At 50.4% G+C, this 115343-nt stretch carries 106 protein-coding genes and 3 pseudogenes (1 of these 109 only partly in view); 59 read left to right on the top strand and 50 right to left on the bottom strand.

Features of this window, described 5'->3' with window-relative positions; translation table 11 throughout:
* From B8987_RS01975 to B8987_RS01965, 3 genes are all read left to right on the top strand, one after another.
* A protein-coding gene (locus B8987_RS01975; RefSeq protein WP_020376264.1) for an HD-GYP domain-containing protein crosses the window boundary here: on the top strand, window positions 1-1188 show its 3' portion. It extends 186 nt beyond the left edge of the window; the window shows 1188 of its 1374 coding nt (coding positions 187-1374); its start codon lies beyond the left edge, outside the window; the stop codon is at window positions 1186-1188.
* A 318-nt stretch (window positions 1189-1506) separates the two neighbouring features.
* The gene (locus B8987_RS01970; RefSeq protein ID WP_020376263.1) at window positions 1507-2613 is read left to right on the top strand and encodes an NAD(P)H-binding protein; all 1107 of its coding nucleotides are present in this window, start codon (window positions 1507-1509) and stop codon (window positions 2611-2613) included.
* Between the two features lie 204 nt (window positions 2614-2817).
* Window positions 2818-3693: an alpha/beta fold hydrolase gene (locus tag B8987_RS01965; protein WP_020376262.1), complete on the top strand. Its 876-nt coding sequence runs from the start codon at window positions 2818-2820 to the stop codon at window positions 3691-3693.
* Window positions 3694-3749: 56 nt separating this feature from the next.
* Here B8987_RS01965 and B8987_RS01960 read toward each other — a convergent pair whose 3' ends face one another.
* The 4 genes from B8987_RS01960 to glnA form a co-directional block, all read right to left on the bottom strand.
* On the bottom strand, window positions 3750-4235 hold the full coding sequence (locus B8987_RS01960) for a helical membrane plugin domain-containing protein (protein WP_020376261.1): 486 nt from the start codon (window positions 4233-4235) through the stop codon (window positions 3750-3752).
* The gene (fdhF, locus tag B8987_RS01955; RefSeq protein ID WP_020376260.1) at window positions 4216-7215 is read right to left on the bottom strand and encodes a formate dehydrogenase subunit alpha; all 3000 of its coding nucleotides are present in this window, start codon (window positions 7213-7215) and stop codon (window positions 4216-4218) included. The genes B8987_RS01960 and fdhF overlap by 20 nt, the downstream gene beginning before the upstream one ends.
* Before the next feature lie 67 nt (window positions 7216-7282).
* On the bottom strand, window positions 7283-7876 hold the full coding sequence (locus tag B8987_RS01950; RefSeq protein WP_020376259.1) for a hypothetical protein: 594 nt from the start codon (window positions 7874-7876) through the stop codon (window positions 7283-7285).
* A 378-nt stretch (window positions 7877-8254) separates the two neighbouring features.
* Window positions 8255-9583: a type I glutamate--ammonia ligase gene (glnA, locus tag B8987_RS01945; RefSeq protein ID WP_020376258.1), complete on the bottom strand. Its 1329-nt coding sequence runs from the start codon at window positions 9581-9583 to the stop codon at window positions 8255-8257.
* A gap of 101 nt (window positions 9584-9684) precedes the next feature.
* On the opposite strand from glnA, the gene B8987_RS01940 reads away from it, so the two are divergent.
* A complete protein-coding gene (locus tag B8987_RS01940; protein ID WP_020376257.1) occupies window positions 9685-10182 on the top strand; it encodes a DUF421 domain-containing protein in 498 nt (165 codons plus the stop codon).
* A 19-nt stretch (window positions 10183-10201) separates the two neighbouring features.
* Here the strand turns inward: B8987_RS01940 and B8987_RS01935 are convergent, their stop codons facing one another.
* The gene (locus B8987_RS01935) at window positions 10202-11350 is read right to left on the bottom strand and encodes an aminotransferase class V-fold PLP-dependent enzyme (RefSeq protein ID WP_020376256.1); all 1149 of its coding nucleotides are present in this window, start codon (window positions 11348-11350) and stop codon (window positions 10202-10204) included.
* 127 nt (window positions 11351-11477) lie between these two features.
* Here B8987_RS01935 and argC point away from each other — a divergent pair, with 127 nt between their 5' ends.
* The 6 genes from argC (at window position 11478) to argH (ending at window position 18372) form a co-directional block, all read left to right on the top strand.
* Window positions 11478-12470: an N-acetyl-gamma-glutamyl-phosphate reductase gene (gene argC / locus B8987_RS01930; protein ID WP_020376255.1), complete on the top strand. Its 993-nt coding sequence runs from the start codon at window positions 11478-11480 to the stop codon at window positions 12468-12470.
* A gap of 5 nt (window positions 12471-12475) precedes the next feature.
* Complete coding sequence (gene argJ, locus B8987_RS01925; RefSeq protein ID WP_020376254.1) at window positions 12476-13714, top strand: bifunctional glutamate N-acetyltransferase/amino-acid acetyltransferase ArgJ; 1239 nt, start codon at window positions 12476-12478, stop codon at window positions 13712-13714.
* Between the two features lie 27 nt (window positions 13715-13741).
* Window positions 13742-14497 carry an acetylglutamate kinase gene (gene argB / locus B8987_RS01920; protein WP_020376253.1) on the top strand — a complete coding sequence of 252 codons (756 nt, stop codon included), beginning with the start codon at window positions 13742-13744 and terminating at the stop codon, window positions 14495-14497.
* A gap of 61 nt (window positions 14498-14558) precedes the next feature.
* A complete protein-coding gene (locus B8987_RS01915) occupies window positions 14559-15746 on the top strand; it encodes an aspartate aminotransferase family protein (protein WP_020376252.1) in 1188 nt (395 codons plus the stop codon).
* A gap of 5 nt (window positions 15747-15751) precedes the next feature.
* Complete coding sequence (locus B8987_RS01910) at window positions 15752-16975, top strand: argininosuccinate synthase (protein WP_020376251.1); 1224 nt, start codon at window positions 15752-15754, stop codon at window positions 16973-16975.
* Window positions 16975-18372: an argininosuccinate lyase gene (gene argH, locus B8987_RS01905; RefSeq protein ID WP_242823893.1), complete on the top strand. Its 1398-nt coding sequence runs from the start codon at window positions 16975-16977 to the stop codon at window positions 18370-18372. The genes B8987_RS01910 and argH overlap by 1 nt, the downstream gene beginning before the upstream one ends.
* 76 nt (window positions 18373-18448) lie before the next feature.
* Here argH and B8987_RS01900 read toward each other — a convergent pair whose 3' ends face one another.
* The 5 genes from B8987_RS01900 to B8987_RS01880 form a co-directional block, all read right to left on the bottom strand.
* Window positions 18449-19270, bottom strand: coding sequence for an FTR1 family iron permease (locus tag B8987_RS01900; RefSeq protein ID WP_020376248.1), 822 nt, complete (start codon window positions 19268-19270; stop codon window positions 18449-18451).
* 137 nt (window positions 19271-19407) lie between these two features.
* On the bottom strand, window positions 19408-21849 hold the full coding sequence (locus B8987_RS01895) for a heavy metal translocating P-type ATPase (protein WP_020376247.1): 2442 nt from the start codon (window positions 21847-21849) through the stop codon (window positions 19408-19410).
* Window positions 21837-22565: a sulfite exporter TauE/SafE family protein gene (locus B8987_RS01890; RefSeq protein ID WP_020376246.1), complete on the bottom strand. Its 729-nt coding sequence runs from the start codon at window positions 22563-22565 to the stop codon at window positions 21837-21839. Before B8987_RS01890 ends, B8987_RS01895 begins: the two co-directional genes overlap by 13 nt.
* Window positions 22566-22653: 88 nt before the next feature.
* Window positions 22654-23241, bottom strand: a complete 588-nt coding sequence (locus tag B8987_RS01885) for a hypothetical protein (protein ID WP_020376245.1) — start codon at window positions 23239-23241, stop codon at window positions 22654-22656.
* A complete protein-coding gene (locus B8987_RS01880; protein ID WP_020376244.1) occupies window positions 23228-23680 on the bottom strand; it encodes a FixH family protein in 453 nt (150 codons plus the stop codon). The genes B8987_RS01885 and B8987_RS01880 overlap by 14 nt, the downstream gene beginning before the upstream one ends.
* 270 nt (window positions 23681-23950) lie before the next feature.
* On the opposite strand from B8987_RS01880, the gene B8987_RS01875 reads away from it, so the two are divergent.
* From B8987_RS01875 to B8987_RS01840, 9 genes are all read left to right on the top strand, one after another.
* Window positions 23951-24877 (top strand): NAD(P)-dependent oxidoreductase, encoded by a 927-nt coding sequence (locus B8987_RS01875; protein WP_020376243.1) that lies wholly within the window; start codon window positions 23951-23953, stop codon window positions 24875-24877.
* Between the two features lie 12 nt (window positions 24878-24889).
* Complete coding sequence (locus B8987_RS01870) at window positions 24890-25552, top strand: HAD family hydrolase (protein WP_020376242.1); 663 nt, start codon at window positions 24890-24892, stop codon at window positions 25550-25552.
* A 109-nt stretch (window positions 25553-25661) separates the two neighbouring features.
* Entirely contained in the window at window positions 25662-26369 is a 708-nt protein-coding gene (locus B8987_RS01865) for a metal-dependent hydrolase (protein WP_020376241.1), read from the top strand.
* Window positions 26370-26393: 24 nt separating this feature from the next.
* Window positions 26394-27107: a PD-(D/E)XK nuclease family protein gene (locus tag B8987_RS01860; protein ID WP_020376240.1), complete on the top strand. Its 714-nt coding sequence runs from the start codon at window positions 26394-26396 to the stop codon at window positions 27105-27107.
* 8 nt (window positions 27108-27115) lie between these two features.
* On the top strand, window positions 27116-27568 hold the full coding sequence (locus B8987_RS01855; protein WP_242823894.1) for an OsmC family protein: 453 nt from the start codon (window positions 27116-27118) through the stop codon (window positions 27566-27568).
* 111 nt (window positions 27569-27679) lie between these two features.
* Window positions 27680-27838, top strand: a complete 159-nt coding sequence (locus B8987_RS19565) for a hypothetical protein (RefSeq protein WP_020376238.1) — start codon at window positions 27680-27682, stop codon at window positions 27836-27838.
* A 109-nt stretch (window positions 27839-27947) separates the two neighbouring features.
* Window positions 27948-29015: a redox-regulated ATPase YchF gene (gene ychF, locus B8987_RS01850; protein WP_020376237.1), complete on the top strand. Its 1068-nt coding sequence runs from the start codon at window positions 27948-27950 to the stop codon at window positions 29013-29015.
* A gap of 18 nt (window positions 29016-29033) precedes the next feature.
* A complete protein-coding gene (gene hemL, locus B8987_RS01845; RefSeq protein ID WP_020376236.1) occupies window positions 29034-30302 on the top strand; it encodes a glutamate-1-semialdehyde 2,1-aminomutase in 1269 nt (422 codons plus the stop codon).
* 32 nt (window positions 30303-30334) lie between these two features.
* The gene (locus B8987_RS01840; RefSeq protein WP_020376235.1) at window positions 30335-31159 is read left to right on the top strand and encodes a prolipoprotein diacylglyceryl transferase; all 825 of its coding nucleotides are present in this window, start codon (window positions 30335-30337) and stop codon (window positions 31157-31159) included.
* Here the strand turns inward: B8987_RS01840 and B8987_RS01835 are convergent.
* Window positions 31101-31925, bottom strand: a complete 825-nt coding sequence (locus B8987_RS01835) for a L,D-transpeptidase (RefSeq protein WP_020376234.1) — start codon at window positions 31923-31925, stop codon at window positions 31101-31103. The genes B8987_RS01840 and B8987_RS01835 overlap by 59 nt on opposite strands.
* Before the next feature lie 54 nt (window positions 31926-31979).
* On the opposite strand from B8987_RS01835, the gene B8987_RS01830 reads away from it, so the two are divergent.
* The gene (locus tag B8987_RS01830) at window positions 31980-32225 is read left to right on the top strand and encodes a MoaD/ThiS family protein (RefSeq protein WP_020376233.1); all 246 of its coding nucleotides are present in this window, start codon (window positions 31980-31982) and stop codon (window positions 32223-32225) included.
* A gap of 32 nt (window positions 32226-32257) precedes the next feature.
* The gene (locus B8987_RS01825; RefSeq protein ID WP_020376232.1) at window positions 32258-32695 is read left to right on the top strand and encodes a molybdenum cofactor biosynthesis protein MoaE; all 438 of its coding nucleotides are present in this window, start codon (window positions 32258-32260) and stop codon (window positions 32693-32695) included.
* Here the strand turns inward: B8987_RS01825 and B8987_RS01820 are convergent.
* The 5 genes from B8987_RS01820 to B8987_RS01800 all read right to left on the bottom strand — a co-directional run bounded on the left by B8987_RS01820 (window position 32688) and on the right by B8987_RS01800 (window position 36891).
* Window positions 32688-33419 carry a LytR/AlgR family response regulator transcription factor gene (locus B8987_RS01820; RefSeq protein WP_020376231.1) on the bottom strand — a complete coding sequence of 244 codons (732 nt, stop codon included), beginning with the start codon at window positions 33417-33419 and terminating at the stop codon, window positions 32688-32690. The two genes, B8987_RS01825 and B8987_RS01820, sit on opposite strands and share 8 nt — an antisense overlap.
* Before the next feature lie 27 nt (window positions 33420-33446).
* The gene (locus B8987_RS01815; protein WP_020376230.1) at window positions 33447-34778 is read right to left on the bottom strand and encodes a sensor histidine kinase; all 1332 of its coding nucleotides are present in this window, start codon (window positions 34776-34778) and stop codon (window positions 33447-33449) included.
* A gap of 4 nt (window positions 34779-34782) precedes the next feature.
* Window positions 34783-35355, bottom strand: coding sequence for a cysteine hydrolase family protein (locus tag B8987_RS01810; RefSeq protein ID WP_020376229.1), 573 nt, complete (start codon window positions 35353-35355; stop codon window positions 34783-34785).
* Window positions 35348-35956 carry a bifunctional nicotinamidase/pyrazinamidase gene (gene pncA / locus B8987_RS01805; protein ID WP_020376228.1) on the bottom strand — a complete coding sequence of 203 codons (609 nt, stop codon included), beginning with the start codon at window positions 35954-35956 and terminating at the stop codon, window positions 35348-35350. The genes B8987_RS01810 and pncA overlap by 8 nt, the downstream gene beginning before the upstream one ends.
* Window positions 35957-36057: 101 nt before the next feature.
* Window positions 36058-36891, bottom strand: coding sequence for a DODA-type extradiol aromatic ring-opening family dioxygenase (locus B8987_RS01800; protein WP_020376227.1), 834 nt, complete (start codon window positions 36889-36891; stop codon window positions 36058-36060).
* Between the two features lie 354 nt (window positions 36892-37245).
* Between B8987_RS01800 and B8987_RS01795 the strand changes: the two genes are divergently transcribed.
* Window positions 37246-38856: an APC family permease gene (locus tag B8987_RS01795; RefSeq protein ID WP_242940609.1), complete on the top strand. Its 1611-nt coding sequence runs from the start codon at window positions 37246-37248 to the stop codon at window positions 38854-38856.
* 102 nt (window positions 38857-38958) lie between these two features.
* Here the strand turns inward: B8987_RS01795 and B8987_RS01790 are convergent, their stop codons facing one another.
* On the bottom strand, window positions 38959-39993 hold the full coding sequence (locus B8987_RS01790) for a hypothetical protein (RefSeq protein WP_139793454.1): 1035 nt from the start codon (window positions 39991-39993) through the stop codon (window positions 38959-38961).
* Window positions 39994-40174: 181 nt separating this feature from the next.
* Here B8987_RS01790 and B8987_RS19915 point away from each other — a divergent pair.
* Window positions 40175-40363 (top strand): annotated as a pseudogene (locus tag B8987_RS19915) (glutaredoxin family protein); the annotation flags it as partial.
* Between the two features lie 50 nt (window positions 40364-40413).
* Here B8987_RS19915 and B8987_RS01780 read toward each other — a convergent pair.
* Window positions 40414-40623, bottom strand: a pseudogene (locus B8987_RS01780) (thioredoxin family protein); the annotation flags it as partial.
* Between the two features lie 12 nt (window positions 40624-40635).
* Window positions 40636-41067: a hypothetical protein gene (locus B8987_RS01775; protein ID WP_020376222.1), complete on the bottom strand. Its 432-nt coding sequence runs from the start codon at window positions 41065-41067 to the stop codon at window positions 40636-40638.
* Between the two features lie 292 nt (window positions 41068-41359).
* Here B8987_RS01775 and B8987_RS01770 point away from each other — a divergent pair, with 292 nt between their 5' ends.
* Complete coding sequence (locus B8987_RS01770; protein ID WP_020376221.1) at window positions 41360-41719, top strand: nuclear transport factor 2 family protein; 360 nt, start codon at window positions 41360-41362, stop codon at window positions 41717-41719.
* 155 nt (window positions 41720-41874) lie between these two features.
* Complete coding sequence (locus tag B8987_RS01765) at window positions 41875-42438, top strand: histidine phosphatase family protein (RefSeq protein WP_020376220.1); 564 nt, start codon at window positions 41875-41877, stop codon at window positions 42436-42438.
* 406 nt (window positions 42439-42844) lie between these two features.
* Here B8987_RS01765 and B8987_RS01760 read toward each other — a convergent pair whose 3' ends face one another.
* Window positions 42845-43138, bottom strand: coding sequence for an SHOCT domain-containing protein (locus tag B8987_RS01760; protein ID WP_176213137.1), 294 nt, complete (start codon window positions 43136-43138; stop codon window positions 42845-42847).
* Window positions 43139-43236: 98 nt separating this feature from the next.
* Between B8987_RS01760 and B8987_RS01755 the strand changes: the two genes are divergently transcribed.
* Together B8987_RS01755 and B8987_RS01750 are read left to right on the top strand one after the other, a co-directional pair.
* Complete coding sequence (locus tag B8987_RS01755; protein WP_084660841.1) at window positions 43237-43761, top strand: arsinothricin resistance N-acetyltransferase ArsN1 family A; 525 nt, start codon at window positions 43237-43239, stop codon at window positions 43759-43761.
* Between the two features lie 120 nt (window positions 43762-43881).
* Window positions 43882-44334: an NUDIX hydrolase gene (locus B8987_RS01750; RefSeq protein WP_076006596.1), complete on the top strand. Its 453-nt coding sequence runs from the start codon at window positions 43882-43884 to the stop codon at window positions 44332-44334.
* Here B8987_RS01750 and B8987_RS01745 read toward each other — a convergent pair.
* Window positions 44328-44900 carry a CPBP family intramembrane glutamic endopeptidase gene (locus B8987_RS01745; protein ID WP_084660840.1) on the bottom strand — a complete coding sequence of 191 codons (573 nt, stop codon included), beginning with the start codon at window positions 44898-44900 and terminating at the stop codon, window positions 44328-44330. The genes B8987_RS01750 and B8987_RS01745 overlap by 7 nt on opposite strands.
* A 385-nt stretch (window positions 44901-45285) precedes the next feature.
* Here B8987_RS01745 and B8987_RS01740 point away from each other — a divergent pair, with 385 nt between their 5' ends.
* Window positions 45286-47418: a S9 family peptidase gene (locus tag B8987_RS01740; RefSeq protein ID WP_020376214.1), complete on the top strand. Its 2133-nt coding sequence runs from the start codon at window positions 45286-45288 to the stop codon at window positions 47416-47418.
* Window positions 47419-47690: 272 nt separating this feature from the next.
* On the opposite strand, the gene B8987_RS01735 is transcribed toward B8987_RS01740, so the two are convergent.
* The 3 genes from B8987_RS01735 to B8987_RS01725 are packed head-to-tail and all read right to left on the bottom strand — an operon-like array spanning window position 47691 to window position 51578.
* Window positions 47691-49037 carry an MFS transporter gene (locus B8987_RS01735; RefSeq protein ID WP_020376212.1) on the bottom strand — a complete coding sequence of 449 codons (1347 nt, stop codon included), beginning with the start codon at window positions 49035-49037 and terminating at the stop codon, window positions 47691-47693.
* Window positions 49030-50649 carry a PEP-utilizing enzyme gene (locus tag B8987_RS01730; protein ID WP_040767891.1) on the bottom strand — a complete coding sequence of 540 codons (1620 nt, stop codon included), beginning with the start codon at window positions 50647-50649 and terminating at the stop codon, window positions 49030-49032. The genes B8987_RS01735 and B8987_RS01730 overlap by 8 nt, the downstream gene beginning before the upstream one ends.
* A 47-nt stretch (window positions 50650-50696) precedes the next feature.
* The gene (locus tag B8987_RS01725; protein WP_026040774.1) at window positions 50697-51578 is read right to left on the bottom strand and encodes a PEP/pyruvate-binding domain-containing protein; all 882 of its coding nucleotides are present in this window, start codon (window positions 51576-51578) and stop codon (window positions 50697-50699) included.
* Window positions 51579-52032: 454 nt separating this feature from the next.
* Between B8987_RS01725 and B8987_RS01720 the strand changes: the two genes are divergently transcribed.
* Window positions 52033-52947 (top strand): M48 family metalloprotease, encoded by a 915-nt coding sequence (locus tag B8987_RS01720; RefSeq protein WP_020376211.1) that lies wholly within the window; start codon window positions 52033-52035, stop codon window positions 52945-52947.
* On the opposite strand, the gene B8987_RS01715 is transcribed toward B8987_RS01720, so the two are convergent.
* Window positions 52935-54140, bottom strand: coding sequence for a helix-turn-helix domain-containing protein (locus tag B8987_RS01715; RefSeq protein ID WP_020376210.1), 1206 nt, complete (start codon window positions 54138-54140; stop codon window positions 52935-52937). The two genes, B8987_RS01720 and B8987_RS01715, sit on opposite strands and share 13 nt — an antisense overlap.
* A gap of 171 nt (window positions 54141-54311) precedes the next feature.
* Here B8987_RS01715 and B8987_RS20100 point away from each other — a divergent pair, with 171 nt between their 5' ends.
* Window positions 54312-54437: a hypothetical protein gene (locus tag B8987_RS20100; RefSeq protein WP_020376209.1), complete on the top strand. Its 126-nt coding sequence runs from the start codon at window positions 54312-54314 to the stop codon at window positions 54435-54437.
* 13 nt (window positions 54438-54450) lie between these two features.
* Window positions 54451-54984: a hypothetical protein gene (locus tag B8987_RS01710; RefSeq protein ID WP_020376208.1), complete on the top strand. Its 534-nt coding sequence runs from the start codon at window positions 54451-54453 to the stop codon at window positions 54982-54984.
* 10 nt (window positions 54985-54994) lie between these two features.
* Here the strand turns inward: B8987_RS01710 and B8987_RS01705 are convergent, their stop codons facing one another.
* Window positions 54995-55729, bottom strand: coding sequence for a class I SAM-dependent DNA methyltransferase (locus B8987_RS01705; RefSeq protein WP_020376207.1), 735 nt, complete (start codon window positions 55727-55729; stop codon window positions 54995-54997).
* A 220-nt stretch (window positions 55730-55949) separates the two neighbouring features.
* Between B8987_RS01705 and B8987_RS01700 the strand changes: the two genes are divergently transcribed.
* Window positions 55950-56372, top strand: coding sequence for a J domain-containing protein (locus tag B8987_RS01700; RefSeq protein ID WP_020376206.1), 423 nt, complete (start codon window positions 55950-55952; stop codon window positions 56370-56372).
* A 94-nt stretch (window positions 56373-56466) separates the two neighbouring features.
* Entirely contained in the window at window positions 56467-57231 is a 765-nt protein-coding gene (locus B8987_RS01695) for a sulfite exporter TauE/SafE family protein (protein ID WP_020376205.1), read from the top strand.
* 146 nt (window positions 57232-57377) lie between these two features.
* Here the strand turns inward: B8987_RS01695 and B8987_RS01690 are convergent, their stop codons facing one another.
* Window positions 57378-57872, bottom strand: coding sequence for a cupredoxin domain-containing protein (locus B8987_RS01690; protein WP_139793453.1), 495 nt, complete (start codon window positions 57870-57872; stop codon window positions 57378-57380).
* Between the two features lie 236 nt (window positions 57873-58108).
* Between B8987_RS01690 and B8987_RS01685 the strand changes: the two genes are divergently transcribed.
* The 4 genes from B8987_RS01685 to B8987_RS01670 all read left to right on the top strand — a co-directional run bounded on the left by B8987_RS01685 (window position 58109) and on the right by B8987_RS01670 (window position 62029).
* Complete coding sequence (locus B8987_RS01685; protein ID WP_020376203.1) at window positions 58109-58726, top strand: LysE/ArgO family amino acid transporter; 618 nt, start codon at window positions 58109-58111, stop codon at window positions 58724-58726.
* Between the two features lie 140 nt (window positions 58727-58866).
* Window positions 58867-60315, top strand: a complete 1449-nt coding sequence (locus B8987_RS01680) for a circularly permuted type 2 ATP-grasp protein (protein ID WP_020376202.1) — start codon at window positions 58867-58869, stop codon at window positions 60313-60315.
* A gap of 8 nt (window positions 60316-60323) precedes the next feature.
* Window positions 60324-61229: an alpha-E domain-containing protein gene (locus B8987_RS01675; protein ID WP_139793452.1), complete on the top strand. Its 906-nt coding sequence runs from the start codon at window positions 60324-60326 to the stop codon at window positions 61227-61229.
* Window positions 61226-62029, top strand: coding sequence for a transglutaminase family protein (locus B8987_RS01670; RefSeq protein ID WP_020376200.1), 804 nt, complete (start codon window positions 61226-61228; stop codon window positions 62027-62029). The genes B8987_RS01675 and B8987_RS01670 overlap by 4 nt, the downstream gene beginning before the upstream one ends.
* 142 nt (window positions 62030-62171) lie before the next feature.
* On the opposite strand, the gene B8987_RS01665 is transcribed toward B8987_RS01670, so the two are convergent.
* Window positions 62172-63131 carry a potassium channel family protein gene (locus tag B8987_RS01665; RefSeq protein WP_020376199.1) on the bottom strand — a complete coding sequence of 320 codons (960 nt, stop codon included), beginning with the start codon at window positions 63129-63131 and terminating at the stop codon, window positions 62172-62174.
* Window positions 63132-63257: 126 nt separating this feature from the next.
* Between B8987_RS01665 and B8987_RS01660 the strand changes: the two genes are divergently transcribed.
* On the top strand, window positions 63258-63908 hold the full coding sequence (locus tag B8987_RS01660; RefSeq protein WP_020376198.1) for an FMN-binding negative transcriptional regulator: 651 nt from the start codon (window positions 63258-63260) through the stop codon (window positions 63906-63908).
* 41 nt (window positions 63909-63949) lie between these two features.
* Here B8987_RS01660 and B8987_RS01655 read toward each other — a convergent pair whose 3' ends face one another.
* The 6 genes from B8987_RS01655 to B8987_RS01630 form a co-directional block, all read right to left on the bottom strand.
* On the bottom strand, window positions 63950-64732 hold the full coding sequence (locus B8987_RS01655; protein ID WP_084660839.1) for an MFS transporter: 783 nt from the start codon (window positions 64730-64732) through the stop codon (window positions 63950-63952).
* A gap of 208 nt (window positions 64733-64940) precedes the next feature.
* The gene (locus B8987_RS19910; protein ID WP_084660838.1) at window positions 64941-65138 is read right to left on the bottom strand and encodes an integrase core domain-containing protein; all 198 of its coding nucleotides are present in this window, start codon (window positions 65136-65138) and stop codon (window positions 64941-64943) included.
* A 621-nt stretch (window positions 65139-65759) separates the two neighbouring features.
* Entirely contained in the window at window positions 65760-66119 is a 360-nt protein-coding gene (locus B8987_RS19285; RefSeq protein ID WP_139793451.1) for a hypothetical protein, read from the bottom strand.
* 397 nt (window positions 66120-66516) lie between these two features.
* Window positions 66517-66876, bottom strand: a complete 360-nt coding sequence (locus B8987_RS01640; protein WP_084660837.1) for a hypothetical protein — start codon at window positions 66874-66876, stop codon at window positions 66517-66519.
* Complete coding sequence (locus B8987_RS19560; protein ID WP_176213135.1) at window positions 66854-67141, bottom strand: hypothetical protein; 288 nt, start codon at window positions 67139-67141, stop codon at window positions 66854-66856. Before B8987_RS19560 ends, B8987_RS01640 begins: the two co-directional genes overlap by 23 nt.
* A 584-nt stretch (window positions 67142-67725) precedes the next feature.
* Window positions 67726-69054, bottom strand: coding sequence for a HEPN domain-containing protein (locus B8987_RS01630; RefSeq protein WP_084660835.1), 1329 nt, complete (start codon window positions 69052-69054; stop codon window positions 67726-67728).
* 654 nt (window positions 69055-69708) lie between these two features.
* Between B8987_RS01630 and B8987_RS01625 the strand changes: the two genes are divergently transcribed.
* The 3 genes from B8987_RS01625 (at window position 69709) to B8987_RS01610 (ending at window position 77015) form a co-directional block, all read left to right on the top strand.
* Window positions 69709-72366 (top strand): DNA methyltransferase, encoded by a 2658-nt coding sequence (locus B8987_RS01625; protein WP_084660834.1) that lies wholly within the window; start codon window positions 69709-69711, stop codon window positions 72364-72366.
* Window positions 72367-72370: 4 nt separating this feature from the next.
* Entirely contained in the window at window positions 72371-75355 is a 2985-nt protein-coding gene (locus B8987_RS01620) for a DEAD/DEAH box helicase family protein (RefSeq protein WP_084660833.1), read from the top strand.
* A 592-nt stretch (window positions 75356-75947) separates the two neighbouring features.
* Window positions 75948-77015, top strand: a complete 1068-nt coding sequence (locus B8987_RS01610) for a hypothetical protein (protein WP_084660831.1) — start codon at window positions 75948-75950, stop codon at window positions 77013-77015.
* Between the two features lie 276 nt (window positions 77016-77291).
* On the opposite strand, the gene B8987_RS01605 is transcribed toward B8987_RS01610, so the two are convergent.
* The gene (locus B8987_RS01605; protein WP_084660830.1) at window positions 77292-78200 is read right to left on the bottom strand and encodes a hypothetical protein; all 909 of its coding nucleotides are present in this window, start codon (window positions 78198-78200) and stop codon (window positions 77292-77294) included.
* A 124-nt stretch (window positions 78201-78324) separates the two neighbouring features.
* On the bottom strand, window positions 78325-78906 hold the full coding sequence (locus tag B8987_RS01600) for a recombinase family protein (protein ID WP_084660829.1): 582 nt from the start codon (window positions 78904-78906) through the stop codon (window positions 78325-78327).
* 1340 nt (window positions 78907-80246) lie between these two features.
* Here B8987_RS01600 and B8987_RS01595 point away from each other — a divergent pair.
* The 4 genes from B8987_RS01595 (at window position 80247) to B8987_RS01580 (ending at window position 85984) form a co-directional block, all read left to right on the top strand.
* The gene (locus tag B8987_RS01595) at window positions 80247-80891 is read left to right on the top strand and encodes a conjugative transfer relaxase/helicase family protein (RefSeq protein ID WP_084660828.1); all 645 of its coding nucleotides are present in this window, start codon (window positions 80247-80249) and stop codon (window positions 80889-80891) included.
* 377 nt (window positions 80892-81268) lie between these two features.
* Window positions 81269-83809 (top strand): hypothetical protein, encoded by a 2541-nt coding sequence (locus tag B8987_RS01590; RefSeq protein WP_084660827.1) that lies wholly within the window; start codon window positions 81269-81271, stop codon window positions 83807-83809.
* Window positions 83810-83878: 69 nt separating this feature from the next.
* Window positions 83879-84949 carry a hypothetical protein gene (locus B8987_RS01585; protein WP_084660826.1) on the top strand — a complete coding sequence of 357 codons (1071 nt, stop codon included), beginning with the start codon at window positions 83879-83881 and terminating at the stop codon, window positions 84947-84949.
* A 627-nt stretch (window positions 84950-85576) separates the two neighbouring features.
* Complete coding sequence (locus B8987_RS01580) at window positions 85577-85984, top strand: hypothetical protein (protein WP_084660825.1); 408 nt, start codon at window positions 85577-85579, stop codon at window positions 85982-85984.
* Between the two features lie 690 nt (window positions 85985-86674).
* Here B8987_RS01580 and B8987_RS01575 read toward each other — a convergent pair.
* The 5 genes from B8987_RS01575 to B8987_RS01555 all read right to left on the bottom strand — a co-directional run bounded on the left by B8987_RS01575 (window position 86675) and on the right by B8987_RS01555 (window position 91930).
* Window positions 86675-87988 (bottom strand): ABC transporter substrate-binding protein, encoded by a 1314-nt coding sequence (locus tag B8987_RS01575; RefSeq protein ID WP_139793449.1) that lies wholly within the window; start codon window positions 87986-87988, stop codon window positions 86675-86677.
* A gap of 31 nt (window positions 87989-88019) precedes the next feature.
* Window positions 88020-88847: a carbohydrate ABC transporter permease gene (locus B8987_RS01570; RefSeq protein ID WP_084660824.1), complete on the bottom strand. Its 828-nt coding sequence runs from the start codon at window positions 88845-88847 to the stop codon at window positions 88020-88022.
* A complete protein-coding gene (locus B8987_RS01565; protein WP_084660823.1) occupies window positions 88844-89785 on the bottom strand; it encodes a carbohydrate ABC transporter permease in 942 nt (313 codons plus the stop codon). Before B8987_RS01565 ends, B8987_RS01570 begins: the two co-directional genes overlap by 4 nt.
* Window positions 89779-90510 carry a glycerophosphodiester phosphodiesterase gene (locus B8987_RS01560; RefSeq protein ID WP_176213134.1) on the bottom strand — a complete coding sequence of 244 codons (732 nt, stop codon included), beginning with the start codon at window positions 90508-90510 and terminating at the stop codon, window positions 89779-89781. Before B8987_RS01560 ends, B8987_RS01565 begins: the two co-directional genes overlap by 7 nt.
* Before the next feature lie 769 nt (window positions 90511-91279).
* Window positions 91280-91930, bottom strand: a complete 651-nt coding sequence (locus B8987_RS01555) for a winged helix-turn-helix domain-containing protein (RefSeq protein WP_084660821.1) — start codon at window positions 91928-91930, stop codon at window positions 91280-91282.
* A gap of 468 nt (window positions 91931-92398) precedes the next feature.
* Here B8987_RS01555 and surE point away from each other — a divergent pair, with 468 nt between their 5' ends.
* Together surE and B8987_RS01545 are read left to right on the top strand one after the other, a co-directional pair.
* A complete protein-coding gene (gene surE / locus B8987_RS01550) occupies window positions 92399-93229 on the top strand; it encodes a 5'/3'-nucleotidase SurE (protein ID WP_176213133.1) in 831 nt (276 codons plus the stop codon).
* Entirely contained in the window at window positions 93180-94583 is a 1404-nt protein-coding gene (locus B8987_RS01545) for an MFS transporter (RefSeq protein ID WP_084660819.1), read from the top strand. The genes surE and B8987_RS01545 overlap by 50 nt, the downstream gene beginning before the upstream one ends.
* An 812-nt stretch (window positions 94584-95395) precedes the next feature.
* On the opposite strand, the gene B8987_RS01540 is transcribed toward B8987_RS01545, so the two are convergent.
* On the bottom strand, window positions 95396-95740 hold the full coding sequence (locus tag B8987_RS01540; protein WP_084660818.1) for a hypothetical protein: 345 nt from the start codon (window positions 95738-95740) through the stop codon (window positions 95396-95398).
* 330 nt (window positions 95741-96070) lie between these two features.
* Window positions 96071-96451 (bottom strand): hypothetical protein, encoded by a 381-nt coding sequence (locus tag B8987_RS01535; protein ID WP_084660817.1) that lies wholly within the window; start codon window positions 96449-96451, stop codon window positions 96071-96073.
* Window positions 96452-96615: 164 nt separating this feature from the next.
* On the opposite strand from B8987_RS01535, the gene B8987_RS01530 reads away from it, so the two are divergent.
* From B8987_RS01530 to B8987_RS19555, 8 genes and pseudogenes are all read left to right on the top strand, one after another.
* Window positions 96616-96813 carry a hypothetical protein gene (locus B8987_RS01530; RefSeq protein ID WP_084660816.1) on the top strand — a complete coding sequence of 66 codons (198 nt, stop codon included), beginning with the start codon at window positions 96616-96618 and terminating at the stop codon, window positions 96811-96813.
* A 1595-nt stretch (window positions 96814-98408) separates the two neighbouring features.
* Window positions 98409-98584: pseudogene (locus tag B8987_RS20185) on the top strand (IS1634 family transposase); the annotation flags it as partial.
* Between the two features lie 331 nt (window positions 98585-98915).
* A complete protein-coding gene (locus B8987_RS01515; protein ID WP_084660813.1) occupies window positions 98916-99137 on the top strand; it encodes a hypothetical protein in 222 nt (73 codons plus the stop codon).
* The gene (locus B8987_RS01510; RefSeq protein WP_084660812.1) at window positions 99130-99732 is read left to right on the top strand and encodes a hypothetical protein; all 603 of its coding nucleotides are present in this window, start codon (window positions 99130-99132) and stop codon (window positions 99730-99732) included. Before B8987_RS01515 ends, B8987_RS01510 begins: the two co-directional genes overlap by 8 nt.
* Before the next feature lie 339 nt (window positions 99733-100071).
* Window positions 100072-100500, top strand: a complete 429-nt coding sequence (locus B8987_RS01505) for a hypothetical protein (RefSeq protein ID WP_084660811.1) — start codon at window positions 100072-100074, stop codon at window positions 100498-100500.
* Window positions 100501-100657: 157 nt separating this feature from the next.
* Window positions 100658-101407, top strand: coding sequence for a hypothetical protein (locus B8987_RS01500; protein ID WP_084660810.1), 750 nt, complete (start codon window positions 100658-100660; stop codon window positions 101405-101407).
* Window positions 101398-102027 carry a hypothetical protein gene (locus B8987_RS01495; protein ID WP_084660809.1) on the top strand — a complete coding sequence of 210 codons (630 nt, stop codon included), beginning with the start codon at window positions 101398-101400 and terminating at the stop codon, window positions 102025-102027. Before B8987_RS01500 ends, B8987_RS01495 begins: the two co-directional genes overlap by 10 nt.
* Before the next feature lie 330 nt (window positions 102028-102357).
* A complete protein-coding gene (locus B8987_RS19555; RefSeq protein WP_176213132.1) occupies window positions 102358-102513 on the top strand; it encodes a hypothetical protein in 156 nt (51 codons plus the stop codon).
* Window positions 102514-102788: 275 nt separating this feature from the next.
* Here the strand turns inward: B8987_RS19555 and B8987_RS01490 are convergent, their stop codons facing one another.
* From B8987_RS01490 to B8987_RS01480, 3 genes are all read right to left on the bottom strand, one after another.
* Window positions 102789-103742 (bottom strand): hypothetical protein, encoded by a 954-nt coding sequence (locus tag B8987_RS01490; protein WP_084660808.1) that lies wholly within the window; start codon window positions 103740-103742, stop codon window positions 102789-102791.
* 531 nt (window positions 103743-104273) lie between these two features.
* Complete coding sequence (locus tag B8987_RS01485; protein ID WP_084660807.1) at window positions 104274-105383, bottom strand: GerAB/ArcD/ProY family transporter; 1110 nt, start codon at window positions 105381-105383, stop codon at window positions 104274-104276.
* Window positions 105384-106066: 683 nt separating this feature from the next.
* Complete coding sequence (locus tag B8987_RS01480) at window positions 106067-106627, bottom strand: hypothetical protein (RefSeq protein ID WP_084660806.1); 561 nt, start codon at window positions 106625-106627, stop codon at window positions 106067-106069.
* Between the two features lie 301 nt (window positions 106628-106928).
* On the opposite strand from B8987_RS01480, the gene B8987_RS01475 reads away from it, so the two are divergent.
* Window positions 106929-107489, top strand: coding sequence for a hypothetical protein (locus B8987_RS01475; protein ID WP_084660805.1), 561 nt, complete (start codon window positions 106929-106931; stop codon window positions 107487-107489).
* Window positions 107490-108116: 627 nt separating this feature from the next.
* Here B8987_RS01475 and B8987_RS01470 read toward each other — a convergent pair.
* The 3 genes from B8987_RS01470 to B8987_RS01460 form a co-directional block, all read right to left on the bottom strand.
* Window positions 108117-110462, bottom strand: a complete 2346-nt coding sequence (locus B8987_RS01470) for an ATP-dependent helicase (protein ID WP_084660804.1) — start codon at window positions 110460-110462, stop codon at window positions 108117-108119.
* Window positions 110463-110682: 220 nt separating this feature from the next.
* Complete coding sequence (locus B8987_RS01465; protein WP_242940608.1) at window positions 110683-111489, bottom strand: 3'-5' exonuclease; 807 nt, start codon at window positions 111487-111489, stop codon at window positions 110683-110685.
* Between the two features lie 49 nt (window positions 111490-111538).
* Window positions 111539-113149, bottom strand: a complete 1611-nt coding sequence (locus B8987_RS01460; RefSeq protein ID WP_176213131.1) for a helix-turn-helix domain-containing protein — start codon at window positions 113147-113149, stop codon at window positions 111539-111541.
* A gap of 208 nt (window positions 113150-113357) precedes the next feature.
* On the opposite strand from B8987_RS01460, the gene B8987_RS01455 reads away from it, so the two are divergent.
* Window positions 113358-113552 (top strand): hypothetical protein, encoded by a 195-nt coding sequence (locus B8987_RS01455; RefSeq protein WP_084660801.1) that lies wholly within the window; start codon window positions 113358-113360, stop codon window positions 113550-113552.
* Here the strand turns inward: B8987_RS01455 and B8987_RS01450 are convergent.
* Entirely contained in the window at window positions 113521-114120 is a 600-nt protein-coding gene (locus B8987_RS01450; protein WP_176213130.1) for a helix-turn-helix domain-containing protein, read from the bottom strand. The genes B8987_RS01455 and B8987_RS01450 overlap by 32 nt on opposite strands.
* A gap of 170 nt (window positions 114121-114290) precedes the next feature.
* Here B8987_RS01450 and B8987_RS01445 point away from each other — a divergent pair, with 170 nt between their 5' ends.
* Both B8987_RS01445 and B8987_RS01440 read left to right on the top strand, forming a co-directional pair.
* Window positions 114291-114494 (top strand): helix-turn-helix transcriptional regulator, encoded by a 204-nt coding sequence (locus B8987_RS01445; RefSeq protein ID WP_084660799.1) that lies wholly within the window; start codon window positions 114291-114293, stop codon window positions 114492-114494.
* A gap of 5 nt (window positions 114495-114499) precedes the next feature.
* A complete protein-coding gene (locus B8987_RS01440) occupies window positions 114500-115303 on the top strand; it encodes a PD-(D/E)XK nuclease family protein (RefSeq protein WP_084660798.1) in 804 nt (267 codons plus the stop codon).
* The last annotated feature ends 40 nt before the right edge of the window (window positions 115304-115343 follow it).

The following is a 115343-nucleotide window of genomic DNA, read 5'->3' as shown; positions in this document are numbered from 1 at the left end:
CTGTTAAAAGATGCAGGGTGCTCGGCTAATGCGCAGCAAGTAGCGGAATGGTTTGGGACCGATGATCGCAGCGCTAAATACGCCCTGAAGTCGGTCAACTGGTCCAATTTATGGCATGCGATGCGCTATGCCGTCTCGCAAGCTAAAGTGGGAGCTCCCTTAGCCCAGCGTATTTACCAAATTGTGAGTTTGGGCAAAAGGGGCCAGGGGGCTGCGCGCGAATTGGTCGAGATGCGCTGTACGCGTGGCGCCGATGTGGTTAGGGAACTCGGATGGGTGAACATTGCTCCCCAAGCCGTTCTTAATCTTGATGAACACTGGGATGGGTCAGGACATCCGCGCGGGTTAAAAGGCGAAGAGATTCCGATTTTGGCTCGGATTTTAAATTTGGCGCAAACGGTAGAGATTTTTTGGAACCGTTCGGGGCCAGATAGTGCGCTTCAAGTTGCGCAAGACCGAAAAGGCACATGGTTTGATCCGGAGCTTGTCGATATCTTTCTGGCTATAGCGCGTCCAGCACAGTTTTGGTACCAGCTCAATCACATTTCTGATCCTCATTCCATTGCGGCTCTGGATCCCGATCCTTCTGCAATCCCATTAAATTCGTTGGACCAATTGTTGCACATTGCTCGGGTCTTTGGCGAAATCGTTGATACCAAATCAAGTTGGACAGCAATGCATTCGATGCGAACGGCCCGGGTTGCGGCAGAGATAGCTGAAATTATGGGCCTTAGTAAGCGCTTGCAAGAAGAAACGCTACTGGCTGGATTCTTTCACGATTTAGGAAAACTCGGGGTTAGCAATTTAATTTTGGATAAGCCAGGACGTCTCGATGAGATGGAACGACGCGAAATCGAAAAGCATCCTCAGTGGACTTATCATATCTTAGAACCCCTGTCGCTACTTCATCCCGTCGCGGTTGCCGCTGCCTCCCATCATGAGAGACTGGATGGATGTGGCTATCATTTAGGCCTCAAAGGACAAGAGATTCCGTTAACAGGGCAAATCGTGGCGGTGGCGGATGTTTATGACGCCTTAGCGCATGCGCGCCCTTATCGCCGGCAATTAGACACTGACGAAGTGCTAGCCATTATGCGTCCCGATGCCGGTATTAAACTGTCGGGACCGGCTATGGAAGCTCTCGAATGGGGATTAAGCCATCGCTCTGAGCCATTTTATTTGCCATAAAGAGGACTAGCCGCCAGTGAGGGTTAATAAGGAGCCGCTTTTGACAATGATCCTCTTGTCAATAAGATCAAATGGAATAGGCATCCTATAATTCTCTTTAAATGTTAGCGGGTTTTGGCGCAATGGTCAGTAAGCCACGGTGCCCGCGGGGATGATGCGGTGATGGACTTTCTCAACGGTTGCGTACGTCTATTAAGCGGGTAGTGGGATTAAGAAGCAAGTCTACAGTATGAACTCGGCGGCTTTGGGGGAGATTTTGGCTTTCTAGTGCAATGTGGTAAAATGTGCACATGTTTGTGCACAGGAGGTGATTGCCACTTGCGGCGTTTTGCATTCATTTTGCATCCCTTGCGCTTTGATGATTTTGCAAGAAAGTATCCGTTTACACGATACTTGCCACCCAAACTTGTGGAATCGGTTTTTAAACATATTGATCCCGTTTTGACGGGCCATGTGACGGGCGTTCATTCCCCAACAGGAGAAGAGTTGGAGGGATGGCTGATTGGTCTGCCTCTCACTCCGCAATTGATATTAAATTCGCCTTACGAATGGGTTCTGACAAAACTCGAAAAAGCGGGAAAAATGGCGGAAGATCTCGGAGCCGAAATCTTGGGACTGGGGGCGTTCACCAAAATTGCGGGGGACCGCGGTGTCACTCTCTCGCAGCGCCTAAATATTCCGGTAACCACGGGAAATTCCTATACGACGGCAACGGCTATCGAGGGTACGCTGGCAGCGGCCCGGCGAATGGATATGGATTTAGCTACAGCTCACGTAACGGTGCTCGGGGCTACGGGGTCGATTGGAAGAGCGACATGTTTTGTCTTGGCCCCATCCATCCACCACTTGCGTTTAGTAGCCCGGCATGCCGATCAACTTGACTTGTTGAAGGCCCGTCTCACGCATCAATTTCCTCATCTATCAGTGGATATTTCTACCGATGCGCGGTCGGCTGTGCGCGATGCTGATATTGTGATCGCAGTGTCCTCAGCTCCTGGTGCCATTATCGAACCGGAGGACTTGAAACCCGGGGCGGTCATTACGGATGTGGCCCGGCCGCGCAATATTTCGGCGGTCGTGACTCAGAAACGGCATGATGTGCTGGTCTTAGATGGGGGCGTGATTGAGGTGCCCGGTGAGCGGGCTGATATGGGGTTCAACTTTGGATTTCCGCCGAAAATGGTCGAGGCTTGCATGGCGGAAACGATGATCCTCGCGTTGTCCAACCGTTTAGAGAATTTCACCCTGGGACCAGAAATTGAGATTTCCAAAGTATCGGAAATTCACCAGTTGGGACGGCAGCATGGCTTCAAACTGGCCGGATTTAGACGTTTTGAGCGGGCTATCGATGACCGGGAGATTGAGCGCATACGGGAACATGTCCGTCATCCAAAGCCCCATGGGATTTCACATAGTGTGACATAATCATCGTGGGATCGCTCTTGGAACATGAGGAGATTGCCCAGGGTCTTCACAGGACTGCACCTAAAGTGCAGTCCTGTTTCGATCAAAGACTTGATCCATGACAGAAACCAGATACCGTGTTGTTTATCATCATTTATTATCAGACTTAGATAAACTGACATAGCAACGAAGACAAAAGCAAATAAAGGAAAAGAAGGGAAAAAGATGAAAACTTATCAGATCAAGACACGTGATGGCCGTGTTCTTCACGTGGTGGAAGCGGGCGATCCCAAGGGTCCGGCTGTTATTGTGCATCATGGGACACCTGGCGCGGGGATCTTGTATGGGCCTCATATAGCGGATGCTCTTGATCGTCATATCCGCCTTCTAAGTTATAGTCGCCCCGGTTATGGCGGTTCCACCCGTCATGAGGGTCGGAATGTGGCCGACGCTGCACGGGATGTTGAAGATATTTTAAATGCCTTAAACATCGAACGCTGCGCAACTTGGGGAATATCTGGCGGAGGTCCCCATGCCCTGGCGTGTGCCGCCTTACTACCCTCTCGCGTGGTGGCCGCTTGTGCCCTAGCGAGTGTCGCGCCGTATGGGGCTCAAGACCTCGATTTTCTTGCTGGGATGGGAGAAGACAATATCGAAGAATTTTCGGCGGCTCTTCAAGGGCCGGATGCCATTCGGGCCGATTTGACTCAGCGAGCACAAGCGCTGACTCATTTGGATTTGCCGACACTTTTGGAGAGTATGCGGTCATTACTCAGTTTTGTGGATCAAAGGACGTTGACAGGCGATTTCGGGGCATATTTACTGGAATCCTTTAGTACGGTAAAAACTTACGGGATTGAGGGGTGGCTCGATGATGATTTGGCGTTTGTAAAACCGTGGGGTTTTGACGTGTCGGCGATTTCGATTCCGGTGCAGATATGGCAAGGGGAACAAGACCGGTTTGTTCCCTTCTCCCATGGTCAGTGGCTACGCCAACATATTATTTCAGCCGAATCTCATTTGAATGCAGACGATGGGCATTTGACATTACTCGCTTACCGGGTTCCTCTCGTACATGAGTGGTTACGCCATCATTTTTAATAGATTGGCAAAGACAAAGAGGCTAGTTATGGCTAGCCTCTTTGTGATTTGTCGTCTTAAGATTTTTTGGGTGTGGCCAAAGCTTGTCCAAAGCCTTCCAAGAAACCTAGTAAGGCTCTGAGCCCGCGGGCAATATCAGGATTTTTCAACGAACCCAATAACTGAAAAATACTCATGCCTTCGTGACTGTCCGTGGCCGGTAAGGAGCCCATATGCGTTAGGCCCTGCCCAAGAGCCTCAATGGCGTTATGAAACGCATTTTGAGGAATGTTACCTAACAGTGCCGCGATCTGTTCACCATTATTAATCGCCTTTTTCACGCTGTCTTGGTTTAATTCCTCCATGAGGATGTGAAGAACCGAATTCTTTTGCTCTAGAAGCCCGGTCAAAAACGGCAATACTCCGGCATCTTGTGCAGCCCGGGCGAAGCGCAGAAGCGCCTCGGCCGTTTCTTTGTCATTGATGAGTTGCGCTTTGAGTTCATCCCATTGTTCGTCTAAAGAGGGATGCTTTCGCACAATGTTAGTGGTGGGCTGAGCCATGGTCATCCTCCTCTAGCGGTTGATTTTTTCCAGCTGGGGTCGTGACTAATGGAATGTAGTCGCGCCGACGCCATTTTTTCTCGACTTGGACACCAAGTTGGGGATGACGTTTATGGAATCGCCAGTTATAGCGCGGTAACGGCGACTTGTTGGGAGCCTCTTCATCAAGGATTTCCATATAGGCCACCGTCTCTTTATAGGCGGGGGTATCCGTACGGGTATCGATTCCCGTGCCCGTGATGTTATTAATGGCACCCTCGCCACGGGAATTCATGGGTAAATAGAGTTCGTGTCCGCTTACCCTGTCCGTGATGAGCACCGGTACCTTCACCGAACCCGTTGGTGAGACAAGACGCACCATCATCCCATCTTTGAGGTTGCGTTCCATAGCTAGTTCTTTGGAGACTTCGACAAACACTTCGGGGACAAGATGTTCGATTCCTCGCACTCTATAGGTCATGTTACCTTCGTGGAAGTGTTCGAGAAGTTGCCCGTTATTGATATGCAGGTCGAATTTTTCGGCTTCTTGACTGGGACCGACGAAAGACATCGGCGTTAGCTGCGCTTTCCCGCCTGGTTTGTGGAATCGATCGATATAAAGAAGCGGCGAATCGGTTCCATCGGGAGCTACCGGCCACTGGAGTGTGTGATAGCCTTCTAGGCGATCATAGCGAACACCAGCCAAAAGCGGGGTTAACTGGGCAACCTCATCCATGATTTCACTTGGGTGGCGATAAACAGGCCAATTGGCACCGAGATGTTGGGCGACCTCTTGCAAAATAATCCAGTCGGGTTTCGTGCCCTTCAGTGGTTCCATCGCTTGATAAAATCGTTGAATCCGCCGTTCGGTGTTGACAAAAGTTCCTTCTTTTTCCAAGGAAGGAGAAGCCGGTAAAATCACATCCGCATATTGCGCGGTTTTAGTCATAAAGATTTCTTGAACAACCATAAACTCTAACTGGCTGAAGGCATCGCGGACCTGATTGGCATCGGCATCAACCAACGCAGTATCTTCTCCTACCACGTACAGCATTTTGATGCGTCCTTTAAGAATTTCACCCGTGAGTTCTTGGTTGTTTACGCCCATATTTTTGGGAATTTCTGTACCCCAGACTTTTTTAAAGCGAGCGCGCACTTCGTCATCTGAGGGATCTTGATAACCCGGTAAGAAATGTGGTTTCGCTCCGAAATCTGAAGCCCCTTGCACATTGTTGTGCCCCCGCAAGGGATAGCCGCCCGTACCAGGGCGTCCAAAATTACCCGTGAGCAAGAGGAGGTTGGAAATGGCGAGAGACGTTTCTGAGCCATCTCGTTGCTGAGTGACACCCATGGCCCACAGAATAGACATGGCATGAGCCTCATGAATCATTTCGGCCACTTTGACCGTGGTTTCTTTGGGAATGCCAGTCATTTGAGCGGTATATTCGAGCGTGTAGGGTGCGAGTGATTCGATATAGTCATCGACACCATCAACCCGTTCGGTCAAGAATTTCCGGTCAATCCAGCCTTGATCGACCAGATATTTCGATAATCCCAAAATCCAAATGCCGTCGGTTCCGGGCTTGGGTTTGACCCACACATCGGCTCGTTCAGCCATCTCATGTTTACGAATGTCGACCACAACCAATTTGGTTCCTTTGAGCTTATGGGCTCGTTTAACACGCGTGGCCCAAACGGGATGGGATTCCGCGGTGTTGGAGCCAATGGTCATGATCAAATCAGCTTTCTCCATGTCGTGGATGGATCCACTGTCACCGCCGTATCCCACGGTGGTCCGTAAGCCGTAGGTGGCCGGATCCTGACAATATGTTGAATCGTTATCGACGTTATTGGTACCAATCACATTGCGTGCCAGTTTCTGCAACAAATACGCCTCTTCATTAGATGCTTTGGAGGAGGCGATAAACATAAATGCATCGGGTCCATACTGCTGTTTAATGGCCGTCATTTTCTCGGCAATGAGTTGGTAGGCTTCTTCCCAGCTGGCTTCATAAAACTTGTCGCCGCGCCGGATGAGGGGCGAGGTTAAACGATCCGGACTATTGACAAATTCCCAGCCAAATTTGCCTTTGACACAGGTGGAAATCCCGTTAGTGGGTGCTTCATACGTCGGTTCGACTTTGAGAATTTGACGGTCTTTAGTCCAGATGTCAAATGAGCAACCGACACCACAGTATGTGCAAACGGTTTTGGTTCGTTTAATCCGACTTTGACGCATGGTGGACTCGATATCGGACAGTTTGAATACCGGGGGTAAACTGGGTTCAATATCTTCAACAAACTCGATCATCGGCTTTAACGTGTCAGCCGGTATATTGGTGAGATAACCGGCCTCACCCAACATGCTTTTTTCCATCAAGGCATTGCAGGGACAGACACTCACACAATGTCCACAGGAGACGCAAGAAGACTCACCGATATCGACCCCGCCATCCCATACCACGCGCGGACGTTCAAGACTCCAGTCTATGGAAAGGGTTTCGTTGACTTCTAAATCCTGACACGCCTCAACGCAGCGACCGCACAAAATACATTGGTTGACATCATAGCGGTAAAAAGGATTGGTATCATCAATCGGTTTATAGGGTTTGGGTTCAAAGGGATATTTTTGGTGGCTGATTCCAATCATTTCGGTGGTATTATGTACCACACAGTTGCCGTTGTTGTTATCACAGACTGTGCAATAAAGCTGGTGGTTATGGAGAATCCGGTTCATGGCTTCCACCCGGGCGTCTTTGGCATTGCCCGAAGTCGTGTTTACAACCATATTCGGGGCGATGCGGGTCGCACACGCGCGTAATAAGCCGCCTTCAGTTTCCACAATACAGGTGTCGCAGGTTTGAATCGGTCCGAGATTGGGATGGTAACAAATATGCGGCAAATCCATCCCGTTTTGCAACATCACTTCCAAAATGGTCTGGCCTTTTTGACCAGACAAACGCTGGCCGTCGACAATAATTTCCCAACCAGGTTGACTCACAAGGCATGCCTCCTTAATCGATGAATAATGATGACGCGGTGGATAAGGCTAAGATGCAATTTGTGATCTAGATCCACCAATGCTGGGTCAAAGCGACATCCATGACGACGCCGTAAGTGAGGTACATGAGCCAAATTGCGGTGATAAACTGGACAAAGCCAATGGCGCGGACGCCAGCAGTCCAGCTCGCGAGCCGGGTGGGAATTTCTAAGAGGTAAATCAAGGCTAAGAGAGCAAATAAAATGGTGACTGGCACATCGCCCGCTTGATGAAAGACGAGGACGCCCAGAATAGAGATGGCCAAAAAGGCCAGAGCCATGTAGCCATCCACTTCATCGTTAGCTCCAATATAACGCCGCCATCCGATCGCAAACCAGTGGACGCCATAACTGGTAAAGGCCACAGCGGCCATGTATAACGGGGCTTGATGGGTATAGACCCCAAACCAGCTGAGACCGACCATCAGGTAGACGCCGGTAATAAATTGCATGAATCCGCCCATCCAAATGCCCCAAATCGATAGAGCGCGACTGACTTCGGGGGAGGTTTTGGGGGTTCCAAAGAGGGCTTGTCCACCCCAAACGAAATAGCATGTTCCTAAACCAAAAAATCCAATCGCAATCGGCACAAAGGGCGATTGCACAAAACCTGTTGCTAACACAATATTCGCCTCCTGGCAATTGAGCAGTAACTAGGTGGTAAGGGGCGAATCATTCAGGATTGGCTCCTTCGATCTGGTATTATAGACCACTCATTTTGATAACACAAATTGTCAGTATACTGAAACTTTTATGCCATTCCTGGTCTCGTTCCCCTCCCACAGGATGGACCACAAAGCGTGGAACTATACCTAAAATAGGAAGACAGACAAAAGATTTAAGAACCATTGGCCTAGTCGTAGTGTGTCGCATCATGATGGTAAACGAGACATATAGGGGGGATGGATGTAATCATCAACAAATCTCCTGAATAGGCATTGATTAAGAAAAAGACAACGCGGTTATCCGCGTTGTCCTAGTTGATGGCTGTCAATGAGTTTTTAGTAGACGGTGAGATATTGATCGATTTCCCAGTCATGAACTTGCTGACGGTAAATTTCCCATTCAATGCGTTTGGCTTCAAGAAACCGGGAAAAAATGTGCTCACCCAGGGCTTCGCGCATGACATTGTCTTTCTCAAAATAATCCAAAGCCTCGGCGAGATCTTCTGGGAGATTCTCGATACCATATTCGCGGCGTTCATGTTCGTGCATCCGGTAAATGTTACGGCTGACAGGAGCTGGAGCATCGAGCTTGCGTTTGATGCCATCTAATCCAGCCTTAATGGTCACAGCTAAAGCCAAATACGGGTTACAAGATGGGTCAGGGGAGCGCAGTTCAATGCGTGTGGCTTCCCCTCGTGCTTGGGGAACGCGAATCATGGGACTGCGATTGCCCATTGACCAGGCGATATAGACCGGAGCTTCGTAGCCAGGAACCAGGCGTTTATAGCTATTAATCAAGGGGTTGGTGATGGCGGTAAAAGCCTTGGCATGTTCAATTAAGCCTGCAATGTATCGGAGACCAATTTTGCTAATCCCATCAGGGTGTTTCGGATCTTGAAAGGCATTGACTCCATCTTTGAACAGGGCTTGATGCAAATGAAGTCCAGACCCATTGACTCCCTGCAGCGGCTTGGGCATGAAAGTCGCATGAAAATTGCGCTGGAGGGCGACGGTGCGCGCGACGAAGCGAAAGGTCACGATATTGTCGGCTGTTCGTAACGCATCGGCGTAGCGTAGATCAATTTCATGCTGGCCTGGGGAGACTTCGTGGTGCGTCGCTTCAATACCAATGCCCATTTGTTCTAAGGTTAATACGATTTCCCGGCGGACATCTTCTCCTAAATCGACAGGAGATAAATCGAAATATCCCGCCTGGTCGACTGTCCGGTTAGTCGCTTTGCCGTCTTTGTCGCGTTCAAATAAAAAGAATTCGGGTTCAGGTCCCACGGTAATGTCATAACCCAGCTCATGGGCTTCGCGTAAAACCCGTTTCAACGTGGTCCGGGGGTCTCCGGCAAAGGGACTACCGTCGGGATGTTTGATATCACACATGAGACGGGCTGTCATCCCCTCAGGAGGACTCCAGGGAAAAATGGCAAAGGTGTCCGGATCGGGATCAAGATACATATCAGATTCTTCAATCCGTACAAAACCTTCTATCGATGACCCATCAAACATAATTTGGCCATCTAAAGCCGCTTCAAGGGATTGTAAAGGGATGGCCACATTTTTGACCACGCCTAAAATATCGGTAAATTGCAGACGGATAAATTTGACATTGAGAGCTTTTGCTTTTTCTAAGACATCGGTCTTTGTCAGTCCCATAAATCCTCCCAGTTCTTGCCATGACATTCTAGGGTTTTGTTCGCATAGCATTTCCCTATTGAGCATACGCTACGCCCAGTCTCTCAGTAAGGAGTGAGCTTGTGGACGAGCTATTTATTTTATTATATCGAACTGCAATCCTTTGGCTTGTAGCTTTATTGGTATTTCGCATGATGGGCAAAAGAACCCTGGCCAAAATGGGTCCCTTTGACTTTGCTGTGATCATTATGATCGGCGAAGCCGTTGCTATAGGCATGGAAGATAGCAAGACACCACTGATTAATGCGATTGGCATTACCGTGTTGTTGGGGCTCTTGCAGTATTTATTAACGTGGTTAAATGTGCGTTTCCGTTGGTTGGAGAAAATGACGCAAGGGACATCCACCAGGCTGATTCATAATGGTCATATCGACCAGCACATGCTGAAAAAAGAACGGGTCTCCAATGCCGATTTGTTTATGGAATTGCGTAAAAATGACGTGCCGTTGAAAGATGTGTCCGAGGCCCGCCTGGAGCCAACGGGTGACATTTCGGTGAAGAAAAAAACCTCACAATCGTCGTCGAAATCCTCTAAAGGGAAGTCTGGTTCCCAAAATTAGAGGATTCGACGAAAGTCTGTTACTTGGCGAGCGCGGCGGTAAGAGACTCCACAAACTGGTCAATTTCTTCTTCCGTGTTGTAAAAATGCGGCGAAATGCGAAGTAATCCTGGGCGTTCATCGATGATGACGTGCTGTTTGACCAATTCCTGCACGACTTCGTGAGCTCTGGGTGTCTCAAAGAGGACCATACCGCCCCGCTTCTCATCATCAATGGGACTATGCAGGCTAAGGGGCAAGTGAGCGGTTTGTTGGAGTAGACGTCGCGACAGCATGAGATGTCTTTGACGAATTGTCTCAAGTCCTACCTGGTTGATAATTTCAAGGCCACCTTGAGCCTGGTATAGGGCTTGGACGGGGGGTGTACCGAATTCTAGCTGGGTGGCGTCATCTGCAGGTTCCCAGCTGGTATTGTGGAAGGCAAAGGGTTCTTTCGAACCGAGCCAACTGGCAACAGTGGGGGGGAACTCTCGGCGAATATGTTCAGGAGTCCACAAAAACGCGGTGCCAGGTCCCCCAAGAAGCCATTTCAATACGCCACCGACATAAAAGTCCACGTGGCTTTGATGCAATTGTAAGGGAAAGGTACCGACTGCATGGTACCCATCAATAGCAATGAGAGCTCCCTGGTCATGGGCAATTTGTGCTAACGCTTCTATGTCTTGGATGGCTGATGTTAAATAGAAAACATGGCCCGTAGCCACTAAAGCGGTGCGCGAATCGATAGCTTTAGCCCAGTCGTCCAGATCAATACTGAGGCCGTCTCGACTTTTGACAACGACAACTTCTACCCCTAAGGGCTTTTTCACGAGCCATTGATACACGGTGGTGGGAAAATCGAGTTCACTGACAACCACTTTGGGACGTTTGGGGAACAGGGGAGCGACCATGGACGCGACCATGGTTAGTGCCGTTGACACGTTGGGCGAGAGCGCAATATCACGAGAAGATGCTGAGAGAATGGGGCTCAACAAATCTTTAATGCGTTGCAACTGGGGAAACCATTCTTTCCAGGCTTCGGTCCCCCCCTCATTCCATAAATCCAAAAAATGCTGAATGTACTGGGTCGAACGTTTGGGAAGTGATCCCAGTGAACAATTATTTAAATATAATTGGTGATGTAAAAGAGGAAATTCTTCACGAATTGCCTGAATCTCTTGATCTGTCATATCTTGTGGATGGCCTCCTTATGTCACACTGCCCGTGATTATGGTAGCGTATTTTGTCTAAGAGCGGATATGAAATATTGTTGAATAATAATGCAAACGAATGTATAATCATTCTCGAGGTGACACCATGCGCGCTGTGGTCGTAGGAGCAACGGGATATGCTGGTCAAGAGGTCGTGAAAATCCTGGCCCGCCATCCCGAATTTGAGATTGTGGCACTCACATCCAGTCGGCAACAACAAGAGCCCGTCTCTGACATTTTTCCATATTTATCACGGGGACCGTCTGTGTTTGTCGATCCCAAAGACCTCAGTGATATGGAATTTGACTGGGTCTTTAGTTGTCAGGGACCGAAGCAAGCGACACCCTATTTTTTTGAGTGGATTGAACGAGGGGCGAAAATTGTCGACTTGTCGGCTGATTTTCGTTTTCAAGATATTAAAGTGTATGAACAAGCTTATGGTTCGCATCCGGCACCGGAATTATTAGCCCTAGCTAAAGCCGGATATGCCGATGATCCCACCATGGATTATGACAATGCTATGCGGATTTTAGGAAATCCGGGGTGTTATCCCACGGCATTTTATGCGGCTGTTGCTCCGTTAATCGCTCAGGGACAATCCCTGCCTTTAGTGATTGTCGACGGGAAATCTGGGGTGAGCGGCGCGGGACGAGCACCCCGGGAGCATTTAATGATGGCTGAAATGGTAGAAAATGTTACCCCGTATAATGATCCTGGCAAACACCGGCATACCTTTGAAATGGAAGCGGTGACAGGCCAGACGGTCGTCTTTCAGCCCCATTTAATGCCCATGGCTCGTGGAATGGAGTTAACGATCTACATTCCCAACAGTTCCTTGTCAGCAAACAGCGTGGTGGAATTATGGCAAGATTATTATGACGGTAATGCGTTTATCACTGTCCTCTCGCCGGGTCAGAAGCCCCAAACCCGCCGTGTGCGGGATACCAACCGGATCGAACTGGGAGTCTCAGCCGACGAACGCTCAGGCACATTGGTTTTATATTCAGCCTTGGACAATTTACAAAAAGGGGCAGCCGGTCAGGCGGTACAACATGTCAATCGATGGATGAATTGGCCCATGGAATTAGGTTTGGAGTGACAAAGATGATAAGAAATATCATAGAACCCGCCTTGGCCCATATGACCTGGAAAGTGGGCAACGTGACGACCCCCTTGGGATTTAAGGCGTTTGGTACGGCTTCAGGGATTCTAAAGGGACGTCCGGATATGGCCCTAATCTGGTCTGTCAAACCGGCTGTGGTTTCTGGGCTGTTTACGACGAATACGGCTAAGGCATGGCCTGTATTACTCACCCAAAAAACGGTGTACCACGGATTGTGTCAAGCCGTCATTATTAATGCGGGCAATGCCAACGCGGCGACGGGTCCCCAAGGAGAAAAAGACGCCGCTCTGATGCAGGAACGTACGGCTAGGGGTCTCAATATACCCCCCTCCTTTGTCGCGGTCGCATCCACGGGCGTCATTGGAGTGCCTCTTCCCATGGACAAGATTGACCAGGGCATTCATCAGTTGCTGGAACAGTGGGAACAGCACCGGGACTGTGATGGCAAAGCCGCCAGCGAAGCGATTTTGACGACGGACCAGGTTCCTAAAGTCTTAGCCGCCGAAGTCACTCTGCCCGAAGGCACAGTGCATATGGGGTTGATGGCCAAGGGATCAGGTATGATTCATCCGAATATGGCCACCATGTTAGCGTTTGTTACGACGGATGCCGTGATTGACAAAGAGCTTCAAGACCATCTTTTGCGTCAGGCTGTGGACCGAAGTTTTCACCGGATTTCCGTGGATGGCGATCCCTCGACTAACGATATGGTATTAATGATGGCTAATGGGTTTAGCCGGGTGGCTATTGAAACTCCGGAGTCGATTAAGCTCTTTCAATCGGCTTTGACCCATTTATTGCGACAAGGCGCCCGCATGATTGCAGATGATGGTGAAGGAGCAACTCATCTTATCACTTGTCATGTCAAAGGGGCCCCATCAGAAGAAGATGCGGCCCAAAAAGCCCGTGTGGTGGTGCGTTCTAACTTGGTTAAGGCGGCCATTTACGGGCAAGACCCTAATTGGGGAAGAATTTTAGCAGCCATCGGGACGACCCCTGGCGCCTTTGATCCCGATCAGGTTGCCATTCGCATGGGCCGCCTAACATTATTTGACCACGGTCTGCCCACCTCTTTTGATGAGAATGAAGCCAAAGACATTATGGGCCAACATGAAGTGGTGATTGAGGTAGATCTACACAACGGATCCTATGAGGCAGAAGCTTGGGGTTGTGACTTGACCGAGCGTTATGTGGAAATCAATGCCCATTACCGCACGTAATGTCATGATAGGAGAGGCAAAAATTTTATGCGTGTTGTGATCAAAGTGGGAGGAAGCGTCTTAAGTGATGGGCCGGGTGGTTCACCATGGATGAGGGAAGTTCAAACTTTTGTGGCCGAAGGTCATCAGCTGGCTATTGTCCATGGAGGGGGACCCGCAATTTCCGAAAGCTTAAGACAAACTCAAACCCCGATTCAGTTTTATCAAGGGCAACGGGTCACGACCCCTGAAGTTTTAGGGCATGTCATAAGGATTTTACGAGGAGAAATGAACGCTCTATTAGTTCATGCCTTAAATCGCCAAGGGATAACGGCCATCGGACTTTCTGGAATGGACGGCGCTTTCATGGTCGCGAGGCATTTGCCGCCTAAAGAGCTTGGCTATGTGGGATATATTAGCGATGTCAAAGCCGATTTGTTAGATCAGTTATGGACTTTAGGATTTGTGCCGGTGATTGCGCCGTTGGCGCCCAATGAAGACCATACGGAAATTTTAAATTGTAACGGGGATGGTGTCGCCGAGGCTGTGGCCCGTCACATCCAAGCGGATTTGCTGGTGTTTTATACCGATCGCGGCGGACTGAGGACAAGTCCCGACCCGGATGCCAGGATTGTGGCGCATCTGACTCAGGATGAAATTGGCACGTGGATTGACCAGGGGAAAGCGACTGAGGGGATGATTCCCAAATTGCAAGCCGCGCAAAGAGCTTTGCAAGGAGGCGTCAAGCAGGTATTGATTGGGGCGTTTTACGATGAGAGCGAGGGGACGACACACATCGTCTAGCCCCGGGGTGGTATGAGTTGATGGTGGCACGAACAATGACGAAAGGGGCAAGACAAAGACAATGGCAATGACGGAAAATCATCTCATGGCCGTGTATGCACGCTATCCTGTGACATTAAGTCATGGTCAAGGTGCTGAAGTGTGGGACATTCAAGGCAAGCACTACTGGGATTTCTTGGCGGGGATTGGCGTGAATGCCTTAGGCTATCACCATGAACGTGTTGTTAAGGCCTTAAATCAAGCCGTAAGCCTTACCCACACCTCAAACTTGTTTTGGCATCAGCCCGGGATTGACTTAAGCAATAAAATGGCAGAGATTACTCACGGGTATTGGTCGTTATGGGCCAATAGCGGAACGGAAGCTAATGAAGCTGGGATTAAACTCATGCGCCGCTATGGGAAGACGGTGGGCCGTTCGGCCATTCTCAGTTTAAGTGGAGGATTTCATGGGCGGACGATGGGATCGCTGTCCGCCACATTTGTCCCCGCCTATCAAGACCCCTTTACGCCTTTAGTGCCGGAATTTTATGAAGTCGAGGCAGGAAATCTGTCCGCATTAGAAGAAGCACTAGACCGGTTTAAACCTTGTGGGTTGATTGTCGAAGCGATTCAAGGCGAAGGAGGAGTTATTCCGCTCCCTCCCGGATATTTATCAGCTGCCGCCAAACTAGCTCAGGATGCCGGCACTCTTTTGATGGTCGATGAAGTGCAGACGGGCATGGGACGAACCGGGGATTGGTTTGGGTTTCAGCACGAAGGCATTAAGCCGGATATTATTACGGTGGCCAAGGGGATTGGTGCGGGGATTTCCATAGGCGGCATGTTAGCCAAAAAAGAGGTGGCCCGCTATTTCCAGCCCGGGGATCATGGGACCACGTTTGGGGGCAATCCTTTAGCCGCGACCGTAGCCTTAGAAGTTCTAGACTGGTTACAAAGCGAAGGACTCGAGCATGTCCGTCAGATGGCTCCCAAAATGGAAGCTAAGCTGGTAGCTTTGCAAGACGCCTTCCCAGAGATTGTTAGCGGATATCGGGGACGAGGACTCATGTGGGGACTGGTCGTCAAGGTGCCCGCCAAGACTTTGGTATTGGATGCGCTAGACAACGGATTGATCTTAAATGCCCCGAAGCCGGATGTGATTCGCATGTTGCCGCCGCTTATTATCGATGATCGGGCATTGGACGCATTTTTTGAGATTATGACTCAGGTTTTCTCATCATATATCACATCACAACGTGAAGGAGCGTAACGAAGATGGTTGACGGGATTCATCCTGGTGATACGGTGGTTTTAGCCTATTCTGGAGGATTAGATACCTCCATTATTATTCCCTGGCTTAAAGAAAACTATGGAGTCGAGGTGGTCGCTTTCTGTGCGGATTTAGGCCAAGGAGACGATTTAGATAAAGTACGGGACAAAGCGTTTGCCTCGGGCGCTAAAGCGGTCGTGATTAAAGATTTGCGTCAAGAATTTTTAACGGACTATGCCTTTCCGATGTTGAAATCCCAGGCTATTTACGAAAATGTCTATTTGCTCGGCACGGCTATTGCCCGGCCGTTAATTGCTAAGCACCTTGTTGAAGTGGCCAGGGAATATCACGCCACCGCGGTCGCTCATGGGGCCACGGGAAAGGGTAACGACCAGGTCCGCTTTGAATTGGGAGTAATGGCCTGGGCACCGGATTTGAAAGTGATTGCGCCCTGGCGGGAATGGAATATTACCGGGCGGAATGAGGCGATGGCCTACGCCAAGGAGCATAATATTCCGGTATCGGCGACGCCTTCGAGTCCCTACTCCCGTGATCAAAATCTCTGGCATATTAGCCATGAAGGGGGGGTGCTGGAAGATCCCAGCGTGAAAACTCCGCCGGATGTTTATACCTGGACCACTGATCCGCTGGAGGCTCCAAATACCCCACAGTGGGTGCGGGTTGGCTTTGACAAAGGCGTTCCGGTGGCCATTAATGGGGAGGAACGAGAACCCATCGATTTGATGCAGACCCTCAACCAGCTCGGCGCTCAGCACGGGATAGGGCGGGTAACCATGGTCGAAAACCGTCTCGTGGGAATGAAATCCCGAGGAGTCTATGAAACGCCTGGAGGAACAATTCTGTATGCGGCGCATCACGGTTTAACCTCTTTAACGTGGGATCGTGAAACGCAAGCCTTTGCTCAAACGGTCGCACTTCGCATGGCCCGGTTGATTTATGATGGCCTGTGGTTTTCGGCATTGCGGGAATCTTTAATGGCATTTGTCAATACAGCGAATGAGGTCGTAACTGGCGAGGTAGATGTCATGCTCTATAAAGGTTCCGCCACCGTCCATGCGATGACCTCGCCTTTCTCGTTGTATTCAGCAGATTTGGCGACCTTTGATGGAGGTCAATACAATCACCACGATGCGGAAGGGTTTATTCACCTCTTTGGTCTTCCCTTGGCAGTGCGGCAGCGTCTTCTGCAACAACGAGGTGATGCCTAATGGATATGGCTCGAAGTCCCAGACTTCAGGCTCAGCTCGATCAACAAGCGGCTCATTTTACGGCATCGGTTTTTTTTGATTGGCGGTTACTTCCTTACGATGTGAGGGGATCCATTGCCCATGTGACGATGCTGGCGGAACAACAGATTGTGACACCAGAAGCGGCTGAGAAAATTATTGCGGGGCTCGAACAAATCCGTCAGGAATGGGAATCGGGTCAACTGACTCCCCGTCTTGAATGGGAAGATGTGCATATGAACGTCGAAGGACGTTTGGCCGAGATTATTGGTCCTGTGAGTGGGATGCTCCATACGGCCAGGAGCCGCAATGACCAAGTGGCTTTGGACATGCACTTGTATATGTTAGATGTCGGCGAACAATTGAAGTGGGGATTGCTTGATGTCATTCATGCTCTCCTCGAGCGGGCTTCTGCCGATTTCGATGTCATTATTCCCGGTTATACGCACATGCAAGCTGCTCAGCCTGTCCTGTTGTCCCATCATTGGTTGGCGTATAAGAGTATGTTTATTCGGGATTTTGAGCGTTTAAGCCAATGGCGGGAGCGGACCAATTATTCACCTCTTGGGGCCGGAGCCTTAAGTGGGACACCCTATCCGACAAATCCTGGCCGAACGGCTGAATTGTTAGGTCTTGGCCACGTGTATGACAATTCGATTGACGCCGTTTCAGACCGCGATTTTCTTCTTGAGTTTTTGTCTTGGGCTTCTTTGACGATGGTGCATATGAGCCGACTAGCGGAAGAACTGGTATTGTGGTCTAGTCAAGAATTTGGTTATGTGCGCATTTCGGATGCTTACTCAACGGGTTCCTCCATTATGCCGCAAAAAAGGAATCCTGATGTTGCAGAATTAACCCGGGGAAAGGCAGGGCGTGTGATTGGCCGCTTGCAAGGGCTACTGACCACCATGAAAGGCCTGCCTTTGGCCTATGATTCCGATATGCAAGAAGACAAAGAAGCGGTCTTTGATGTGGTCGATACCATGAACAGCGTGCTGATAGTCGTCTCTGGGATGTTAAGAACATTGACGGTCAATCGCGATCGCATCGCCAAACGCCTCGGCAACGATTTTACGGCGGCGACAGATCTCGCGGATATGCTGGTCAAGTCGGGAATGACCTTCCGCGAAGCGCATCATTTGGTTGGTCATGTCGTCAGTGCCCTAGAATCTGTTGGCAAGGGATTTCAAGATGTGGATGCGAATTGGCTGAAAACCGTTGCCCCCCAAATTAATCCCGAATGGTTGAAGCAACTTAGTCCGGAAAATCTGGTGGAAAAGCGCCAACAGCCAATGGGAACAGCACCTAAGCGGGTTAAGGAGCACATTGTGGCAACCCAAAAGTGGCTCGCGGATCAGGGCTACCGGTTTTCCTCGTAACCTCTGTAAAATTTTTTGGCATGTGCTCACAAGGGTTCCTGGGATGTGGCCACCGATCTGGTTATCCCGGGAACCTTTAGCTTTTAACCGGAATTTTCCCTGAGACTGTCAGATAGCGTGGGATAGTCAAAAGAAGAAATCCCACATAGACGGCCATTTGTAATCCGGTGGGGGACTGGGCATATCCTATGAAAGTATGGAGAATATCTCCCAAGACGCTGGATTCACTGAGAATATGACCTGTGTTCCATAAAATCCAGTGTCCACCCGGTAACCAATGAAGAGTTTGAAAGTCTTCGACCCCGTCCGCAAGCAATGCCGAGGCAAAAATCAATAGTAGCGTACCAAATACGTTAAAAAAGGATTTCAATGGCAATTTACGACCTAAATGGTAAATCACGTAACTAGCATAAAGGCCCGTGCCAAGGCCGAGCAAGGCTCCCCATATTATGGCGCCCGACGTGGTCTGGAAGCTTATAGCCAGGATAAAAATGGTTGTCTCGAGCCCTTCACGGCCGACAGTGACACCGGCTAACAACCCCAGAGCCCATCCTTTTGAATCGTTTAAGGATTTTTCGATATTTTCTTGGAGGTCGTGCTTGAGATGAGGACTGTGATTTTTCATCCAAAAGCTCATGGCGGTGAGTAATATCGCGGCAAAAACATAAGTGATGGCTTCAAGCACCGTTTGTAAGGATGTCCCGGTATAAGCATGAATCGTGAACCAAATGACCATACCTAATATGCCATCGACCGTTAAAGCCATGAGAATACCCATCCAAACTTGCCCATAAAGATTGCGGGAAGCCTGGGTCTGTTTTAAATAACTAAAGATGATGGCCACGATAAGACTCGCTTCAAGAGATTCCCGGGCAAAAATCACGGCAGTGGCAAGCACTTGTCATTCCTCCATTTTTCCCGAAGTGGGATAGTACTGTCTTTAGCCAATCGAGAAAAATTATGCGTTATATATAATGATAATTATTATCAATTAAAAAGAGAAGCCCGAATAGATGACCTATTCGGGTGTTTGAGCTATAAACCGAGCCACGCAATGAGGGCCAGTGAGGTCCCCACACCGAGTGCCACACTGGTTCCCAAAATGTAGCGTTTGGGAGAAAAGCCTAAGATACGTAGAGAATTGGCCAAGACAAACGCGGAGGAAAGCAGCATCGCCACCGCCGCAATGAAAGGACCGGTATATCCTAAGGCGGCAGCCGGTAAAGCCAGAGCGTTGTAGAACAAAGCCCATAATAGATTTTGCTTAATAATCCGTGTGACTTGTTTGCTAGTGGTTAATGTGTCAACCAGACTCATCAAATTGGGACGGGTCAACGTTAAGTGTCCCGCTTCAATCGCGATATCTGACCCTGTGCCCATTGCGATACCCAGGTGAGCTTTGACGAGCGCCGGTGCATCATTAATTCCGTCTCCGACAAACGCCACATGATGCCCTTGTGATTCTAATTCTTCGACCAAGGTTGCCTTGTCAATAGGTTTTTGCCGCGCATAATAACGGGTAATACCCAATTTTTGTGCCATCACGCGTGCGGCTTCTTCTGAGTCACCCGTGGCCATGATCACTTGAATGCCTTGGTGTGCCAAGGACGAAACGGCTTCTTTGGCGTGGGCCCGAGGCTGATCTTCCACACTGAAAAGGGCTTGAATGGCTTCATCCACAACCACTTTGGCAATGGTCCGTCCTTCTTCTTGCCACTCATTCAATTTTTCTTTCATCTCCGAAGAGAGGTCTTCGGTGCCATCTAGTTGTCCAATGTGAACGTCATGACCAGCCACTTGTCCTTTGATACCCCAGCCGGGTTCTTCGGTGAATTGTTCTATCGGTAAATAGGTGATGTGTTGTTGTTCCATGTATTTTATCACTGCGGCCGCAATGGGGTGTTCCGATGCCAGCTCCAATGACCCGACCAGCTGCATGATTTCGGGATTCATGGGCCAAAACTCCGTTAAGGTCATTTGTCCCGTGGTTAAGGTTCCAGTTTTGTCCATAATGACCGTATCCACATCGCTGGCGCGCTCTAAAGCATCATCACTACGTAACAACATGCCGTAGCCGCCTAATCTTTGGGCGCCGGCTAGTACGGCTAACGGTGTGGCCACGCTTAAGGCACAAGGACAGGCAATAACAAACACGGCAATCATGTTCAAAAGCGCTGGCGCCGTGCCGGCTTTGGCAACCAAATCCCAATAGACAAAGGTAAGCAGTCCAAATACTAAAACCGAAGGCACAAAAATGCGTAACACGCGGTCGGCTAATTTCCGCCATTGTCCTTGCGCACCTTGAGCCGCTTTAACGAAACGGGACGTTTGTGCCAAAATGGTGTCATCTGCCACCCTAAGAGCCTTAATGACAAGACGACCCGTGGAATTAACGGTACCGGCATAAACAATATCTCCGACTTTTTTGTCTACGGGGACGGCTTCTCCGGTTAAGAACGCTTCATTGATGGCGGAATGTCCCTCAATCACCGTCCCATCGACCGGAACCTTTTCCCCAGGGCGCACAACAATTTGATCGTCGACGTGGACCTGGGAAATATCGGTTTGAATTTCTTGTCCGTCTCTTAACACCCAAGCGGATTTGACACTCAGCCGTGAAAGCATACGGACAACCCCGGCAGCCCGGTTGCGTGTGCCCACTTCCAAGTTTCGGCTTAACAGCAAAAAGGTGATAAACATGGTGGCGGTATCAAAATAGAGATATTTGCCGCCACTGAAGATGGTATAGATACTGTAACCATAGGCGGAAAGGCTCCCGATGGATATCAACAAATCCATTGTTGGCACACCGTGACGCAAAGAGGACCAGGCTCCCCTAAGAAATGGCCATCCGCTAAAGAAGACGGTAGGAGTCGCTAAAGCCCATAATCCGTATTCCAGGCTTTCGCGCAAGGTAGGGGGAAATTGGGGCAAGTAGCCCGACCATACCGGTACACTAAACATCATCACAAAAATCGTTAACACCACAGAAATACCAAATCGGCGCAGGAGGACTAAATCGCGGTCGAATTCCAACTCTTCGTCAGATGTTTCCCGCTCTTTGGCATCATAGCCGAGCTTGATAATGGCTTGTTCTAATTCGTGCGACGAGGTGGTGGAGGCATCCATAGCCACTTGTGCAGTGCTGGTGGCGAAATCAATTTGAGCGCCCAGTACCCCAGGCATACGGGTTAGCACTTGTTCCACCAAAATACTACAGGACGCACACCACATGCCATCAATATCAATAGTGACCGTCTTGGGATCGGCGTTCAGCGGCAATACGGGAGTGGGGGTCGTGATGCTTTCACGCAAATTTTCCCAGTTTACCCCAGGACGGCTCTTTAATTCTTTAATTTCTTCGTCGCCCATTAGCCGCCATAATTCCCGGCAGCCGTGACAACAAAAAATGTGTCCATCACCTGGCACTTCTGTGACAACAGGTTGCTCACATAAATAACAGGTTAAAACAGCCATGGATTAACCTCCGGTATCCAACCATTTACCGCTAAACCGCGGAGCATAAAGATAATGCCGCTAAGAGCAATTAAGCCCGCAGCAATATAAGAGAACTTGCGTCCTTGCAGTCTTTTTGACCCGTACCAACCCGCAATGGCCACGCTTAACAATGCCGGACTGGTGCCAATGCCAAATACCAGCAGAATGAGCGCTCCGGACAGTGGGGACGCGGTGGCGGCGGCTGATAAGAGCATAGCAAAAATTAAACCGCAGGGATGAATGCCGAGAATTAATCCGGCAATGAAAGCGGCACGGGGGCTGCGAATTGTCATCAGTTTTCGAAACGTCTTTTTGATTGGACCCCACTGAAGTAAGGACCATTTTTCCATAAAACCGCCGCCGTGTCCGGTCTTCAGTTCATCAAGGGCCCACAGAATCATCATTCCGCCACCTAAAATCCCGGCGGCAGCATCAAGTCCGGTAGCATGGCCGGCGGTATTGACAAAGTGGCCAAGCGCTCCAAAAATGGCTCCCATAATCGTAAAGGACAAAATTCTTCCTAAATTATGGGCTAAATGGCTTTGAATGACATATTTGGGGGGATGCACGGCTTGCGCCGACTGATTACGATAGGACATACTAAATGCCAAAACAAACGGACCACACATGCCCGTGCAGTGAAGAAACCCTTGCAAGAGTCCGACACCTAAAGCCCACAGCAATAACGCTCCCATAATGAATTATCTCGCCTCTTTTCGGTAAACAGGCTCTGATCCCGCGCCATTTGTGGACCAGAATATTCCCTCAATCCAACACCAACCATCAACACCAACCATGTCCAGCTAAAACGCTGCCGATAATCATGAGAGCCATTGCCGGAGTTACGAGAAGTCCAAGCCACGACTGCCGATCCAAAATAATGTACCAGGATGCGCCAGCAATCGCCCCCATAAGATACAGAATTAAATCCACTTCAACAAGCAACGGCGTATGCTGGTCGATAAAAACATTGAGGGCCGGAATAATCCAGAGAAAATCTACCGCCATCCCTAATAAAATAAATGCTATGGATAGAGCTTTGATGCGGCGGTAACGGATTTCATCAGGCGTATCGGGCATTAGGGCTTTGATCGCGCTTGTTGACCACTTTAGAACCCATGGTCCAAGGGCCAAACCGCCCAATAGTCCTGTCATCAAAATCGCCGTGTATTGTAAAGTGTGATTATCGACGCAGCCTTTGCTGTCGGCGATGTAACTCAGATATTGAATGTGATAGGACACCGCACCAGCATACCCGAGCAATGAAATAACTAGCGCGACATAACGCCATCCTTTGTTGCGAATGGTGCGAACCATGCCCTGATGCGGCATGTTTTGATCGGTTGACGGTCCCATATTAATTGCTGACATTAACGGTAAATGACTCCTTCATGGTTTTGCCTTGTGACATGATATCAGTCGTAATTTTCCACGGGCCAGCCATTAAGAAAACGCTTTGACCACTATAATGTCCAGAACCATCGTTTTTCAAGGTCATGGTTTGGGGCGGCATATCCATATCCGTCATTGTTAAATGCATCACAACTTTGGCCTGGCTTAAGGGCTGTCCACTAGCTGTTACCAGGTTAACCTTCGCATAAAATGGTTTTAATGCGACGGGAGGTGATGGCTGGTACGTCAATGTCATTTTCACACGCGATGGTGCGATGACAGCCGTTTCTTTTCCGATTGATGTGGTACTTGCCGTCGCAGTTTGACCACATCCTGTTATTGACATCGATAATAGTGCTGCGAAAAAGCTTCCCCAAATCATTTTTGATGTGTTGTTCCACACTGCCGTACCGGCCATCTCCTTCTGATCTAGATAAATGACACTAGGTAAAAAAGACCCCAAACTTCTTTCGTTATTATAACGCAAGTCGTTCGGATGGCGGTTATCAGCTTATGTGGTAAATGGTTCACCGAGTGGCGGGGAATGGTTATTCAAAAGCCATGAAGCCGATTGCTTTTGTCTTTTCTCTAAAGAAGAGTCTGGTATGCTTAATAAGAGGAAGTGACACGTCATGATTTCGGCCTTTTGGTCGCGTCTTGTACTGAAAGATGCTGTCATCATCGTAGTATGACTGTGTCGATAAATCCCACAAAACAATTGATAACCTCGATAACAAAGGAGAGATGGATCCTGAGCGAGCGGATTGGCTTTATTGGACTCGGCATTATGGGCCAAAAAATGGCGCGGAATTTACTGCGTCATCAACCGATTAATGTTTATAACCGGACGAAAGACCGGGCTGCCATGCTTATTCAGGGAGGAGCAACGTGGTACGATAGCCCCAGCACTTTGGCCCAAGCTAGCCAGATCATTTTTATCATGGTCACCGATGATCAAGCGTTACGCGAGGTGGTATTAGGCGATGAGGGCGTATTAGCAGGCATTCAGCCCGGAACTTTGGTCGTCGATCACTCCACAGTATCTCCTCAGGTGACTCAAGAATTGGCAGAACGGGTGCGCCAACGCGGAGGATCTTGGGCAGACGCACCCGTCACGGGGGGCGATATTGGGGCTGATCAGGCGACCCTAACCATTATGGTAGGAGCAGACGCAAGGGATTTTCAACGAGTTGAACCTTATTTGCAGCAAATGGGCAAACGGATATTACATGTGGGAGCGGTCGGTCAGGGTCAAACCCTGAAACTGGTATCGAACATGGTGTCGGCATTAAACTTGATGGCGGCAGCGGAAGGGTTACAATTTGGATTGCATCAAGGTCTTGATTTAAAGGATATGGAGACCGTGATGAGTTTTGGCTCAGCACAAAGTTATGAGCTGAGCAAAATCTTGGATCGCTTAAAGCGTGATGACTTTACCCCGGGATTTTCTGTAGCTAATCGCTTAAAGGATTTACGACTGGCCATCGAAATGGCTCAACAAAATCAGTTCTCGGCTGACTTAGGACGATGTGCCTTGCCTCTTTATCAAAAACATGCCGAGACGGGACACATGGATTTGGATGAATCCAGTTATGTTAAGCGCTGGGATGATTAGGGGAGAGAATTGTTGACGCAGGCCTTATTATTTGATTTAGACGGCACCATTTTGGACACGACGGAGTTGATAGTGCAGAGTTTTCTCTACACCTTTGATCAAGGGCTCGGGGAGCGGGTCACCCGCGAAGAGGTGTTAGTGCATTTTGGAAAATCTTTGGATGATCAATTCCGGATTATGCGTCCTCATCTTTCGGTAGAAGACATCACACGCTTGGTTAGTCTATACCGAACCCACAACCACAGGCATCATGACCAGATGGTGTCCTTGATTCCTGGGGCGAATGAGGTACTGCGACAATTGCACCAGAGTCCGCTCTCTTTGGCCGTCGTGACGTCTAAACGGCTCGACATGACGCAACATGGTCTGAGATTATTTGGCTTAGAAGAAATATTTCAGACGATTATTCATCATGACTCAACGCGTCATCATAAACCGCATCCTGAACCCATCTTACGGGCACTTGACGAACTTTGTGTGTCCGCTGAAGAGGCTTGGTATATTGGCGATAGTCCCTATGATATGATGGCAGCCAAACAAGCCGGGTGCCGTGCCATTGGCTTTTGTTATAACACCTTTACGCCACAACAACTCAAGGAAGCGGGCGCCGATTCTCTTGTCTATTCGTGGTCTGAACTTTATGCTTTGTGGCAGAAGAGTTTTTCCGGACAATAACCCACTTTCGGGAATTGCCCACAACTTAGGTTGTCTCACACCTAGTCTGATAAGGTGATTGCTGATTACTAATGAGACAAATCATAAGACAGAAAGGGGACATATGATTATGAGCCTTGACGGGGCGGAGTTAACATGGTTAGGACACGCATCCTTTGTGCTCAAGTCACCAGGTGGACGCTATATCGTTTTTGATCCGTGGTTGGAAGGCAATCCCAAGTGCCCACAAGAATTCTATAACTGGGATAAAGCCGATTATATTCTTCTTACGCATGGACATTTTGACCATATGGGCAGTGCAGAAATGTTGGCCAAGAAAACGGGAGCGACGGTCATCAGTAATTTTGAAATTGCTACATACTTGGCGTCTTTAGGTGTCGCTAATACGATTGGCATGAACAAGGGAGGCACCTTGGAATTTGGTGACATTAAAATCACCATGGTTTATGCCGACCACAGTTCAGGCATTAGTACCGACGCGGGGATTATCTATGGCGGCGAAGCGGCGGGTTTTGTTGTGACCTTGGAAAATGGATTGAGCATTTATCATGCGGGCGATACCAATGTGTTTGGTGACATGACCTTAATTAAAACCCTGTATGCTCCTGACGTGGCGTTATTACCCATTGGCGGACACTACACCATGAGCCCCAAAGAAGCAGCCTATGCGGTTGAGCTGTTAGAACCTAAAGTCGTAATCCCGATGCATTATGGAACCTTTGATGCGCTTAAGGGAAGTCCTAATGCGTTAAAGGATTTACTGGCCGACAAGCCAGTGACCCTCGAAGTTTTACAACCCGGCCAACAATACCGGTAACATCATCAAAAGGAGGCCCGGATTATGACGGCGCCCAAATCCAAGAAACCCAAAACATTTGCGCCATCGCTGACAGGCCGGTGCCTCCGTTACGCTGTAATGGACCTGCTCGGTTTTGGACGTATGCTAACCGATGAGACGTTAACGGCTATGCACTCGGGTGCCTCATGGCACAAGACATTTCAAGCAGAGTTGCTTCAGCATAGCGATGTGATAGGTCTTGAGGTGCCTATCAAAGATGGGGAATTAGGCATCTCAGGGCGGATTGATGCGGTGATTGAAGAAAATGGGCAGCATATTGCCATCGAATACAAAACGGTGCATGACGAGAAATTTCGAGCGATATGCCAAGACGGTCCGATTTTTGATCATTGGGCTCAACTTGCGTTGTACGTCAATATTGGCGGGTACGATCAAGGCCGGTTAATTGTCGATAATCGCGAAACGCATGAACGGTTATTGTGGACGATCTTTCCCGATTCCCGTTGGAAACAGTGGATGACAGAGCGGATTGAGCGTGCCCGGGAATACCAGCAAAAACGGATCTTGCCATCTAGGGAAGTGAGTGTGCGCTGTTTGCACTGTGATCGGTGGCAACGGTGTTTCAAGAGTGAAGAAGAACGGGGAGAGGCGGTCTCATCCCATCCCCACTGGGAACCGGATCCGCCCTTCCCCGATTCGTTCTTTCTGTTGGGAGCTCATATTGCGTTGGATGAAAAAGCCGGCAATTCCAATTAAGAAGGGATATGATGAATGTGGCACATGTTGACGTGAAATATACTGGGGATATGCAATTCGTGGCTACGGCACCGACAGGTCATTCAGTGGTCATTGACTCATCACCAGAGGTTGGGGGAAAAAACTCTGGAGTGCGGCCGATGGACTTAACGCTCATGGCACTGGGAGGATGTACGGGCATTGATGTGGTGTCCATTCTCAAAAAAATGCGGGTGAATTTGGACAGCTTTACCATGGATATTGATGGGGAACGCGCTTCAGATCATCCGAAAGTCTACACCAAAATTTTTCTTAATTACCGCTTTTCTACCCCGGATGATGCCCAAGACAAAATCTCACGGGCTGTGCACTTGAGTCAGGAAAAATATTGCAGTGTCTCACAGATGTTGGTGAAATCGGCGGTTATCGAAGCCCGGATTTTCATTAACGGGGAATTGGTCGAAACACTGGGGCACTCTTAGAGATTGATTCGTTTTGTTTGCAAGCATGAATCCCTTATCAATGGGACACGCTAGATTTGCGCCATTATTTCGGCAGAGTTCGGCGAGTCGCGTTAAGGGAGGATGTTTGAGATGGATAACGAGAAAAAAGAGGAAAAACCTCTAAAAACATTGAGCCAAGAACAATTTCAACAAGAAGTGGCACGGGAATTAGGGATCGATTTAAGCCCGGCGGACCACGTCAAAAAACGACAAAATGACGAGAAGACCCAAGGGGATATCGCCGAATAGTCCATAGGATTTTGTGACATCATGAAGAGAAACCTCACGCCAAATTAGACGTGAGGTTTCTTTGTGCAGTCCCTTTTTGTATAATCGGGAAAGAAATGGGGGACCAGTAGTGGATGTTGGGCTGATTGGATTGCCATTGTCTGGCAAGACCACAGTATTTAACTTATTGACAAACTTAAAAGCTGATACCAATAACTTTGGAGCCGGAAAAACCGAATCGCGCCGGGGGCTTGCGCCTATTCCTGATCCGCGTTTGGACCGCTTAGAAGAATTGTATCATCCGCGTAAAAAGACGCCGGCTACGATTACCGTGGTGGACGTGCCCGGATTAAGCCGCGCTGATAATGGGGGACCTAACCGTTTTCTTAATGATGTGCGGATGGTCGATGCTCTCGTGCACGTAGTGCGTGGATATCATTCCGATTTGCTTGGGGAACCTCATTTGCTTGAGGATATTCAAGAAATGGAATTGGAATTAGGTTTATCCGATTTAGATCTTTTGGAGAAGCGTCGAACCCGGATTAATAGCGGCAAGAAAATTACGGCAGAGCTGAAGCAAGAATTAGCGTTGATTGAACGCCTGATTGATGCCTTAGAGAATGACCGCCGGCTGCATCAAATGGATTTACCAGAAGAGGATTTGCGTCTGATTCGGGGCTACCAATTTCTGACCCTGAAACCTGCCATATGGGTGATTAATCTCGATGATCACGCGTTTTCCTCGGGCCAATATCCTGATAAAGAGGCCATTGAAGCCTTGGCTCGTGATAAAGGGATTCCGGTTGTTTTAATGGCGGCGGCCATGGAACAGGAGATGGAAGAACTCGAACCCGAAGACCGGCAAATTTTTATGCAAGATTTGGGCATAGAAGAATCTGGATTAGCACGTGTTGCCCAAGCCATTTACCATAAACTCGGATTGATTTCGTTTTTAACAGCTGGAGAAGATGAAGTCCGGGCATGGACCATCCATGAGGGAACTGCGGCGAAAGAGGCGGCAGGCAAAATTCACTCGGACATTGAGCGCGGGTTTATTCGGGCCGAAGTGGTGGCGTTCCACGATTTAGATCAAGCAGGGAGCATGGTGCGTGCCAAAGAACTGGGACTGGTGCGACTAGAAGGAAAAGACTATATCATGAAAGATGGAGACATTGTAAACTTCCGGTTTAACGTTTAAACGAAAAGAGGAACGACAGTGGAGAGTTATTGGCAAAGAGCCCAGAATGTGTTACCCGGTGGAGTAAATTCCCCTGTGCGGTCTTTTAAAGGGGTGGGAGGAGAGCCGTTTTTTGTTAAACGGGGACAAGGCCCGTATTTATTTGACGATCAAGGACGCCAGTACATTGATTTTGTCATGAGTTATGGACCTCTGATTTTGGGTCATGCCCATCCCAAAGTGGTCGCCGCTGTCAGCGAGCAGGCGACCCAAGGTTTAAGCTATGGGGCTCCAACGGATTTGGAGGTGGAGATGGCCGAAACGTTGGTCCAAGCTGTGCCGGGGCTAGAAATGGTTCGGATGGTCAATTCCGGTACAGAAGCGACGATGGCAGCGATTCGGGTGGCCCGCGGCGTCACGGGACGGGACCGCATTCTCAAATTTGCCGGGTCTTATCATGGGCACGGGGATTCTCTTCTGGTCAAAGCGGGATCCGGGGCAGCCACCATGGGCGTGCCGGATTCTCTCGGCGTTCCTAAAGCCCTAGCTGAGCTCACCTTAACCGTTCCCTACAACGACGTAGATGCGCTCAGGACGGTTTTCAACGCAGTTGGAGACCAAATTGCCGCGGTGATTATGGAACCGGTGGCGGGCAATATGGGAACGGTTTTGCCTCAGCCAGGATTTTTAGACACGGTCAGACAGTTAACGCGTCAATACGGGGCGTTGTGGATCGTTGATGAGGTGATGACAGGTTTTCGGGTCGCGTGGGGTGGAGCCTCTCGCCTTTTTGGTCTGGAACCTGACCTGGTGTGTTTAGCTAAAGTGATTGGCGCTGGCATGCCCGTAGGCGCTTATGGCGGCAAAAAGTCTTATATGCAAGAAGTGGCCCCGCTTGGCCCCGTGTACCAAGCCGGCACTTTATCCGGTAATCCGGTTGCGATGGCGGCAGGATTGGCCCAACTACACGAGATCCATCAACCCGACTTTTATTCCCAATTAGAACAAAAAACCCGGACACTGGCTGAAGAATTGGTGGCACGGGGGCGGGCCCACGGCATTGCCGTGAGTGCCAATACAATAGGCGGGATGTTTACATTGTTCTTTTCGGATATGCCTCCCAGAAATTTTGATGAAGTCTCTCACAGTGATCATGCCCGGTACCGAAAATTTTTCCATGGTATGCTAGAACAAGGGGTATTCTTTCCTCCATCGCCTTTTGAAACGGCGTTTCCTTCATGGGCGCACACGGAGGCAACGATACAGGCGACGCTTGAGGCTGCGGACCGCGTCTTTCAGCAGCTATAACAGCTATAAGATGATATAAAGAGAGGGAATCTATGTATATTGCAAAACTGCATCCGTTTGCCTTTAAAATCGGTCCCATTGGCGTGCATTGGTATGGAATCTTCATGGTGCTGGCAATATTGGGAGGATCTTATTATCTGATCGAACGGGGAAAACAATTAGGAGAAGATCCCGATTATCTCTCTAATGTCACATTATGGACGGTTCTCTGGGGAGTCATTGGGGCCAGGCTCGTATTTGTCTTGGCCAATGAACCGCAGTGGATTTGGACGGATCCGGTGCAGATTTTGCGGATCTGGGACGGCGGACTTGCCTATGACGGAGCTGTGGGTTTAGGGGTTTTTGCTTTATGGTACCAGTTGCGTAAAAAACCTTTGGTCTTTAATTATCTTGTAGACTGGACGGTTCCGGGCATTGGTCTTGGTATCTTTATGGTTCGTATCGGTAATATTTTTAACCACGAAGTGCTAGGACGGATGACCGAATTAGGGTTTGGACGTTGGCCAGAACAGCTCTGGGGGTCTTTTATCGGGGTATTTTTAATTCTCCGCTATTTTTGGCTGGAGCGCTACCGGACTCCACCGCCAGGTTACCAGTTCTGGTCGGCGATGTTCTATTATGCGATCTTGCGCGGGTTTATCGGCGAAACAACACGGGACAATCCCTTGTATCTCATCCATTACATTAACCCCTATTGGGGCATTGGATTCACCACCTTGATGCAGCTTTTTACGCCTCCCATTTTGATTTTCACCGGTCTCATGATGCGGCGAACATGGCGTAAATCGGCAACCCGGCTTATTCCTCCGGGTAAGACAGTGGTGTCGATGAGTTCTGAGGCGTCTGGCCAAAAATAATGACGGGAGTGCCTAGATCAGCAAAATCCCAGACCCATTTGGCATTGTCAATGATGTGTTGAGGATGAGGATTATGGATGCGGGTGGAGAGTTGGATGCAACCATGACTGCGGGGAATGCCAAAGTGATTATTCCACCATGCGCCGTGAATGGCGATGCCCCGGTAAATATACTGGGCATAAGGAACATGATGGACATCCCAGTAATCTTTGGTGCCTGGCTCTCCTCCTTGCATATGATCATCAAGGACCCGGCGAAAAATGTAGAACGTGCCGGTAGGGGTTGTCCAGCGGGGGCTCGTGCCCGTAGATACGGGCATAACACGCACTAAGGTTTCATCTTCATATGCCTCCATCGTTTGTGTGGTTAAGTCGACTCGGAGGACTTTTCCATCATCTGTGTGCAGCACCGTTTGCTCGGTGCCTTGCTGATCATGGATCACACAGTCAATTGTGGTGGAATCTGGCCAAAAGCGCGTGGGATGCAAGGCAAATTCATGGGGACCTTGCGGGGTAATCACAAAGTTTTCCCGGGGTTCAAGCGTGATATCATGATATAAGGACGAGACGCTAATGGCCCCGTGGGTTTTGATCAACAAGGGATAGAGAATGCCGACGCGTTTTGGATGGGGCAAAAATCTGATGGATTGGTGGCTTAAAGCTTGGACGGGAATGCCAAAACCGTACTCCATGAAGCCCCAGGTTAATGCCCACACACATATGACGGCAACAAAGAGAACCGGTTTGAAATAATTGTGCCACAGCACGTTGGCTACGTCGCCTCCTCGACTAGGGTGGACCATGAAAGGAGTGAAGATAGGGTGCCCTCCGAGATTACGGTGTTATTCTTTTCATTTGCGGCCGATCGTATGAATACCCGGGAGAAAACGTATGAATTGCCTAAAGAGCTCTCGGTCAAAGAGTTCTTTCAGCAATATTTATATCCGTCATTAAAAGAACCCCTGGAATCCTGGCTATTCAGTGTGAATGAAGAGTGGGTTGACCCGCATTATGCACTAAAGCCAGGAGATGAATTAGCTGTTGTGCCGCCCGTTTCTGGCGGTTAAATAGACATATATGACAATGAGGAGGCATAGTGGTGGACTACTATCTCATCACAGAAGATCCCATCAATCTGGCTGAAGCATTATCCATGATTGATGACCCATCTACAGGGGCCCAAGCGATATTTCTCGGCACGGTCCGCAATGAGTTTGAAGGACGGCCTTCGCTTGGCCTATATTATGATGTTTATCCACCAATGGCTCAGTCCCAGATTCGAAAGATTGGAGAAGCCCTTAAAGAGGAATTTGACATTCGTCACGTGGTCATTATCCACCGCATCGGGGAATTACCGGTGGGGGCGGCGAGTGTTTTAGTCGCTGTTTCCGCGCCCCACCGCGAACAAGCTTTTGCGGCAGCCAAGGCGGGTATTGACCGGGTGAAACAGCAGGTGCCAATTTGGAAAAAGGAACACTGGGCAGATGGGTCCAGCCAGTGGCATGACGAGCCCGAAGGAACCCAAGAACCTAGGTAATGTTAAATAATTCTTTAACCTTTTTGACGTTGGATCGACTAACGACCACTTCGCTCCCGTGCTTATCTTTCATTTTCAGAAGATAGGTGCCGTTAAAATACGGCATGATTTCTTTGACTTGATGCATATTGGCAATAAAACTGCGGTGAGTCCGTAAGAAGGTTTCCTGAGGTAAACGTTCTTGCAGTTCTTGTAAGGTAAAACGGGTCGGATATCTTTCGTGATACGTATAAATATAGATAATTTCATGCTCCGCCATAATAAAGATAATGTCATGAACATTAACCGGAATCGTATGCCCTCCGGATTCACAAGGAACCCACGTCAAGGGCTCGACGACGGGTTTTGGAGGCTCTGATGCATCATTTTGGGTCAGACGCCTGATGGTTTCGGCAATGCGTTCATTGGAAACCGGTTTTAATAAATAGTCTACGACTTGAATGGCAAACGCATCGACGGCATAGTGTTCGTGGGCAGACACAAACACAATTTTCAAGTGAGGGTGTTGTTCTTTTAACAAACGGGCAATTTCCATACCGGACATTCCAGGCATCTGGATATCCAAAAACACGACATCATAATCCAATGCGTTGATGAGAGATATGGCTTCCCGAGCAGTTTGGGCTTCCCCAATGATTTCGATGACTTCATGATAGGGTTCTAACAAATAACGAAGCTCTTGGCGGGCAGGATATTCGTCTTCAACGATTAGCGCTTTGAGCATGATGGTCCTCCACCTCGTTTGCAGATATTAAGATTGACTAAAGGCCGTATAGACCACTTGGGATTGTGCGGCGTCTTGTCTGGGACCTGTGGCCGGAATTACGAGACGGACGGTCGTGCCCTTGTTTTCCGACGACCGTAATCGCAAACGATACTTGCTGCCATAAAGCCCCACCAATCTTTCTGAGACATTGGATAAGCCAAGTCCCATGCCTTGTCCCTGTCCCATCTGGAAGATTTCGCGTTGCTTAGACTTAGCGATGCCCCGCCCATTATCCGAGATATAAATAATGGTATCGCTGCCATGATTGCGAATGCTAACACTCACCATCCCTGACCCTTCTTTCTCGGCAATGCCGTGAATGACAGCATTTTCCACTAAGGGTTGGATAATGAGTACGGGAACCGAACGTTGCAATGACTCAGGCTGTATGCGTAGACGATATCGCAATTTGTCCCCATACCGAGCCTTTTCCAAGTTGAGATAAGTTTGCACATAATCAATTTCATCTTTCAATAAGACGGTGGATCCTTTATGCGATAGTGACCGGCGAAAGAATGAGGCCAGTTGAATGAGCAGATCGCGGGCTTTGTCGGGATCCGTCCGCGAAAAGGAAATGATAGTGTTGAGCACATTAAACAGAAAATGGGGGCGAATTTGAGCCTGAAGCGCTTCTAATCGGGCTGCAGCGGCCAATGAGCGCTGCCGGTCCACTTCCGCCACTTCCAATAAAATGGAGAGCAACTGGGCGATTCCCTCGGCAAGACGTCCGACTCGATTGGGCAACATACTTTGTTCTGCAACATACAATTTCACAGAACCGACAGCCTGATTATGGGAAATTAACGGGGTAATGACAACAACGCCAAGTTGGCATTCATCATAGGCTCCTTGTAGTTCTTCGGTTTTCAGTATGCGTTGCACTTTATCCCGCATGACCTCTTTTGTAGTCGTGGATAAAGAGGTTCCGGGATCATGCTGCGGGCATTTCTTTCCGGCCCATCCTAGCACAATATGGGTGTCCGTAATAGCCACAGCTTCCACTCCAACTGTGCGTTGGATAATATTCGCAATGTGCTGAGCTGTTTCCCGATTTAAACCTTGCCGCAAATGGGGAAGCGCGGCATGGCCGATTTGAAATGTGGTTTCCGCCGCATCAAGGGTAGCCGCTGAGGCATCTTGCAAGAGAACAGAGGGTTTGGCTCGTGATTTCATGAAAAATAAGCTCCAAGGTACACCAATGCCAATCAGTGCCACAAGCCATTGCCACCATGCCCATGTGCCTGAGCGGGCCAATAGAATAATGGCAACAGATGGCACAGATAAGATGGCTAAACAACGCGATTTTATGGTGTTCACCCCCTTAATGCTTCGCGACAAGCCAGGCAATAGCCGCGGTCGATGTCATGACCTGGCTAATGCGGGGAAAAACATAGGTTAAACTAAACCGATGTTCTTCTGGCGTCGTTCCCATCATGGCATCAGCAATAGCAATACAGTGATAATTTCTATCATAAGCATCGCGGGCCGTACTTTCTACTGCCAGGTTGGTTGCAATCCCCATTAATAAAATTGTGGTAATGTGTAAGCGGCTTAAAAACATTTCCAAAGGGGTTGCATAAAACGGGCTCCACTGGTATTTGGGAATGACGATATCTTGCGGCAATGGACCCAATTCGGGGAGAATCTCGCCCAAATCTTTGGGTGTCGATGATGGAGGCTGGCGCTTGTCCCGGTCAGTTTTTGCGGTGATGGCTCCTTTGTGATCGGATCGCCTGAGGGTTTGGGTAAAAATAACGGGAACAGACGCCAGGCGCGCTTGCCGAATCACAGCTTGACTAGCAGCCAATACCTTGTGACGGGGATCCTTTGGCGATGAAGGCCGGGCGATGGCCTCTTGAAAATCTATGGCCAAAATGGCTGGTTTTTCAGCCATTTTTAACCGGCCATTCCAAGAACACAGCGCCTTCTCCCTGCATGTCGTGGATCGCCTTATCACTGTCGTCTGGCTGGACATTAACCCCTTTGATTCCATTGCTGACGACGATTGTTTGAAACTCTGCGTGCAGTGCATCAAGCGTCGTGGCTCGAACACAATAATCTGTCGCTAATCCGACGATAAAGACGGTTTTTACATTGTGCGCTTTGAGCCACGATTCCAATGTTGTCTCTGTAATCCGTCCTGCTTCCACTAGCCGTCCCTCAAACCCACTGTAGGCATCAACATTATCTAGATATCCTTTATAAAAATGGACGGCGTTTTGTGGAATGCGCAGGCGAGGATAGAATTCAAATCCGAGGCTATTTTGAACACAGTGCGCTGGCCAAGGCCCTCCTTGAGACACAAAAGAAATGTGGTTTTGAGGGTGGAAATCGCGCGTGAAGATAATAGGGCGCCCGGCCTCTTCAAAGCGATCAATGAGGTCTTGGACGACTGGATAAATGAGATCGCCCTCTGGTACTGCTAAGGCACCTCCTGGGCAAAAGTCATTTTGAAAATCTACGACAATCAAAGCGGATTGGGATAAATCCTCCATGCTTTATAGCCTCCTCCTGCCAAAGGTCGGTCGTTTACCGAAGCAATCTCCGATGACGGGTAAAATCCCGCTAAAAAATTCTCGCCATCACTTTATCATGTTTACGTCTCATACACATCCACAAAGCTGCTCACCATGCCAAAATATGTCGGACAGGAATATCCACTGATGTGCCAAGGTCCATGGTTGACCCGGGACAACACGCCTAGCATTATGGCCACTTGCCATAATGCGTCAACTTTCACGCGGTCAATATGATCGGCAGGTAAGGATAACAACCAGCGGGCTTGACAGGTTTTGAGCATCGTCACAAAGTCGTGATCAAAGGAAGCGGCTTCGGCATCAAATCCATAAGGGCCCGAGGGATCATGGGTGTGGGAGAGATCGCCTGATGCAATAAGTGCTACGGGTGAAGGCCAATGCCGAAGCAAGGAAGCCAGGTGTTGACCATAGGAAAACAGATCCGCTAGGGAAAGGCTGCGGGATGGGGTCAAAATAACAACTGAGGGAGAAGAGGGTAAAAAAGCTTGGATAAAACGTAAGGGCACATGAGCGCCCCAATCCAGAGGAAGCCGGTTGAACTCACCCGCTGATGCTCCATAACTGATGGCAGCGGTCAAAATGGGTCCTAAAGACTGAATAAGATGTTCTGCTAACGGACGGTTAATCGCATACGTGTCATGCAAGGGCTGTGATGGATAGATATCCAGATGTCCTTCTACCCACTCAGCATAAGATATGGTGATCATTCCTTCAGCGCGGACACCATGTGGGGTGATGACAACAAGCGTCTCAGGCTTTTTTTCAGAGATCTTATTAGAGACGTCAATTTGGTGAGAACACGTATCGTGAAAAATCACCGAGTAGTGAGGATCGAGAAAATGCATTAATGCCTCCGTGCCGTGCGACATCAATGCGACTGCCGTTAAAGACATTGTCATTTTTCCTCCTGGTTTTGCATTCTCATTTAAAAATTTGGCCATTAGGCTATCAAACAGAATAAGTTTCGACGTATGCTCTAGTCGATTCCTCATTAGCCCTTTATTATTGTTCGCTCTTTCGATTTTGTGCGAGACGATCTTGGAAAAAACATTAACCAAAACATATACCATGAAATTCAGGAAAAAAATACGGTAGATAGCATGAAAATAAAATTTCAGATTAAGCAGGAAATCTGAGAGTTTTGTCGAAATAAATTATTCACAGTTGGTATTCTGTCTATTGCCAATTGGCTCCACCTCAATTTCCCAATCACAATTGTGCTGACACTACTGTTAGGAGGAAGACCATTGATTAACAAGGGGCTCAAAAAGGAATTATCACTTCTAGACTTAACAATGGCCTCGCTTGGAGCCATTATCGGATCCGGTTGGTTATTGGCCAGCCAGGCAGCTGCTCAAGGCGCCGGTCCCTCTGCTATTTTTAGCTGGGTTATCGGTGGAGTGGTTGTCATGCTCATCGGTCTGGTTTATGCCGAATTAGGGGGACTCATTCCCGAATCAGGCGGTATCGCGCGTTATCCCCATTACTCCCATGGACACTTGACCAGTTTTATCATGGGATGGGCAGCATTTTTAGCGTACGCGTCCGTGCCGGCTGTTGAAGCGGAAGGTGTCGTGACCTATGCGCAAAGCTATATTCCGGCTTTTAAGGCGGCCAATGGCAATATCTCAGCGCTGGGTTTGCTGGTTGCAGCAGCGTTAATGGCTCTGTTCTTTATTATCAACTATTACGGGGTCAAAAGCTTTGCTAAAGTGAACACGCCGGTGACTTTAATCAAGTTCATCATGCCATCCGCAACGGTTCTGCTCTTTTTATTCATTGGGATGCACTGGAGCAACCTAACCGTCCATGGATTTGCGCCATACCACTCGTCCGGTATGATGAAAATGGTTTCGACGGCAGGTATTGTGTTTTCGTTCTTAGGATTTCGGCAAGCGGTGGATTTGGCGGGTGAAGCGAAACACCCTCAGCGGGATGTTCCCCGTGCAGTGGTGTATTCTTTGATTATTGGTATACTTTTGTATGTCCTTCTCCAACTCGTCTTCATTGGCGGCGTGCCCAGTTCCCAACTTGCTAAAGGATGGTCTGCGCTTAGTTACTCGGCACCATTTGCGCAATTGGCCGTTACACTTGGCATGGGATGGTTCGCCACCTTGCTTTATGCGGATGCGATTTTGTCTCCCGCTGGAACAGGAAACATTTATCTGGCATCGACCTCACGAGTTCTTTACGCTTTGGCGAATAACCGGTATTTCCCCAAAGCCTTGTCCAAGGTTGACCCGAAAACCGGTGTTCCATCGGTGGCGTTAATCACGGCCTTTATCATGGGATTGATTTTCTTAGCACCGTTCCCGGCTTGGCAGAAACTGGTCGGATTTGTGTCGTCCGCGACTGTTCTTACCTCTATCATTGGACCGATTTCAGCGGCTGTTTTCCGCCGGGTGGCCCCGAACGCTAAGCGCCCCGTTAAATTAGGGGGAATGAACATTATCGCTCCGCTAGCCTTTATTGGAGGATCTTTCATTATTTACTGGACCGGATGGGCAGTGAATCTCCCGCTCTTAATCGCCATGTTGGTTGGCTTGATTCTGTATGCGATTGCGACTCTGGTAGCCCCAAACCAGATTCAAAGGCCGACAGCCCAATCACTTAAGGCAGGGATTTGGCTAATTGTGTACTTGCTCTTCATGCTAGCCATGTCGTACTACGGCTCATCGGTGTTTGGAGCTCCAGCCAACCATGGTAAGGGTGCGATTCACTATCCGTTGGACCTTGTAGTCATTGCTATTGGTTCTCTGTTGTTCTACTACTGGGGTGTGGCGAGCGGTTACAAGACCAAGGATGTTGAAGAAGTTCTTGAGGCCTTGGATGAAACCCGCGAGGCAGGAGCCCTGTAAGTATCACGAGTTGATTGACGCCTTGCACCACCCGCTTTTTCTTCTCAGCGGGTGGTGTTTTTTTAGGTCCGTTGCCCTATACGTCAAAGCTTTCAACTGCGTCTACGGCTTTCCTGTCATTTGGCGGTTTTTAACCACCGATTGCAGGACGGGATGCGATAAAATTGTCTCAATCCACGAGGCAATATCAGCCGTGTTGTCCTGCACTGTTGAAGTGACCGGCATTTGCGAGATCTCTTCCCATGCCTGGTGATAGGCTTGGGCAAAGAGGTAATAAATGTTTTCTATTTGGGCACAATCTTTCGGCCCATGTATAAAGGGAGCTGTTAGCGTAATGACCTCATCCGTGCCACGCGCTGGAATATGATGAGGGGCGATATTATGGCTTATGATCCATGATAAATCCGGAAAATAGACATGATCAATCGAAGAGGGATCGAGCCCGCAATGAACGAACAAGACACGGTGATGATGGGAAGCGGCGTAAAGACCGACGCGCTTTAACAAGGGTGAAACATCAGCGCCAAGAGGACTCATGATGAATGTCCGCCGGATATGGCATGGCGCCACGTGTTGGTGAAGGAAAAACGGGCCTAATGGAGTTAAGGTAGACAAAAAGGCGTGCGATGCCAATATCTTATCTTCTTGATTATGCATAGGAAGTTGGGCAATAAGCCGGCGCTGGATATCCTGCAGTTCATCATGGAACCGTCTCTGCTTATCCCATAGACTTTGTAGGTCATGGAGATATTCTTTGGCAATGAAAAGGTGGCGAAAGACACCCGGTGGAATTTGAGGCGTGATAGGACGGGTGGGAGAAATCGTCACAGATTCATACCATCTTGCACTTTGGCCAAGAGGAAGATAAGGAAGCCACGACGGGCCCAGAATGGCGACATTTTCCGGTGACAGGATCACGCCAGAAACCAGGTGCGGGTTGTGGGCCACAGAAAAGGTCCACAAATTATGAGACGATAAATGCTTGACGAGCCCGTGTAAAATGGCCGAGACAATAGGTTCATCGCCTTCCAAGACCAGGGCCTGAGAGATCGAGCGAACCCACTGGCGATAAAAGGTATGCCTGCCGTATGCCGTATAAGCCTCGGCCAACAAGGGCATCATCCAGGATTTCATCACTGTCACCTCCGATTGGTCTTAATTACGGTATACAGGTGGCAGCGAAAGTGTGCATTGGTCAGAGGGTGTTCTTGCTGCAGCCATACCTCTAAGGGTATAATGGGCCCGATGTAAGCGTAATGGGGGTGGCACAGTGGCGGTTGTGATTTATACCACACCGACGTGAGTCCATTGCCGGAATGCAAAGCGGTTTCTTCAAGAGCGCAAGGTACCCTTTAAAGAAATTGATGTCTCGAAAAGTCCCCAAGCGGCTCAGGAACTGCAACGCAAATCCGGACAAACCGGCGTGCCGGTGATCATTGTCAATGGAACCGTTATTGTAGGCTTTAACCGACCGAAATTAGCCCGAACCTTAGGGGTTCGGGAATAAAAAAGAGCAAGGCACCTAGGTGCCTTGCTCTTTTTGACGCGTGCGTTGCGTTAGGATTGTCCCACGGAATCCAGAACAATTTTTAGCAACTGGTTTTCGGGCACGGCACCCGTCACGTCCAATTTTCCATTGACGACAGACTTGGGTACGCCATACACGTTGTACTTCCCGGCGAGATCCGGAAATTCACTCGCGTCGACCATATCCGCAATAATATGCGGGGATTGTAGTGCCATATCATGTGCCAGGCGTACAGCCCGGGGACAGTATGGTCACGTAGGGGTCGTAAACACTTGGATATGCACAGGTTCTTTAATTTGGGCCAGTGCTTCCTTAGCTTTGTCGCTGAGTGCAACCTGGTGGGTTGAGACGGCTTTAATGTCTTCCAGAAATGCGCCAAATTCGTGTCCGCTCGGAATGCCCACAAAGCGGATTCCGGTGGGATTCCCATTGTTGTCCAGCAAATTGGCAATGGGGCCTGAAATGGCTTCGTCACCCGGATGGCCAGGTTCTAAGGCTGGCGCTTCCGTGGTTTGGGTCACCATGACAAGATCAGAAAGGTCAGCAACTTCATTGGCGAGATCGATGAAAACTTGAGACAATTCACCGTTCGGACCAGGATAAATCTGGATGGTTACTGAATCCTTAAGGTCTTGAAAAAATTGGCTGACTTGGCCACGAATCTTATCATCCAAATATGCCATAGATTATGTCACCTCCTTTACTCAGGTGGGATACGGCCCGCTAACCGAAAAGCAATATCGGGAAACGGTAACTATTAAGTGCGGGATGATCCCCTCAAAAAATCAAGTCTGCATCATTCGCAGAATCCCGATACACCCACCTTAACATGTTGCCAATTGTTGTCAAGGTCTTGACAACGGATCCGCAAGCTCAAGACATTGTGGACGAAATTTGCTAAAGTAAAGAATAGTTGTAACTGCCTCATTTTGCAATGCTGCAACATGGAACCATGAATCACAAGGAGGATCCATTATGTCAGTCCAAGACTATCGTGTGTTGGTTGAGCGTTATTATCACAGTGTCGACCAAAACGATCTCCCGACATTATTTTCTCTCTTTGACGACCAGATTATTTATAAACGACCGGGATATCCCGTGCTGGCAGGCAAAGAGCAATTTATGGAGTTCTATAAAGGAACCCGCATCATCGAATCGGGGGCCCATACATTAACGCATATTTTGGTGGATGGGGATCATGTGTGTGTTCAAGGATCGTTTCAAGGAGTGTTAAAAGACGGGCGGGTGATTGAGACAGAATTTGCGGATATTTTCGTGATTCACGACGGAAAAATTGTCGAGCGGCATACATATTTCGATGGCATTCAGGTATGAATCTCATACGGCTAGATGGGCCAAGAGAATCAGCTAGGTGACGATGGTCTTAAGAAGGACACCAAAAGTGCCCGTGAGAATTTTGGGAAGTGGCAGGTAGAATAACACACCACGCGTAATACATGGGAGATGGTCACAGATAAGGAGGGCCCTTTGTGAGCACAAAGCTGTTTGTGATTCGCCACGGGAGTGTCGAAAAAGATCCCGCGCTCGCTCCGGAATTGTGGCCATTATCCGATCTCGGCAGGGCCAAGACGGAAGAGCTGGCGCGTCAAGAGGACTGGACGGGTGTGGTGAAGTTATATCAGAGTCCAGAACGCAAAGCGCAGGAAACGGGGACGATTATTTCTCGCATCACGGATATTCCATTGCAGCCACTAGACGACTTACGCGATGTCTGCCCTTTGGTTTCCTTGTCCTCGGGACCACGAGTGGTGGGAGAGGACAGTCCCTTTTACCTGGGCGAAAATCGAAAAGCTGCAACAGATCGCATTGTCCAGTGCATTCATGATCTGGCTCATCGGCACCACGGCCAAAGCATTGCCATTATTTCACATGCGCGGATTTTGGCTCTTCTATATAGTCATATTCTGGGTCGAAAAATTACCCTTTTAGAATGGTTAAGCGTTCCCCTGCCTGGACTATCTGTGATCGATGTTGACCAGTGGCGGGTAGAACGCGGTTTCTTATCGCGAGAAATCACTGAGTTCTCAAAATAGTGTGAGTAAAGTCGTTGAGAACGGGGTGGATGAGGGAATTTAGCTACCGCTGTGTCCCAGTGGATGTCATTCTTCTGCTGGATAAGACCGACTGTCACATGATTCCTTAGTTAGTCAATGCTCATGATGGTCTGTGTCTTGTCATAGGGTCTGACGGCCAGGAAGATGACGGGGCGGATGGGATTGTGGAAAATTAATGGAGTGCTTAAAAAGCCAGGGAATGGGTATTGAGAGGTCGAGATAAAAAGACTTAGATACGGCATGGCCGGAGGTGCCAATAATCAGCATCAACAAGTTTTTTGTCTTATCTTAATGACGGCCACGGCCATGCCATGCCATGTCTTGATGAGCGGTTTCTGGGTCTTTTGGACCCAAAAAATGCCCCTCTGTTTCCGTTTGTTAGGAATTACCAATCTTGAGATGAAGACCGTGACTTTAAAAGATGTTCGACAATTTGCTCGAATTCTTTATCGTCAATTTCACCCCGGGCATAACGATCCTGAGCAATTTCTAACGGGGTTTGTGGACGCGTGGCACTTTCGATAAAGGGACTGTGAGAGACGCGTTGGGTCATCCAGTGTCGCCGGCGCCGCTTGGGTCCGCGTAAGAGACGAACGGTAAAGCGCCACAAGAGCATGAGCATAAAGATATTAAAAATCGCCGTGGGAATTTCCGATGGCGGTTGTGGGACCAATGGCATGAAACCCACCCCCTTGGCAAGACACCTCATTTTCTTATATCTTAATGTCTACTCTTGGAATGCTCAATGCAAAATAAAAGTTTTTCAGTTTTTTCGAGGTGATCAGGACGATTCTGGAAAATCATAAGGAAATTGGGATACGCCTAGCTGAGGAATATGATTTACCAAAAATTCAAAGGATTTATAATCAGGGAATTGCCGACCGTATCGCGACATTAGACGCGGAGGAAAAAGACGAAGCCATGATGAGAACGTGGTGGGCTGGGCATTCAACGCGCTATGGCGTGTTAGTGGCCGAATCCGATCAGGACATCGTTGGCTGGGCCTCATTGAACCCCTATTCGTCCCGCAAGGCTTATCAAGGGGTTGCAGAGCTTTCGATTTATATCGATCGGCAATGGCGAGGACAAGGGGTAGGCCGAAAACTGCTGGGAGCCCTTGAGGATTATGCTCGGAACCAGGGATTTTACAAAATTGTGTTATTTACCTTTCCCCACAATGTGGTGGGACGTCGTCTTTATCAGAGAATGGGATACCGGGAAGTGGGGACCTTTTATCGTCAAGGGGTCTTGGATGGTCAGTACGTCGATATTTTGGCTATGGAAAAATTTATTGCGGATTGATCGCGTGCTAGCATGGAATAGATGAGCCCATGCCTAGAGAAGGGCAAACATGGTAGCATGGGATGAAGAGCATACCTTGTTTGAGAATTTTGTAGAGAAGAGATTGAGGAAGGACGGATTTTGACGCACACACCAAAACACATCGTTGCCGCGGCTGCTTACGTCACCAATGATCAAGGTCAGGTACTCTTGGTGAAAACCTATCACCGCCAAGACACGTGGGAATTGCCTGGGGGACAAGTGGAGGAAGGGGAAACCCTAGAAGAAGCTGTCATTCGCGAAGTGGAAGAAGAAAGTGGAATTGTCATGGCGATTACGGGCGTTAGTGGCGTGTACCAGAACACCCAGAGTGGGGTGATGGTCATCATGTTCGTGGGGAAGATGATGAGCGGGCAGCTTCGCACCTCCGAAGAGACCCAAGCTGTACAATTTGTTGACCCTTCCCCGGAAGTGTTTGAAAAATTGATTACACGGCCTCATTTCTTGTCTCGGACCTTGGATGCGTTTTCCGGACATCTTGTTCCTTTTCGGGCGGCGTGGCCGTGTACGGCGGCGGAGCGCCCCTCTCAATGAAGTAAAGGTCCGACGCCTGGGGCAATCAACAGGCTTAAGCAAATCATCATGATAATGGTGGCGCTCCAGTGGGATTCGGGACCGTAGGGATAGCCCTCAATCAGCCGCTCTTTGGGTGAGGGAAGAAGAGGCCGGGTTTTTTCACCGCTAATCGTAAAGCCTGTCAGCCATTCCATGGCGTTCCATCCAAAATGAGCAACGACGGCTGATAAAAATCCCCACCACCAGAAAACGACGCCTAAAATCAGGCTGACGAGAATGAGATTCATGGTGGCCAAAAATGATAAGGGGCCATTGTGCCGGTGGGCTACAGTAAATAAGATCACGGAGAGGGCAAAGGCCGGGCCTAAGCCCATGATGCGGTGTCCTTCACCGATCAAGAGCCAACGGAAGATGCCTTCTTCGATAACAGCCATGATGAAGATCAAGACCAAAAGACGGGCCAAGGCACCGGGAGATGGGCGGGGACTTGGTACCTGCACGGTAATGCGTTCAGAACGTTGGAGAATGGCCCACACGCCAAGAAACGCTACAATGCTGCCAACAAAACTCCATACAATCGCCATGGAGGCAAAACTCCTTATCTGTGTGTCTTCATTCAAAAATTTTTGGTGTGACCGGGTTTTGATCCCTTTTGGAAGCCGCCACGACCCGCAATGAAATCGATCATCTTCGCACCATGCTCCTTGGCAATGTGCGCGTTCGGGCCGTAAAGGCTCTTCCACGAAAAATATTTGGGGTAGTTAGCGCCTTGATTCGCCCTCTTCCATAAAAGCACGATAAAACATTGAGACGGGTTCTGGCAAGAAAGTTCGCGCCGTGCTGTTCTTTCGATTTTTCACCGCTCACTCTATAATGACGAAGAGATGATGATTGACGGGATTAGACTTCGTCTTTTCGTATCCCATGAGAAGGCTTTATCGAACATCACGAGAAGGGAGCCTCACTGACGTGCAATCCTTGGAACATATTACATGGGAACGCATTGCCCAAATACCCGCACCCGGCATGCAGTTCCCCATTCAATTACGTTTTAGCCCAGATAATACCTTACTAACATATTTATACAGCCCTTCCAGATCAGCTCAACTGTCCCTATGGGCTTTGGATTTAGCCAGTCAAGAGCCCCGCCAGCTAGCGGGAGAGACACCCTTGGAGTCCCGCACCTTGGAGGAAGAATTACGGCGGGAACGCCAACGCATACCATGGGAAGGCATTACCACCTATCAGTTCGCGCATCAAGCGGCGGACTATGTGCTCATCCCGCACTCGTCCTCGCTCGAGGTTCTTAATGTTAAAACCATGGAAAGGGATGTAATCGAGCCATTACAGGGTGTCGACGATCCGTATCTAACTCCCAAGGCGCAAAGCATTGTGTATGTGCGCGAACGTTCTTTGTGGGTTTTTGATCTCAAAACGCGTCAAGAACGTTCCCTTATGTTGTCAGAAGATCCCAAGACCCATTATGGTATCGCCGAGTATGTGGCTCAAGAAGAGTTTGATCGGGCCCACGGCTTTTTTGTCAGTCCGGAAGAGACATGGATTGCCTTTGAAGCAGTCAATACGGCTAGCATTCCTGAGTATACGATTTTACACATGGCGGATGATCCGGTGTTCTTGGAACAGCATGCCTATCCCTTTGTGGGACAAGCTAACGCCGTGACTCGTCTAGGGGTGATGCCCCTGGTAGGGGGAGAGGTTCAGTGGATTACGTGGGAAGAATTTGGCGAGTGCTACTTAATTGATGTGCATTGGCACACTGAGCAGGAAATGATTGTGCAAATTTTGACGCGTGATCAAAAAAGCTTGATCGTTTTGGGCTATAACCCAGTAGAGCAATCACGGTCTGTGTTGTGGACGGAAACGGCACCCGATTGGATTAATATCACTCATGACCTGATTGTCCTTCATTCAGGCGACATTTTAACAACTAGTGAAAATAATCCCGATGGCTTTCGCCATCTTGTGATTCGAAGTCGGGATTCTCAGGTGCGGTGGATTACCCAGGGTCCCTGGATGGTAACGGAAATTGTTGGGGTGAGCCCCGATGAACACTCTGTGATTATTCAAGCGACTAAAGAATCACCCCTTGAACGACATATTTACCAAGTGGACCTCTTATCGGGTGAAATGACCCGTTTGAGTGAGGAGCCGGGTATTCATAAGGCCGTGGTGTCGTCTGATTTTCGGTGGATGATTGATCAGGTCTCTTCCTTATCGATGAGTACCAAGACGGTGTTAAAACGCCTCGGTGACTCGAATTCTACAAAACCGGTTCTTATCGGACATGCCCCTGTAGAGGCCAACACGCTTCATGTCAAACCACCAGAACTGGTGGCGATTGACCTGGAGGACGGGACCACGTTGTATGGTGCGGTTTACCGACCTGATCATATTGAACCTCATACTAAAGCGCCCGTAATCGTTTCCGTGTACGGAGGACCTCATGCGCAACTGGTCACCAATACCTGGGCATTAACCGTGGATCTGCAAGCTCAATATTTTGCCCAGCAGGGATATTTTGTCATCAAAGTGGATAACCGGGGAAGCGCCAACCGTGGTAAGGCATTTGAACAGGCGTTGTTTCACCGCTTTGGGACCATTGAACTCGATGATCAAATTGCGGCATTGAACTGGATCCATCAGCACTATCCCACGGACCCGACCCGGGTTGGGATTTATGGGTGGAGTTACGGGGGATATATGACGTTAACGGCGCTCATGAAAGCTCCTGATGTGTTTAAGGTGGGGGTAGCAGGAGCACCTGTGACGGATTTTCGGCTTTATGACACAGCTTATACAGAACGATATATGGGCACCGACGAAACAAATCATGCTGGCTATGAGCAAGCTTCCGTGCTCAATTTTGTCCCGGAACTTGAGGGAAAATTACTGGTTATTCACGGGATGATCGACGAAAATGTTCATTTCCGGCATACAGCGCTATTAATTGATGCCTTGGTAGCTAACCACAAAGATTTTTCGCTACTGGCATTACCGAAAACGCGGCATATGCCGCGAGGCTTTGATGTGCTTTATACCATAGCAAGAAAGCGTAGCGAGTTTTTTGAAACCTACCTCTAACCTTGATATGCGCTACCAGGGCAAATGAGAGGGATGATAAGGCCAGGTTCCTTGAGGCATAGTTCCCCTAGTTGGTTTCCCACTTTGACGCTATGGGAGAGGAAATGATGTTTGCCCCTATGGGTTTTGAAATGATACCCAACTATTTTTACCAAAATGGTTGGGTAATTCTTCATTCATCGCATTGGTCATATAAAGAGGCTTAAGTGGTAGGCCATGTCCCGCGTCTTGGCTCTTTTTATGTTTTCCCATCGAGGAACTGAACATATCTGTCAGGGGGATAAAGATGAAGACGGGTCGACGCGGGATTTTAAAAGGGCCCATGATATCATGAGGCCAAAACCGAGGGTCGCCAGGAGTACTATGAGATGGACAGCCGGTTTTTGAACCATGATCTCTAATAGGGAAGCGGCCAAAATGCTGCCAATATAGCGGAATGTGGCGTAGATACCGGAAGCAGAGCCGGCAGCCTTTAGGTCTACCGATTCTAGGACAATAGTTTGCATGGCGACATTGCCAATTCCAGCGCCCATCCCCGCGATCAATAAGCCGATAATCAGAAATGCCCAGTGATGATGAGATGGCAAAAGCTCATACCATCCGGTAACAATGAAGTCTAAGAGAAAACTGGTCATGATGAGAAAGCGCCTATCCCGAATCACACTCAAGCGGCTTCCGAGCCACGACGTCCACGACATGACCAAGGAAAAGAAAAAGAGTAATCCACCAATGGCTGGCATGGCAAAGTTGAGGTTCCTGAGAACTATGGGAACATAGAGCAGCGTGCTATACATGAAGAAATTATTAACGAGGTTGGCCAGATTGGCATAACGAAATGCAGGCTGACGAAAGAAGGGCAAATAGACGATGGGTGCCAGCACATGGTGTTCTACCCGAATAAAACTCATCAACAGAATGAGGGCTATAACGGCCCACAAAAGGCGAAGCCTCCCCATGGCCAAAGAGGTTTCAGGCATCGATAGCGCGAATAAGGCCAAAAATCCAGCCAGGCTCAGGGCGCCAAACACGTCGATAGGAGGCGCTTTTTTCCTGAGGAGATCTTTCGGCAGCACCAGCGCGCTCGCTACGAGGGCACTGCCAATCATCGGCACGTTTACCCAAAACATTGCTGGCCATCCGCCCAGTTGGATGAGGAGGCTGCCCAAAAAAGGACCCGTCGCGGCTCCTAAACCTTGAGCCATGCCAATCAGTCCTAGATTGTGGCGTAGGGAGTCTTCGTGAAAACTATGGCGGGCCATGGCTATAGCATTCGGTATGACCAATGCTCCGCCCAACGCCTGACCCAGCCGTGCGGCAATTAATGCTGGGAAATCGGGGATCAGGGCTCCTATGACAGAAAATAGTAGAAACAGCCATAGTCCGAGATTCAAGAGACGCTTGGAACCATATAGGTCTCCGAGCTTGCCAGAAATAGGCTGCACCGCGGCCATGATGATGAGATAGGTTGTGACGATCCATACCACCGATGACAAAGATGTGGAAAGACTTTGGGCAATCGGATCCAATTCGGTGGCAATCATGGTGGAATTCAAGGGGATGAGGATGCTGGCCATGATCAGCGCGGTGAGAACGCGGTATGGATGACGAACTTCAGCCATCGATTATGGCGGTACCCAGCGTCCCATCCACCAGCACCATATCGCCATCGTGAAACACGTGGGTGGCATTACGTGTTCCCACAATACAAGGAATTTGGTATTCCCGAGCGACAGTGGCCGCGTGTGATAGGATGCCTCCGGTTTCGGTAATCACGGCCCCTGCAATGCCAAAAAGTCCTGTCCACGACGGTGCGGTACTGCGGCATACCAAAACATCGCCTGGCTGTACCTTGAAGAACTCATGGGGGCCATGGATGATGCGAACTGGTCCCTTGTAGCGGCCACGTGATGCGGCAAACCCGCGAACTTCTCGTATTAGGCCTTCCAGACCCGGGGAGCCTTCGCCAAAGACCCGTACAGATAATAAATCCGGGTCTCTTGGTGTTGTCGGCACAATTCCTAAGTGGGGCGCGGGCGTCGTTTTCAGTTGCTGTTGGTAAAGGTCTCGGCGCTCAGCTATCACAGCCGAGGGATTTTGGGCATCTGAGTCCATTAGTTGGGAGATGACTTCATCCACGTAGAGAAAAAAGATATCATCGGGACGAGATAGCACTCCTTTTGCTTGAAGATGTTTGGCCACATTAAGACATAGTTGGCGAGCCCGAGCCGGTAACATGGCATCAATGTAAAAATGGTGGTCCTCATCAATGGGCCAAGCATCAAGCGCATCGTGATAAGCCGCGAGAAACTGAGATCGCGTAGATGCATCAGCAATCTGCGCGAGAGTATCGTTGAGGAGCCGGTCGCGTTGTTGAACGACATGTGTCCAGTGCTGATCAAAATCAAAATCCTGTTCGACATAGCCCTTAATAATGGTTAAACAGTAATGGGGACGTTCGGTCCAGGTCTCATCGACGAACTCATGGGAATTGACAGAACGCCAGCCATAGACCTCAAGAAAGTTGGCGAGGCTTTGCCGAAATGATTCGGTGTCGGGATCGTCTTGTAATGCTGTTTCGATGTCAGGAGCCTTAAGAGCTCGCAGCACACTGGCCTCGGTTTTGGCTTCTTGCGCCAAGAGCCATAAGGCGCGGTCAGTTTCCAGTGATTTGTTCATAACGCCTAATAACAATTCATAGGCATCGGTGGCGTTGCGAGAAGGAAATGCTTGGTGGTAAATTTCTTCAAAACGAAACCCCGCGGCCATGCGTGGCACCACAATCCGAAAATGCCATTCCCAAAACGTGTGGTAAATCTCTTGTAAGCGGGTTAAAGCGTGGACGGCCGAACGGTCATCCAGGGGGCGCTGTGCCCACTCCATAATCTCCTGGTGGAGGGGCATTAAAACGGAGTCGACGATGTGGTTCAAATGTTTGCGTTGTTGGCCCATATAAGGTTGTAATGCCTGATGATGATGATGAAGCACCTCTTCTGGGTCACCTGCCAAAGGGATGACGGCCTGATAATAATAGCCATCATGAACTTTGCCGACAAATTGGCGAACGGGGCCTTTGAGGGCAGCCATGGCGCCCTGGGTGCCTTGAGTGAGAGCAGGAATCATATACGAGGCAAATAAAGGGGTTAGCGGCCGGCTAAAGTGTAGGCCGTCTTGGACCCAAAAATGTTCGGCTAAGTCTTGAGATGATAAGTGAATATCGCTTTGAATACTCATATTTGTCCTCCTAAGATAACCTCTCAGCTCATGAGTTTGTGAGACGGTTAGAATTGGGTGACACTCACTGGGCGCATTTGCAGGCAATATAGCGTATGATCGGCCAGAGCCCATTCGACATCGATGGGATAGCCGGCAATCTGCTCCAATTTGCAGGTCAGCTGGTAAATTTCTTCGACCTCATAGGGCGTTAAAGAAAAACGGGTTTGACAGTCGATGGGAGTGTCTAGGATGTCGGTTCCCCCATCGTCTTTTAGGCGCATCCAATATTCTTTGAACCCCATAATCTGATTGACATGTCCCGTGGTTTTGTCAATTTCAAAGACGTCAGGAGTGACGGTACCGTCCACAATCACTTCGCCTAACCCATATGACGCATTGATCACGACCTGGTTATCACCGGTCACGGGATGAAGGCTGAAGCTAACACCAGAGACATCGGCATGAACGAGGTCTTGAACAATGACGGCCATGGAACTGGTCTTTAAAGAAATGCCTTGCTTTGTGGCATAGCTCTGTACGTGGGCGTGGGTCATTGAACTCCAACAGTGTTTGATGGCATCAAAGACCTCGGCTCGAGAGACACCTAACAAGGTGGCATATTGGCCGGCGAATGAGGCCTCTTTTGTGTCCTCGAATAGTGAGGAAGAGCGTACCGCTAAGCGTCCATGTGGGGGCAAATCTTGTAGTCCCTGATGAATTGCCGCTTGCATTGACGAAGAAAATTGTCCTTGAGTAATCATCTGAGGCATATTGGGATGATCAATTTGGAGATCATTGTCTTGAAGAAATTGGTGATACAGAGTTGTCGTAACGACAAACGCTTGGGGAATCACAATGTGATGAGCCATTAAGTCGTTGAGTGCTGCAGCTTTGCAGCCAATTTCTTCAAAAGGATGAGGTTTTCCATTTAACAAGCGGATATACATTGTTTACACCTCAAACCATCAATATCTTAGTCAAAAACAACTTATTGCAAAAAGTAGTTAAAGATATTTTAATAACATCGCTATAAAAACTTGAACAAAAAAGAATCAAAAGAACTAGCAATAAAGATATTATGAGAAGGGAAATTTTTTAGTTCAAGATATTTCTTCAAAGAATTTGGGTTTTCCGCAACAAATTTTTCGCTGATACCTGGCAGGAGGACAGCACCTACAGGCTTTAGGACGCATAGGTAATTGAAACGCATGACATTTTCTGTTCTGCGTTAAATCCGGTCCAGATTAGGCTTTAGCAAACACACCTTATATCCGCCGCTTGTAGGATTTTTATCACGATGATTCGTCTTTAGGGAGAATGCTAGAACTGTTTTCCGAAAAATCTGCTAAAATAAGCGTAACCCGTTGGAACACGTGCTTGTGGACAAGTAGGAGGGATGACATGAAATCCTGGCAACGTCCTAATTTTGTACTCATTTCTCGAATGGTTTTGGTGCTTATCGGCATTATGGCCCTCGATCTCTTTTTTGTCTGGTTTATCCATCATGAGTTGCAATGGCCGTGGGGGTTTGAAGTGGGTGTGGGATTTATCTTAGCCCTCGTCATGCTTGGCGGTGGGTGGGCTGTCTCTCCGCGTCTGTTTATGGGCTCTGCAGAACCACTAGGACCCGAATGGCAACAGAGGGTAGAACGGATCGCGTTTTTGGCCGATATTCCGGTCCCTGTCTTATTTCAAATATCCTCTCCCCTTGCCAATGCCTTTACAGTGCGTTCATGGACGGGGAAAGGCTATGCGATTGTGGTGACCGATACCTTATTGCATAGTCTTCGGACCGATGAGTTTGATGCGGTGATTGCCCATGAATTGGCGCATATTGCGCATCACGATATGACCATGATTGTTATTGCCGGGAGCTTAAACTTGGTTCTCAATGCGTTGATGCAGCGCTGGTGGATTTTGGGGAACTTATTGTCCTTCCGCCAATCCAACAATAATCCGGTGGGATTAGTGATGGCCGGGATTACTTTAACATGGGCTTTTAGTACACTGCTTACGCGGTTATTTTCGCGATACCGGGAATTGGCCGCGGATGAGACGGCCAGTGTGCTCCTTGGCAGTCCCTTGGGCTTGATTAATGCCTTACAAAACTGTGAGACAATCAACCGTCACTATGTGATGACGCAGTTAGCTCGTCCACGCCATAAAAAACGGCCAATTTTACCTAGGGATTTGCGTACTGTAGAAGCCGCGCAGTTGCTTGGATTTATTTGGACGGGTGTGAGCAAGTGGTCGGCATTGGCCTCTCATCCCTCTACAGACGAACGTATTGTCCGCTTACAGCGCTATTGGGAGTAATCGGTGACAAAACGTTTTTCGGTTTCACGCAATTCATCCTCGGCGTGCAGTGTCCGAAAACAGCCATAGGCTAAACGAAATAGTTCATCCGCTTGCTTAGGTAGGTTTTGTAAGAGGGCGACATCACCGAGATCACGGTATAATCGTCCTGCGAGGTAGATACTGGGAATGGCGTGAGCTAGTGCCAGGGCTTGATGAAACAAATAATCAGCCTTAGCTAAGTCACGGTCGAAAATATGGTAGCGGCCCAATTCTTCTAAAATGGTTACTTGACCGATGCGGTCATTATGCTCACGGTAATATTCCAGACACTCTATCCACAGTTGGTGGGCTTTTTCCGGATCCTTGTCAAAAATCATGATGCCTAAATTTTGTTTAAGCGGGACGCTCTGATAATGGCGAAAATGTTCACTGAGTTCTAGCGTCTTTTCTGCCAGTATAGTGGCTTGTTCCGCAAAGCCCTGACGGAATTGAATCCAGCTCATACCCATCATGGCGTCAATTTGGCGCGCGATATCCCCCATTTGTTCGGCCAATTGTTGGGCTTCTTGGTATTGATTAAAGGCTTCGTCTAATTGTCCTAACCGGAATAATGTCGATCCGAGAGCGATCAATGTTCGTAAATATAAAGACAGAAAGCGCTTGTGTTCTCGGGCTCTGGCTAGAGCGGTACGGAAAAATCGGGCAGCTTGTTTAAATTCTTCGCCACTAAAACAGACACTCCCTAGGTAATAGAGAGTTTGAACTTCCTTTTTCCGGTCGTTTAAGCGTAAATAGGTCCATAACGCGTCTTGCAAAGCATCATAGGCTTTGTCGACATCATTCTGATAGGCGTAACAGCATCCGAGTTGGTAACGGGCATCGGCAATCAAGGATTCAGAATGGGTCAGTAAGCTCGTCTTTACAGCGTCTTGGGCCAATTCGAGGGCCTTAGCCGGCTGATTGTGTTGTAAGGTGGTCTGCGATTCGCGAATGAGTTCTTCGGCCTTCTTTTCGATATCATGATGGCTGAGAAAAAAATCGACAGGCCGATTAAGTCGCTTAGCCAGATATTCCAGCGTTTCGCGGGAAGGGATGGAGGATCCCGATTCAATCCGGCTAATATAGGCACGGGACAATTGATGACCGGCTAATTCGGCCTGTGATAAGCCTTGTTGAAGACGCATTTGCCTAATTCGCTGACCCAGGGACATTGTTTTGACCGATAGTTCGGTCCTTCCCCCTTTTTGCTGGCAATGGTCCGGAAGAGCCCGGATAAGATGGTTGTTTTTCTATAAATTGATACAAACGCTGTAACTAGATGTTACATAACACAAGTATACCGCGTTCAGGTATAAAGAGGGTAGATGAGGAGGAGTTGCATCATGAAGCATTGGCAGCTTGTCACCGTGATTTCCTTGATATTACTATGGATGGCGACTTTTAAACCCGCGGATGGATATATTCCTACCCCTTCTCCGATTACCGACGTCTACCACATGGTGCTGTAAAGAAAGGCGATTCATGTCCACTATCTTATGTATCTTATTGTTGTGCTGGGCACTCAGCGCCACCATTATGTGGCGCTATAAAGCGAATATCATGCGTAAACTGCTAATGACCTGGCAAGAGCAGGCCTTACTGAGCGTGCGTATGACCCAAATTCGTGCACAAGCGCTCATTACGATATTGCGAGCGGGGAACTTGCCATCAGCACAGCACATTTTGACATTGTTAGATGGTTGGCAAGCCGATTTGCAATATATTCCTTTCAGCGACTTCCGGGGTCACATGTTTGCCTTATTTCAAGAATTAACCGAAATAGCTTTAGCCCAACCTGCTGGAATGTTTACGATGAATGCGCGTATTGAGAGTGTGCTAGGGGCCGCCCAAAGGGCTTTGAGAGAAGACGTCATAGGGTGTCAAGGCTTGATTCAAACAATGACCATGCATCAATTTAATCGGTTATGGATGAGTGAACATAACTGGACTTTGCCGCACGTGGATCGAGAACCTCGGACAAGCTTTCCTTTTGATCATCCTCATTCTTTAAGCTAAGCAAGAGGGTTTAGCTTAATTTTTGGGTCCAAAAAAATAACCGACCGTAAAAATCGGAAACAGATAAATCTTGTAACCCATCAAGAATGCGGGCCTCAGGAAAACCGGCGTTTACGAGCGCTTGTTGAATTTCATTGACAGTATAGGCTCTTTGGGTGAGGTGAACGTCACGGCGGATCCATGCCTCTTGATGTTTGACAAAAATGGCGGCGTCAAATGACGCAATCCGGGTTTTTAAGTCGTAGTGGGCCGAAAGTGCGGCGACGTGATCGGGGTAGATGAGGGCATTTTGAGATGTCCAGCGGGATTCATATTTTTGGACGGTATTCATATCAAAAAAGAACAGGCCACCGGGAACTAAGGCTTCAAAAACACGAGAAAATACCTGTTGAAGATCATGAATGTGCATCATATGATTGAGGCTATCAAAGAGAGACACAATTACCTGAGCGGGTTGGTCTAGCTGAAATTCCCGCGCGTCTTGGCATAACAATGTGGCATCACTGGCATTTTGATGGGCCCATTGCAGCATTTCCTGAGAATTATCAATGCCCGTGACCCAATATCCTTCATCAAGCAAGCGCCGGGCCATCTTGCCTGTGCCACAGCATAAGTCGACAATATGACAGCCTTTGGCCGCATAAGGCAGAACAAAGTTCTGAATGACTGGCCACACCCGATCGGTAAAATCATCCCAATGTTTGTGATATAACCAGGCGAAATCGTCGTAGCCGCTCTCTGACATATTTTCCCCCTTGATGGACGGTATGTTTTGGCTTTTATTGTCCATGTTATTGAATGACATCATATATTAAGATAGCACCGAAGCCATGTGAATATCTGGGGAATTGCCTTATACTCTGTAAAGAAAGGATAAGGATAAAAGAAACATAACGCAACGAGAGTAATAAAGGCAACGAAAAAAAGAGTTCGACGACGAATGAGAGCAGGAGGATTCCTTCGCCATGACCCGGCAAGATGCCGCTGACCTTTTAGGGATACCGGTGAATGCATCACCTGAGATGATAAAACAAGCCTACCGGAAACAATGTGGGCGTTTACATCCTGATGCTGGGGGTGAATCGTCGCAGTTTCAATTGTTGACGCGTGCGCGAGATATTTTATTGACTCCCCCTCACCACAACCCAACACCTCGGGTTGTAAATGCGGGTGCGCCCTCGTTATTTCCTTTATGGTCATATCCGTTGAGAATTTTAAAGGCGTCGATCAGACAGCCATCTTTAAGACCTAGGGCCATGAGAACATGGCTGATGGTCATAATTGGGATTCCCCTGGCCTATTTGCTGCTTAAAGAACTCTTCGTACTAGCTATTGTTCCCGTGCTCTTCATCCTGATCGTGGTGGCGTTTTTAAAACGATCGTCATAGTTCTTAAGCATCTAGTGTTCCCGACTTAAAAGGCGTATAGTTTATGCAGTGAATTTTTCAGGACAATAAATTTGTCGGGGGGTGACGTGGGCGCATGTCGACGGTGTTGTTAGTCGTCATTGGACTCATTACCGGGGCTCTAACCGGGTTTGGGGGCGGTAGTGCGGTGGTGATTGTGGTGCCGGCACTGACCCAGTTTCTTCACATTCCGTTTCGTATGGCAGTGGGTACATCCTTAACAGTCGATGTGTTGACCTCGGCCCTGGTCTCTTTTGGCTACGCGAAATCAGGCAATATTCAATTGAAACGAGGTTGGATATTTCTTATCACGGCAATTTTGGGACCACAGATTGGCATTTGGCTCTCCCACCGGATGCCGACTCAGTGGCTTGGCTTATTCTTTGCGGTGACCATGATTTTATTTGGTACCAACTTTATCTATCATGCGGTGAGAAATATTCCGATGGTATCTGGGTCTGCCTCTCATGATCCGACCTGGAAATCGACAGCCGGCGTCGTGCTTTTGGGACTCATTATTGGGATTATCACGGGATTACTGGGAGCGAGTGGTGGAGTGATGTACCTATTGGCTTTGGTCTATGGCCTGCGTTATACCATTAGACCAGCTGTGGGAACTTCGGTCATTATCATGGCCATTTCGGCCCTCAGCGGGGCTGTGGGGTACAGTTTGCACCATGAAGTTTATTGGACCGCAGTCCTCATTGTTGGTCTGATTTCCATGGTGGTAGGTTACCTGGTGGCTCGCATGGTGCCGCGTCTGCCAGAACGCATTCAAGCGGGTGGCATCGGAACCTTGTTATTCGTGATTGGACTCACGATGTTACCGCAGGTGGTGTGATCAAAGCTGGTAAGATTATGCTGTATGCGAAACGGAGCATAGGGAGCCCAAACTCCATAATTATGATGGAAAGATGGAAAATGTCCAAGATAGTCTTGTTGACCGAGCCCGCTATCTTGGACATTTTTTTGCGTGCCAATAAGCTTTTAATGGCCGGGAGCGACTTCCCAGATCCCATATAAGCCCACATCGTTATCGGATAAATCAGGGCAGAGATAGGTATAAACGCCTGGTTGGTCCACAGTAAAGTGAATAGTTTCTTGATGATGGGGAGCAATATGAGTAATTTCTGCGCCTGGGAATGCGGGAGGGGCGGATGCCGCTATCTCGGGATGGGCAAATGGGGGCGTCTCTTTAATTAATTTCCAGCCATGTGGGTGAAGCTCATCCTGGTTTTGAATGGTCATGGTCACTTCGGCTCCCAAAGGCGTAATGATGCGGGGGTCGTCGAGTCCTCCAATATGAAAGCGGGCATCTTCAAAGGCGTTAGACAACGCGGCCACCTGCATATTGACGGATTTGGTCTGAAAGATAATGCGGCTTTCATCTCGGTCAACACTGGCATCTGGTGGTGCTTCAGTGGCAAAATCGGCATGGTCTATATCGGAAGCCAGGCGGTTTTCTAATTCGTTATCCATCATGAGACTCCTTTACCTTGTAATTTATGCCGTTATTATGGCGAAAATCCTGTGGAGCCATGCAAGCAAATTTGCCGCCAGGAGTGAAGGCATCACCCCTTGAAACCAAAAAATTTGGTACACTTAAGTAGATCAGTCGATGATGCGAGACATTGACCAGATTTAGACATCATGACAGATCATCCCTAATTTCTTTCCACACACGAACACAAATACCGATCATTGAGGCGGCTAATACAATGCTGTTGGCATTTTGGCATGGTTTTGTGCTGGCCGTGGCGTTAATTTTGCCTATTGGCCCGCAAAATTCGTTTGTATTAAACCAAGGGGCGCGTTCATCCTTTTCCCGGGTGTTACCGACGATCATCACTGCGGCTTTGTCTGACACGCTGTTAATTATTTTAGCCGTGGTGGGAATCGCCAATCTTGTCGTCCATTTACGGTTGTTTCGGGTCCTTTTAGCGTTGACGGGGACGATTTTTCTTTTTGGTATGGGACTTCATAGTTGGCGGGACACGGTAGACGACAATCATGAAGGCTCCGACATTCCGTGGAGAACTCAGGTTCGCCACTCTCTTTCCGTATCGCTCTTAAATCCGCATGCGGTCATGGATACCGTTGTGATTTTAGGCGGGCAAGCCAGCTTATATGGAGAAGAAACGGTCCGCTGGGCTTTTAGCCTGGGAGCGATTTTGGTGTCATGGTTTTGGTTCATAGGATTAGCACTATTTGGACGTGTGCTCGTTTCCCACAACAGGCAGAGTATTCGCCCCTTGTTAAGTAAGATTTCAGCCCTACTAATGTGGTTAATCGCGGTGCAAACCTTATGGCAACTTGCTCGGGAATGGCTGCTGTAAGGAACAGAGGTGACGGAATGGTTTATTGATGTAATATTTGCGCGGTATTGGACAAAACTCTGTTTTCGTTTTGGTTAAACCATGTTATCTTTTTAAGAGAAATACCGTAAAACATAACAAAATTTAGGGGGGATAACGGTATGTCGTCAGAAGTGTTGTCTTCCCCGTCGCAACCGGATCCGTGGCGTCATTATCCACGAGGCGGCCTTGATGAATTTTTTGATGCCCATGGCAATATTCGGCCCTTATACCGTGTCTTCCTCCCCTTATTGCAGGGACGTCTTAATCAATGGGATCGGCGCAAACAAATAGCGGATCAAATTTTTCATCATCGAGGAGTCACTTTTGCGCTGGGATCCAGCGCTGAACGCATTGAGCGGCCCATCCCGTTTGACATTGTTCCTCGCATTCTGTCCCATGCACATTGGCAACATTTGGAACGGGGACTGGCCCAGAGGCTTGTTGCCTTAAACTTGTTAGTCGGCGACATTTATGGTGACCAAAGGATTTTACAAGCGGGGGTCATCCCTCGGGACTTCGTGTACTCGAGCCCTTTATTGCAACCCCGGATGATGGGGGTCGAAGTGCCGCAAAACCGGTGGGTATCTGTGGCGGGAATTGACATTGTGCGCAGTGGTGAAGATGAATATGTTGTGCTCGAAGACAATGTCCGCAGCCCTTCTGGTGTCAGCTATGTTCTCGAAAACCGTTTGGTTTCCTCATCGATTTGGCCGCAAGTGATGCGCTCAGTGAGTATGCACTCGATTGTGGAATATCCCCAGCGATTATTGGATACGTTGCTGGGTCTTTCCCCGGGGACGTGGGTGGTTCTCACACCTGGAGTCTATAATAGTGCCTATTTTGAACATTCGTTGTTAGCTAGCCAAATGGGTATTGATTTGGTTGAGGGTCGGGACTTAGTGGTGTACCGCAACCGTATTCATGTGAAAACGACTCAGGGTTTGACACCGATTGATGGTATTTATCGCCGGGTTGATGAAGATTTTCTTGATCCCCTGGTATTTCGTGCTGACTCCCTAATTGGGGTGCCGGGCTTAGGCAATGTCCTCATGCATGGCGCATTAGCCTTAGTCAATGCTGTGGGCTGCGGCATCGCCGATGATAAAGGGATGTACCGCTTTATTCCCGATGCAATCCGCTATTATTTGGGAGAAGAACCCATCCTCTCCAATATTCCCACGTATTTACCGGTTTTTGAGAAAGAACGCGATTATATTTTTAGCCATTGGGATGAGTTGGTTTTCAAACCCGTCGCCGAGTCGGGAGGAAAGGGTTTAGCGTTTGGACGGGACATGTCCATGCCAGAGCGGGAACAGTGGAAAGAGATGATTTGTCGCCAGCCTCGTCAATTTATTGCGCAGCCCGTAATTACCTTTTCGACGGCCCCGGTTTATCATCAAGGTCATTTTGAGGCACGCTATGTGGATTTTCGACCTTTTTGCCTGCTCGGCAACGATCCATGGATTTTACCAGGAGGGTTGACGCGGGTGTCGGGAAGTTCCCAGTCGCTCGTCGTCAATTCATCACAAGGAGGCGCCATTAAGGATACTTGGGTTCTTCGGGAGTGAACTTAAAAATGCTAAGTCGTGTCGCGGATGATGTGTATTGGATGGCGCGTTATGTTGAACGCGCACAAAATTTCTCGCGGATTTTAGCTATTCGCAAGACGCAAAGTGCCCAAATGATTACGCGGGACCGGTGGGAGGATTTTCTTCTGGTATTTGGGGATCCCCATGCAGGCGATGTGGACGATCCTTCATCGATTTTACGGCATGTGATTTGTGATGCATCCTGTCCGATCTCCTTGTGCACGAATATTAAAATGGCCCGGGATAATGCGCGGATGGCCCGGGACATGGTGAGCCCGGAAATGTGGCAAACGTTAACGCGGATGCAAAATACGGTGAGTGGTCAGGTCCAAGATATTGACGATGAATCCTGGGAAGATCTTCTTTCTCAGGTGACGATGGATGCACTGACCTTTCAATCACTATTGGTATCGACGATTTTACAAGATGAAGCTTATCATTTCATGATGATTGGCACCATGTTAGAACGCGCTCTTTCAACTTTACGGCTTTTGCTATCCTACTTCGGTACCCTAAGCCTTTGGGATAATGAACCGTTATATGCGGTCAATGCATTAAAAAGTGTAACGGGTTATGGAGCCTTCCGCCGTGCCTACCGAAAGCAGCTGCAAGCGCCTGACGTTATCCAATTTCTCTTATTTGAACCGGCTTTTCCCCGTTCGGTTGTGTCCGCGGCAGCCCATTTATTACGGGAACTGCAGGCCTTGCCAGAACCCGGAGGTATGCCTCGCTTTTTGGCGGGCCGCCTTTTTGCGCAATTATCCTACGATACGATGGATTTGGTGATGGAGGCGACACCAGAAGTCTATGTGCGGCGGCTCATTACCCAGTTTGAGCAAATTCATGACGGACTGATGATCCGATATTTCCAACCTGAGGTGCACGAAGTATGAATATCGTTCTGCGGCATGATACGATTTACCGGTATAAAGAACCTATTTTTAGTTTGGCCTCGGAACTGCACTTGCGCCCGTTAAACAACGCGCGGCAAATTGTGGAGTCTTTTCAAATTATGACGATGCCATCAACCCATCTGTACGATTATATCGACCGGTTTGGTAATACCGTCCATCATTTTACGATTCCGCGGCATTTGAAGACGGTTGAAATTAGTGCGGTATCGCGCGTCATTACGATGGATCAACCCTTTGTGTACCGCATTCCCACCGGCTTTTTAGGGTATGAAAGTCTCACTCCGACCATGCGGACGACGATCGACGAAGAGACGAAAGCGTGGATTCGTGAGGTGGATCATCCCGAGTTACCGATATTAGAGCGAGTGCACGCGTTGACGCAGGCTACGCACCAATATTTTACCTATGAAGCAGGAGTGACCACCGTACTGGATACGGCCAAGGACTTTATGCGTCTCAAGCGCGGTGTATGCCAGGATTTTGCGCATTTTCTTATTAGTGTCTGCCGCTACCTTCAGATCCCGACTCTCTATGTGAGCGGCTACCTCATTCCCGAAAATGAAGCGCCTACTGCTAGCCATGCCTGGGTTGCTGTCTATACCGGAGAGTTTCGCTCTAAACAATGGACAGGTTTTGATCCCGTCTCCGGAACTTTTACCAATGACCGGTATATTTGGCTCGCCTTAGGGCGTGACTATGGGGATGTTACGCCGGTTCGGGGAGTGTATTGGGGAACGCGTGATGAGGATCTGCAGGTGAATATCCAAATTGAAGAATGATGTCGAGTCATAATTCACCTGTCTCTTTGGATTGTCTAAAGAAGGAGATAGGCACAAGATTAAGCCCAGACAACGCGTCTTTTGATACGCTAGACGCGTTGTGGTGGCCCGATGATGGGGATTCGTCAGAATGATTGCTTGGTTATGATGGTTTTGTTGTAGGAGTCAAATACAGCACGTGATCTCCACTTGCAACAACGGGATCCCGTTCAACCCCTAAAATCACTTCAGAATTATGGACCAGGCCCAAGAGGATGCCCGAAAATTCACGGCGGAGCTGGCTTAGTGGAAGACCCACCCAGTTGTCCGCTACGGGATCTTCACTGAGTCGGTAGCGATCGGAACCCAAAATACTCAGGAGCAAATCGGCGGCGTGAGGAGTTTCCAAACTTTTGGCGATGGTTTGTCCCATGAGATTGTCGGTGGCGACGGTATATTCGACGCCGAGATCTTTTAAGGCTTGGGCCACTTTAGTGCTTTGCGTCATCGCCATAATGGGCAGTGCCGGAGCTAAATGGCGAAGAGCAATAGCCGTGAGCAAAACTTCGCCATCCGTGTTTCCCGCGATGAGGGCTTTTTTAGCCTTATGTGGCGCAGATTTTTCGACAACATGGGTATTGGTCGCATCGCCAGCCATGAGCTGCACCTCTTGCGGAATGAGACTGGAGTCAACGTCGGCAACCAGTAAAATGCTGCGATGAGCTTGTACCAAATCTGGCAGCAAATTGGCGACGGTCGGACTGTACCCGTAAATCACCAGATCATGACCATGTGTCCAATTGTGTTCCAAACCTAGTAACCTCCTAATGTGAAGTGAGGCTAAACCGGCTGCCCAGGCTGCAAAAACCGCGCCCATTAGGGGGATTGTGGTTAACATGACCCCCATAGCGATAAGACGGCCAGCCGTATTGTGCGGAATAACATCACCATAACCGACCGTGGTCGCGGTCGTGACAGCCCAATAAAGTGCGGTGAAAAACGTGGTGTGTTCGGCGGATGCAAACAAACCCGCTCCAATAAATAACGTGAGAAGCGCGAGGATGAACAAGAAAAGAATTTGATGCCGTCGAATCTTCTGCCAAAGCACAATAAAAATCGTCACACCATATCCTCCCTCATTCGATTATAGTGTACGATTAGCGGGAAAAGGCTGACCTGCAGTATCTCTAACCGAAAAAAATTGCGTCATATGTATACCCTATACGGTTTTCAGAGGATGTGAACCATTATGATGTACAATCCACCCGAATTTCAAATCGCCAGTCGCGAGCGCCTTATCGAGATGATTAAGACCTATCCCTTGGGCCAACTCATTTCGCATCAGGATGGTGAAATCCGCATTTCCTATATCCCCTTTCTTTATCAAGCTTCTCAACAAGGCGGGGAAGGCTTCCTCATCGGGCATATGGCTCGGGCCAATTCGCAGTGGCGGGGAATGGATCAAAAGCCGGTAGTGGTTTCGTTTTTAGGTCCTCATGCCTATATTTCGCCTACGTACTATCAAGAAGACTATAGTGTGCCAACATGGAATTATGTAGCTGTCCAGGTGCACGGCATTTGCCGAATCATTCAAGATTTTGAGGAAACTGTGAGCATTGTGGCTATGTTGCTCGATGCCTTTGAACCCGGCCAGCATGCCCTGTGGTCTCAAAATTTACGGGAATCACCCTACCGCCAAATGTTGTCGCAGATTGTGGGAATATCGATTCAGATTCAAAAAATGGAAGGAAAGGCTAAACTCGGACAAAATCGTTCCCGGACTAGCCGTGTGAATGCCATTGGTGCCCTATTAGCCCAGAGGGATTGTGGAGATCACACACTCGCACAGTTAATGCGGCAGGCATTGGATGTAGAGGAGAAAGGGAATTCAAGCCATTAAGGGGAAGGACGGCAAGGAGGGAAAGGAGGGAAAGGACAGCATTAATCGGTGCCGAGGGTAAAGGGACTAGGGGGTACATCATAGCGGCGGATGACAAGATAGGCGAGAAATAGAAAAACGAGTGGTATGAACCCCATAAGAAGGCGAAAGCCATCTTGAACAGCAATCGGCGCGACGCCCGTGGGATTTGGCTTAAATCCGGTACTGTGCAGCACAATATACAACAATACCGCTTGAATGGAGACGCCTAAGCGGAGAATAAAGCCGTTAATCCCATAAAAGAGCCCTTCGCGCCTGATCTTGCCCTCATGGGCATCCCAATCGATGACTTCGGCCATGAGCACATCAGCTAAAACGAGAAAACCTCCTAATCCTGCACCCAGCACGACCGCGCCACCAAAGATTCCCGGCAGATTCCCAAGCAATAGAAACGGGAGCAGGCCCACCGCCAATAATCCAATGGTCCAGCGAATTCCTTGATGAGATCCGATCCGTTCGATAATGTGGGTCCAGGGCACGATACAGAAGAGAGCGATAACAAAAATGCTGGCCAAAAGGATGGAGAGGATTCCGTGGCTCATGTGCAGAACATATTTAGCATAAAACGGTAACACTGCGGGGACTAGGCCTAGCGTTAACTGAATGAGAAAGTTCATCAAGAGGAAACGACGAAATCCTTTAAATTCTTTCAGCACATTCCAGCTTTGAATGAGGGAAAAGCGTGCGGATGAAGAGGGCGTATGCGGGCGTTCGTGGCTGCCATGAAGAGATAAGAGAAAGCCCAAGGTGCCGATACCCGATAAGATGGCGATTCCGCCCCCCAAATTTGGACATTTGCGATCTCTTTCACGCGGATACGCATTGGAACATCATATCAGCCCTACGGGCTGGGACTGGGGGACAGGGGCCAGGGCGTCACCTCGCCCCTGTCCCCCAGTGCAAAAGTCGCTAGCTTTTCTACACTTTGACGGGCATCCAGGTCGCTTGCCCTCCAGCGAGTCGTTTTCGCATCGTCGCCGGGGACCAAAATTCTCAGCTCCCATGCAGCCGATCTGGGTTATAAAAGGCTATCCATCGCATTATCGCCGCATAGGCCTCGCCATATGTGCCAAATTCTTGAGTCAGACACTCGCGCTCCCACGGAGCATGCCACGATTCAATCAAGGCGTTTTTATTCGGCGTTGCCACGGGAATGCGTTCATGTTCCAGACCATAGGCGGCACAATCCATTTCGAATGCCTCGGCGATAAACTGGGGGCCATTGTCCGTTTATCCTGATATCAGGATAAACGGACTTATCCCGATCTCGGAATTATCCTGATCCGGTTCCGCGCTTCCCAACTGGTAAGGGTTTCCGGATGTTCGGGTCGGCATAATTCCAGCTAGCCAAGAGCTTGAACGACGAGGACTTTGGGTTGACTACGGCGAGATCTGGTCGTTCCACCACCATCGAACCTATATCCTCGAGTCCATTGGCTTGGGAATTATGCCGAATGATGAGACCGTTTCACCGCAACCGTAGGCGATTCCCGCGAGGTGATCGGCATAATTCCGAGATCGGAATAAGTCCGTCTGTAGAACGGGAGGCCTCTGCCATTCCGATTGACGTGGGATTACCGCGTTTTGTGGGGTCCGGACAACATCCGTAGCCTGACAATGAAGCCCCATGTGGTCAGCAATAATCATGCGGTCACACACATCGATCATCGCTTGGCGAGATAAAAACCGATCCTCGCCCACAATATACACAGAGGTCATGTCCGTTTGCCCGAGTGGATTGGGAGCCGTAATGATGTGGTTCCGCGCCAGCCGGCGCGGATGCCGGATGCGGCGTTTTCGCTGAGGCCATAATCAGGGTCCCTGTCGGAGGAGCCGATACACCTTTTTGACACGAATCTGTAGATGATAGCGTCGTCGCAAGACCCATGTGATTTTATGATACCCATAGGCCGCATTCTCCGTGGTCAGAATATCGGTCATCCCGTCCATCATCGGGCCATCGGTGATTTTCTGGCCATTTTGTGTGACGCTGTGCCCTCGCGGAGGTCGTCCCGGCGCCTGATGGCGCCGATCCGGTTCAGGATGGCGTTGGCGATGACGCCACGCATAAAAGGTGGCCCGTGAAAGGCGAATCGTCGCACACCATCGGCGAAGGGACACCTGGGGAGCGCGGTGATGCCAGTCTATCACGTGTTCACACCATGCTGTCACGGACGGATCCCTTTTTTGCAGCAGATCTTGAAGCATGGCCATCGGCCGATCGTTTTCCCCGAGCTATTTCTTTAAGCGTTCATTTTCGTCCACCAGGTTCATGAGATCGTCGGAATGGTGGGCCTCCTTCACTGCCTCACGCACCCCACGACGCACCATCGACGGGCTGAGCAGATGACGACGGCCGACTCATGACGCATTTTTGCGTGTCTTGAACTTTTTGAACAATCTGTGACTTGAATCCGGGTGAATCAATCGGTGTGACTCATCGTGCACATTCTCTCCTCTGAACTGATAATAATCCTACCAGGAGTGATCGCGATTGTCTCGTCTTCGTAAGGGGCTTAAAAGGCAACGCAAAAGAAAATCGGAGAGGCTTGAGACCTCTCCGAGCTCTCTAGGTCCGAATCGTGAGTTCGGTCTGCCATGTGGACCATCCTGCCACGGGACATGGCAGAGCCATTGTGAAAAGAATCCGGGCCTGGGCCGACTGTTGATGATCGACGAAGGATAGAACCGTCATGGAGGTCCGAGGCATGTCTTGGGCCAATACCGATTGAAACTGTATGCGTGCTAAACCGGGAGTGTGAGGATAACTTTGTACCGCGGCTTGCAGGGCATTTTGCGCATCCTCCACGAGTTGTTGCTGAGCGAGAATCATGGCTGAGAGGTTAACAAAGGGTGGCAAAACACTGACCACCAGTAAAAGCCAAAACAGGGTCCAAATAAAAATGTTACCACCACGATTGTGAACCACTGGGAATCCCCGTTTCTTGAACCGCACTGCGTGTTGATGAAATGATGGGTGTCGTGGGCCAAAAAGTGGACCGAAATGGTAACGAGACCGTCACGACGTCTAATGACCCCCGCTGCGTATAGGCGGTCCATGCGACGTGCGAAGAATATCCTTCCGCTTGGAGGACTTGATCGATGGCATTCCGAGCGAGGAGGAGATTGCCTGTGGATGCCCATGTGCTGACACCCACTTGAGCAGCTTGGCCGGCCGCATAGCTTTCCTGCACCCATAAAAAGATGCTAATACTGCCCATCATCACGGTGAGGAAAATGGGTAAAACTAAGAGGAGTTCGATAAAGCTATTCCCGGCAATATGGGGGGCAGGGATGTGGGTTAGGGAATGGCATTGAGATTGCTGGTGATTTGGTTGAAAGCGCCAACTAATGCATTGCGTAGGGCTTCGATCGGGAGTATCATGGCGAGGACTACACTCATCGCGTCGTAGATGAATATCTTTTCAGACTCATGCGGGTGCAGCGAAACGCTAATAGGGGGGTGGACCGACATGGGCACATGTCTGGGCCGCGCGGGATCCAGTGACTGAACGGTGGGTACCGGCATGGGGAAAGGTTTATGGGGTATTTGTGCATCATGTTTTGCCACAGGGAGCGAAGGATTGCGTGGTGGTCTGAATCGCCATGACGCGGTGTGCTGCAGAAAGGGGAATTGTACCCAGTACGGTGTCGAGCTCGATCCATAAGAAGAACTCCGATGGCCCTCATGTCCCCTTGGAGATCGAACATTCAGGGAGCTATTTTACCTACTACAGTTTCCCATTGTACTCTACCTGCATTTATTAACATGCAAGGATTAATCAAGCTGCCATTTCAAATCCTTAGTAAAGTGTTCCGGTGAAAGGACTATGTTCAAGTCCTTAAGTATTAACAAGAGGAGGAACACGCGTAAACGTTTTGTTAAGTGGATCAATTCCTTGCCTTGAGCGGCCCTTACGGTAAGTTCCTGGGTATAATGGGTCAAATAGTTGCGTGTGTCAATAACTTTTTCGATAAACCTTGTTTCACCGTAGTTTGAAACAATAGCTTCTGTTTCCGATTGGGTTATGATAGTAAATAATTTCTTGAACCGTGTGCGTAGGGAGTATTCATTTCCATACTTGATCCTTGTCTTAAGACTATCCTTGTGAGGTTGTTTAAGTGAGACGGGAAGTTGTGATAACCACGAGGCTATAACACGTGTGTAAGCATCATCGTCCATATACTTCTTCTCGGGGTATTTTCGCCGATGATAACCTTCTAGCGCTTGTATTATCGCCAAAAAATTAAACTCAGAGAATTGTGATCCGAAAAGGGTTGCTGTGTATAAGCCGATGACAGGTCGATAGACGTTGAGATTATCAAACCACGTTGGAACAATAGTCGATGCACAAGCCATGAAATCACAAAACGGAACGACAAAAGAACTAGGATGTACATCATCTAAAATCTTTTTGGGTATCGTCGAGGAATATACGGTTAGAGACTGTGCATTTTTCAACTTAATTTCAACATATACAGGATAAACTGCGAGACCAAACAAAACCGTCAGCAAATTAGCCATATCAAAAACTGTTTGTAACAGCTCGTCGTACTTATGACCCTGATCGAAAGAGAACTGGATCGTCCACTCCAGCATTTTTGTCCATGTGGTTAAACTGGTTGATATTGATTGGGTGCGGCAAATTTCGATGTGGGCGCCAAGTGTTGAACTATAACCGCAGTTAATGCTAAGAATATTAGCCAATGATGACGATGGGGAAATAGGTTGTCGAATCCATTGCTCAACATAAGTATAGTGGACAGAAATAACGTTAAATACAATATCGGACGATATATGATCTCCAATTACGACATACTTAGTGGCATAACTAGCGGAGATAATGATGTCTTGTTGACTAAATCCGGTGTGTTTGTTTGGATACGTCAAATCAAATAGCGTGATCCGTTCACCGTTTTGGCTGAGACCATGTAAAACGTCGAATTTATCACACAAGTCATGATCTGCCCATAATTCTGTTCTAATTATGGCATCGTGCTTAAAGATGACTGTGCCAAACCATTTTATCTTAGGATTCGTAGGCATCCACCATAATCCGGAAATCTCGAAATCATTTATTAGAGTTCGGTCGATAATTGAATTCATCGATGTTTCCTTTCACCCCAAGGTTAAAAACTTGTGTGATTGTCTGGGTGGTACATAATTTTAATTCGTGCAAGACGTCTTCTATCTGCTTTCTGCCTCGTGCCGAATGACGACATTTGTAAGAAAAAGCTTAGGCCACTGCAGCGCTTTGGCCTCATCCGGAAGGACGATCTAAACGAATGTGGACGTCGCGATAGTGCTACTATTATTGACGTGTCGTCCCTGCCAGCGTCTTAAGACATTATGAGTGGGAAACGTTGTGAGTACTGATAATATCAATGTAGCACATTATGACACCATTTTGCTTTACGACGGACAATCCTCATCGTAAGATGATTACAGTCTGCACAAACGATGGGAATATTGGGTAACTTGTTTGAAATGTGAACGCCAAAATGGGCGTTTTACTTGCGGACTTTCGCGGAACAATCTGAAGTTGAATGTCGCAAGCCAACGCCATTTCAACACGCAGTCGTTAGCCAGCGGCTTAGTAGCTATTCGGTGCAGGAGACGCGGGCGCTCCCTCGAAAGGGGTCTCCACCATCTCTCAGGGTACCCCTACAGGGCAGCTCAGAGGAGCTGGCGTGATATTTCAGAATGAGTACGATCAAGCCCCAATAATGTGCACAATAATCGTGAGGAAAGGTTGAAGCTATGAGCAAGGAAACCCAGTTTTTTGATGCTTTGCGGAATGTCTTTATTGGCGAGCAAGTTGAAGGGGAGTCGGGTTTTGTCAATCTTATGCACATCAAATCGCTTTACTATGAGAGAGGAGTTTTCCCCCGTCTTCAGGAGGATATCAACCGGGCTTTGGAACGCTTCCCCGAGTTTCGAGAAGAGTTTTTTGACCGCTTGTACACCTTCTTCCGTCGTTACTTCTCGGAGTCGGGGTCGATCTATTTCCGGTTTACTCCACCGCATGAACACGTCTACGAGCAGGTCTATACGGACGAACGGGACGTGACCCTGTTTTGGAAGACGCACATGCTCTACTACGTGAAGACGGATCGCCTTTTTCGTAGCATGGTAGTAGAAATTGATGGGTTTAAGTTCTTCTTTGACGTTTCTTCTTTAGAGAACAAAAGGTCCAATGAAAAACGCACGCTCGTATACGACTTCAAGGAACGGCGCGACGATGCCACGCTTGTGTTTACGGTGACCTACTCAGAACGAGGTCGGCAGACGAATATTGATGGTGTTCGCCGCGCGATCAAGAATGCCCTGCATCTAAACCAATACACCGCCGCCATACCATCAGCAGAGATCTTAAAGCGGGCGTTTCGTGTCTTTGAGCGTCAAAGCGAGGTGGACTACTTCATCAACAAAAACGCGCGCCAGTTCCTGCGCGATCAGTTTAATCTGTGGCTATATCAATACGTCTTCGAGCCCGAACAGCGTCAGGGCACCGTTTGGACGGAACAGCGCGTTCGGCAGCTGCAGATTCTCAAGGAGATCGCCTACAAAATCATCGACTTTATAGCTCAGTTTGAGGACGAGCTGGTCCGCATCTGGAACAAGCCCAAGTTTGTGCTCGGCAGCCACTACGTGATAACCCTGGACCGCATCGCGGCACAGGACAGGGGAGTAGCAGTGCTGGAACGTCTTCTCATCCACCCCGGCATGGAGTCTCAGGTACGAGAGTGGCAGGAATTGGGCATGGTTGGGGAGGACTTTTCGCCGAAGGAGGTGTGGTTGGAGGAACTTAAGGGCAAGCATCTTCACGAGCGCTATCAGTATTTACCCATAGATACCAAGCACTTCCCAGATCTGGAAGGACTCATTCTGGCGCTCTTCAACCACCTAGACCAGGAGCTGGACGGATGGCTTGTGCACAGCGAAAACTACCAAGCGCTGAACACGATGCTTCCGAAGTTTCGGGGGCGGGTAGATTTTAACTATATTGATCCACCATACAACACTCAGTACAGCGAGATCGCTTATGTGAATCACTACAAGCACGCTTCGTGGTTAACGCTGATGGAAAACCGACTGGTTGTAAGCAGGAATTGGTTGGGTTCACAAGCAATATATTGCATTTCAATCGATGATGTAGAAACTGCGAAACTAAACCAACTACTGGAACTAGTGTTCAATGGTTGGGAGAAGAGCTTCGTGACTGTAGTGCATAACCAAAGGGGGCAGCAAAGTAAAAATTTTTCTGTTGTGCATGAGTATCTTTACTTTCTATACCCCGATAATGAGCGCAAATACATTAGTGACCGTCCAAGAGAAACCTCCGATTTTAGGAATCTTCGTGATTCAGGGAGTGAATCCCATAGGGAAGATGCCGCTAACTGTTTTTATCCTATTCTTGTGAAAGGTAATAAGATTATCGGATTTGGAGATATACCACCGGATGATTTCCATCCACCGGCAGCAAACGAAGAGAAAAATGACGTTATCTACGTTTGGCCTATAGATTCAAATGGTAAAGAACGCAAATGGCGCTATGCTAGACAATCTATTGAAACAGTGGCTGACAAGCTAGAGGCGGTAATTACATCCAAAGGAGTACAAATTTATTTGTCTAAAGAACTTCAAATGGCACGAACTGTGTGGTATGGTAGCCATTTTGATGCTAGTGAATACGGGACAAAAGTTCTTAAGGAGATCCTCGGCGAGCGTATCGCTGAGGAGTTCAAATATCCTAAATCAATCGGCCTTATGGAAGAAACCCTTCAGCACTCTGAGTTGCTTCAGAAAGGCACCGGGCTTGTTCTCGACTTCTTTGCCGGCTCCGGCACCACCGCCCACGCTGTCATCAACCTGAATCGGGAGGATGGCGGCCAGCGCAAGTACATCCTAATAGAGATGGCCGACTACTTTCACACGGCCCTTCTCCCGCGCATCAAAAAGGTGGTCTTCTCGGACCAGTGGAAAGATGGCAAGGCTCAAGATGGCGGCAAGGGCATCAGTCACTTCTTCAAGTATTTTCGCGTGGAGCAGTACGAAGACGTCCTGCGCAAAGCCCGCTATGGGGATGACGATGTGCCTCTCTTTTTTCAGGACCCCTACACTCAGTATGTCTTCTTACGAGACTCCAAGATGCTGGACAACGCGGAAACGGGCGACCGAATTATGGAGATGAATCCAGCAAACGACGAAATCCGTGTAGACCTTTCCAAACTTTATCCTGACGTGGACTTGGCCGAGACGCTCTCGTGTCTGACGGGGAAGTGGATTCGACGCATCCATCCATTAGATGAGGATCCCACAAAGGCGGGTGTGGTTGAGTTCGAAGACGGTACCAGTATAGACTTGCAGAATCCCCCCTGGCAATTCGTTAAACCGCTAATTTGGTGGGGGGAGTAGTCATATGCGCACACTGCAGGACATTCTAACCGATCTCTCCTTTTTCGATCTCCCCCCAGCCTGGCAAGATTACGACCTGGCCACGTTTTCCCCTACCATGCGCTTGTGGGACTACCAACAGGAAGCGCTGCAGTTTGCCCTCCGTGCTCTATGGAAGTATTACGGAGACGTGCGCGATTTGAAGTCCGGGGAGTCCCGTGCCACCAACGAAGAACGCAAGGCGCGCTTTTGGCAGTGGTACCATGACAATGGCTTGGCGGAGGACCTAAGCATCTCTCTTCAGAGGCAGAAGCCGGATGTGCGTGCTCTACTGAAACGATACTACCCCAGCGAAGGCGACCGGATTCCTTATTGGCCGTTCATCAACCGGATGAGCTTTTGGATGGCCACAGGCAGTGGGAAGAGTCTCGTGCTTATCAAGCTGATCGAACTTTTGTGGCGCCTTATGCGTCGGAACGAGATCCCAGCGTATCCCATCTTGGTCCTCACCGCTCGTGACGATCTAATGAAACAACTCCAAGACCATGTAGCCGAATTCAACGCCAGCCGCGCAGACTTCCGCATCGTCCTAGAAAGCCTCAAGGCCTATCCCGATCGCGAACATAGCCTCTTGCCGATCATCGGCGGGAGGGAGATGACCGTTTTCTTCTACCGTGCGGACAACCTTAGCGACGAACAAAAAGAACGCATCATTGATTACCGCAATTACGAGAATGGCGGTCACTGGTACGTGTTGTTGGATGAGGCACACAAGGGAGACCGAGAGGACTCCAAACGTCAGCACATCTACAGCATCCTCACCCGTCATGGCTTCTTGTTCAATTTCTCGGCCACCTTCACCGATCTGCGTGACGTGCTCACCACGGTCTTCAATTTCAACCTTGCGGAATTTATTCGGACCGGCTACGGCAAGCACATCACGATCCTTCAGCAGGAAAATCGTGCCTTTCGGGACACGGAAGACTACACGGGAGCGGAGAAACAGCGGGTCGTTCTCAAGGCTCTACTCATGCTAGCTTATGCGCGCAAAGCACAGGAATCACTACCATCCGAATTGTCGGCCTACCATCGGCCGCTTATGCTGACGCTGGCTCATTCCGTCAATACAGACGATGCCGATCTCAAACTCTTCTTCCGTGAGCTTGAGCGTATTGGTCAAGGGAATATCGATCAGGCGGTGTGGCAACAGGCTCATGAGGAACTACGGTGTGAACTGATGGAGGGTCAGGACTGGCTCTTTGAGAATGACCGCTTTCAATTCGATCAACGGTTGTTCGAATCCCTCACACAAGCCGAGTTGCTTCGTCTGGTTTACAATGCGACTGCGCCTGGAAAGATTGATGTGCTCTTGCATCCGACCAATTCCCAAGAGATGGCCTTCAAGCTCAAAAGCGCTAGTCAGCCCTTTGCCCTGATCAAGATTGGTAACATCTCCGAGTGGTTAAAGGAGGAGCTGGACGGCTATGAGATCATCGAAAGTTACCAGGACGATAAGTTCTTCAATCGCTTGAACGCGAACGATTCGGTCATTAACATCCTGATGGGATCGCGGGCCTTCTATGAAGGTTGGGACTCTAATCGTCCCAATGTGATCACCTATATCAACATCGGCGCGGGAGGTGACGCAAAAAAATTCGTTCTACAGTCAATCGGACGAGGAGTGCGTATTGAGCCATTGCCTGGCTATCGTCGGCGTTTACGAGTGCTCTACAACGCTAAAGACATAGATGAAAACACTTTTCATGCAGTGCGTGGGCCATCCGCCATACTGGAGACCCTTTGCATCTTCGGTACTAATCGCCGTGCCCTCCAAACCGTCATGCAAGAGTTGGATCACGAACGGAACCAAATCGCCGAACACGAAATTGCACTAGCGGTGAACCATGAGGCTGTGGATGGACGACCTCTTCTCATTCCTGTCTACCGAGAAGTCGATCACACCGTATTGGAGGGGCGCAAGCCCCGCAAATTTGAGATCACGAAAGACGAACTGACCTTACTTTGCCAATATGTGGCCCACCTTGATGACCCACGTGTCTTAATTTGTCACTACAGTGTTTTACCGTCGGATGTTACCATCCTGACCCGGTGTCTGGCCAATCCTCCAGAGTATTTCAATACTCATTCGGGGCGCCGCTATGGACGGCTAGACATCCTGCTTCCTCGCCTATTGGCCTATTTCAGGGTCATTCCACAAGAAGTCGATAGGCTCAAGCCTGTGGAGGACGAAATCAACCATTTCCGGCATATCAAGGTCTTCTTAGAAGATGTTTCTGAACTGAACATGAAAATTAGCCGAGTGATCGAAGAACCTCGCCGGATAGCGGAACTCCAGGCCCGGTTCGACGCTGGACAAATTAGCTTTGCGGAGGCGTTACACGACTATTCGGCAATCCGCAGTGATGAAACGCTTAGTCACAATGGCCAGATGATTCATATCAAGCAGATAGCTCGTCACTATTACCTGCCCTTGCTTGTCTCGGAGAGCGAGCGTATTGATTGGATCCTCCATACGATTCGACATCCTAGCGAAGTGGCCTTTCTTCGGGATCTAGAGGAGTATCTTAAGAAATCCGATAATGCCTTCGCTGATCTAGATTGGTGGGCTTTTAGTAAGATCGACGAGAACCTCGATGGAGTCTACATCCCGTATTATGATCCGCAAAGCAACCGTATCCGACGATTCCTACCCGACTTCGTCTTCTGGCTGCAAAAAGGTGATAGGTATGCCATTGTTTTTGTCGATCCCAAGGGAATGCGGCAGGCCGATTATCAATACAAGGTAGATGGATTCCGAGATCTCTTCCGGGACGGGGAAAGAGAACCTGATGTCTTCATTTACAAGGATCTCGTCGTGTGTGTACATCTGTTGCTTTACACGGAGGATGCCAATCGTGCGCCAATAGAGTATCAAGAACACTGGTTCGACCATCTGGATAAAATCGGTCAAATCATCAATTGTTGCGATGATCCACCCAATCAGACGTAACAAAAAGGTGCTTATCATTGAGGGACTTAAGGAACGGAAAACAGATGAAGATTATGGGGGAGGAACAGGGCCCGTGCAAGACGGATCGGTAGGGGCTGTCCTCGGATTCTGTCTGCATCATGCTACCGAGCGTTAAGCCGCACGGAGTCGCAAATGGCCACGCTGTACTTATCATATTAAGCGTTGAACCGTATTTTCAGGGTGGAGTTGTAGTTCCGCTGGATAATCCGGAGAGCAATATCGGTCGACAAAGATGCGGCGGCATCACACTGGGAATGGTTAGCCGATTCCATGACTCTTGTGTACAATAAGTTTGTGATCCTGCGGATTTCGGCGCATCTCTTTCAGCCTATCAGATTAAAGGGGAGGCAGTGCAATGGGGATGGGCCATTACCAGGTTCAAACGGCCAACGCCAGCGGGATTGTGGACGATCTGAGCGTCGGAGTCCGGGAAACATCCGGAATCCGCGCCAGAACATCGTGCTCTGTGGGCGGCAGTGCAAATAACGGTGAAGATTCATCGCATTTTGGTCGATGTGTCATCTGTTCAGGATGACAACTCAGAAAAAGGTAACTCAGGAGGAAACCTGTCATGCCACAAGTCACACTACAGCTTCAACACAGAGACAGCACTTTTCCGCTCCAAATCACGATAGAGCCTGATCATGTGAGAGGTCAACGCAGCGTAGGGGGGCGGGCGCTGATTGTTCCGTTTCAGTACGAGTTTTTGCCGCAATCCACCATGAGGGTCTCCAACCTTCAAAGCCTTGCGTACCAGTGTCGTCTTTTGGGAATTCAAGCTCGGTTAACTTGGCGTGGTGGTCGCGGATCTCGAGAAGGATGGGTTCCCATGACATTGGTGGGTTATAACGATGGGATACGTCTTGAGCTGGACGATGCGACCGTTGAATGGATCGAACAATGGCGTGAAGGCAATCCGATTTCTCTCAATGTTCAGCTTGGTGCGCTTTGTTTGATTCCGGATTTGTCTCATCCGCAACCGAATTCTGACCGCCATTCCCCAGGTGCGGAAACCTATCAGTATTCCCTGATCACGATCGACTACCGTCCTGATGAAACGAGCATCACGCTTGATCGGGAGCGATGGTTGGAAATCTTACGGGGGATGGAGTGGGGTGACACGCGTCTCGTCGAACTTCCTCCCAGCGATATTCCTAATCCGTCAGGCGTTCCTTGGCAGGAGGTTGCGAGGCAGCTACAACAGGCTACGTCGGAATACCGGCAAGGAGAATTCGAAAAAACAATCAACACGGTTCGTATAGCGGTTGAGGGTGTTGCGACAGAGCTGGCGCGTCATTGGGGCCTCAAACCATGGTCGGAGAGCAAAAAGCGTTTTGACGATTGGACTAAAGAACTTGGGGGACGGCTTACCCAGGCATGGCCCTCGGATCCCAATTCAGCCCGTTTGTTAGCGACGTTGTTTGCGACGACATGGCACTGGGCGTCAGACCCTCATCACTATAATGCCAAGACAACACGCCGTCGGGAGGCTAAATTTGCGTTACAGTTACTAACCGACCTGCTAGAATTTGTACCGCATCTTGTTTCGGTGCATCCTGAACCCAGTGCCTTCAATAAAGATGATCAAACCGAGGATGAACACGAGCCGGGGAGTGCGGAGACAAAAAGCGATGGATAAGAGCTGTCTAAAAAGCACTAGTGAGGCTCCGTCGAGAAGTACATAGATCAATGCGGCTATGAACATGGGCCAGAAGCACTTCTCTTGAAAAGCATGCGCTCGCATCTTCGTCCGATTGATTTCGAGGTCAGAGCGTCCTCTATGAAGCGCCAAATCATCGTGATAGATAATCATAGACAATCGATACGCTTGTTCCGTTGTAGATGGGAGTCAACATCGCTAAGGGGTGCGCAGCAAATGATAAAGCAACCCTAAGGGGATCGTGAAGTATGGGTATTAGCACTCATTGAAATCCACAGTATGAACCTGTTCTTGAGATTGTGCCCATGCGAGTAGTTTGTGAGAAATTTTGTCGAGATTGTCTTCCGATGGTGTTTCTAGCAAACTCTGTGGTACGTTCGTGATAATCAAGGTCCGCTGTGGATTAAATTGACATATCAAGGCGTTTTCATCAGAATTCCATTCAAGAGTATAACTCTCTGAGAAACCGCCTTCTTGCAATTTTTGGCGTAACTGATCATGGAAATTGGGAAATGCTATTGAAACAGCTATTTTAAAATTTTGATTGTCTGGGCGATGAGGTCGGGTTTTATCCGCAATCTCGCAAAGGTTTCCATGTTCTTTTAAAATTTTATAGGCATTGGCGGCTTCAGAACGAAGGGCTGATTGTAACGGCGCGATGGCGTGACTTCGCAAGTGTTTTAATTGTCCGGTTGGTGGCGGCTTGCAACGACGAACCGAGTCTAATAGGATCTGCATTTCCGGTTCTTGAAACCGTAAGAAGTTTTCTGTCAAGTAAAAGAGTTTGAGCAAAGCCGTCAGTTCGTCCGGAGAAAAGAGATGTACGTATTGCCCTTGAGCAATTTGTCGAATGAAGGGAAAACTAATAGGATTTAATAATTGAAGGGAATCGGATGATATACTGAGGTCGATGGTTTGGCATCGTTTCACATCTTGCGAGAGACCAATAAGAAATTGCTTACGGCGTTTTTGATCGTCTAACCAAGCTGATGAACGCGACGCTCCGAATCCAATCAATCCACCTAAAAAAGATCCACCTAAGCCAGCGATAAGCGTTGCAACGGTGACGGATAGTTGGTATCTGTATACTACTAGCCGCGGAAGCAATGGATCCAACAAAAGCTGCGCGAAGAAATGATTTAGGATTGTGATCGCCAATGTCATGATCCTTTCCCTGATGACTTCTAAGAGTATCTTGATCCTCATTAGCAGTTAGTGATAGATCCGCATGCACGAGGCTATGCGCACTCTTTGGCGGGAACCAATACATCGATAACCTGTTTTCACGTCAGCGATTATTTTGCGCTTCCTCGGCATTCTGCATAGCTTTCACCGCCCGATAGACCGTCTGACGGGACACATGCAATGCCCGGGCGACGTCAACCATTGTCATGTGGCCTGTGCGGATCATTTCGGTCGCCATGCGAATCTGATCGTCCGTGAGAAGCCGGGGCCGTCCGCCCAAACGCCCTCGGGCCCGCGCGGACGCTAATCCCGCCATAGTGCGTTCGCGAATCAATCCGCGTTCAAACTCGGCCAGAGCCGCAAACAGATGAAAGATAAGTTGTCCTTCCGCCGTGGTGGTATCCATCCGTTCCTGCAAGCTACGCAAGCCGATCTCCCGTTTGCGCAAATCCTCTACGAGCGCAATGAGATGACTCATGGATCGCCCGAGCCGATCCAGTTTCCACACGACGAGCACATCGCCCGAACGGGCATAGTCCAGCGCCGCTTGCAGGCCGGGACGATTCGTGTCGCGGCCCGATTGCACGTCCCGAAAGAGTTTTTCACACCCTGCCTGCACTAGGGCGTCTTCTTGAACCGCGAGCGCTTGATCCGGGGTTGAGACGCGCGCATACCCGATGAGCATGCGGGGTCATCCTTTCTTGTTGTCGTTGCCGGGTGTTCCGAGGAATGAACCGGTGGTTAGCATTGAGTGTATCAAAACGCATCATCCCGAACAAGCTGTGACACCGGTATTTTGACCAACGGTTTTGATACACGTTGACGGGAGCTTGGGGCACCGACAACGCCGCATCACCGGGGTGTGCAAAAACGAACGTTTTTGGACCACAGTGTCACGTTGTTCGGGGATTCGCCTCGGTTGTAATTTCCAATTACTAGTTAACGCTCTTTCGTCGTAGTGGACATGGTCTGAACTTGGTGGAAGTGAGATAATTGGAGAGGGGCTATGACGCGCCGGATATCCCGGAATGAAACCGACGTCGGTTTTGAGCGACGTAATGCGGCTAATGCCAGTACCGAGGCTACCATGCAATAATCGCTCATAGATTATGGGCGTGAACTTTCGCCGCCTGGGCACGCGGACAGTTCGATTTAGTTGAATCCTTAAATCACGCAACGCCCGTTTCAAATTCGTCTGGACGTCTTGGAGCGCGCCTCTTTTCGCGGGGCTGAGTGCGACCGGCTCTATCTCCTATTAAGCCCCCTAACAAACTTGGACAAAATGACTCGATGACGAGCGTGGGTGAGGGTCTCGCTGGAGGCGGAGAACGGGGCATGATAGGCTGGAATGACTTGAGCCATAACCCTTTGGCCTTGTTTGTCCACATCATGCCCCGAGAGGCTCCGGGTCCAGCGATCAATGATCTGTCTACGAATTAGGGGCTTAAACCGATCTCCAGCACATTGGCGATCATTACGATTTTCAGGACGTAGCCGTCGTTTTGGGGGCCACAATAGGTGTTGGTATTATGTGTCATTCAGGTCGACTAATTATCCGATCGGCGAAACACCGGGAAGCCAATAATGCGAGACAAAAATTTTCCAATTCAATGTTATCAACAAGAACAAAGGAAGCCGTTGGAGAAAATGTTAATAATTGTAGCTGAAAGCTATATGCACTATTCTCAAGAGCTTCTTAAACCTTATTGATTAGTTCACCCACTATGGACAATAAAACGCTACAATCGGCTATTGTTCGGCTATTGTTGAGTTTGTAAATTTTTTGAAAGGAGTATGTGATGGATGATGGATGAAATAAAAAAATGGCTCTTCTGCAGGCTAAAACCTCTGATTCAGAAGACGTATTGGAAATGCTGAGTTGTTGGTCGGATAGGGACATTCGCAGAGAAGTAGCTCGCAATCTTAGCTTACCGCGACGATTGTGGCCTACTCTCGCGCACGATTCAGACAACGAAGTGCGAAAATCCATTGCTTTGCGTGACGATCTTTCCGCTTCTTTAATAAATGTTCACACGTGATAAAACTATTGAGATTCGATGTATTGTTGCCAAAAAAGAACGATTAGGTCTTGGTGTATTGTTCCATCTTCTTGGGGATTCAAGTTGGAATGTTCGCGAAACTTTAGCGAAAAATCCTTGGCTTCCTGGCTTTTTGGTTTGGAAGTTGGCTTGTGACAGCGATCCATGTGTTCGTCATAGTATTGCGGCGCGGTTGAATTTACCCGAAGGTTTGGTCCGTAAGTTGGCCGCGGATTGGGATGAATCTGTTCGTCAGGTTATTGCACAACGGTCTAATTTACCCGAGGATTTGGTCTATAAGTTGGCTGAGGATAAGGCTTCATCTGTTCGTAGTCGTATTGCGGCACGGTCTAATTTACCCGAGGAATGGGTGGATAAGCTGGCCGCGGATTGGGCTACGTCTGTTCGTCGTAGTATTGCCGAGCGACCCGACTTGCGTGAGGACGTAGTGAAAATGTTAAGCGAGGACAAGGATGTTCTAGTTCGTCGTAGTATTGCCGCACGGGAGGGCCTGCCCGAAGCTGTAATTATTTCATTGGTTTTGGAAACTGAAACAGTGCCAGCAATTTTCTTTATAGATAGAGAGGACATTCCGAAGGACATTAAAGCCAAGCTAGCGTTACTCAGTTAAAACCAAATATCCTCATTTTGTATTCAAGGTACGGACAGCATCGCCATTGACAGTCTCGGGTTTACCTTGTTGAGCTTTCCACCATTAGGTACCTGGCGCACCGTAGACGAAACGCATATCACAAGAAGCCAACGAAGGGAAATGCCTCCTCGTAGATTATTATTCAGACCATGTCGATTGGTTACATCATCAGCAATTTGCCCCGGCTATCCCTGGTTGCGCACTTTGCGGTGTAGAACAAAAAGTTCTACCCACCATGTCTTCCAAATGGCCGATTTCAATGGACGGGATTGACGGTCCAAGCTAATCACTCCGAGAGGACAAGTAAACGGCAAGCCACAAACCCGGTATATGGCATGGACGAAGGGATGAAGATTATGAAAATGCGGTTTACACGGCACTATACGACGAGCGGAGGCCGGAAGTTTCAAGGATTATTTCCCCATATTCAAAGTGATTCAGTGCACTGGTCATCTATTGATGATGCATTTCGAGTATTCGACGCTGCATCGCTGGGTGCGATGTTGTCGGCGGCCTATGATTCACCGGACTTTGGGGTACAGCGACCCGCTCTCTTAGTCCTATGGTATCGTGCCATGATAAACCCGCCGCACGGCCAGGTATCGTCGTCGTTTGGGGACTTGCCTGTGTTGCTGTCTACGGTGCATAAGGCGATACCCCAACTCCGAGTCTTCGAGGATTATGAACCGGCTGATCCGCGGTTGCCGGTTCACGTGGCAGTGAACGGTGGTCGTTATCGGATCCATCCGGGCAATCTGACCAATGCGGTGGCACTAATCGGCGTCGTTCAAACGACGGCTCATGCGATCGATAGCTTTATCTTGGAGACGAAGGGTTTTGCCGCGACTGACCTCCTGGAGGCGGCGTTGTCGTACTGTGATTGGCGTCTAACGCAACTGGAAAAGGTTTGGCCGCTTCGGAATGCGACGCATGACAGGATACAACGTCCAGGGATTAAGGAGATCGAAACGGTCCGGGTAATTCATCAAGCGGCTCCCACCGAGTGGCTCAATCGTTGTGCATACCCCGAACGCGCTGCGGTGGCATGGGGATGGGTTAGCCAGAAGGCGACCTCGGTGCGGTTTGACATGCAACCCATGGCCCAGTCGATGGGTCCCGTACTCGCGGTGGACAGTTGTCTCGGCGTAATCCCAATTCCTGCTGCAGAAGTGCTAAATGCGGTGGGCATTGCGATGGCACATTTGGCCTTGGAGGTGCGCGACGTACGCGAGGCGCAACGTAGCATTCAAATTGAGACCGAAGAATTCGTCCGCCGTGTGCTCAACATGCCCGTGTGCGATCACGACGGCGCTGTTGTTACTGTGGTCGCTCCCGGAACTCGGCACGTCTTCGCCATGGGCATCGTTGCCGCCTTGGATCCCGATGCATTGAGTAGGGCCGTCCACGCCGTCACCGACGGGTTGATGGAATTTGACGCCTCAGCCATTGAGGATGGCCGCCTTGATCCCTCGGCTTCTGTCTATCGCATCCTCTTGTATGGTGGGCCGTTTAGGTTGTCACGGTGGAGGAATGGCTCGATTATTCAAGCGTCCGTGTACGACTTTGTCGCTATTGTGCGGGATGTCCAACAGTTGGGACGAAATTACGACCTCCTTTGGGAGTTCTTGATGGCGATCACGGACCATGAGAAGAAGGCGGGATTTATGGCCGTTTGCCTTCTTGACGCGTGGCATCATTGGCTGGAGTTTGGGGTTTTGAATCCTGTTTATTGGGAAACGGCGCTCTTAGTCAGTCCCACTGACCATCAGCAGTGGATGCGCGCAGTAGCATGGGATCCTATCGAAGAGACCCTCTATAAGGCATTGTTCCCACCGATCCGTGAATGGGCATGGACGCACCTCGATGATCCGGAACGGGCGACGCTGGTAGATCCGTTGGGAACCCCTGTTATGATCGCCACAAACCCATCGATCGTCGTCGTAGTCCCCCAGCACAAACTGGTGGGTTGGGAGGATTTAGATCCGGCATTTTGTACTGGCGTCAGCGAAGGAATTCTCGCAACATGTATTCGTCATTCACGCATTGCGCAGATACTCAGGGAATCGAGTACGGATCCCGTTATCATTGTAGTGGAATTTGTTGATGATGAGCAGGCAACCCAGCATCCTGGTTCTGTAGGCGTCGCAGTGGACAGAAATCAGCCGAGGTCTATGATTGTCCTGCGACTGAGTTCTTCATGGATTAAGGAATTAATTCGGAACCCGAAAACAGCCCATGCGGCTGTCGGCCAGGCACTATTTGCGGGACTAGATTTGATCTCGTCAGTCGACCTCAATATTGTTCAACAGCCATTTCTCGAAGCATGGAACGAGTCGCCGCCGATTGCGATGATGGGTCTTCAAGAAAGTACCCTGAACAGTTCGTCTCAAGGCGTAGAGAGTCTGCCTGACATGATTTCCGCCGTGAATCACATGTTGGCTCAAGAGCTAGCAATAGCGGGCATTCAGTCCGGAACATATCATGGTGCAGCTATGGTCGACATTGCTCGAATGGTATTGACAATTTTAGCAAGTCGGATTCAAGCTCTCCTGACTAACTGGTCCATGTACGCCATCGACGTCGTCGCGAAATATCTCAACGCTGCTCATGGGGAGCGCATGCGAGCGCGTCAGCAATTAGGCGCGGCCCTGAGAGCTCCGTGGAGTGAGGTATGGCGTCAGGAGGCGCTCAGGAATCCCCAAGGGCCGGAAATCACACGGCCTCTTGAGGTCTTGCTAGAATACCTCGTTGCGCGTGAAACATGTGGTGTCATGCGTCCGGATCGATTTGACGTGGGATATGGTCGTGCAGTATTTAATTGGTTTTTGAAGATTGGCACCATTTTATCTAGTGCCGATCAGGGGTTGACGGAATGGATAATTAACGTAACACCGTAGCGCACCCTGAATGTTGCGCCAGTGGAATCCGGGTCTGGACGCACCATCGACTGGAGAGCATATTGGCAAATGGAAAAGGCGGATCAATTGCGAACGCGCGAAGCGTTCACGGGTGAAGACGAAATTCCCGAGGGATTTCCTCATCATCGTTGGGCCACGGTGGCGTTTCAATCTTCGCGTTCGATTCCCAGTCTCCCGCAGTCATGGTTCCAGGTCGATGAACAGATGCGGTTGGCATGGGGGACCGGAGTCGATGGATTGGCTGCGGTGCTGAGCACCGCGGTGTCGTGGAATAAGGATGGCGGCACTGCTGTTGTGCGAGTGCAATGGGGAGCACTCCGCGACGAAGCGGCTAAGTGGTCCGGTGTGCCGGCGATGGAAATTGAGGCGGCCCTCGATCGCTTAAGCGTGGACGCAGAGAGGCTACGGGGTGAGTCGTGCGCAGCGTGGGAGATCGAACGCCGGACGTATCGAGTGGCGGTTCGGCCGCTGATCCGTATGGATGACGAACTGTTAGTAATTCCATGGTTGATCCGCAGTGCGCAAGAGATTTACGCAGAATACGTGGGCGCGGGTCGCCTGCCTGCACCGGCACGGGAGACGCCGGATTCTCTAACAAACGCCCTGAATCGTTTCCGTCAGGTTAGCAATCGCAGTTTGGAACGCGAGGTTGCGGATATTGTCGACACGATCTGTCTTCCTTACCGCCCCAACATTACACCAGAACAGGCGAGAACCTTCGGGTTGCTGTTGCATGGAGAGATCGACCTCCTAATCATCGATGAGAGGCACGAGCGCATTTGGGTGTGTGAAGTAAAAGATGTCTCGATGGCTTTTTCTCCAAGGCTCATCCAACGACGGGTAAGGAAGTTCTGGGACGACGACCATTATATTGAGAAGTTAATGGCCAAGGCGGCCGCGGTCCGAGAGAATCCTCACGCCGCTGTGAACTTAGTTCAGCACAAAGTTCCAACCCCATTGTCGACATGGCGTTTCTTTCCCCTAATGATTACCCGTCGCGTCGAACCGGCGGCGTTTGTCTCGGATGTACCGCTGACGTTTGTTGTTGTGGATGATTTGTCGGCTGTATTATTGAATCCATTTGATCCCAAGCATGGCCATGCGACAATAAGCGATTAGGGTTCATCATTTTGCGCCCAAACAGTCGGCACAACGTAGGTGTGAGACGTGAATGTCATTGTCGAATGTTTGCTGTATCCGTAATTTATGCGCTGGGGACCAATATAGTGAACCGTTATCTATGGAAAGTCTTGGGAAAATAAGTCCGAATTCATTCTATATAAGTATATTTAGGCACAACAGTGAATCGGGGGTATCTATTTTGTCGGAAAGAGAGAGCAGGCAAGGTTTTTGCATGACGAAGTGGGCGAGGAACTAAAATCTCTGGAAGAGGTCTTCACGGCAACGGATGCTCAGTTGTGACGAACCCCGTTCCGCTTTTCCAGAAAAGGCGTTTGGTCACCAGATTAAGTTCGTCCCCGAGTCTGCAACTGTTTTTCGAGCTCCATGGCGTCAAATTTCATCATTCATAGCCTGCGTCTGCCTTTACAAGAACCAAGGCCGCACGCCTTTTGTAATGGATTCCTAAGACTCCGGCCTAACTTCACGCCTAAATCTTGCGGGGGCACGTCAACCTTTTACAGGATTATACGTTTGGGCTTTACACGGCACAAAAGACACAATATTGTGATAGAATAATCTTGATTGAAGATGCATCGAGAAAAAGCGACAGAGAGGGCGCGCTGTATGGATCAGAAATTCCTCAAGGCTTTTCTCGCGTCTGATAAGGTAGATGCCATGGCCGTCGGCCATGCTCTTTTTACGGAAGAATTTTTTCATGAACTCTACCAAATTATGAAAGACCAAGAATTGGTGACCCATCAGAATGTGTTGGATCCGTATTCGGCAGAAACGTATTTACTGGACGTCATCGGCCACGAACCGTACTGGATTTTTCGTTATACCACCTTTGAGAATCCCACTAATCCACTGCAGGGACAGTGTTTTACGGTGTTTCGCAATCCCCGGGATATGATCCCCACATTTGAGGCTCTGTTGGCGGATGTGCCGTCGGCAGCAGTTCAGCAATGGACCACGAAAGAATTGGCGACGTACATTTTCGCGATGATCGAAAGCACGGAGATTGAGGGGTAATGTTAGGGAGGCGAGGAGATCTCGGGAAGTTCATATCTGCGTCGGACTGGTTAGGGTCATCGGAATGATGGGAGGCTTTAAGATTCCGCGGGACACGGCTGCGATTGTATGACCATCGGTTAACACCCTGCCCTAAGATCCAACGAATCCTCCAAGAAGCACCGTTGGGTACGCGCCATGCATTGGCTCTCAGTCTGTCATCCTGACGTTCGCGGCAATCTATAATAACAATCGCGCCAGCGCAAGCCCGAGTACCCACGTAAAGGGATTCTCTTGGTCAAGACACTGCACCTATTCCCGGTGGGAGTAATCTCGGCGGCTCTCTGGCCATTGCGGAGGCATATCCTTGGATCTATGTCAATAAAATGGACATCCGAAATAGAGACATGCGTTGGCGGATGTAGGGCGCGTCGCTTCAACGTCCGCTAAGGTTCGATCATCCAAAGCCTGCGGTATCCACTGTCGATGCGATAATATTATCCTCTCGGCAAAGATCGCCTCGTCAGCTTACGCATGGTTTCGCCATGTCGTCAATCCAATGAAGGAGAGGATGCCAGGATGGCATCATGGCATTGTTACGCCCAGTGCCCTCACGCTTATGTTGACCGTTGAAGTAATGCATTTTATGAGAAGTGCCAAGGAGAATAACACTCCTTGGCACTTTATTAACGTATCAAGGCGAGAGGGGAACTACTGGCCCGACACGACCGCATCGGTTTGTTGCGCGGCCATTTTCATGGCTTGGGACACGGAGGTGTTGGTAAAGTATGCCGACTGCATGGCATCTTGCACATATTGGAGCAGAGCCAAGTAATGCGGGGACTGTGGGGGTTGCTTTTGATACGCTAACTCGGCCAATGCCACCTTATTCTGCGGATGCGTGGCCAAAAAACGCTGATAGGTGGCATTGGATAAGACGGCTTGTTGCACGGGGAGATATCCTGTGGCTTCTGACCATGCCATGGTTTGGGCGGGCGCTGTCCACCACTGAATAAAGGTCCAGGCTGCGTTAGCGACTGGTTTGGACGCGTTTTTGAAAATGATCGCATCGGCACCTCCCGGAGGCACCGCTTCGACCGGATCTTTCGGCATCATGGCAGCACCCCACGCAAACTTATGACCAATTTGTTGGGCATCATATCCGAGGTCTCCCGAGGAATCTTCTATCATCGCGACTTTGCCTTGGTAAAATGCGGTGAGCGTATTATCCCATCCTTCCGATCCCGGAAAGGCTTCGGCATCCCCGGCGTGGATAAGCGCTTCGACGGCTGTCGTGACCTTTTCTCCGGAAGGGCTGTCGAACGTGGCCCGGGTGAGGGATTGATTCATAATGTGGCCACCGGCTGACCACACTTGTGATTCCCAGGGCCACCAATTCGCGAGCGGGGCAAACCCGTAAACGCTTTGACTGCCATCATGTTGGGTCAGCAGACGAGCGTCATGGATGAGTTCAGGCCACGTGGCCGGCGGCTTGGTAATGCCGGCGTTTTTGAACAACGTTGCGTTATAAATGATCAGGGGGACGCTTCGGTTGAAGGGCACGCCATAAATTGTCCCATGAATCGTGGTGGTGACCGCCATGCCGGGCAAGTAGTGCGATGGGCCGTCAATGGACGAGTGGTTAATGTATTGATTCAAGGGAGCTAGTGCCCCCGTAGCGGCAAATACGGGCATGGAATGGACTTCGATCTGGGCCACGTCAGGGGGATGATGGGCGACGATGGCGGCGAGCAATTTCTGTTGCAACGGACCACTGTCGCTATAACTGCCTTCATAGTCGGCTTCAACGTGAATCAACGGATGGGTGCGATTAAACTCGGCGACCATGGTTTGCACCTGGTGACCGAGGGCACCGCCGAGGCCATACCAGAAGACAACTGTTGTCGGGTGGTGGGTTGTGGTGGCTTGACTGGGGTGAGTAGCACTCGCCGTCGGGGTGCCACAGGCGGCGAGTAGCGTGCTGGAGAGCATCGCAAAGGCAGTGGTTTTTACGAAGGTTGTCATCAGTAATCTCCTTTTTTCCGTAAAGTGGGTTCTACCCGCGTATTCCGTAATGCATCACGCCCGCTCGCAAATAGCGCTGGGCGACAGCAAACAACACGATCATGGGGAATACCGTCATCAACACCGCGGCCATCATCAGGTTCCATTGCATGAAGCCGCTTTGCTGGGCCACAAAATAGGATAGACCTAAGGGCAACACGCGGTACGCGGCGGTGTTGGTGACGAGGAGCGGCCAGAAGAGATATCCGTAGTGAAAGACCGTGTTAAGGACTGCGAGTGTGATTACGGCTGGGCGGGTATTGGGTAGAATCAATTGCCACAGGATCGTCAGCGGCGAAGCGCCATCCATTATCATGGCTTCCACCAGGGCTCGTGGCACAGTCCGAAAGGCTTGGTGTAGCCAAAAGATCCCAAAGGCGGACGCCGCAAAGGGGAGAATTAAGGCTTGGTAGGTATTGATCCAATTCCATTGACTCAAGATCAAGTAGTCGGGAATGAAGATGGCCTGCACGGGAATCATCATGGCCAATAAAACCAGCCCCCAAATCATGCGTTTGCCGCGGAATGTGAGAAACGCCAAGGCGTAGGCGGCTAATGACGAAGTGAGAATTTGCAAGGTCACAATGCCCATCGTCGTGGCGATGGAATTGACGTAATAACGCCCAAAGGGCTGGCTGCGCCAGGCCGCCACAAAGTTTTGCAGATGCCACGTGACTGGCCATAGCACGAGATGCCCCCCCATTAAGGCGTGCATGGGATCGAAAGCCGCGACAATCATCCACCACAAAGGCAGCACCATGATGGCGCTTAAGAGGATCAGGGGCAGATGCCACAGCCAACGGTGGTGAGTGTTGTTCATGAGGCATCACCTCCCCACCGATGCATCCCGCGCCACTGCAATACCGTAATCGCGCCGATGAGCAGGACGAACAAAACCGAAGCGGTAGAGGCTTGGCCGACATTAAAAAATTGAAATCCTTGTTCATAAATGTAATACACCAACGTCGTTGTCGCCGTGACGGGCCCTCCAGCGGTCATGACATAGATTTGGTCAAAGGCCTGAAAGGTCTGGATCACGACCATTACCCCAGCAAAAACGATTGTGGGTATCAATTGGGGTAAAATGATATGCCAGAATTGACGCCAGCTTCCGGCCCCATCGATGGCGGCGGCTTCCGAGAGTGCAGGGTTCAGCTGCTGCAGGCCACTGAGGAAGAGCAGCATGTAAAACCCGAGGTATTCCCAAATGGTGACGGCAATGACAGAGATTAAGGCCCAATGGACGGAACCCAACCAATTGGGGCCAGCAATGTGCATGCGGCCAAGCAGCATGTTGATCAATCCGGTTGAGGGTGCCAGCAGGCCACTGAACACAATGCCACTAGCAGCTAAAGGCATCACATAGGGGAGAAAGACAATCATGCGGTACACATGACGCCCGCGAAGCGGAGCATTCAGAATCCAGGCCAGTCCAAAACTGGCTGGCAAAATGACGATCGCCACGGCGGCCGCATAGAGCGCTGTATGTTCCATGGCATTCCAGAAGTCTACCGAGGTGAGCACCGATCGGTAGTTCGTAAGGCCGGTCCAGTGCGGGTGAGGCGTCAGCAAATTCCAGTTCGTAAAGCTCAATCCCACAATCGCTAACGTCGGAATTAACACAAAAACACTCAGCCCGAGGAGAGCGGGCGCCAGCATGAGCCAGGGCGTCGCATGCTTTTCGAGATGGAAGCGGTCCGCGGGGGCAGAGACTTTCCTCCATGACGTTCTGTTGCGCATAGCGTGTTTTTTTAACATAGGGACACCTTCGAACTGTAGGGCCAGTGCGGATCATCCACGAAGAGGGCCGCGGGCCATCGATGTTTGAGCGTGAGAGCGACTTGATCGCGTGAGGTAAAGCCCCACAACGCCGTCGGAATACGGGTGTCTCCAAAGGATTGCCAAACTTCCCAATCCTGATAGTGGAGATGCACCCACTGGGGGGCGCATTCGGAAACGGCCTGTTGCCAGGTGTCGACGGCGAAGGCATTGATAGCCAAGGCCCGGGGAATCCGGGGCACGTGTGTCGCCATGAGTCGCAAAGACGCGACGTCAAAGGAGGACACTATAATCTGGGAGGTCATTCCCATTCGTTGAATGATCTCGATCGTCCGGTTCACCAGCGTATTTCTGGTATCATCTAACGGTTTCAGTTCTAAACAATACTGGGTGGTGTTGGCGAACATCTGAAATAAATCGTCCAACCGCAGGAGGCCTTCGGTCGATAAGGCCCCGTTGGGCTGCCGAACGCGGGCCTGTTGCAGTTCGGGCCAACGTTTCGCCCGCACCATCCCGGTAAGGTTCGTGACGCGGTCTAAGTGCGTGTCGTGAAAAAGCACCACCTCGCCGTCCGCGGTCAACTGTAGGTCGGTTTCAATGCCATTGACTCCTCCAGCAATAGCCGCGGCAAAACTGGCAGCCGTGTTTTCCGGATAACACGCGGGATATCCGCGGTGTCCCCAGACCCAGCAATGATGCGCCACAATGGTATCTCCTTTCTCGTGAGCTTGTGTGACGCACCCACTGTATCAACTGGGTATTAAGACTATGCGATTAGATTGTGAAGATTGCAGGAAGATTAAGTTTAAACATGACGCATTAAATACCCGCATAACGATACACTTCCTGATTCCAATCTCTATGCAACCCTCAATGGGACATCGCGTTCGTTGCAGGTAGCTAGAAGCGTCTAACGGTTTGACGCAAGACACTGAAGAGCACAGTCGCGGGACGCTGAAACGGTCCGAGGGATGTGGTGGACAGGTTAAAAATTTGACGGTTTCCTTACCGCTGGGGAAGGTCATTGACAGAGTTCACACCACTCAGACCTTCTGAACATCAGCGTAAGCGATGTCCGCGAATCGCCGGTTTGCTGAAAACATCACGGACAATGGATCCACCGTCCCACGCCGCGAATACCAGGCCCCTGATTGGCCGACGTGAGCGTTAGGGAACCAATCCCCAAAAGGAGCCGATCGTCTGTCACAATCAATCTGCAGTTGCTGCGGGGCTAAACAGCAAGTTAGGACACTGTTGAGGAATGAATTCTGGACCATATTGATGAAATGCCATGGAGCAAGTGAAAGCGTATTCCGGTTAAATGAACGAAAAACCGCCATACCCGGCGGTGTTTGTTACGCGAGTTGGACAGAATTACGCACCCAATGCGGGATCTTGAGTATTGCCTTCCTGGTCTCTCAGTCCCAGCTGTCGGAATGGGCCTGGACCGTGCATGAGGCGTGGGCTTCGTAGTCAGACAGATGGGGTGGATGCGGTCTCGTCGTTTGGGACACGATGACCGTTAGACGCATGGACCGCATCGGCACAGGGGATAAAGCGATAGCCATACCCCCGATGTGTCACGATGTGGAGAGGCCGTAGGTGATGATTGAGATGATGTACGGTGACGCGCAGACTTTGGGCCGTCCAGGGAGGGATGCCACGGTGTTGCGCTTCCTCATTGATTTGGGATAACGAAAGCACCTGATCAGCGTAGGTGGCCAAAATGCTTAATAGGGCGATGGCTCGTGGCGCTAGATCCACGGGGTGATGATGATGACGCACGACGGGCCACAGGGTCAGGCACGAAGGAGTCGGGGATTGAGTGAATTGGGACAGCATCGGAGCCGTCGACTGGACAGGTGTGATTTGCCACATCTTCGATTGCAGATAGTGCGTTAGCAACAGGATCGGGATGCCTTCCGTCTCTGCTGTCTCCAGCACGGCACTGAAGGTTGCGGTATCCGGGAGACCCTGCACATTGATGGCCAGACACGTAATTTGATGATGGATGAGGGCATGAAGAATTTGATTGATTGTTTCGAATCGCCGAATCGGGACCAATGCCTGAGCCGTGGGGAGATAGTGACTTAAGGGTTCGGGACTCACGTAGCCACAGCGCATGCAGATCTCTCCTTCTAGTGGTGTTACGGGTATTTCATCACAGGTGCATGAAATTTATGCGATGCGGCGTGTTAAAAATTGATTAAGAAACGATTGGCGTTGTCGTCATCGGGTGATGTCGCGTCGTGAATTGCTCCCCTCCTCAGGGATGACAACCGGACCGAATGATGGGGTGATGCCGGCGCATTCGGCAATCCGGGGAATGGCCCCGTGTTGCCCAAATTAGCGAGCCGACTTCCACACACCGGTAAGGCCTTAACACAATCTTCGCACGATTTTTACCCACTCTTTACCGGGCCACAATAGAATCTTGCTATCGTCAACGCGTGCTCGACCGTTGGAACTGGCCACGGACCTGTTTTGGATGAGGGGTAGCCGCCGGGACTTCGCATGTCAGGTCGCGTGAAAAGACCGGTCGACAAATCGGTTGCGGTCCGGGCGCAGAGTCTGAACAGGAGGTTGGAGGAGATGGGACCCATATTAGTGACAAATGATGATGGGGTTGGTGCCATGGGGCTGGATGTGTTAATCACCAGTTTGCGTGGTCTGGGCCACGACGTCATGGTCGTGGTACCGGCGCAGAACCACAGTGGCCGGGGGCATAGTGTCACGCTCGGGCCGGTGCGGATGGACACGCAACGGTTTCACACGGATACCTGGGGATATGTGGTGACGGGGACACCCGTGGATTGTGTGCGGTTGGCGTTGGCCGGGGCCTGTGGGACCCGGCCGGCGATGGTCGTGTCAGGCATTAATCACGGGTGGAATGTGGGTCATCAAATCCTGGGGTCGGGCACGGTCGCGGCAGCTCGCGAAGCCGCCTGGCACCAAGTTCCGGCGCTGGCCCTCTCGGCGTCCGAGGGCGCATCGTGGGAGACGCTGACCCGGATGCTCTTGCACTTTGGGGATAGTTGGCTTATGGCCGCCGCACAGCGGCGGGGGCAGTATCTGAATATTAATTTGCCGGCCGCTCCGGCGGCGGTGTGGTGCTGGGTGTCGCTGGATCCCGCGCCGATCGTGCCTGAGGTGATTCCGGCAACGGAACCGGGACGAGTTCAGCTTTTGGGACGCCACCAGTCGTCGGGTGCGGGACAGGACGCGGCACCAACGGATATCCAGTGTGTCGAGCAGGGAACCATCGCGGTCACCGCATTACAGGCGTACCCCGCAGTGGGCGACCAAGGGGCCCCGGAGGAGTGCTGGCACGCGCCGCTTATGATGTCATCATATGAGGAGGACGAACACGATCATGGCAAAAGCATCAGAGGGGTTTTCCCCGTTGGATCGGATGGCGTTTAACCGTTTTCAATGGCGTTCCATGGTGACCACGGGGATGGGGGTTTTTACGGACGGTTATGATTTGTCGTCCGTGGGGATTGTGCTGACGCTCGTATTGGCCAGCTTCGGTGTCAAATCCTTAACGGAGTGGCAAAGTTCGTTGCTGGCCGGTTCCGCGTTAATCGGGGCGGCCTTGGGGGCCCTGCTCTTTGGCGTCTTGGGCAACAAAGGCCGCAAAACGTTTTATGGCTTGGATGTCACGATTATGGCGATTGGGGCGGTCCTCCAAGCGGTGGTTCCGAATGTGGATGCCTTAATCGCAGTGCGGTTCATTCTGGGCGTGGGCATCGGGGCGGATTATGTGCTGTCTCCCGTGATTATGGCGGAACACGCGAATGCGAAAGACCGCGGCAAAACCCTGGCCATGGGGTTTGGTCTCACGTGGGGGCTCGGCGCTACGACGGCTGCCGGATTGTATTTGCTCTTGATGGCGTGGCATGTGGCCCCGGATATTATTTGGCGGGTGGTTCTCGGATTTGGCGCGGTCCCGGCCATCTCGGTGATTGCTTTGCGCCGCAAAATGCCGGAAACGGCCCGGTTTTTGGCCCGGATCGAAGGGGATACAGAGGAGGCGCGGACGGTGATTCAGCAGGCGACAGGGACGTCCCTGTCGACAGAATGGGCCGTGCGGCCTGACCAACGGCCTCTAGCGGCATTTTGGGCGACGCATGGTCGCCGGATTGCGACGGCCGCGTTCTTGTGGTTTCTCTTTGATATTGTCGCGTATTCTGGCATTTTATTTGGCCCGTCGCTGATTGCCAAAGGGTTAGGCTTATCCCCAGGGCTGTTTCAGTTACTCATGGAATTTGGCTTTGTGGTCCCGGGAGCGCTGATTAGTGTTCTGCTCATTGACCGATGGGGCCGCAAACCGTTACAGGTCCTCGGCTTTCTCGGCATTGCCGGCTGCTTGGTCGCCTTTGGCGCCTATCAAGGCGGCGCGACCGCGATTCCGCTCATTAGTTTGCTACTCTATGGTGGGCAAAATCTGATGTCCCAAGCGGGGCCGGGATCGATTTCGGCAGCCGGGATGTTAGGCGTCGAATTAGCACCCACCAAAATTCGGAGCATTGTCCAAGGCATCACCGTGGCCTCGGGGCGGGTGGGAGCTGCCTTAAGTGCGTTTGTCTTTCCGGAGCTCTTTCATCGCTGGGGGGAGTCGGGAGCGATTGGGTTTCTGGCTGGCGTGGCCGCCTTGGCCGCCCTCGTGACGGCCGTTGGGATTCCGGAAACCCGTCGCCGCTCGTTGGAAGAGACGGCGCACGATCTGGAGTCGTCATCCGGCTCTCGCGTCGAGCCGCTCGTGCCGAGCGTTTAAGTCGCTCCGTCCTCTATCATCGGTTAATGCGCTGAAGAGACGGACAGATTACAAGGCCGAGGTTGGTGGCATAGAAAAGCCCGGGCCGAGAGATTCTCGGGGCCCGGGCTTCTTGCACGATGGGAGAGATTAGGTCGGATCGTGGACGACGCCGAGTTGGTGGGCACGCTCTGGCGGGACGCGGTGACGCATCCGCGCTGCGTAATACCAGGCTCCGAGCAGCAGGATGGCCCTAAGATACCGGACCACGCCAACGGAAAGACTAAGGGCCACGTGGACTCATACAGGACCAGCCAGAAAAGACCCATGGCGTTAATCAGCAGAAACCCATACAAAATCCAGGGGACGAGTCCGGGCTCCCACCCCAGTCGCATCCGAACAAAATTCATAAAGGTATGCGTCGTTACGAGTCCAAAGAGGACGGCCGTGGTGAGCACGTTAAAGGTCTGCGCGGGTCCCCATAGCCAGCAGGAACTGAGGGCAATGGTACCGGCGATGACGGACTCTTCAGCAGCGCCATACTATCCGTCAGGTCCCAGTTCGATTCTGCTCTTCAAATTTGGACATTTGCGATCTCTTTCACGCGGATACGCATTGGGACATCCTATCAGCCCTACGGGCTGGGACTGGGGGACAGGGGCCAGGGCGTCACCTCGCCCCTGTCCCCCAGTGCAAAAGTCGCTAGCTTTTCTACACTTTGACGGGCATCCCGGTCGCTTGCCCTCCAGCGACTCGTTGTCGCATCGTCGCCGGGGACCAAAATTCTCAGCTCCCATGCAGCCGATCTGGGTTATAAAAGGCAATCCATTGCATTATCGCCGCGTAGGCTTCGCCATATGTGGCCCACTATTCAATTCCCAAATACTTCCCTCCGTCATGCGATACCGTGAGCGAGCCACACCGGGCGACGATGCCATCCGAAGCATCAAAAGTTCATTATAGGTAAAAAGAGCGGGATATTTGGCATTATAGGTCTGCAAATCATGGACGGTTTGATCGGTTGTAGCTTGCGCGTTCGCAGAATTTTTCAATTTAAAGACCGCAATGGGCGACCGTTGAGGGAAATAACTATATCGGGGCGTCATGTCGGCTTGCCGGTTTCCGCTAGGGTGAACTGAATGCCAACGAACCAGTCGGTGGTCTACGGCTGTCTTCAATCCACTAGCCGACTCCACTCCGTCACAATGTGACCGTCCGGGACCAGATACTCCACTGGTCCGCCCCCGATGAGGAAGGTGTGAAACGTGTGATTGCTTGCTACGAGTCCCGGATTGTCGGGATATAAGATCGGGCATAGCACATCTTGCAAATTCTCCTTAGACAATGGCGCTGTACGGCAGCAACCTAGAGGAAGCCCAGAGCGGAGCGCATGTTCTATGCAGATGTCATCTTGCATGAGCGTCTCATTGGAGCGCTGCGACAGTTGAAAGCCCTGGCGGCCTATGGGCTCCCTCGATTCGCGTGACGGAGGACGCCGAGCACGCGGTCTAATGTTCCTCAAACCTTTTTACTTGCAGTTTAGGAAACCTAAAAGGGGACCCTAGAAATAGCTCACAGGATTTGCGTAGTTCTCCCACACTATAATTTATTTGGGTTAAGAATTCCTGGTAGTCAACCCCAGCAAAATCAGCCTCCAGGTGTTTGGGGACTTGAATCTCATTAAATTGCAGGGTCTGCACCAAAGGAAGCCAATACGACTCTCCTTCAGGCCATCTTTCAAAAAAAGTATCAACCATTTCATCAAGGTAGCCCATAAAAATCTTGGCATTATCCATCAAATTATAGGTATGGAAATAGTCGCTCATGCTATTCCCGCCGTCTTCCTCATGATACCAAAAGAGCTTCGTTTTCCTCTCGTCCTGATTCATCGTGCGATCCCTCTTTCCACTGTTGGAATATTCGCTCCATGTTATTATAATATCTTCGTTATCAGGGGCCAGTCCGGCTAGTCATTGAAAATCCCGCCTTCTTGTTGCCAGCCCCAGGTCACTATGATGTCGCCACAAATGGTTGTGGGCCCGGGAGGGTCATCATGCCGCCAAACACCATCTATTCTGGGTCGAATGCCATTTATTCCTGTATGGCAACAGCTCCAGATGGCAGTGGGCAAGTAGTATGGACACGCCAGGGCTATAATACGTCGGCAGGCAAGGGCTTTGGATATGAGCACGTTTACAATAAGCACAACGTCTGGCTGGGGACGGTCGTCAACGACATTGAGATTAATTAAAACGGTATCGAGCAACCAAATGGTGGTCGTTATCTTTATGAGTACTATGTAGGTACAAACGGTCAAATTGATCAACAGGTTCTCGCTTGTGAATCTTGCAATGTCGCACCTATCGGAAATGAGATGGGTTTTATCACAGCGTTTTGCACCATAGGGCTTAGCGGGTCTAGAGCACCGTGCCGAACTGGGTCAATACGTCGCAATAGGAGGCCAGCAATGCAGGATAAGGAATCATTGGCACTCGGCGTCTGTGCGGTGGTGCGTGAACAGTTGCGGATTTCCCCAGCGGGGGCGACCGGGCCTTCCCCAATTTGATGTTGTGAGTGTCTCAGCCGTGGGACCTGCCATTTGTATCGCGTTTCGGCAGGAACAGGTGGATCCGGCTAGAACGTTCGTCTGGACCATGCCTTGGCCGCCGGGAGACCAGAACTCTGGAGTGCCGAAGCCATTATCACCGAAAACTTTCTTGAGGACATGGCGATTGAGGGAACGCAGAAGTGGGGGGCAGGGCATGAATGGAAACGGCTTCTCTTAAATTTCTGGGGGATCCCATGCCATGAGCACACCGTGGTGAAAACGGTCATCGTTAAGGCGACGGGGTCGATAACTCGCACGACCAGATGCGTGGCGACAATGGGTGGGGACAAAACATGGGCAATGAGAAGCCATAGGCCGACAGTGACGGGCGATGAATTCAGATCATGCGGTACTGTTTGCGAAGATAGTGGCAAGCCATCGCGGCAGGCGTCCAACTGTCTAGAAGACCCGCAAGGGGATCTATTACGCTGTGTTCCATAAATTTCTTATTCAAGCCGCCGCCTAATTACCATTGCAGAACCTGTCATGGCTTCACGTTAGTGTGATAATGCCATAATATGGATGCTTTGAGGAAAAATTACGCGATTCGTCGAGACACTTGCTAAATCCTGGTGGCGAAAGCCACTTCTGGTACTGGGGATTGGTTTAGTTATATGGCTTTAGGACTCGTATCCTACACGCTTGCTGGCTTTACAGGATTCGCGTTCATGGCTCTGGTTCGACTTTTAGGAACGATGACCTTCATCCGCTCGCCTCGACAGCGATTGATGGTCCAAAAATGCGGAGTTTGGCGGCCGGTTAACCCCAGACAGGGAATCTGCTCGCGGACGGCTTTGGCAATTGGGCGAGAGGAGGACACACGTTGGGTATACGCGTATTGGCCATGAGCTTGGGATGAGAGGGCAGGGGGGGTTCGCCCGGAAAAACGTGCTCAAAAATCGCATCGGTCAGGTGATTCACCGCGTCGTTGGCGACCCGAACCCCATGGTGGAGCGGAATCATATCAGTAAAGTCCATCGGTAACAATACTGGGTCCTTCCGGTAGGGCCGAAACGGGTGTAAACCCCGAGGACGATCGGTCAAGACCTCTTGCGGCTCTGGCAATCTCGTCATCACTCATGGCACAGTTTGATTCGCCATCCCAAAAAATCCCAAAAAACCGCCTTTTGCATTATACTTCTCGTTAAGACGATCTTACCAACAAAGGCAGTTTTTGTTGATCCGGCAACGTTTTGTCGACGCGATTGACATCCTTAATTTGTGCTTTTTGAGAAACCCCTACGGGCCAAGAAATCCAGCACCAACTCCGCCCTTTACTGGTGGTCCGCGGGCAGGATTAGACGCGACTGTTGTCGTCCCGCCTCTGTACGAGAGGACGGTGTCTACGATATTGGTGGCGGCCGGGTTCACCGCCGCGATCTATACGCAGATTCCCGAACGACGCCCCGGTTAAAATGTGAAATCACCAATCGCCCACACGCGAAAGAGGTGTTACATCATCCCAATCGGTGTCTTTCATCAATTCCTCAACAGACAAGAAGGAAGATTATCGAAATGGTAGAAGGGTTCGATGTTGTTTCGCGGGTGGTCTACTAATCAAGACTTCGTGAACAGCGCGACAAATTCGGTTTTGCACGAAATATGGAAAAAATATTTTCTTTCGCGGCTAAGAATTTTGTCGATAAATATTGTTTAAAGATTAGAGATAGACAGATTGAAAATTTTATTGGTGATGTTCACAATTATCTGGAATGAGTGATCAAACATAGAGAGGAGACGAACAGGTGAATAATAAAGAAAAGACCGCAGTGCCTTCCTTAAAAAATTCGGGTACAGTAGTATTAGGAAAGTTGGGTGGAAAAAGAGCGGTCGGGCTCGTGCTGAATCATTATCAGATGGACAACGAAGTGACATTGGAAAAAAAGGCTACGCTCGCAAGATGGAAACGTGATCACATCCCCTTGTTACCGAGTATGATGCATCCTCGGAGAATCAATTATGTATAGAACGAGATTACGCCATTGGCGTCAAAATCGCTTAGTTAGTATTGTGGGTGCATCGGTACTTTGGGTATTAGCTTCAGGAAGTGCATTGGCTGCTTCCGTTCCCACGATGACCTCTCCGTCTCAACCTAATGTTATCCGCACGGGGCCTGGAGGATATTCTTATCCGCCGAATTCAATATTTTATATCTTCCAAAACTATCGCGGTAGCAATGGCGTAGACGTTCCTTACCGTCAAGGGCAGGATCAGGCGAGTTCAGGTGTCGGACCTTTCGGATTACTGCACGTATTATATAAACATAGTACCGCGACCAGCATCGTGGCTCAGACTGTAGAATACGGAGAAGCCGAACCGTTTTATAATAATATAAACTACAAAGCCTGGTACTATAACCCGAACCTACCGATCGGCGATCCATATCGAGATGTTACCATTGTCGTAGGGGTTAATCCGTCGACAACGGCGGGAAAGATATCTCTTCTAGATGGCCTACCCCAAGGCGTTTTGACAGCCTACGCAGTCGGTTACAGTGGTCAAGTGCCGGGTTGGATAGCTTCCCCAAATCCCTATAACTGTGTGTGGGGCGGTCCTGGCTAACATTTGCAAACACCAGACTCTCTCAAATCTCTTAGATAGAATCCGGTAATTAGAATCCGGTAATGAAGTGGGGAGATTGGGAAGGTTGAACACAAAAGAGTCTCTCAGATGGGGCAATACCACAACCGAATTCATGAGAAGCCGCATTATAGTTATGGACAGGATAGAGTAGTTGCGGCCATCCCACGCTATGCGCAGTGAGATGGAGTTCACTAAACCCGTATGGAGTCGGGTTCGCCGTTGGCTCCGTACGCAAGAGCGGAGGTGTTGATCCTCAGCCCCGCATTTGCCGTTTAAAGGAGTTGAACGACAAGATCTCGACCAAGAAGGCCGTCAAAGATGCCTGGGGCATCGTTATCAAGAGCGCATGCGGGGGCGGCCCGGGATCCGGGTCATTACGTCGGTACTGTCCGGAATGCCGCACCGGGTTTAAGGCGTGGGACTACAAGCCATGCGGATGGTATTGGATACTCTGTCCACACTGGATATGATGTGACCCAATCCGGGGACTTGTTAATGGGGCAGCTTAAAGCCGCGGCCTCCAAGCCGGTGGACGCTGAGTGGGTCCCACCCCACCTTTTGCGGAAGACTCTGTGGGAAGCGACGGCGTGTCTTCAATTTGACGCTTATCTTCGGACCTGGCAACCGTCAGCGGCGCACACAACGATTCAAGCGGGGAACGATGCGGCGCGACGCTTCTCCGTGGGAAATGACCCTGTAACTGCGTCTGACTCCCATGTCTTTCCTATCCTCTGTCAAGCGAAATGACGGACAGATCAGGCATTGATTTCGCGAAACTTGGGAGGATTCGCTCATGTGATGATGGTGAAGAAAAACCGTTCGAAAAAGAGGCGAAGGGAAAAGCCTTGAAACACTCCATAAGGGTAAGGAAACAAGACAAAACCTTGAGGTAGGAGGACAAAGAATGGCGACGTTGTCGTGTGCCGTGGAAGAATTAAGTCGTCGGTTGAAACCTTCTTTGATGCCGTCCCCGTGGATTCTTCGGCGTTCGCCCTATAAGTGTGAAGCTGTTGAGGAGACCGATGTACCACATGCGGGTCTCCGCGTACAAGTGATAGATGACACGCTCCCCGCCAGTCATCGTCTTACATTTTTCTTTCCATCAACGATGGTGATCGCGCACGCCGATCAGGACTTTGATGACTGGGTCGACATGATCCGGGCCGAACTCGATACCAGCTCCCATCAAGGGCAATGGCTTTACGACCCAAGAACGGGCGGCATGTGGGTGCATGCGACGGTTCTTGCCCAGCAACCGATGGAGACCTATCCGGTGCCTCGCGCCTGGGGTGATTGTCAGGGATTATCGGTCCAGACCGCGTCGGGATTGGCATCGGCCTGCCGTGAACTGCGCCAGGCATTAACCCAGGGATGGGGTTCCTTGCAACGAGAGTCTCCGGATTCCGCTGACCCGGCATTAAAGGATGTAGCGATCATATCACAACCTATTGTGGGGTTGCAGATCACCGTCTGGTATTACAAATTTCCTGCAACGCATTGGTTGCGTATTCTCATACCCCAAGAGATTGTGGATCAGCCGGAACATTGGGATCAATTCCCCATGCGCCTTCACGAAGACGTCTTGACCTATGGTCATCGATCGTTGTGGCAGTTTGATCCGGACACAGGAGGCATGAAGTTTCTATGGCGTTAAGTCGGACGCGGCGGACCGTGATGACAGGAATGATACTGTGGGGATTTTTAGCAGGATGTGGGACAACTACGATCACTTATCACAGTGACTATACGATGCGATCGGAACCTGTGCCGCGACAGTTTCGCGAGGGCATGCCTGACCCAATCTGGTATCCAGAAGCGTCTCGACAACTGAATCCCCTTCCTACGACGCGCTATCGGCCGAATCTTGCCCGGATACAAGCCCCTCAGGGAAATCCGACGCGAGCGATTCTCAGAACAATTAACGCGTTAATCCATGCACACAGCCTTGCCCAGGCAGAAAATCAAGTGGTGGCTGCGGATCGCTCATGGGTAAGCCGTGAATGGAACAAAGGGCTCTGGCAAGCTGCCCCTCCGCAGACCCCTCAGGTGCGTCTTTGGGAAGTGCGCAGTATGCCAGCGTCTGTCGCTCCATTTTCTTGGATCGTTCGCGACCGATATGGAACGCGGGTGTGGCGCGATTCATGGGTTATTGCTAGTGGGTTGCCAGGAACTACTTATACCCAATCTCTTCGTCGATACGGTCCCCGGTCTATCAGTTGGGATTACTTTGTCAATGAAAATGGTCATTGGTTACTCTATCAAATTTGTAATTGACGACCGCTAGGAAAGGGGAAGCGATGTCACGATTCAGGCTATTAGATGCAGTTCATAATACATTGTGATAGCCACGTCGCTTGGGTCTAACCGTCGCCATGCATCCCATGGGTTAGGGGCCTGGCTTCGGGGCATTGTTAGGTGCATATGTGTTTTGGCATGAGCTGTATTACTTTATGATACGATACTATGTGCGTGGCTAGATCGTAAGTCTGGTCGCATGACGATTGGAGCAGTGAGGGTTACCCTTAGGGAAGGCATTGTAACATTTGATTTTTCCGTAAAAGATTTGACAAATCGCTAATACTCAGGAAGCCACAGGATGATCCCATGCCCAATTTGTGTCCTGACTTCCCCGCCAAACACCGCTGGCAGGCCCACGTGACCGTAGTACAATCGCGACACCGGAAAACGCCGGGAGGCCGGTTTAATCCTCTAATTTTAGACCAGTCATGGCGCGTTGACCTGGAGCCTCTCGGGGCGTGATATGGACAAACAAGGCCAACGGGTTATGGGTCAAGCATTGTCGCCCACCATGCCCGATTGTCCGCTTTCAGGAGACTCTCACCCACGCCCGTCATGTTCTCAGGGGGCATCCCTGGCTGACGCGTCACTGACCCGAGGGCTTATCGTCGTCAAATTGTGAAATTAATTGTCACAGAAAGATTGTCAATCGCTTCCGTCCGTCCTCGGACAATGGGGATTTCGTTCGCGCTAACATGCCGGTATCCCATGGGCTCCTCTCGGTGGCCTTCCCCAGATTAATAAAGATTCAACTGGGCCACTATGCCGCGGTGTATAGCCGATCGTAATTGGTCGACGAGGGGTCTGGAGGGGCTTTCGGGAAGTAAACGGGTGCGCGAGCCAAAACCCGAATCTAACCAACAGCGGCTGGGATCCAGTCGGAACACCGCCCGCCCCCGGACCGTCTCGATGGCGGCGGTCCCGTGATGGAGGAGATCGTCTACCGCCTGCGCGATGGCGGCGGTCACCCAGGCCGGCTCTGGATCCATCACGGCATCGACCGCAATGGGGAGGACTTCGAGGATCGGATCGGTGGCCAACTGGGAAATCAAGTCGGCGGCACCCGCGACGATACTCCACGGCAAATCGACATCGCCCGCCACAGCCCACGCATGATCCTGGGGCCACCAGTAGTGGGGTGTTTGATGATGGGTCGGTATCCAGTGCAGGGCGTCTTCCACGGCGCCGCGATAGACAAGATAATCTCGACCAGGGATCCGCATGCGTGGTCCCTGACGGACCGTCGGGGGAATTGGATCGGGCACGGGTTCCGGGGGATGACCGAGTCGTACACGAACGGCCCCATCCCAGCCCAACCCGTCCCAGAGCGCAAAGGTGATAGCGTCTGGGGTTTTGGTGTAGCACCGCAAGATCTCAATCAGGTGCTCGGCCTGTGGGGTGTCCAAGGTCCCCGGGCGAGGCGGATTGCCTCGCCACGCATCCCGCCCTGGGGGCAGATGGTGGGGCAGCAATAATTGGTCAAACGCGCTCGTGGCCGTCATGGGCAGATCATGCTGGGCCGCCACGGTGGCCCAGCGTACTGGCGTCCCGTCCTCGGCATAGGCGGGGTGAAAAACACGGCCATAGGCAGGAAACCCTATGGGGGCAATCCCGACGAGGCGACGATCCCAAAAGTGCGTCAGGCGCTCGGTCATCCATTGCACTTCGGTGGCATCAAACGTCCAATCCATCCTAACGGACTCCTTTCGTGTACGTAGAACATGTCACGACGATATTGCGACCCATCCGTCGTCTCACATTCCAATGATCGTGTCGGAACGCAGCTCTTCTTAGTCGCGTCGTGAAGAGGGCCCCGCAACGCAGAAAATACGCCTAGTAGGATCGGTGGTTGCGAGTAAGGGTATTATAACGCATTTCTGACAACACGTTGTCCCATGCGGTGGCCTGTCGGTTTGCATACACCGTGAGGGGCGGGCCGGTTGTTAAGGCGTCACGGTGGTGGAATGGTTCGCTTATTCAAGTGTCGAGGGTATCCCAAGGGTGTGGGAATTTCGCTAGCGTATCGTGATTTAACCGATTTGAACCCTTTGTGGGTAACCGGTATAGCGGACGACAGCGCCCCGCGAGATCCAAAAGGGGAATGTGACCGGAAAAAAGTGAGACGCCTCATCACCCACGGTTGGAAGTCATCGTGCCGGTCATTGGTGAACACCGCGAACGGGTCTGTGGTCTCCGTTTCTACCGCTTTGGATGACGGGACCTTACGAGGTTCGCTGACGACGGGGATGCCAACGACTTAGTACGACGGCGGTCACCGTGGTGAATATGGTCACCGTTAAGGCGACGGGGTCGATAGCTCGGACGACCAGATGCGTGGCGACAATGGGCGTGGGCAAAACATGGGCAATGACAAGCCACAGTCCGGCAACCACGACGATCACGATGCGACGATCACGTTTGCGGAGATGCCAGCCTTCTTGCAGGTTACTCGATAAGACCCATAAATGTACCGCAAGATACAGGATTAATGCGATGACCCATGCAATCATGATGAGGAGTCCAGGGCGACTAATGAATACTGTTTGTACGGTCAAATTCGAGAAAATATAAATCAAGGGCCACTCAAGGGTATCGGCGGCGTTGGGACCCAAGGTCCCAATGACCAACACGTAAATCAGGAGGATTATGAGCCCTTGAAACAGGATAGCGGCCAGTGCCCATCGCCGGATGACCGACCAAGGGGCCCCGCGCACATGACCTCCGGCGGTCACGATGAGTTCTCCTTGAATCCACAGATACCAGGTTGCCACAAATCCCCGACCAATGGGGATCAGCTGAATCTGGCTGGAGGGAAGAAGGGCCATTGGATTGCGTAGATTCCCTAACGATAACAGGGTCAGGAGAAGAAACGACCCAATCACGAGAGGAAACCAAAATTGCACGGTGCGGGCCAAGTGCGTCAACGATTTACTGGCAAACCAGATGCAGAGCACGGTGATACTGAGCGTGAACGCGAGCCGAGGGGTACGGGGATAAAAGACGATGGATAAGAGCTGACTAAAAAGCGCCAGCAAGGCCCCGTCGAGCAGCACATAGAGGAACGCGGTGGCCATAAACACGGGCCAGCGAAAAAATCCCCATAACGAGTGCATGCGCCCGAGTTCCGTTGCCCCGACCGTGTTGGGAGGCCAGAGGGTCTGTAACCAAACCAAAATCATGGCGGTGGCAATCGACATGGCAATGGCCCACGCGGCATCCCGTCCGGAATCACTAATCACGGTTTGTGGCCAAATATAAACACCCCCGGCCACGACGGAGACCGCCGTTAGTAAAAAAAATTGACCGCGCCCAATGGGTTCTATCGGCTCCATTATCGCGAAACTCCTTCTTTGAGCCGATGATTAAGGTGGGGCATCGTGAAACGGCTATGCACTGGAACAGTCACGATGTTCGAAGAAAATTTTTGATGGATTGCTGTCCACCTCCATGGCATTCTGAACACACTCATCCTCCATTCCTGACTGACGTCCTGCGGCCCATTGTGCCAGATCGTTATACGCTTGACGGCCACGTGACCTATCGGTGCCCGATTTCGGGGAATGGGAGAAGTTGGCGAGCTCATGAATGGGACCATGACCCCTGGATTCACCGACTGCGTCTCGCCGACCGCCGCGGAGTGATCGGCGTGTGGCGACGTCCGTGACAGAATAGGGAGCGACTGTTCAGATCCAAGCATGATGTAGACACCCCCGCAAATACGTGATTGACGCGGGACAAGGACGCCCCCCACGCCCTTCGGTCAAGCTTTGGCACAATGGGGCCACAGGACACGGGGCATCCTGACCTACGGTGGTGCCAGCAGCATATAGATCTGAGTAGTTTGTGTGCCTCATGACACTATGTTTGCCCTCGGGGGGTCTTTTATTCGTACATCGGGGTGAACGGGAGGTCAGGGTGCGTCACAAGATGGGTTGAGGCGATCGTTATGCGTGTGTCGCTCACCATGATAGAGAGAGTATGAAGCGCCCAGATCAGTGGGCGCTTCCCGGAGGATTTAAGGGGCTTGGGGCGGGAACAATGGACTCGATGGGCACGGAATAGGCTCGACAGCACTACAGGTTGGCGGTTGACAAAATCCGTACGTGGGCACTAATAACTGGACTGTGGCCGTGACTTGAAACAGCAGGCACAATGAAATGGTACAACTGATGTTGCCGTTGGGTAAATTGACGCACGTGCAAGACCCCGACAAAATCACGCACGAAGGCGTTGTGCCGCTGGGATTGTAGAGAGTCACGGTCTGTGTGGTGTCAACGGTTTCCGGCAAGGTGACACCGGTGGTACACGTAACCGAATAATTGGCGGCAATAACAAAGGTAATGTTGTTGTAATTCGGCGTTCCCGACGGACTGATGGCCCCCACCGTGCATGTGGAGGTGGCTAAATCCAGGGCACAAGACGAAATGGGACACCCAGCGGTGGGCGCTAAAAATGTCTGCGTGGCAGTGATTGTTTGGGTACAGGAATCATAGACCTTGTCGACAATGATGCAATCGATTTCTGTCGGTGCGGGACATCCGGTACTGGGACACGGGCCCGGCGTAATGGTCGCCATAATGAACGATCCCCCTTTCATCGTCTAGAATCCGTATGATTTTGACAAAATGAGTCCACACCGCGAACTCATTTCGGGGTATCCTATGTCCGTTTTTGGTAAAATGTCCCTGTTTGTTCACTGAAAAATTCGTCATGGTGGCGACCGTCGGAGAGACTTGTTGCACGGAACGAAGCACTCTTGTTCAGAAGGGAATGAGGATGCGATGTCCCTGGCAGAAATCCGAGAAACCGGGTTATATGGTACGTGATGGGGAACCTTTGCGAAAGGGGTGACATAGGATAAGTCGGGGGAATGAACAATGAACGAATTTCGCATAGCGATTGATGCCGATTCGTCATCGGCGCTGGTTAAGATGCTCGACTCCTACCTCTATGGGTGGCACCTTCAAGGCAGTGATCGTGCTGAGGAACTGATGTTGCGGCTTATTCCGGGAGAAACCACACAGATCCAAGTTTCGGTATTGGCGGGATCCGCACTTCGCCAAGCGGTGCGGATTATGTCTCGAGCGGGCTCAATCCCTGTGCGTCGCACGTGGACGATCCGTCAACGGCAGCGTTTAGTGTTCCAGATATCCCCGCAAAATCGTGCACAAGCTTCGATCTTCCGCACTTTGGCATGGGCCTTATTTTTATGGGCCGCCTCCCGGCATCCGGGGCATGAGGCCTTTCATGAATTCGTGCAAGGCTCCCGTGGACCAACACCCATGTCTGCTGAAACCTCTGGCGATTCGATGGCCTCCCGGGGCGTCTTTTCTCGACAAACCCAACTGTTATCCCATCCTACTCACACCACCGCCTTTGGCCACTCCACACTGCAGAGTAATCCTCCGCTGGAGAATCCGCAGAAAAAGGGTGGATGACATTGATACTCAGTCCCGTGGGTACGGGACCACGAACGGTGAGCGGGTAAACCGTGACCTGACGATCGGGGGTGTCGATCATTTTGGAGTTTGCTGCCTTCATGAGAGAAGTATGCTGGGCCATCCGTGTCCCGGTGCTCCGGATTGCGGATCAACAGGCTTGCCTGAGAACAAGCTGTTACATGCGAAGTTGGCGGTTTGGATACACGCGTGGAGGCATTTGTGTCGGAGAAGTTCGCGCATTTTAGATTTGGTGCATAGGCAGGTCAAAGTCTTTTATCATCCGCCGGGACACGCGACGGGTCATAAGCCGCAAGGTCTTTGCGCCTGATTGTCCGTTCGGGCAAGACGGGCTACTTATCAACCCCCAGAATGTTGGCGAGTCGTTGCACGATCAATTCCATAGGTTCACCCAATATTAAGCTTAAATACCTATCGGTCCGTGTCATCTATCGCGCAAGCCGATTCTCCGATGAACATCGAAATCACCGCCTTTGGCCCGGGAGGCCATGATGAAATCTAAACCTTGGACACCCCATGCTTAAAAGATTGTCACCGCAGAATGTTGGAACATGATTGCTGACTGACAGCGCGACATAACGAAGGGAGAATAGATATGTCGGTCGGCTATCCACGGATATAATCCGCATCCTGAATTGCCCATCCTTTGGCAGAAAACATTTGAGTATAGACCTCGCGGGACGGAAGTACCAGTTGTTCTTGAGCGCGGGTAATGGCAACGTACCACAAGTTTCGCTCCTCTGCGGATGTGGTTAAATAGGGATTTCCGTCAATGGTTACCGTGCCTATATCAGGCAAATCATCTCCGAGGACGACTTTGGGAAACTCAAGACCTTTGGCCCGGTGAATGGTGGTGAGGAGAAATGACCCCTCGCCTGACACGGTGGCTTGTCGAATCGTCTGGAAAATCTGTGGTATCTGGTTTCCAAGACTTTCGACAATTTCGCACCATTGCATGTATTGAACGTTCTGTGTATCGTGGGCAGTCTTCTTGAGAGACTCAAAACGGCTAAATAAGCCAAGAGACGTCATTTCTTGTTGTCCATACCGCCAGATGCGCCATATTTTGGCAATCTCATTCATTCGATATCGCTCCAACCCATCTTGAAAAACTAATCGTGCCCTGGGATTTTGGGAAATAATTTGCAATGCCATCCGTAAAACTCCCCAATTTGTGCGGGCTAGAATCACCTCTTGCCATGGTTCCCGGCTCTTTAGAGTTGGACCCCGACCCGCAATCGGTAACGCTGGCGCATCTGGGCTAGTAATCCATTTGGAGGCTAGTCCCGCAATGTGCGAGCCAAAGCGAAAAGATTCCGTTAACGTATAGGTATGGGTGACGGGAATATGATTCAGAGTGTTAATGGCTCCGCGAAATTGATAAATGGCTTGAAAGGGATCGCCGACGTACACTTGTTGAGCATGTTTCTGGCGAAGAATCCAATGAAGGGCCGCTGGCGTGATATCCTGGACTTCATCGACAATGATAATGTCATATGGCAATTTTGGAGCCCTCACAGCGATTTGCTTGAGATATCCGTCATAGGTGATGGGAATCCGGTGGTCATTCACATCCTGCATGATGCCCCATATACGACGGGCATCTCGCAAAATAAGATCAGGGGCGAACACAGTGGTATCATTGGCGTAATCTGGTAACATTGCAGACGTCAACTCATTTTCGGCGGACGCCCAAAATTGATGCAGGGTATCAATGATGGCATGGGCGTGATGATTGCGAAGGTTTTTTTCTATCCAATCAAATCGTACGGTTCGTAGCAACGTAGGTACCGTGAGTTCCTCGACCTTGAACTTCCTTCTCTTAAACTGATTATAGGCTAAGGAGTGGATAGTCTTTAGCGTAACATGTTTTGGCATCTGGGTAGCGGCCCGTTTTATTATAGCCTTATTAAACGCGAGATAAAGAATTTGAGAGTGAGGTTTATTTTTTACCATTTCTGAAAGCGTAAACGTCTTTCCAGTGCCTGCATAGGCGGTCACACGCAGGATGGAATCCGTGGCAGCGATGATCTGCTGCTGTTCTTTGGTGAGCTCGACCACCTCTGGGGCGTTCTTGCCACGTACACGTTCCCCACGATGATACGACCACTTCCAGTGATTCCGATGACGATAGGTAATGGTCTGAATTTCTTGCAGCATTTTCGCTGTTTCGTCTTTCCACTTGTGTGCTTCGCTTGGTAAAAACGAGCAATGCACATGCGGGATTTCGTCAGACCCCTCATGGATACGCTGATGAAAACGACAATTGGCACAGATGGTTTCGTGAACATCGTGGGCCTTAAAACGTGGGCACTTTGCGCGAATCATCCGGACAGCAGGGTCGATCGGAATCCAATGGGGGCGGCAATGGTCACAATCGGTGGGTTGAGGCCATCCACCACCTGATCGAATCGGCCACAGAACGGTTGGGCACTTTAAAATAAGTTCGGCCTCAAATTCTGCCCAGGGGACTGGCAGATAAGTGGCTTTTTGGTCATCAACCGGATGCGAGGATAAAATTTCCAAATCGCCGTGGGGATGTCCGCGAGTGTCCACTAAAACAACGTCGCCGCGATAAGGCTCTACTTGGTATTCCTGGATAGCCGTAAGTCCATTTGGAAAAGGCAAGGAATAGGATCCTTCATGATGACACTGAGGGCAATGATAAGCAATGCGCAGGGGATGCCCCGAATTTATCCAATACAGCAGTAGCGCCTTGGCCGCCTGATGAATGATCCCTTCGCTAGAACACGTGGCATTCGGATTAACGTGGTAAAAATGAGGGCGGATCTTGGAGCCGGATCGTAATTGCACAGCGCCTCTACATTCCGGGCAATAATATTTGACATGCTTGCACGCGTCAGATGGAAATACAGGATGAGGTTCGCGAAACGAGTCCCATGCCACAGGTACTTCGAAGGTTTCCCAATAAGGTTTCACAGAATCTAACATACAGGACACCTCCAGCAGGATTTTTTCTTACCGTAGAAGGGATCGATTCAACACCCCTATGAGGCGAAATAAGGCTTTTCGTACCGATTGCTATACCACACTTCTTATCTGACAGGGTGAGGCCAGTGCCTCTCGGCAACGTGAGCCTCTAGAGCCTTGAGAAATGATGACAAGGACTTCCCAAGAGAATGACTGTCCTTGCTTCGGAGTCCGCTGATAATCAGACCGAGGTCTCTGCATCCCACGGGGCCCGCCCCATCACGGTCGCGGTCATCGGGCGCCATTGCGCTTGGAACCGAATCCACACCGGATCGGTTTGCGCATCGAGCCATGCCGCGACGGAATTTTCCCAGGTGGTCATCTGCTCTGGGCTCCACCAGCCGCGGTGATAGGCGTACCGCCCAAAGACCAGCGCGGTCGTCAGGACGTCGGCGGTACAGTAGGTTCGAATCGCGGCGAGATCGCCCGCTTGATACCGATCCCAGACCTGGCTTCCATCCATGTCCAGTTTGCCGGGAATGTCCAAGGCCCGCGCCATTTCATGGAGGCTCAAGCGGGGACTGGAACCATAAAAGCTCAAGACATCCATCAAGTCGAGATGATTGTCTTCGTCAAAGCGTTTGCGATAGCCGTGGTAGGGTTCGCCCCAGACATAAAACTGCGGCGCGGCGATGCCATGCACCATGGCCCGATAGACCAAGACCGGCAGATCGAATCCGTGCGAATTCCATCCCACCAGCCGGGGCCGGCCTTCGCTAATGATCCGGAAGGCTTCGCGCACGAGTTCGGCTTCCGACCAGACAGGTTCCCCTAGCGCCCGGAGTTGGCGGAGCGCGCCATTGGGGGCAATCCACGCGCCGGCAATGGCGACAATTTGATGAAAAGCGGGTTTGGGCATCCGAGTAGGGGCCGATGCGGGGGCATCTGCCTCGCCAGGTGCCTCGCTGGGGGGCGAGGCGGCCTGCAAACGGGTCCAGTCCGGGATGGTTTCCAAATCAAAGACGAAGATGGGAGTCGTGAACGCCACGGAGGTCATCTCCTTTTCCTTATCAAGATGGGCAAAACGGTGTCTCCCGTTAAAACGGGGGATCCTGGGGATCGTTGTCATCGGGCCGCGATGCGCGCGATCGCGCCGCCTGGTTCATCCGACGAAAACGGACGAGCATAGCTTGAAGAAGCTGCTGTTGCTCGGCAATCATCTGTTGTTGGGCGGCGAGCAGGTCCCGTTGATCCGGGGTCAGATCATCCCAGGAATCGGACGATGCGACCGGACGGGATGAGGCCGATGATGGGGCCGGGGGACGCCGTTGAATCCCGCGCACTAGTCCCACCACGCGATCGCGTTGGGGATCTAGCGGGATATCGGGATATTGCGGATTGGCCGCGCGCAGCCACCACGTCCCATCCGTATCGCGCATAAGCCATTTGAGCGTTTGCTCCCCGTTCACGAGGGCAATCACCAGGGACTGAGAGGGCACGTCCTGACCGGGCTGCACCTGTTCCGCAATGACGACATCGCCTTCGGTAATGCCCGCGTGCACCATGCTATCCCCGTGCACGATGACGGCGAAATCGCCGGGATCTTCCTGGGGAATCCGGAGTTCGCCTTGCTGATCGGCCTGCGCTTCGACCGGAATGCCGGCGACGACGCGACCGAGAAGAGGAATCGACCGAACGGGCAAAGGTGGGGTAGTGGAAGGGGCAACTGAAGCTGGAGTTGACTCCAGTGCTGTCCGAACTCGCTCACGAAAAGATACCACGTCTAGCGTGTCATGCGCTTTGTCGAGGGTTATATCAAACGCCGCTATCAACATCTCATAATCACGATTCCCAGTAAACCACACTTGACGGAGGGGGCCTTTCGTGGATATACGGCCTAACAGAGCGGTTAGTCCCACCACATCCGAGTACAAGGAGCCAGGAATCGTTTCACACGCCATGACCAAGGCCCAGAGCCAAATTCCGGGCAGTTCATCTAATCGAGCCGTGGGATGGTGAGAGTCCCACGGAGTGCGCAAGACACCCTGACTTTCCAATAGGTTCCAATCATCAATTGTGAGAGACCGATCCCAGTAAGTATTCCACCGATGGACTACCGTATCTATCGACTGATCTTGCGCGGTGCGGCACGCCCGCAAAAAAGCTCCTCCATGACGGTTGTACCAGTCAGAATGATAGGGAGCGAGTTTCCGCCACGGCCACTGCATGAGATCTATGATGGCATCGAGAGTGGTATCCCGATCCATGTATCCCGCGAGAATGGCTATTGATAATTGAGAAACGCCCAAAAACGAAGCGATTGCTTGCACGGCCTGCACCGATGGGCGTCCGGTGGAGCGGGGAGGCAAGAGTTCATCCAAAGGAATTTGTAGCTGTTGGGCCAACTGCTCTGTCGTCCATTGATAAGCGTTTTGCAACGAAAACACGAAGGATGCCCATGATGGGGATGTTACTCCGATCGGGTTTCGATTGAATTCGATAATGGCACCGTCCGAAAGTTCGTCCATGGACACATTCAGAGCATCCGAGATCCTTTTTAAGGTGTCAAAACTCGGGCGTCGCAATCCTTGCTCATAACGACTGATGTTGTTTTGCGTCGTGCCGATCATCTTGGCTAAATCCGTCTGGCTCAATCCCAAACGCTTGCGGATGGCTTGAAGTTTGACTCCAAACGACTGCTCTTTCACATAGCATCCTCCCGTATTTGTCATATCTCTATTATATCTTATTGGGATGGCATAAATGCCTTGACAGATATCCCATATGGTAATAAAATAATACCAGATAGCATATTGTTAATTGATGTGCGTTGTTATGTTGTTGTAGAGCTGGTTGCAATTTTGTAATTCATCCAAAGCTCTCCAGCGCTTTGGAGGTTGTCAGGAGGTATATCCGATGCACAAAATGCCCGAGTATCTGCGGGTGGTGGCTCTCGCGGAGCACGACAATCCCTTTGCCACCTGGACACCGGAACAGCTCGAAGATCTCGTGCGCCGCTTTGACGGTATTCACGCCGGCCAATACGACCGCTGGATTGCGTCCGGATGTGCGGGACCACCTATTCCAGACGATCAGTGGCCGACGCGGTGACGCGGCGTTCCGTGGCCTCCCATTCCTTGCTGGATATACGTTGACGCCATAAAGCTTCCATGACGGCAATCGTGACTTGTGTCCGTTTCCACTCGGCTTCGGAAATTGTAGCCGGTTCGCTCGTGGGGAACAGCATCTGGGGACGATTGAGCAACCAGTCCAGACTAATTTGAAACGTATCAGCGATTTGGAGAATTTGCGGCCATGTGGGGGGGCGTTCTTCCGCTTCCCATTGTCTCCAACGATCCGATGACACTTTTACAAGCGTCGCGCATTGTTCGATGGATAAATGCCGGGCCTCGCGCACGATAGTCAATCGCTTTCCCACGTCGAGAGGCACTTGACGGCCCGGGAGATGAGAGTAATGACGCTCATCAGATCGACCAAGCAGAAAATCAACGGACACATCCAAAAAGTCAGAAATGCTGACCAAAACGTCACAAGGAGGTTGTCTGGTGCCGTTTTCATAATGGCTCAGCGTGAATTGGGAAACCCCCGCTGCATCCGCGACTTGTGCTTGCGTGTATCCCCGATCTTTCCGAACAGCTCGGAGTCGGTCTCCTAACAATGGCGTCACCCCAACATGTCAATTGCTCTTTACCTTGTAGTGTACGACCAGTTTATGACACGGAGACATATCAAGGCAAAAAACCTTTCGTAAAGGCACTGTCCGCATTGACAAATGGCCTGTGAGGAATATAATAATAGAAAAAGAGTGGCGGAAAGGACAGGGTGACGATGGTACTTCGGCAACTTCGACAAGCGCATCATCTGACGCAAAAAGAATTAGCGGACAGTGTGGGCGTTTCGCAGTCCTATCTTGCTCGGATTGAGCGCGGCGAACGGCAGGGAAATGTGCAGATCTACAGAAGACTGGCATCAATTTTGCAAGTGCCTATCGAGCGCATTCTTCCACCCGATAATTCAGAGAAAGGACGGTAATTTGAATGACTCCCTCCAAAGCGTCCGACCGCTTTACCCTCGAAGACATTTTGGCAACCGATACCGCATCGTACGCCACCGGGCCGTTGCCCTGCGGCAACTGGTCGCCAACCCGCTTGGTCGACTGGCTCATGTGTCCCGCCCGTGGCGCATGGAGTACCGGCGTTTTTGATCTCCCGGATGACTTTGAATGGCCATCCCGTCCCGATGCGGCCATCGGTAAAGCGGTCCACCGCTTTGTGGAATCGCGATTGCAAGGTGCCGACCGCGAGGAAGCGGCACTGGCCGCGGCGGACGAGGCCGTCGGCGTGGACCCCGAGAGCTGGCTGCCTCTGACCGACCTCTGGGACAGCGCGATTCGCCCGGCAATCGGAACGCCGCAAGCCACGGAACAGCGACTGGAAGCGGACATCGACGGCATCCCGGTGACTTGTGTGATCGACGTGATCGACGAACAAGGTCAAATTCGCGACCTTAAAACCACCAAACGTACACCGAATGGGACCGACGTGATCCGCAAATCCCTGCAAGCGCCCCTGTACGTCCTGGCGTGGGCGCAAAAAACCGGGGAAACGGCGCCGTTTGCGCTGGACTACCTGATTCGAACGAAAACCCCGCAAACCCTCACGATCCCGGTCCCGGTGACAGAGCAGAGCATCGACCGCGTCCGCCAGCAATTGGCGTGGGCGCAAGAACAAGCAGACGATCCGGACCGCATTGTGCCCAATCCCTACAGCGCTTACGGATGCTCCGGGTGCCCGTTCGTTGCCGTGTGTGCCGACCGGTTTGGGTTCCCAACGCTCGCGTAATGGCTCGCGGGGATGGGGGCACCGTCGAAGAACGATGCGC

The sequence above is a fragment of the Sulfobacillus thermosulfidooxidans DSM 9293 genome, assembly GCF_900176145.1.
In the GTDB taxonomy this organism is placed as follows: Bacteria; Bacillota; Sulfobacillia; order Sulfobacillales; family Sulfobacillaceae; genus Sulfobacillus; species Sulfobacillus thermosulfidooxidans.
The sequence above is the reverse complement of the archived record's forward strand: the minus strand, read 5'-3'. Positions and strand labels throughout refer to the sequence as shown.

Excerpts from the sequence above, each read along its gene's own strand:
- B8987_RS01630 (WP_084660835.1), bottom strand. The coding sequence starts at position 69,054 with ATGAATTCAATTATCGACCGAACTCTAATAAATGATTTCGAGATTTCC.
- surE (WP_176213133.1), top strand. The coding sequence starts at position 92,399 with ATGGGACCCATATTAGTGACAAATGATGATGGGGTTGGTGCCATGGGG.
- argC (WP_020376255.1), top strand. The coding sequence starts at position 11,478 with ATGCGCGCTGTGGTCGTAGGAGCAACGGGATATGCTGGTCAAGAGGTC.
- B8987_RS19910 (WP_084660838.1), bottom strand. The coding sequence starts at position 65,138 with ATGGATTGTGCCGCCTATGGTCTGGAACATGAACGCATTCCCGTGGCA.
- B8987_RS01700 (WP_020376206.1), top strand. The coding sequence starts at position 55,950 with ATGACCCGGCAAGATGCCGCTGACCTTTTAGGGATACCGGTGAATGCA.
- B8987_RS01890 (WP_020376246.1), bottom strand. The coding sequence starts at position 22,565 with ATGGGAGCGTTATTGCTGTGGGCTTTAGGTGTCGGACTCTTGCAAGGG.
- B8987_RS01455 (WP_084660801.1), top strand. The coding sequence starts at position 113,358 with ATGCACAAAATGCCCGAGTATCTGCGGGTGGTGGCTCTCGCGGAGCAC.
- B8987_RS01880 (WP_020376244.1), bottom strand. The coding sequence starts at position 23,680 with ATGGCCGGTACGGCAGTGTGGAACAACACATCAAAAATGATTTGGGGA.
- B8987_RS01565 (WP_084660823.1), bottom strand. The coding sequence starts at position 89,785 with ATGTTAAAAAAACACGCTATGCGCAACAGAACGTCATGGAGGAAAGTC.
- B8987_RS01720 (WP_020376211.1), top strand. The coding sequence starts at position 52,033 with ATGAAATCCTGGCAACGTCCTAATTTTGTACTCATTTCTCGAATGGTT.
- B8987_RS01840 (WP_020376235.1), top strand. The coding sequence starts at position 30,335 with ATGTATATTGCAAAACTGCATCCGTTTGCCTTTAAAATCGGTCCCATT.
- B8987_RS01470 (WP_084660804.1), bottom strand. The coding sequence starts at position 110,462 with ATGTTAGATTCTGTGAAACCTTATTGGGAAACCTTCGAAGTACCTGTG.
- B8987_RS01475 (WP_084660805.1), top strand. The coding sequence starts at position 106,929 with ATGAACGAATTTCGCATAGCGATTGATGCCGATTCGTCATCGGCGCTG.
- B8987_RS01770 (WP_020376221.1), top strand. The coding sequence starts at position 41,360 with ATGTCAGTCCAAGACTATCGTGTGTTGGTTGAGCGTTATTATCACAGT.
- B8987_RS01445 (WP_084660799.1), top strand. The coding sequence starts at position 114,291 with ATGGTACTTCGGCAACTTCGACAAGCGCATCATCTGACGCAAAAAGAA.
- B8987_RS01695 (WP_020376205.1), top strand. The coding sequence starts at position 56,467 with ATGTCGACGGTGTTGTTAGTCGTCATTGGACTCATTACCGGGGCTCTA.
- B8987_RS01800 (WP_020376227.1), bottom strand. The coding sequence starts at position 36,891 with ATGTCTTTAACGGCAGTCGCATTGATGTCGCACGGCACGGAGGCATTA.
- B8987_RS01710 (WP_020376208.1), top strand. The coding sequence starts at position 54,451 with ATGTCCACTATCTTATGTATCTTATTGTTGTGCTGGGCACTCAGCGCC.
- B8987_RS01875 (WP_020376243.1), top strand. The coding sequence starts at position 23,951 with ATGACTGTGTCGATAAATCCCACAAAACAATTGATAACCTCGATAACA.
- B8987_RS01480 (WP_084660806.1), bottom strand. The coding sequence starts at position 106,627 with ATGGCGACCATTACGCCGGGCCCGTGTCCCAGTACCGGATGTCCCGCA.
- B8987_RS01735 (WP_020376212.1), bottom strand. The coding sequence starts at position 49,037 with ATGGCTGAAGTTCGTCATCCATACCGCGTTCTCACCGCGCTGATCATG.
- B8987_RS01500 (WP_084660810.1), top strand. The coding sequence starts at position 100,658 with ATGGCGACGTTGTCGTGTGCCGTGGAAGAATTAAGTCGTCGGTTGAAA.
- B8987_RS01725 (WP_026040774.1), bottom strand. The coding sequence starts at position 51,578 with ATGTATATCCGCTTGTTAAATGGAAAACCTCATCCTTTTGAAGAAATT.
- B8987_RS01535 (WP_084660817.1), bottom strand. The coding sequence starts at position 96,451 with ATGAATCAGGACGAGAGGAAAACGAAGCTCTTTTGGTATCATGAGGAA.
- argJ (WP_020376254.1), top strand. The coding sequence starts at position 12,476 with ATGATAAGAAATATCATAGAACCCGCCTTGGCCCATATGACCTGGAAA.
- B8987_RS01675 (WP_139793452.1), top strand. The coding sequence starts at position 60,324 with ATGCTAAGTCGTGTCGCGGATGATGTGTATTGGATGGCGCGTTATGTT.
- B8987_RS01545 (WP_084660819.1), top strand. The coding sequence starts at position 93,180 with ATGGCAAAAGCATCAGAGGGGTTTTCCCCGTTGGATCGGATGGCGTTT.
- B8987_RS01910 (WP_020376251.1), top strand. The coding sequence starts at position 15,752 with ATGGTTGACGGGATTCATCCTGGTGATACGGTGGTTTTAGCCTATTCT.
- B8987_RS19555 (WP_176213132.1), top strand. The coding sequence starts at position 102,358 with ATGCCCAATTTGTGTCCTGACTTCCCCGCCAAACACCGCTGGCAGGCC.
- argB (WP_020376253.1), top strand. The coding sequence starts at position 13,742 with ATGCGTGTTGTGATCAAAGTGGGAGGAAGCGTCTTAAGTGATGGGCCG.
- B8987_RS01760 (WP_176213137.1), bottom strand. The coding sequence starts at position 43,138 with ATGCCATTGGTCCCACAACCGCCATCGGAAATTCCCACGGCGATTTTT.
- B8987_RS01705 (WP_020376207.1), bottom strand. The coding sequence starts at position 55,729 with ATGTCAGAGAGCGGCTACGACGATTTCGCCTGGTTATATCACAAACAT.
- B8987_RS01685 (WP_020376203.1), top strand. The coding sequence starts at position 58,109 with ATGCTGTTGGCATTTTGGCATGGTTTTGTGCTGGCCGTGGCGTTAATT.
- B8987_RS01690 (WP_139793453.1), bottom strand. The coding sequence starts at position 57,872 with ATGATGGATAACGAATTAGAAAACCGCCTGGCTTCCGATATAGACCAT.
- B8987_RS01885 (WP_020376245.1), bottom strand. The coding sequence starts at position 23,241 with ATGTCAGCAATTAATATGGGACCGTCAACCGATCAAAACATGCCGCAT.
- B8987_RS01730 (WP_040767891.1), bottom strand. The coding sequence starts at position 50,649 with ATGAGTATTCAAAGCGATATTCACTTATCATCTCAAGACTTAGCCGAA.
- B8987_RS01625 (WP_084660834.1), top strand. The coding sequence starts at position 69,709 with ATGAGCAAGGAAACCCAGTTTTTTGATGCTTTGCGGAATGTCTTTATT.
- B8987_RS01810 (WP_020376229.1), bottom strand. The coding sequence starts at position 35,355 with ATGGCTGAAAAACCAGCCATTTTGGCCATAGATTTTCAAGAGGCCATC.
- B8987_RS01775 (WP_020376222.1), bottom strand. The coding sequence starts at position 41,067 with ATGGCATATTTGGATGATAAGATTCGTGGCCAAGTCAGCCAATTTTTT.
- B8987_RS01495 (WP_084660809.1), top strand. The coding sequence starts at position 101,398 with ATGGCGTTAAGTCGGACGCGGCGGACCGTGATGACAGGAATGATACTG.
- B8987_RS01935 (WP_020376256.1), bottom strand. The coding sequence starts at position 11,350 with ATGACAGATCAAGAGATTCAGGCAATTCGTGAAGAATTTCCTCTTTTA.
- B8987_RS01915 (WP_020376252.1), top strand. The coding sequence starts at position 14,559 with ATGGCAATGACGGAAAATCATCTCATGGCCGTGTATGCACGCTATCCT.
- B8987_RS01600 (WP_084660829.1), bottom strand. The coding sequence starts at position 78,906 with ATGCTCATCGGGTATGCGCGCGTCTCAACCCCGGATCAAGCGCTCGCG.
- B8987_RS01610 (WP_084660831.1), top strand. The coding sequence starts at position 75,948 with ATGCCACAAGTCACACTACAGCTTCAACACAGAGACAGCACTTTTCCG.
- pncA (WP_020376228.1), bottom strand. The coding sequence starts at position 35,956 with ATGGAGGATTTATCCCAATCCGCTTTGATTGTCGTAGATTTTCAAAAT.
- B8987_RS01715 (WP_020376210.1), bottom strand. The coding sequence starts at position 54,140 with ATGTCCCTGGGTCAGCGAATTAGGCAAATGCGTCTTCAACAAGGCTTA.
- B8987_RS01860 (WP_020376240.1), top strand. The coding sequence starts at position 26,394 with ATGACGGCGCCCAAATCCAAGAAACCCAAAACATTTGCGCCATCGCTG.
- B8987_RS01960 (WP_020376261.1), bottom strand. The coding sequence starts at position 4,235 with ATGGCTCAGCCCACCACTAACATTGTGCGAAAGCATCCCTCTTTAGAC.
- B8987_RS01605 (WP_084660830.1), bottom strand. The coding sequence starts at position 78,200 with ATGACATTGGCGATCACAATCCTAAATCATTTCTTCGCGCAGCTTTTG.
- B8987_RS01485 (WP_084660807.1), bottom strand. The coding sequence starts at position 105,383 with ATGGAGCCGATAGAACCCATTGGGCGCGGTCAATTTTTTTTACTAACG.
- B8987_RS01895 (WP_020376247.1), bottom strand. The coding sequence starts at position 21,849 with ATGGCTGTTTTAACCTGTTATTTATGTGAGCAACCTGTTGTCACAGAA.
- B8987_RS01555 (WP_084660821.1), bottom strand. The coding sequence starts at position 91,930 with ATGCGCTGTGGCTACGTGAGTCCCGAACCCTTAAGTCACTATCTCCCC.
- B8987_RS01620 (WP_084660833.1), top strand. The coding sequence starts at position 72,371 with ATGCGCACACTGCAGGACATTCTAACCGATCTCTCCTTTTTCGATCTC.
- B8987_RS01505 (WP_084660811.1), top strand. The coding sequence starts at position 100,072 with ATGCCTGGGGCATCGTTATCAAGAGCGCATGCGGGGGCGGCCCGGGAT.
- B8987_RS01865 (WP_020376241.1), top strand. The coding sequence starts at position 25,662 with ATGAGCCTTGACGGGGCGGAGTTAACATGGTTAGGACACGCATCCTTT.
- B8987_RS01590 (WP_084660827.1), top strand. The coding sequence starts at position 81,269 with ATGAAAATGCGGTTTACACGGCACTATACGACGAGCGGAGGCCGGAAG.
- B8987_RS01855 (WP_242823894.1), top strand. The coding sequence starts at position 27,116 with ATGATGAATGTGGCACATGTTGACGTGAAATATACTGGGGATATGCAA.
- B8987_RS01490 (WP_084660808.1), bottom strand. The coding sequence starts at position 103,742 with ATGGATTGGACGTTTGATGCCACCGAAGTGCAATGGATGACCGAGCGC.
- B8987_RS01660 (WP_020376198.1), top strand. The coding sequence starts at position 63,258 with ATGATGTACAATCCACCCGAATTTCAAATCGCCAGTCGCGAGCGCCTT.
- B8987_RS01595 (WP_084660828.1), top strand. The coding sequence starts at position 80,247 with ATGTTCACACGTGATAAAACTATTGAGATTCGATGTATTGTTGCCAAA.
- B8987_RS19565 (WP_020376238.1), top strand. The coding sequence starts at position 27,680 with ATGGATAACGAGAAAAAAGAGGAAAAACCTCTAAAAACATTGAGCCAA.
- B8987_RS01670 (WP_020376200.1), top strand. The coding sequence starts at position 61,226 with ATGAATATCGTTCTGCGGCATGATACGATTTACCGGTATAAAGAACCT.
- B8987_RS01580 (WP_084660825.1), top strand. The coding sequence starts at position 85,577 with ATGGATCAGAAATTCCTCAAGGCTTTTCTCGCGTCTGATAAGGTAGAT.
- B8987_RS01570 (WP_084660824.1), bottom strand. The coding sequence starts at position 88,847 with ATGAACAACACTCACCACCGTTGGCTGTGGCATCTGCCCCTGATCCTC.
- B8987_RS01820 (WP_020376231.1), bottom strand. The coding sequence starts at position 33,419 with ATGCTCAAAGCGCTAATCGTTGAAGACGAATATCCTGCCCGCCAAGAG.
- B8987_RS01575 (WP_139793449.1), bottom strand. The coding sequence starts at position 87,988 with ATGACAACCTTCGTAAAAACCACTGCCTTTGCGATGCTCTCCAGCACG.
- B8987_RS01530 (WP_084660816.1), top strand. The coding sequence starts at position 96,616 with ATGCCGCCAAACACCATCTATTCTGGGTCGAATGCCATTTATTCCTGT.
- B8987_RS01745 (WP_084660840.1), bottom strand. The coding sequence starts at position 44,900 with ATGGCGATTGTATGGAGTTTTGTTGGCAGCATTGTAGCGTTTCTTGGC.
- glnA (WP_020376258.1), bottom strand. The coding sequence starts at position 9,583 with ATGGGACTGACAAAGACCGATGTCTTAGAAAAAGCAAAAGCTCTCAAT.
- B8987_RS01680 (WP_020376202.1), top strand. The coding sequence starts at position 58,867 with ATGTCGTCAGAAGTGTTGTCTTCCCCGTCGCAACCGGATCCGTGGCGT.
- B8987_RS01965 (WP_020376262.1), top strand. The coding sequence starts at position 2,818 with ATGAAAACTTATCAGATCAAGACACGTGATGGCCGTGTTCTTCACGTG.
- B8987_RS01440 (WP_084660798.1), top strand. The coding sequence starts at position 114,500 with ATGACTCCCTCCAAAGCGTCCGACCGCTTTACCCTCGAAGACATTTTG.
- B8987_RS20100 (WP_020376209.1), top strand. The coding sequence starts at position 54,312 with ATGAAGCATTGGCAGCTTGTCACCGTGATTTCCTTGATATTACTATGG.
- B8987_RS01585 (WP_084660826.1), top strand. The coding sequence starts at position 83,879 with ATGGAAAAGGCGGATCAATTGCGAACGCGCGAAGCGTTCACGGGTGAA.
- argH (WP_242823893.1), top strand. The coding sequence starts at position 16,975 with ATGGATATGGCTCGAAGTCCCAGACTTCAGGCTCAGCTCGATCAACAA.
- B8987_RS01510 (WP_084660812.1), top strand. The coding sequence starts at position 99,130 with ATGTATAGAACGAGATTACGCCATTGGCGTCAAAATCGCTTAGTTAGT.